The following is a 115,343-nucleotide window of genomic DNA, read 5'->3' on the forward strand; positions in this document are numbered from 1 at the left end:
CAAGGCCGCTGCCTTGAAGCTAATGTTTTTGAGCGGTGAGGTCTCATAACGGGAAAAAATTTTTGTGGAGATACCTACTGGATCTTGACACGGACCGGTCCAGTTCCGCCTCATGTCAATCTCCGGCTGGATGTGGTATAATACAGCCACAGGAGGAATGAACCCGTGCCGGACAAAAGACAGCCCCACCGTTCCCACGACAGAGGATACAGGGAACTTCTCTCCAGCAAGCGTGCATTTCTGGAATTGCTCAAGACCTTTGTTCATGAGGAATGGGCGAAAGACATAGACGAAGACAGCCTGGTGCGGGTGGAGAAGTCCTATATCCTGCAGGACTTCAGCGAGAAAGAAGCAGACATCGTCTACCGTCTGAAGGCGAAAGGTAACGACGTGATATTCTACATCCTGCTGGAACTGCAGTCCACGGTGGACTACCTGATGCCCTTCCGGCTGCTGCTGTACATGGTGGAGATATGGCGGGACATTTACAACAACACGCCGGAGGACGAGCGGGAGCGCAAGGGATTCCGGCTGCCCGTCATCATTCCGGCGGTACTGTACAACGGTGCAAACAACTGGACCGCCGCCCTGCGGTTCAAAGAGATACTGGCCGGGTACCGGCAGTTTGAGAAGCACGTGTTGGACTTCCGGTACGTCCTGTTTGACGTCAACCGGTACGACCCAGAAGAACTCTACCGGGCGGCCAACCTGGTTGCCAGCATATTTGCGCTGGACCAGAAGATGAGCGCGGAAGAACTGGTCAGGCGGCTGTGGAAGCTGGCTGGCGTGCTGAAGAACCTGGGGCGGGACGAATTCAGGCAGTTTGCCGCCTGGCTTTCCCACGTATTCAAAGCCAGGCTGCCCGGGCCGCTACGGGAAAAGGTTGACAGGATTGTAAGCGAAGTCAACCCGTGGGAGGTGGAAAAGATGATTACGAACCTGGAAATAGCCCTTGAAGAGATGCAGCAGCAGGCAGAGATGCGCGGTTTGATTAAAGGGAGGGCCGAAGGCAGGGCCGAAGCAAAACAGGACGCCATCTGCAAATACCTCAGGAGGAGGTTCGGCGATGCATCTGCCGGCCTGCAGGAGAAAGTCCGGGAGATGACCAGCCTGGAAGTGCTGGACGGCGTAATGGAGGAACTGTTTGCCGCCAACACCCTGGAAGAGGCGCAGGCCATTATCAGGGACGGCATTGAGAGGTTTATGCAGTAAAGGGAGTAAAAATAGTGCCAGGCACTTAACTTATTAACTTATCGAGCCCCGGTCCCGCGCCGGCGGGGCTTTTTCTTTTCACTGCCGGTGTACGGTTCAGTATCCGGTCCAGTTCCGCCTCATGTCAATCTCCAGCCGGATGTGGTATAATACAGCCACAGGAGGAATGAACCCGTGCCGGACAAAAGACAGCCCCACCATTCCCACGACAAAGGATACAGGGAACTTCTCTCCAGCAAGCGTGCATTTCTGGAATTGCTCAAGACCTTTGTTCATGAGGAATGGGCGAAAGACATAGACGAAGACAGCCTGGTGCGGGTGGAAAAGTCCTATATCCTGCAGGACTTCAGCGAGAAAGAAGCAGACATCCTCTACCGTCTGAAGGCGAAAGGTAACGACGTGATATTCTACGTCCTGCTGGAGCTGCAGTCCACGGTGGACTACCTGATGCCCTTCCGGCTGCTGCTGTACATGGTGGAGATATGGCGGGACATTTACAACAACACGCCGGAGAAGGAGCGGAGGCGCAGGGGATTCAGGCTGCCGGCCATTGTTCCCGCCGTCCTCTACAACGGCAGGAGGAGCTGGACGGCCTGCAGGAGCTTCAGGGAATACCAGTCGGGGCACGAGCGGTTCCCCGGTTACCTGCTGGACTTCTCCTACATCCTTTTAGCGAAGAGGACCTGTACCGGGCGGCCAACGTGGTGTCCAGCGTGTTTTACCTGGACCAGACCGTGGATCCCCTGGAGCTGGTGGTCCGGCTCAGGAAGCTCGCCGGCGTACTGAAAGGGATGACTCCGGAGCAGTTTCGTCAGGTGACGGTGTGGCTGAAGAACGTCATCAAGCGCAAATTGCCGGTACACCTGCGAGAAGAGGTGGAACGCGTGCTGGAGGAAAACGATCCCCGGGAGGTGGAAAAGATGATCACCAACATAGAACGGGCACTGGATGAGATGAAGAGGCAAGCTGTGATGGAAGGCGTATTGAGAGGGAAGGCCGAAGGCGAGGCCAGGGGTAAGGTTGAAGCAAAGCAGGATGCCATCTGCAAGTACCTCAGGAGGAGGTTTGGTGATGCATCCGCCGGCCTGCAGCGGAAGGTCCGGGAGATGACCAGCCTGGAAGTGCTGGACGGCGTAATGGAGGAATTATTTGCCGCCAACACCCTGGAAGAGGCGCGGGCCATCATCAGGGACGGCATTGAGAGGTTTATGCAGTGAGCGGTGCCAAGGTGCCAGGCACTTAACTTATTAACGTATTGGGCGTGGGCCTTCCCCGGCAGCTACGCCAGCGGGGGTTTACTTTTCAAACAGGCCACCCCGGGTTGAGCTCACTTCCAGACCATGGGACTCCTAAAAGTGCCTAAAAGTGCCACGCGAAAAACCAAGAAGTATCTTTCCGCGACCGCCTTCAAGCTGGAAAGCAAAAGTCCCTACCGCCCGCGGCTGGCAAGGGAGGCGGGAGGCAGGCGTAGAAAACCAGCTACTTCGAAATGAATGTCGAATGCCGCTGCTTCGGTGATTCCAAGGCGTCGCATAAGTGCAAAACTCGTACAGTCCGTAAAACTGAATTTCTGATCGCTATACCTGGAAAATATTTCCCACGCCGACTCTTCGTCTTCCGGCGTTATGCGTAAAATATTTACAAGTTTACTTTTTCGCAGGCTCTGCCCATATGTAACCGCCACGCGGTGACCAAAATTATAGCGCAGAATGGTCATCAATTCATCAAAAATAAAATTCGTCGTCACAAGAGGAACCGGGGAGTTCTCCAGGAACTGGACCGCTTCACGATGATGGGGGTCGTCTGCGTAGGCGTGGGCGTAAAAAAAGCTGGTATCCACAAAAATCTGCCGCAACATATCACGTCCTGTAAAGAGCTTCATCTAAACTTTCGCTGGTCAAGTTTTTGAGTAATGGCTCACGGGCGATCCCTGCTACTTCAAGAAGAGGTTCCTTTGCGTTTTGTCCGCTTTTATTTGCCTTGCTGGCAATGAGTTCCCGTAAAACGGCTGATATGGAGCGGCCCTGCCGGGAGGCCAGTTCACGCAGGAACTGGTACTGCCACTCTTCCACTACCACCTGCATGCGCCTCATACAAGCATCACCTTAAGCTTATAGTTATTACACACTTAATTATTACACATTACACATCTGTTGTCAAGTAATGCCACTGCCAATAAATGGACACTTACCCCCAAATGTGTAAAAAGTATGGTAAAATAATAAAGCATCAAAATCTCATCAACTGTAGCAGGGGTGTTTGTTTTGCGTATTGGTCGTTTTCATCACAGGGGAGAAATTTTCTACGGCATAGTTGAAGATGAGATGGTTCTACCGGTGGCCGATCCCTTTCAATCTTTGGAACCGGTATCCGGGCGGCAGTTCGCCCTGCCGGAGCTGGACCTGCTGGCTCCCTGCCTGCCCACCAAGGCGGTGTGTGTGGGGCTCAATTACCGGGACCACGCCCTGGAGCTGGGTATGGCCCTGCCGGAGGAACCGGTCCTGTTCCTGAAGCCATCCACCGCCGTGATCGGCCCCGGGGAACCCATTGTTTACCCGGCCATGAGCCGGCAGGTGGACTACGAGGCCGAACTGGCGGTGGTGATCAGGAAAAAGGCGCGGCACGTGCGGGAGGAAGAAGCGGTCGAGTACATACTGGGCTATACCTGTGCCAACGACGTTACCGCCCGGGACCTCCAGAAAAAGGACGGGCAGTGGACCCGGGCCAAGTCGTTTGACACCTTCCTGCCCCTGGGTCCCTACATCGTCACCGGCGTTGACCCGGGGGACAGGGAAGTTTCGCTCTACCTCAACGGGGAGCGAAAACAGCACTCCTCCACAGACCAGTTGATCTTTCCGGTATACCGGCTGGTTAGCTTTATCTCCCGCATCATGACCCTTTTGCCCGGGGATGTCATCCTTACCGGCACGCCTGCGGGGGTAGGGCCGGTGCAGCCCGGGGACACGGTGGAGGTGGTTATATCCGGCATCGGCCGGCTGGCAAACGTAATAGTGCCGGGCACTTAACTTATTAACTTAGAATTTCCCCCTCCCGGCCTCGTGCCGGCGGGGCTTTTTGTGTGCGCCCGGCTTCAATCAATCCAGAATTCCCAGGCGCAAAAGTATTCTTCCGGATGTTCATCGGGTGGACAGCAGATGCAGCGGGTTTTTATGCGCGGGTCTATGGCCCGGGCAAAGCCGGCATACTCCACCAGTCCGACAGTTTTGCAGGGGAAGTCGGGCAGGTTTTTTCTTTTGCGGGCGGACTGCACCCGGCAGTCATTCATGCGGAAAATGATCCGGTTTTCGTCCACATCAACGATTTCCTGGCGATTGAGCAGGGCGTACATGCGGTAGCCCAGTGCCTTTTTCAGAGCCGGGATGCCCCCGTTTTCCGGGATGCCGTGCAACTGCATGATCCGCCTGGCTTCATTCACCGTGAATTGTTCCCAGGCTGCCGCGTCGGCCCTGATGGCCGCATCCATACCACGCTCCCGCTCTACGGCCTGGAACCAAAGACCATCGTGGGCCAGCCAGCGTTTGGCAAAGTCCCCTAACACGACCAGCAATTCTTCCCTGGTAAGCTCGGAAAACTGGTTGGACATTCTCTATCTCCCTACCTTTCCCTTCCCGGATTATTAATAATTATTAATCTTTTAAAAATAATACCACATCTTTTTGGACATTTCTATAGAATCGATAGAATAAGATGATGTCAGGCCGCCGCCCCGGACGGTGCTTACCAACCTCTTTAAGATTATGTGCCTGACTGAAAAATTGTTCTTGATGCCCCGGGCCGGTTGTGGTAAAATAATAGCAATAACTGAATAGTCAAACAGGTGCCCCACAGGGGGAGAATAGGGAAGTCCGGACGGGTGGCATACCACCCGGAAACGGCGCGGTCCCGCCACTGTAGTCGGGGAGCTTATCCCGGTCACTGGGGTTTGGCCGGGAAGGCCGGGATAAAAAGCGATGATCCGTTAGCCAGGAGACCTGCCTGTTTGAGAGAATGGCTGCTCTCGCGCGGAAGGGCGGCCGTGCGCGGAGGATGATGGTAAAGTCCTCAGCCAGGTAAAGTTTTGGCTGGGGACTTTTTATTTTACTTCCATGGAGGTGGGTCGAAAATGCCAACGCAAATGGCCAGGGCCCTGGCCGGGGAGATTACCCCCGAGATGAAAAGGGTGGCCGAGCGGGAGGGGGTGGATCCGGAATTCGTCCGCCGGGGAGTGGCGGAAGGCACCATCGTCATACCCCGCAATCGCACGAGAAAGAACATCGATCCCGTGGGCATTGGAACGGGCCTGGCTGTGAAGGTGAGCGCCAGTGTGGGCCTGGCGGGGGAAGGGGACACCATCGAGGGCGAGGTGGCCAAGGTGCGTGCCGCCGTGGAGGCCGGGACGGACGCCATCATGGATTTGAGCGTGTGCGGGGATATTGACGGTGCCCGGCGGGCCGTGCTGGCCGCAACCACCACGCCTGTGGGCACCCTGCCCGTGTACCAGGCCCTGGCCGAAGCCCGGGAGAAGTACGGGGCGGCGGTCAAAATGAAGGTGGACGATATGTTCGAGGTAATCGAGCGGCAGGCGGCCGACGGGGTGGATTTTCTGGCCCTGCACTGTGCCACCACCTGGCAGACCCTGCGGGCGGCCAGAAAGCACCGCCGCGTCGATTACCTGGTCAGTCACGGGGGCAGCCACTTAATGGGCTGGATGATTTACAACCAGCAGGAGAACCCCCTTTATGAGCATTTCGACCGGCTGCTGGAGATCTGCCGCCGCTACGATGTTACCTTGAGCCTGGCCGACGGGTGGCGCCCCGGCTGCCTGGCCGATTCCCTGGACGCGGCCCAGGTGCAGGAGCTTGTGGTGCTGGGGGAACTGGTGGCCCGGGCCCGGCAGCAGCAGGTGCAGGTGATGGTGAAAGGGCCGGGGCATGTCCCCCTGGGGCACCTGAAGGCCACCGTGCAGCTGGAAAAGCAGCTCTGCCACGGGGCGCCCTATTTTGTCTTCGGTCCGGTGGTTACGGACATCGCTCCGGGATACGACCATATTACGGCGGCCATCGGCGGGGCCCTTTCGGCCTGGGCCGGGGCGGAATTTCTCTGTTATGTCACCGCCGCGGAGCACCTGGGACTGCCCGATGTGGAGCAGGTGCGGGAAGGGGTCGTTGCCGCTCGCATTGCCGCCCATGCAGCCGACGTGGCCAGGGAGCCCCGGGCGGCGCAGTGGGACCTGGAAATGTCCAGGGCACGCAAGGCCCTGGACTGGGAGAGGCAAATCGAACTGGCCCTCGACCCCGGCCGGGCCGGTGCCCTTCGCCGGGAGCGCAGCCGCGGTTCTCACCGGGCATGTGCCATGTGCGGCAAGTACTGCGCCATGCAGGTGGTAGGGGAATATCTGGGCAAAGAGCAGGGGGTGTGTTAGGTTATGACCCAGTTGTTGGCGGCCAGGGAGGGTCGCATCACGCCGGAGATGGAGGAGGCGGCCCGGCGGGAGGGAGTGGATCCGGAATTTATCCGCGCCGGGGTGGCCGCCGGTACAATTGTTATACCGAAGAACAGGTTGCGGAGAGGAGTCCGGACCTGCGCCATCGGGCGGGGCCTGCGGACCAAGGTGAATGCCCTCATCGGCACCTCCAGCGACCGGGACGACCCGGAAATGGAGGCCCGCAAGATCGAGGTGGCCGTTTCCGCCGGGGCCGATGCCATTATGGACCTCTCCACCGGGGGGGACATCGACGGCATGCGCTTCTTAAGCCTGGAAAGGGCCACGGTTCCCGTGGGAAGCGTGCCCATCTACCAGGCGGGCATTGAGGCTATCGAGAAGAGGGGCGGCATTGTGGCCATGACCCCGGAGGACATGTTTGAAGCCATAGAAAAGCAGGCCGCCGCGGGCATTGATTTTATGGCCATTCACTGCGCCCTGAATTTTGAGGTGGTGGAGCGCCTCCAGAAAACCGGCCGGGTGACGGATATTGTCAGCCGGGGCGGCGCCTTCCTCACCGGCTGGATGCTGCACAACAGGAAGGAAAATCCCCTCTACGAGGACTTCGATCGGGTGCTGGACATCCTGCGGGAGTACGATGTCACCTTGAGTCTGGGCGATGCCATCCGCCCCGGGTGCATTGCCGATTCCCTGGACGGCTCCCAGATCCAGGGCCTGCTGGTGGCCGGGGAACTGGTGGCCCGGGCCAGGGAAAAGGGAGTGCAGGTGATGGTGGAAGGGCCGGGGCACGTGCCCGTCCACCACGTGGAAACCACCATGCTCCTGCAAAAGCAGCTCTGCCACCAGGCCCCGTATTTTGTCCTGGGCACCCTGGCCATTGATGTGGCTCCGGGGTACGATCATATCACCGCGGCCATCGGCGGCGCCCTGGCCGGGGCTTCCGGGGCGGACTTCATCTGCTACGTCACCCCGGCGGAGCACCTGGGACTACCCACGGAAGAAGATGTGCGGGTTGGGGTGATGGCCGCCCGCATTGCCGCCCATGCCGCCGACATTGCCAAGGGCGTCAAGGGGGCCTGGGAGTGGGATTTAAAAATGGCCCGGGCCCGGGCTTCCCTGGACCGGGAGGCCGTGGCCGGCCTGGCCATCGACCCGGCCCTGGTGCGCTGTTACCTTGAGAAAGAAAAAGGGGAACCGTGCAGCGCCTGCGGCGATGAATGCGCCCTGCGGCTGGTCTCGGAGTATTTTCAGCAGTAATCCCACCATCCTTGAAGGTGGCAGGTAAATGTTTAAAAGAGATGCGCGATCTTCCTTAAATGGCTGGTATATAATGGACATCTGCCGCGGCCACTGGGCGGCCCAAGTGCTTTTTACTGCCGTGGACCTGGGCCTTTTCGACGTCCTGGCCCGGGGCGCCCAAACTCCCGCCCGGGTGGCCGCGGCCCTGGGCACCCACCCGGAAGCCACCGCTCGCCTGCTGGTTGCCCTGGAGGGACTGGGGCTGGTGGAAAGGGAGGGCGAGTTTTACCGCAACGCCCCCCTGGCCGACCGCCACCTGGTACGGGGAAGAGATGCCTACCTGGGCCATGCGGTGCACCACTTTGCCAACCTGGCCGAAGGGTGGTCCCGGCTGGGCGAGGCCGTGCGCACCGGCCGCCCGGTGGGTTTCGAGGCCGTGGAACGGGCGAACTATGAAGAGCGCCTGCGGGATTACATCCTGGCCATGCGGGACCAGGCCCGGCTCAAAGCGGAGCAACTGGCCGCCGCCCTGGATTTAAGCGGTTGTGAACGCATACTGGATTTGGGCGGCGGGCCCGGGGTGTATACCGTTGCCCTGTTGAAGAAAGAGCCCGGGGCACGGGCCACCATCCTGGACCTGGCCCCCACCCTGAAGATTACCCGGGAACTGGTTGAAGCGGCGGGGATAATGGGGCGGGTGGAGCTATGTGCCGGGGACTTTACCAGGGATGAACTGGGCGAAGGGGTTTACGACCTGGTCCTTGCCTCCAATGTGGTGCACATTTATGACGCCGTCACCAACCGGCGGCTCATGTGCCGGGTCTTCCGGGCCCTGCGCCCGGGCGGACAGGTGGTGATCCACGATTACGTCCTGGCTGAAGAGCCTTCCCTGGAAGCCGCCCTCTTTGACCTGAACATGCTGGTGGGCACCCTTACCGGCCGGGTGTACGGCGTTCAAGAAATGGGCAGCTGGCTGGAGGACGCCGGTTTTGAGGATGTGATTTACCACCCCCTGACCGCAGGCAGCGGGCTGTTAAAGGGGAGAAAATGGACTGGTAAATAGAAGGGAGGAGGAGCCGTTGACCGGCCCTTTAAAAAATAAAGGGGGGCCCGTTACCGGGCCGGCTGAAGCCGTGGCCCTGGATGACCTGGTGGAACATCTCTGCCGGGTGGCCCGGGAAGCCGGGGCAACGGAAGCCAGGTTGATAGATGTCAAAACGGTCACCGTGGCCCCCTGGGTGCGGTGGAAATGCCGGTACGGGTGTCCGGGGTACGGCAGGAGCCTCACCTGCCCTCCCTTCAGTCCCCGGCCCGAGGAGACGGAAAAAGTGCTGGGATGCTACCGTACGGGCATACTTTTTCTGGCTCCGGCATCCTGGCTGGTGCGTTACCTGGCTGCCCACCTGGAGCACCTGGCCTTCCGGGCCGGTTATTACAGGGCCTTCGGGCTGGGGGCGGGACCGTGCGGCCTGTGTGAAGAGTGCAATACCGGGGGGACGTGCCGCCGTCCGGGGGAGGCCCGCCCTTCCCTGGAGGCCTGCGGCATCGATGTCTTCCAGACGGCACGCAACAACGGCCTGAATCTAACCCCGGCCCGGGAACCGGGAGAACCCTGCCCCCGGGTGGGCCTGGTGCTGCTGGAGTGAAAAATCGCTTTGTTAACTGCAAAGGGCCTGAACATTACCCTTAACGTTATTTTTCGGCGAGGTGACCTGCCATGCGGATTTTGCTCCTCAACCCACCCCTGTTGACCGATCCCTTTACCGATGACCTGGTGGTTAACGCCCCCCTGTCGGCCTGCCTGCTTACCGGTTATGCCGGGGCCTGTTTAAAGCAGGCCGGATTGGACGTGACCGTTATGGATGCGGACCTGGCCGGCCTGGACGTGGCTCAAACCAGGAAGAAGCTGCTGGGGGAAGACTTTGATTTGCTGGGTGTGCACTTAAAATTCCTGTGGGAACGGACGGCGGAAATAATGGCCATGCTGCAGGTCGTGAAAGAAGAAAAACCCCGCATTCACCTCAACCTCTACGGCCATTACCCCACCTTTGCCTGGGAACCGCTGTTGCGGCAGTTTCCCTTTGTGGATTCGGTGGTTCTGGGGGAGCCGGAGTTAACCATTACAGATCTGGCCCGGCGCCTGGCCGGGTTGGACAGGGGAGCCTGGCAGGAAACCCCGGGGTTGGCTTTCAACAGCGAGAAGGGGGCGGTGCAAAATCCCCCGCGCTGTGCCATCACTGACCTGGACGCCCTGCCCTTCCCCCTGCGGCCTTCTCCGGAGCTGGCCGCCCGGCGCAACATGCACAATTACATCCTGGGCAGCCGGGGCTGTTTTGGCCGCTGCAATTTCTGCTACCTCAGTTCCTTTTACGGACCCGGCACAGTCTGGCGGGGGCGCAGCCCGGCCAATATTGTGGCCGAGATCGAAGAGGTATACGGCTCCACCGGCAACCCTTCCTTTTACTTTGCCGACGCCAACTTTTTCGGTCCCGGGGAAAGGGGGCGGCAGCGCGCCCTGGAACTGGCCGGCCGCTTGAGGCAGATGGACTTCCCTCTGGTTTTCGGCCTGGAATGCCGGGCCTCCGATGTGGATGAGCGGGTGTTTTATTCGCTGGTGGAGGCCGGCCTGCGGGATGTATTCCTGGGTGTGGAAAGCGGCTCCCAGAGCGCCCTGGACCGTTTTCAAAAGGGCACCACCGTGGTCCAGAATGAAAGGGCCATTACTATCTTACGCCGGCTGGGTCTGAACATCTCCCTGGGTTTCATTAATTTCGATCCCGGTACCACGCTGGAGGAAATCCGTGAGAACCTGGACTTTCTGCAGCGCATGGAGTTGCTGGACTGCCCCTCCACCACCGCCCACCTGTTTTTTCACCGCCAGGTCGTCCTGCGGGGAACTCCGGCCTACAACCAGCTGCTGGCCCGGGGTCAGTTGAGGCCTGTGGGGTTTACCGCCCATGAGGGGGAATATACCATTGCCGACGTCCGGGCGGAAGCGGTGGCCCGGGTGATGGGTGCTGTGGCCCGGCGGGTGCTGGAGATTACCGGAGGCGAAGATATGTACACCGCCAGGGGGCCAAAAGTAAGTTGCTGCGGGGGCAAGGGCAATGGAGGCTCCAGTGTTGACTGCGAAATTGTTACCGCCGGTGGCGGCAGGCCTTCCGCGCCACCCGGCAGTGGGCGGCAGCAATTGTACCGGCGGTTAAATCTTTTCCTGCAGGATTTCCTTTCCCGGCTTCTGGATGCCGCCGGCAGGGGAGAACTGAACCTGGGCACGGTGGCCGACTTTGTTGCCGCGGGGCAAACCGGGATAGAGGAGATAATGAGAATCTCTTAGCAGGGCTGCCGGAAGGCAGCTTTTTTCTCCGGTTACAGCCGGTGGCGGTACCGGCAGGGTAATATTTTCTATGGACTAACTGATGGGAGAGAGCTAAACTAATTATCGAATAATAAATTTGCCGGGAAGGTTTTTCATCTCAGAAAGAAGGCATGCTTTTTGGGTACATATCCGGAGCCTGAAACAAATGCCGCCATACAAAGGACGCCCCATATCCTGTTCATCAGCCTGGTTAATTTTTTGCTCAACTTTGCCGTGCAGGGCTCTCTTATCTTCATCCCCCTGCTGGGAGCCCAACTGGGGGCCAGGGACTGGCAAATCGGCCTGGTGGGGGCGTCTTACGGGGCGGCTTTTCTTTTTTCTTCCCTTTTTTGCGGCTGGAAGTCCGACTCTTTGGGAAGGCTTTTATTTGTGCGCCTGGGACTGGCCGCCAGCGGCCTGGCCTTTGCCGCCCAGGTACTGGCGCACTGCCTTCCGGTGTTGATCCTGGTGCGCTCCGCCGTGGGCCTGGCCCTGGGAATTACCACCGCGGCGTTGATTGCCTATGCCTTTGAGTCCGGTGCCGATATGGGCAAATTTAGCTCCTACGGCTCCCTGGGCTGGATCTTCGGCGCCCTGGGAGCGGCGTTGTTAAAGGAATTCAACCTGCTCTTTATTACCAGTTTTGTTTGCTGTGTGGCCGCATTTATCCTTTCCTTTACTTTCCACGAAGCAGCCGTCAAAAGGGGGAGGATTCAGCCCAAACTCTGGCTGGTGGTACGCCGGAATTTCCAGATCTACCTGGCCGTATTTCTGCGCCACCTGGGGGCAACGGCCGTCTGGATTATCCTGCCCCTGTACTTCTCCTCCCTGGGCATGAACAGGTTTTGGATAGGACTTCTCTGGGGAACCAATTTTACCGTACAGTTTTTAGTCATGCGTTTTTTAGAGCGGTTTAACGAGAATAAAGTATTTGCCTTTGGTCAATTGCTCTCCATCGGAGTCTTTACGGCCTATGCCTTTGTTACTGCGCGGCCGGCCCTGTTTGCGGTGCAGACCCTCCTGGGGGTGGCCTGGTCCTGCCTTTACGTGGGCGCTCTGCTTATTGTCCTGCGGAGCGGGGAAGAAAGAGGTACCGCCAGCGGCATCTTCCAGTCCACCTTAAACCTCTGCAATGCCGTGGGCCCCTTCCTGGGCGGGTTGATTGCCGAGCTGTGGGGATACCGGGGGGTGATGCTTTTCGCCGCCGGGCTGGGGGTGGCCGGCCTTCTGGTGGCCGTGCCCGCGGCCCGGGAAGTGCCCGGGCATTCAGCTTGAAGAAAAAAGCGAGGGAAACTCCAAAACTCCCACCTTCCATCCGGCGGCAGTTTTTCGGGGGGAGAGAAAAGCTGGAGCTGTTGCAACAGGACATGGAAAAGGCTGCCCGTGAAATAGGCATACGTCCCCTGGGCAGGGCGTTTCATGGAAATGCTGCCAAAGCATAACTGGTTCTTGCCGCCAGGAACCGGTTATGCTATTATATTTTTAACAATAAGTGCATCGTGCTAATAGCTGAGGTGCGCTATTATGTGCAAGAATGATTGTTCCTGGAACTTAACGGCTGACCGGTTATTGCAGCCGGTACTGCTGTTTCTGCTGCGTTTAAAGCCTTCCCATGGTTACGAACTCATCCAGAGACTGGCGCGGTTGGATTTGCTGGAGGGGGAAGCGGATCCGGCCACGGTGTACCGCAATTTGCGCCGCATGGAGCAGGAAGAGCTGGTTACCTCCAGTTGGGAGGCTACGGGAACCGGACCGGCCCGCCGCAGGTACGCGGTCACGCCTAAAGGGGACGAGTTACTGGATGCCTGGATGGTGGCCGTACGCAGGCAGAAGGAGAAGCTGGAGAAGTTTATCCAGCTTTATGAAAATCACCTGGACTGGGAAAAGGCACGGGGAGGTGAAAACCTATTACCGGAGGGATGATTGCCCACCCAGGAGTTTTGTGGCTGTCCGGTTGCTGTGGAGGTGAGTGTGAATAATGTCACGAGCTCCCTTTCGCATCCTCCATGCCGGGGCCTTGCGGAGGCCCATGGGGGAGTGCGTGCAGGTTTTCAAAGAATGCCACCCGGACCTTCCCGTAGAGCTGGAGTCGGCGGGGTCCCGGGAATGTGCCGCCCGCGTTTGCGACGGTGGAGTCTATGATGTGGTGGCCCTGGCCGATACGGCCGTATTTGCCCGCTGGCTGGTACCCGATTATGTGGACTGCTATTTTGTCTTTGCTACCGACCAGATTGTGGTGGCCTTTGATCGCTTTTCCCGGGGCAGTGAGGAAATCACCCGGGACAACTGGATAGATGTGCTCCTTTCCCCGGGGGTGATCTACGGCCGTTCGAACCATAACCTGGATCCCTGCGGGTACCGGACGCTGATGGTCTGGCAGTTGGCAGAAAAGTTTTACGGCCGGCCGGGGCTTTACGAAGCCCTGCAGGACGGCTGTTCCCGGATATATCCCAAATCCATCGATTTGGCCGGGGCGCTGGTGGAAGGAAGGGTGGACTACGCCTTTTTGTACTCCTCGGTGGTCCGCCAGCTTGGCTTGTGCCAGGTCAACCTGCCCTCCCGGATCAATCTTTCCAACCCCGCCCTGGCCGATTACTATGCCGCGGCCAGCGTCGCCCTGGAGGGCAGGGGGCCGGGGGAAAAGGTCCTGCTTGCCGGTGCGCCCATCGAGTTTGCCGTGGCAGTGCCCCGCAATGCCCGCTATCCTGCGGAGGCCCGGTGGTTCGTGGAATTCATTACCGGGGTGGAGGGCCAGCAGATCCTGGAGGCCTGCGGGCTTATTCCCTGTTAGCCCGGGTCTATCTTAGCCCAACCGGCCACCCCCCGGGTTAGAACGGGGCCGGACCCCATCAGCAGGTATGGGCTGGAACCGGAATTAGTTGACTGGCGCTCTCCAAAAAAAGTCCTGCCTGGCTAACCTGTTTGCAAAGGAGGTCTTCTTATGCATTTTCCCGTGTCCGGAGTTGATGTTTTCCCCCTTATACCCCCGCTGGCAGCTTTCCTTGTTTCTTCGGTTACGGCCTCGGCCGGGGTGTCCGGAGCCTTCTTGCTCCTGCCTTTTATGGTCAGCGTGCTGGGGTTTACCACTCCAGCCGTCAGCCCCACCAACCTGATCTACAACATTGTGGCCATCCCCGGGGGGCTGGCCCGTTACATCAGGGAAGGGCGCATGGCCTGGCCCCTTACCTGGGTGGTGGTAATTGCCACATTGCCGGGAGTTTTCGTGGGCGCCTGGATCCGCGTCCGGTACCTGCCCGACCCGAAGGCCTTTAAACTCTTTGTGGGCCTGGTTTTGCTCTACCTGGGCGTGCGGTTGTTGTACGAAACCACCGGCCGTTACCTGAAGAGCAAAGAAAAGACCCAGAACCTGGAAAAGAAGTTCCGCGAGCGGGTACAGCAGATCAAAAGCGAATCGGCAGGCCGCATTGCTGCGGGCCTGCCCCCGGAGGCGGTGGTCAAAACCCGCTCGGTATCCCTGTGCAAAATTGAATATGATTTCTGGGGGGAAACCTTCTCCTTCAGCACCCCGGTTGTTTTTACCCTGGCCCTGGTGGTTGGTTTAATCGGCGGTATTTACGGCATCGGCGGGGGGGCCATCATTGCCCCCTTTGTAGTCTCCGTTCTCGGCCTGCCCGTTTATACCGTAGCGGGGGCCGCCCTGGCCGGCACTTTTCTTACCTCCATTGCGGGGGTTGTCGTTTATCACCTCCTCTCCCTTACCGCAGCAGGGGCCCGGGCCGGTGTGTCACCCGACTGGTTTCTGGGGGCGCTCTTTGGCGTGGGCGGCTTCCTGGGCACCTATTTTGGGGCTTACCTGCAAAAATACCTGCCCGACCGGTTGATCCGGGGAATCCTGGGTTCTCTGGTCACCTTCCTGGCGGTGAGTTACATACTGCAGTATTTCATTTAGAAAATGTCGCCCATTTTTTATTGAAAAGTAGAAGCCGTTATGTTAACATGGGCTCAGAATGGATAGACCCGCTTGTAAAGTATGCTCCGGCTTTATCCTTAAAGGGGGACAATGGTGGTGGGCAGTGAAAATTTGATCCTGCGCATCGAGGGTATCCGTTCTGAGGATGATAGAATGGAAGTGAAAAGAGTACTGGAAGACATCAACGGTGTCAGCTGGGTTTGCGTGGACGGTACAGCCGGCACCGCGGTGGTGATATTCGACCCCGATGAAACTCCCCAGGATGAACTGATCAATGCGGTAATGGAGGCAGGCTACACGGTGAAGCGGTTTTTTAACAGTTAATGTTCGCTGAGAACAGGGTTGCCTCCGGACAGGTTTGTGCATGGCCAGCCAGGTTTCAGGCTGGCTTTTTTAGGACGATGCCCGGGTAGTTGACCCCCAAATTTGGCCCGCCTGCTTTTTTCCTACCCCTGCTGCAGGTTGCAGCCGCACTGGCAGTACGCCTGGGCTTCTCTTTTCTGGCCTGGCTTTTCTTTATACTTTTGGTGTTGTTATCGTGGGGCAGGGTTTGACTGGCTGCCTTGTAACAATTGCTTTGGTGAAACTTGCTTTAAAAGATACAGCAAGGAGATGGGGAATATCCTTGACTACAGGCATAAGGGAAATACCTGTCCCTACTGTACAAGAAAGCAGAACGGGAGCAATAGTTTTGCGTCCTTTTTCCCGGACTTCCGTCTTCAAGCATGAAGGCCTGAGAAGGCCCGGAGAACAAAAGGAGGGGACGGAAGATATGGAAACGAAGATCAGGGAGGCAGGTACGGGCTGTGGCTGCCCGGGAAATAACGCCAGGGCTTTATCTTCTTCAATGAAAGGATGCTGCCCTCCCCCGGATGATGTCTCGGGGGAATGCGCCGCCCCATGTTGCGGGCCGGAAAGCGTAACGGCACGGCTGGCCGGCAATCAAGCTGAAAAAAGGCGGTTGGACATCGAGTTTATGTATCTGGACTTGAGTGTATGCACCCGGTGCCAGGGAACCGAAAAAAGTCTGGAGGAAGCTGTTTCGGAAGTCGCCCGGATTCTAGAAGCGGCGGGCTTCGAGGTAACGTTGCACAAAATTCACGTTCAAAACGAGGAGCAGGCCCTTGCGCTGGGGTTCGTCAGTTCCCCCACCATCCGTATCAACGGGCGGGACATCCAGCTGGATGTGAGGGAAAGCCTCTGCGAATCCTGCGGTGATCTTTGCGGAGAAGATGTGGATTGCCGTGTCTGGGTATACCAGGGCAGGGAATACACCGTTCCACCTAAAGGCTTGATCGTTGATGCCATCCTCCGGGAAATATATGGCGGACCAGCCGGGGCGGTGCATGGTCCTTCTAAAATAAAAGCCCTGCCGGACAATTTGAAGCGGTTTTTCGCCGCCAGGCGAAATAAAGAAACATAATTATGGTTTTGCGACAGTACCTATAAAAAAGAGTGGCGTAAAAGCCGCTCTTTTTTATGACAAGCATTTGTTACCATCTGTTGTTCAGAATAAAAATGGCAAAAACTATGGCAATTTACAGCAGCCTATTGTATTAGATTAATAGCATATAGTATAATAATGATTGTTAAATTGTAGTGGGATGCATTTACTCGAAGGGGAGGTGTTTGAACTGCTACAAGATTGCCGTAAGTGCGGCCTGGCAGTGCTCGATGCTGCGGAACCACAACAAATCCGCTGCTTCTTGACCAGAAGGCCGGTGCCGCCTGCTGATCAGCTGCACCGGTGGCATTGCCTTTATTACATGGAGCCGATTATTGAGGACGGGAACGTTCTTACGGCCGAGCAGCATTACCTGATCAAGCAGGCCGAACTGGACGGTAAAAAATGAAGGTTGCCCCTGGGGTAGCACCCGGTGGGTGTTTTACGGCTCAATGGGCAAACTATTACAGGTTTTCCCGGGAGAAAGAGATAACAGGAGGTAGCAAATATGGCTCAATCCGTGACACGCAGGCTTTCATTCTTCGACCGTTATTTAACCGTCTGGATTTTCCTGGCCATGGCTGCTGGAGTGCTGGGTGGCTACATATACCCGCAAATTGCCAATTTTTGGGGTAGATTTCAAGTGGGTACGACCAACATACCCATTGCCATCGGACTCATCCTGATGATGTACCCGCCCCTGGCGAAAGTCCGCTACGAAGAACTTCCCGCGGTCTTCAGCAATAAAAAGATATTAACCCTGTCCCTGATCATGAACTGGATTGTCGGCCCGGTAGTTATGTTCTCCCTGGCCATCCTGCTGTTGCGCGATAAACCGGATCTGATGGCCGGGGTTATCCTGGTAGGGCTGGCCCGTTGCATAGCCATGGTTCTGGTCTGGAACGACCTGGCCGAAGGCAGTCCCGAATACGCCGCCGGGCTGGTGGCCTTCAACGCCATATTCCAGGTGCTGACCTATTCTATTTACGCTTATATATTCCTTACGGTAATTCCTGCCTGGCTGGGCCTTTCCAGCGTAGTGGTCAATGTTTCTATGGGTGAAATTGCCAGGAGCGTTTTCATTTACCTGGGTATTCCCTTCATAGCAGCCATCATTACCCGTACCGCAATGGTCGGCTCAAGGGGACGGGACTGGTATGAGCAGAATTTTATTCCCAGGATCAGGATGATTACCCCGATCGCCCTGTTGTTTACCATCCTGGTGATGTTTTCCTTGAAGGGTGAGGTGATCGTTACATTACCTGTTGATGTAATCCGGGTGGTCATCCCTCTCACTTTATATTTTGTGTTCATGTGGCTGGTCACCTTTTACCTGGGGAGATTGATTGGAGCGGATTATGCAACTACAACCACCCTTGCCTTTACCGCCGCCAGCAACGACTTCGAACTGGCCATCGCCGTGGCCGTGGCGGTCTTCGGCATCAACTCCGGCCAGGCCTTCGCTACCGTCATCGGTCCCCTGGTGGAGGTGCCCGTGCTGATCGGCCTGGTCAACGTGGCCCTTGCCTTCAGACGTAAATATTTCGCGCACGAATTGCGCTGAGCCAGCCAGTTTTTCAAATGTGACCGGCTTTTGGCAGGTTCCGTTCCACGGGATATCTATTCTGGCATAATCAATGCCGGTAATATGCCAATAAATCATGGAGGTGCAGATTGTTATGGAGATCAAGATTTTCGGCACCGGTTGTCCAAAATGCAAGGCTTTGCACCAGGCAGTGGTTGAGACGCTTAATGAGATGGGCTTGAGCGCCGACGTTAAGAAGGTGGAAAAGTTGGATGAGATCGTGCAGGCCGGGGTCATGCTTACCCCGGGCCTGATGGTCAACGGCAAGCTCAAGGTGTTCGGCAAGGTGCCCGGAAAAGAAGACATCAAGCGTTACATCGAAGAAGAGAAACAATAAGGGGGGATTTTGGAATGGCCGATACCTGTACCTGTGCGGCGGCACCGGTGCTCATCTTTCCGTGCTCCGGTGGTTCAAATGTCGGTCAAATAGCCAACCAGGCAGCCGTAGAGCTCACTAAGGAGGGGGTGGGGAAGCTCTTTTGCCTGGCCGGGATAGGCGGTCATGTGGAAAGCTTTATTGAATCTTCAAAGGGAAACCGGCTGGTGGTCATTGACGGTTGCCCGACGGCCTGCGCCAAAAAAATTTTTGATCATGTAAATCTGCCGGTTACCGATTATATAGTCGTTACCGGGCTGGACATCAAAAAGAATCACAATTTTGACCTCGAGAGGAAAGACATTGAGAAAGTTTGTGCGGAAGTGAAGAAACGCCTGCAATGTAATCTGTAAATCACAGAGACGAAAAAGCGCGGGAGAAGCACTCCCCGCTTTTTTTCTGCCTGGATATTGAGTTATCCCCACTTTCCAGCCTACCCTGTTTTGGTTCTCGAACGCTGCATAAAGCGATTGACAATATTATAATAATCTAATATACTTAACTTGGGCGGGTTCACAGGAGGTGAGGGCGTTTCAATTAGTCCGGGATGAAAAGCATGTAATGAGCTATGTAACTTTGTTGTAATTTGAAAAGATGAAAGGGGAGCTGGCAATGAAAGAACGCGACAAATTCCTTTTAATGGTTGCTATTTTCCTGGCGGCTTTTTACATTCCGCTGCACAACCCGCGGGTGCAGTCGGCCATCCTGGAAGCTTTTTTCATGCTCCAGGACTACGCCCAGAAGCACGTTTTAACCTGCCTGGTGCCGGCCTTTTTCATCGCCGGGGCCATTGCGGTGTTTGTCTCCCAGGCTTCAGTTTTGAAATATTTCGGGGCGGGGGCAAATAAAATTTTATCCTACGGGGTTGCCTCGGTGTCGGGTACCGTACTGGCGGTGTGTTCCTGCACGGTGCTGCCGCTTTTTGCGGGGATCTACACCCGCGGTGCCGGTATCGGCCCGGCTACGGCATTTCTTTATTCCGGCCCGGCCATCAACGTCCTGGCCATTATTCTCACTGCCCGGGTGCTGGGTTTCGAACTGGGCCTGGCCCGGGCGGTAGGCGCGGTTGCCTTTTCCATTATCATCGGCCTGCTCATGCACCTGATCTTCCTCAAAGAAGAAAAGGCAAAGGAAGAGGCCGCCCTTACTTTGCCGCCCCCTCCGGAAGACAGGAGGTCTTTGTGGCAGTACGGCGTTTACTTCCTGACCATGGTGTTGATCCTGATCTTTGCGGCCTGGGGTAAGCCGCCCCAGCCGGTAGGTTTTTTCAGCGCCGTCTACCGGGTGCACTGGTACCTCACCGTTTTCTTCCTGGTCGTGCTGGCGGTAATATTGAAGCTCTGGTTTACTAAAGACGAGCTGGTGGGCTGGGTGGAGTCCACCTGGAGCTTTGCCAAGCAGATCTTCCCGCTCCTGCTGGGCGGTGTGCTGGTGGCCGGCTTTCTTATGGGAAGGCCCGGGGTCGATACGGGGATCATCCCGGCCAAATATATTTCGGCACTGGTAGGGGGGAACTCCCTCGGCGCCAACCTCCTTGCTTCTATAGTAGGGGCCCTGATGTACTTTGCTACCTTGACGGAAGTTCCCATCCTGCAGGGGCTGATCGGCAGCGGGATGGGCAAGGGCCCGGCGCTGGCGCTGCTTCTGGCGGGGCCGGCCTTAAGTCTGCCGAACATGATTGTGATCAGGCAGATAATGGGAACCAAAAAGGCCGCCGTCTATATCTCGCTGGTAGTGATTTTGTCCACCATTGCGGGGATGATTTACGGGTCCATCTGGGGGTAAGAACCCGGCCGGGGCTGATTCTGGTATAGCCGGAGGGAAGTCGCGTGCGAGTGGCACAATTCATTAATAAACACATGATCCAGCTTTTGATGGCGGTAATTGCCCTGGGACTGCTGCTGGGCTACCTGTTGCCCGATACCGGCAAGCGGCTGCAGGTTTTCTACCCGGTAGCGCTGTTCATTATGCTGTACCCCATGATGGTGGGAATTAAAATCGGCGAAGTGGTTGGAGCGGCCAGGCGGGTGGGGTTCATGACGGTGGTGATGGTCTTTAATTACCTCATATCCCCCCTGCTGGCGGCGCTCCTGGCCAGGATGTTTTTATCCGGTTACCCGGACTTTGCAGTAGGGCTTATCCTCACCGGAGTGGTTCCCTGTGCGGGTATGATCGTGGCGTGGACGGCAATGGCCAAAGGAAATGCACCCATGACGCTGGTGATCACGGTAACCAGTTTGCTGGCCGGCATTGTGTTAATACCGCTGTGGATGAGTGCCCTGGCCGGCAAATACGTTCCCGTAGATGCCTGGAAAATGCTGCAAACGATTTTTTATACTATTGTTGTTCCCCTGGTCCTGGGTAACCTGACCAGGGTGTGGCTGGTGAAAAAATGGGGACAGAAGAAATTTGCCGATTATAAGCCCGTTTTCCCTGCCGTTTCGGCCCTGGGCATGTACCTGGTATTCTTTATCTCCATGATGTCCGAATCCGTAACTCTGGTACGCAATTAGCAATACCTGGGTGTAATCGCCCTGCCGCTGGTGATATTTTATACGCTTTTATTCGGCATTTCCATCCTGTACGCCCGGTTGACCCGTACCGGTTACCCGGATATGGTGGCCCTGACCTACGGGGGTCAGCGGTAAAAACATTTCCATCGCCCTGGCCCTGGCCGTGGTGTTCTTCTCGCCATTGACGGTCATGACAGAAAGTTACCACCACGATTAATCCAGAAGGGGATCGCCCCCCGGGGTGCCCGGTCAAATCATAGACCGGGCGTTTTTGTTTACACCCCGTTCCCATAGAGTGTGGATGAAGCAATAGGATGTCATATTAGCAAAATTATAAAGAAAATTTTTTGTATAACATTGATATATTTAAAAATTAAATGAGTACAATAAAGGAATTTTTTGAGACAATCGAAAATAAAAGAATGTAATATTTCCGGGAGGTGGTAATGTTTGAACAGCAAAAGGGTGCTGGTTGTTGCGGCCGGTGGCACCCTGGGGCTGCTGGCGGTAGTACTGGTGGCCATGGGCAACCCGGCCAACATGGGCTACTGTGTGGCCTGTTTCCTGCGCGATATCACCGGTGGATTGGGTTTACACCGGGCTGCCCCGGTACAGTACATAAGGCCTGAAATTATTGGCCTAGTGCTGGGGGCCTTCCTTGCATCCCACGCAACAAAGGAGTTCCGGCCCATTGGCGGTTCCAGTTCTTTTACTCGCTTTGTGCTGGGTTTTCTGGCCATGATCGGCATGCTGGTTTTCCTGGGCTGTCCGGTACGTGCCGTCCTGCGGCTGGCCGGCGGTGACCTCAACGCCGGGGTAGGGCTGCTGGGTCTGGTAGCGGGGGTAGCCGTCGGAGTCCAGTTTCTCAAGTCCGGTTTCAGCCTGGGGCGGGCTGTTCCCCAGCAGAAAGGCAACGGCTATTTGTTTACGGGACTTATGGTACTGCTCCTCATTCTACTGCTTGCACGTCCTTCCTTTATATTTTTCAGCGAGAAGGGCCCCGGTTCCATGCATGCTCCCGTATGGGCCGCCCTGGGAGCGGGCCTGGTGATTGGTGTGCTGGCCCAGCGTTCCCGGCTGTGCATGGTCGGCGGAATCAGGGACTTCATTATGTTCCGGGATGCCCACCTCTTGTACGGTTTTGTGGCCATATTTGTGGTTGCCCTGGTAGGAAACCTGGCGGTGGGTACTTTTAAAATTGGGTTTGCGGGACAGCCGGTGGCTCATACCGACGGGGTATGGAACTTTCTGGGGATGGCGCTGGCCGGATGGGCGGCAGTGCTTCTGGGCGGGTGCCCGCTGCGCCAGCTGGTTGCCGCCGCCGAAGGAAATACCGACAGCGCCTTGACCATAATGGGGATCATATTTGGAGCTGCAGTTTCGCATAACTTCGGCCTGGCCGGCAGCCCCACCGGAGTGCCGGTAGGCGGCCAGATAGCCGTTGTTCTGGGGTTGATAGCAGTGTTTATTATAGGTTGCGCAAACCGTCCAGCGGCAGTAAAGCGAGGTGTGAGCATTGGTAAGGGAAGTTGACGCCAGGGGTTTGTTGTGTCCCGAGCCGGTTTTACTGACCAAACAGGCTCTGGATGCTCTCGGGGCCGGAACCGTAAAGGTGCTGGTCAGCAGCGCCGCGGCCAGGGAAAATGTCTCCCGGCTGGCTGAAAGCAGGGGCTGGCAGGTTGAGGTCCAGGAACAGGGTGAGGATATTTTACTGGTCTTAACAAAAAAATAATTCAGCAGCTATAGGATGACTATGTTAAAAAGCCCCCGGAAGAAATTCCCGGGGGCTTTTATGTTAAGCTAAACTGGCCGCTGCTTTTTGCCAGATGTACTTCCTTTCGTCAACAGAAAAATGACCAAATATTTTTTTTGAAAAGGCGTTTACAAAAACAATTGATGATGCTATATTATTTATAGAACTATATAGGCAAATAACATATAAAGGGGGTGTATTCATATGTTCTTCTCGCCCGAAAAGGGACATTGTTGCGGTCACCAGGTGTATGGTCACGGGCATGCTCCCGGGCACCGGGGTTGTCACTGTCACGGCGGTCAATTTCACCGGCATTTTTACAGTAGGGAAGAACGGCTGGACCGCCTGGAAAACTACCTGAAGCAATTGCAGGCTGAAGTCAAGGCGGTAGAGGAAAAGATTAAGGAGTTAAAGGGTTAACCGGTAAGTTGCCCGGGTCAGAAGGGATTATTTCCCTTCTGACCTGTATTTTGAGATAAACGCTGGAAAAGGTAAATGTTCAGCGAAACCGTTATGAATAGGAGTGCGGTGCGCATCTTACGCGAAGCATTGGAGTAAGCGAGGACAGCACCGCATCCAACCAGGTTCACTGAACGTTTACTGGGGAAGAATGTACTTTCCTGCGCGCACAAGATTTAATCCCTGATCTGGATTACGTCAAACGGTCACAGGGGTGATGCAATGTTCTTCAACGTTATCCTTTATCTTCTGGCGGCAGCAGCTTTATGTATTTCTTTCCGGCGGGACCGGCAGAAGACAAAAAAGGCCCTGGCCATCGCCTGGAACTCCTTTCGCAACCTGATCCCCAGCATGCTGGGGATCATCGGGCTGATTGGCCTTATGCTGGCGCTGGTGCCCCGGGAGGTTATTGCGGGGTTCTTTGGCAATAACAGTCCCGCGGGCATTCTCCTCATTTCCCTGGCCGGCGCCGTAACCCTGATGCCTGCCTTTATCGCCTTTCCCCTGGCGGCTTCCCTTTTGCAATCCGGGGCCAGCGTGATGGCGGTGGCCTGTTTTATTACGACTCTGTTAATGGTGGGGATTATCACGGCCCCCATGGAAGTTAACTTTTTCGGTAAAAAATTTACTTTCTGGCGCAATGCAATCGGGTTTGTCCTGGCCCTGGTGATCGGGGGCGTGATGGGGGTGATTTTGCAGTGAAAGCCCAGCTCAGGAGATATGCCCTGTTTGCTTTAGTGGTGGTTGCCGATCTGCTTCTTTACTTGCAGCATCCGGCCAGGGGAGAGCAAGCAATTAGAAGTGCCCTGGATTATCTGGTGGAAATGCTTTTGTTCATACCGCCGATTTTCGTCCTGGTAGGCCTGCTGGACGTATGGGTTCCCCGTCAGATTGTGGAGAAGAACGTAGGGCCGGACTCCGGTGTGCGCGGTGTGGTTATCTCCATTCTGGTGGCCACTGCGGCGGCCGGTCCCCTTTATGCCGGTTTCCCGGTGGCCGACGCGCTGCTCAGAAAGGGCTGTCGTCTGGCGAATGCGGTAATTTTCCTGGGCACCTGGGCGACCATTAAAATTCCCATGTTGATGATGGAAGTCAAGTTTGTCGGGCTGCCCTTTGCGCTCTTGCGCCTGGCTTTAACCCTGCCGGCCATAATTGCTACGGGGTATCTCATGGAGATGATTTTAAAGGTCGGGGAGACGGGAAGGTTTGCGCAAGGTGCCGGCGAAAAAAACTATTAATAAGATGTTTGCCCAGCACCTCACCGTAACCAGGTTCTCTGGTAGTAATACTGCTAACCATATGCGGCTTTAGTCCCTGCGCAGGTACCCAGCACTCACAGTAACCGGGTTCTCTATAGTAACTGCTTACCATATGCGGCTTTAGTCTCTGCGCAGGTACCTGGATCCGGTGAGTGCTGGGTGAGTGCTGGGTGAGTGCTGGGTGAGTGCTGGGTGAGTGCTGGGTCACCGGAGCAAGCGAGAACCAGAACTGAGTAGCTGGAAGGTGGGGACAACCCAGACCCGGGGCGAGGGTTGTCTTATATGGGTTTCATCCGGTAAGTGAGGGATGCCTTATGTGCAGAAATCACGGTCCCGGCCACCGGCACGGCGACTGCCGGTGTGCCGGGGCTCCTATGGAGCGGTTTATGCAACCATGCCTTTTGCTTTTGCTTCACCGCCGTTCGGCCCACGGTTACGAACTGATGCAAAGCTTAAGGGAGTTTGGCTTCCAGGACAGTGAGGCCGACCCGGGTACGGTTTACCGCAATCTGCGCCGCCTGGAAGAGGAAGGCCTGGTTTCTTCCCGGTGGGATACCAGCGGTGGCGGTCCGGCCAGGCGCCTGTACCGTTTAACTCCGGAAGGGGAGGAACTGCTTCATGCCTGGGCGGAAGCAATAACACACAACAAAAGGCGGCTGGAATATTTTCTGACCAGGTACCGGGAGGAGTTTGGGCAAAGCTGAAGAAGGATCGCATTTATTGAAGCCGCCCCTAAAAACTGCCCCCTTGCCTTCCCGCAGCCAGAGCCAGACCAGGTAGCCGCCGCCTATTTCCGCCAGCCCGGTACCGGAACGTTTAAAAACTCCCCCCTTGTGCAGGGATTTTGCCCAGAAAGAGTGAAATATTGTTTTGCTGACACATACTATGTACGGGCTGTAATGTTGCCGGGGAGGTTTTCGAAATGCTTTGCAGGTACAAAGTTATCCTCGAGTGGGACGAAGAAGGGCAGGGGTACGTCGTTTCCGTCCCTGCTTTACCTGGATGCTTCACCCAAGGAGACACCGTTGAAGAAGCCCTGGAAAGGGCGAAGGAGGCTATAGCGGGCCACCTTGCGGCTTTGGCCCGGGAAGGTTTGCCCCTGCCCACAAAAGGAAAGCACAGCGAAGAGGCGAAGCACTGCAGGACTTTGTGGGGGAAAGTTTTCTGAGTCCGGTGGTGCTGGTGGGCGGCCGGAAGAGGAAAATCCAGTATTGGTTCGGGTTTAGGGTTTTGTGGACACGCACGGGACTTGATAGCCTGTGTTTGTCTACAGGTTACTCTGTTAAGATATAAAGGCCCCGGCCGGTGTATGACAGCCGGCCGGAGCGTTTTAATGGCCTTTACCTGCAGCGCCATTCCTTGTGCTGGATACTGCGGCAAATTTAACCCAGGATTTCCTTCAAGTCCTGATCGGGAGTGGTGATCAGCTTCAGGTTGTAGTTGTCCTGCAGCACCTTGAGCACGTTGGGTGTGATGAATGCCGGTGCGGACGGGCCGATGCGGATGTTCTTGATCCCCAGGTGGAACAGGGTGAGCAGGATGGCCACGGCTTTTTGCTCGAACCAGGACAGCACCAGGCTCAGGGGCAGGTCGTTCACGCTGCAGTTAAAGGCCCTGGCCAGAGCTGCGGCCACCTGGATAGCCGAGTAGGCGTTGTTGCACTGACCCATATCGATCAACCGCGGGATTCCTTCAATTTCGCCCAGATCCAGGTAGTTGAACTTGTACTTGCCGCAACCCAGGGTTAGCACCACGCAGTCCCCGGGCACTTTCTGGACAAACTCGGTGTAGTAGTTCCGGGACTTCTTCACCCCGTCGCAGCCGCCCACCAGGAAGAAGTGGCGGATCTTGCCGGCCTTGACGGCGTCGATGATTTTATCGGCCAGGGCTAAAACGGCGTTGTGGTGGAAGCCCGTCAGCAGTGTCCCGCCCTCTTTTTCCGGCAGGGGTGGTAGCGATTTGGCTTTTTCGATAACCGGCGTGAAGTCCCGGTTTTTAATATGGGTTACATCCGGCAGCCCGGCTATGCCGCAGGTAAACATGCGGTCTTTGTAGGATTCCTTGGGAATGAGCACGCAGTTGGTGGTGCCCAGAATGGCGCCGGGAAACTGGTCGAATTCAGTTTTCTGGTTCTGCCAGGCACTGCCGTAGTGACCGGCCAGGTGGGGGAATTTTTTCAGCTCCGGGTAAGCGTGGGCCGGGAGCATTTCCCCGTGGGTGTAAACGTTGATTCCAGTGCCTTCCGTTTGTTTCAGCAATTCATACAGGTCTAAAAGGTCGTGTCCGGTGATCAGGATAGCCGGGCCGGCCTTGGTACCCGTGGAAACTCTGGTGGGTTCAGGAGAACCAAACCGTTCCACATGGGCCTTGTCCAGCAGTTCCATTACCCGCAGGTTCATTTCGCCGCACTTGAGCACCAGTTCAATGTGCCGGTTTAAATCGAAGTCCACGTTGGTCAGGGTGGTAAACAGCGCTTCATGCATGAAGGCGTCCACCTGTTCATCCCTGGCACCCAGTTCCCGGGCGTGGTAAGCGTAAGCGGCAATCCCTTTCAAAGCGATGATTATGGTATCCTGCAAACTGGCGATGTCCTCGTTTTTGCCGCATACACCTGCTTTAGTACAACCGGTGCCGTTGGCCGTCTGTTCACACTGGTAACAAAACATGTACTTTTCACCCTCCTTGAGAATTTTTTTGTTTAACCATTTGCTTACATTATAGGCCTGGCAAGGAAACGGGGCAGTGATTTGGCTCACAGCAAAGATGTGCTTTTAGTAATCCTCACCGGTCCGTCGATGATCCGGCCTTTCATTGAGCGGCTGCCTGTTTCATACCCGGGCAGGGAACGGCTAATAAATGTCGAAACATTCCTTTAGGGTGAATATTGATGCTGGTTTTGCACGGAACCTGGCTTCCCGCCGGTGTGGTGGGTAAGGACAGCGGCTATTTTTTTGTGTGGGGAGAAGTGGCCCCCGGGGCGGAGTTCGGCGATACGGTGCTGCCCCGCCGGCGGGGACGCCGGCCCATGGGCTGGCATCCCGGACAGGCTGAAGTGGCCGATTTGTACCACGGGATGGATTTAAAGCGGGTGCCGGATATGATAAAGCTATGGATTCTGCTACCCTCCTGCGGGGGGCGGCCGCTGCCCTCACCCCTTTTACCGGTAGCCGGCGCTGCCGATGAATCTGTTTTTCCAGATGAAGAGATCGTCTTAAGGCCCTGGCTGGTCGAGGGGTTTTTGTTTCCTGCCGGGCAGGCCGCAGAGATGCTTTTAAAAGGCCGCTTTTCTAAGGATGTGGTCATGCCGTCTGCCGGCTGGCACTACTGGCGCCGGGTAACGCTCTGGGCCATGGAGCTATTGGTCAGGCAGCGATTTATTCCCCTGCTGGATGAAAAAAGCTATCAGGCCGTCTGGAGACCCGCGTTCAACGCCCGGGAAGACCTCTCCCGGCTGGAGTTGCTGGCCCGGTCCATGCCCCCCGTATGCCGTGCCGTGGCCGCTTTGAAAAATGGTCCCCGCCCGCCGGAAGGGACCGCAACCATCCTGCCGGCACCCGATGCCCTGGTGATGGATTTTGTCCGCCGGGTGGTGCAGGAAAAAATATCGGGATGGCTGGCCCCATCGCCCGGAGTACGTATCAAAGGCCGTCAAAACGATCCGGCTGCTCGCTGGGTGCAGGCGCTGGGCCGTGGGGGAGGGCCGGTGGAACTGCCGGAGGACATGCTCAAGGAAATGACCGGGCAATTAATAGCCTGGCGCTTGCCCTTGTCCCGGCGCCGGCAGGTGCCTTTTCGCACCTGTTTCCGCCTGGAACCGCCGCCCGATGGCGAAAAAACCTGGACTTTAAGTTTCTTTTTACAGGCCGTGGATGATTCCAGCCTGCTGGTGCCGGTGGAAATGGTGTGGAAGGAAAGCGGCGCCGCCCTGACCTTCCTGCACCGGCGCTTTGAAAACCCCCAGGAGCGCCTCCTGGCCGACCTGGGGCAGGCCTGCCGGCTGTTTCCGCCGCTGGAAAGGTCCCTGCAGGACCCCTGCCCCACCCGTTGTGAACTCAGCACCGCCGAGGCGTATACTTTCCTGAAGCAGGCCGTGCCGTTGTTTCAGGAAAGGGGTTTGGGCGTGCTGGTACCTTCCTGGTGGGGTGAGGGAGCTGCCGGCCCCGTCCCGGGTATGCGTTTAAGGTTGAGAAGGTACAAGGAGGGGCAGAGCGAGGGAGTTGGCCGGGGGATCCTCGGACTGGATACCCTGGTGGAGTTTCACTGGGAACTGGCCCTGGGCGGGGAAACCATCAGCAGGGAAGAATTTGAAAAGCTGGTGGCCATGAAGCTTCCTCTGGTGAAGGTAAGGGGGCAATGGGTGGAACTGGAGCCCCGGCAGGTGGAAAAGATCCTGGAATTGCTGGCCGGCAACAGGAAAAATAACGTCATGACCCTGGGAGAAGCCATGCGCCTGGCGGCGGGGATGCCGGCCCGGGCTGGCCTGGAGCTGGATGACCTGCCGGTGCTGGACGTGACGGGAGAGGGAGAACTTTCCCCGTTGCTGGAGAAATTGAAGAATGAGGATAGACTGGACCTGCAGCCGGTGCCGACGGGATTCCGGGGGCAGTTGCGCCCGTACCAGGAAAGGGGTTTTTCCTGGCTGGCCTTTTTAGCCCGCATGGGTATGGGCGGTTGCCTGGCCGACGATATGGGACTGGGCAAGACCGTGCAGTTTATTGCTTTTTTGCTGCACCGCCTGGAAGAGGGGCAACCCCGGGGGCCGGCGCTGCTGGTCTGCCCCACTTCAGTGGTGGGCAACTGGCAGCGGGAAGTGGCCCGTTTCGCCCCGGGCTTGAAGGTTCTGGTTCATCACGGGCCGCAGCGGTTGCGGGGGAAGAAGTTTGTCCGGGAAGCCGGGGCCTGCCACCTGGTTCTGACCACCTATTCCCTGGCCCAGCGGGACGAACGCCTGCTGGCGGAAGTGGAATGGGACGGGGTGGTGCTTGACGAGGCCCAGAACATCAAAAACCCGGCTGCCAAGCAGACCCGCAGCGTGAAGAAATTGAAGGCCGGCTACCGTTTTGCCCTTACCGGCACACCGGTGGAAAACCGCCTTTCGGAATTATGGTCCATCATGGACTTTTTAAACCCCGGTTTTTTAGGCCCGGCGGCCGATTTCAACCGCCGTTTTGCCCTGCCCATAGAGCGGTACGGGAACCAGGAAAAGACCCGGCGGCTGCAGCAGCTGGTGAAGCCATTCATCCTGCGCCGGGTGAAAACCGACCCCCGCATTATCCAGGACCTGCCGGAAAAACAGGAAAGCCGGGTCTACTGTAATCTCACCAGGGAGCAGGCCACCCTGTATGAAGCGGTGGTCCAGGAGATGATGGAACGCATAGAAGAGGCGGAAGGCATGGAGCGCCGGGGCCTGATTCTGTCCGCCCTCACCAGGTTAAAACAGATCTGCAACCACCCGGCGCAGTTTCTTGGTGACGGCATACTGGCGGCCCGGCGGTCCGGTAAAATGAAGCGTCTTCTGGAAATGCTGGAAGAAGTGCTGGCCGGCGGCGAGAAGGCGTTGATCTTTACCCAGTTTGCCCGTATGGGGGAAATATTGAAGAACCACCTGCAGGCCCATTTTGGCCGGGAGGTACTTTTCCTGCACGGTGGTGTGGGCCAGCGCCAGCGGGACCGCATGGTGGAGCGCTTCCAGCAGCAGTCCGGGCCGCCGTTTTTCGTGATTTCCCTGAAGGCCGGCGGGGTGGGCCTTAACCTGACGCGGGCCAACCACGTTTTCCACTTCGACCGCTGGTGGAACCCGGCAGTGGAAGACCAGGCCACCGACCGGGCCTTCCGCATAGGACAGAAGCTCAATGTTTTCGTCTACAAGTTTGTTACCAGTGGCACCCTGGAAGAGCGCATAGACCAGTTGATTGAGGAAAAAAAGACCCTGGCCGCCAGTATTGTGACCGGCGCCGAGGAGTGGCTGACGGAAATGACCACTGCAGAATTGCGGGAGTTGTTGACCCTGCGCGCCCAGGTCCTGGGTGAAGAATAGCAAGGGGGATGGTGAAGGCTTTTGGCTCCCAAAAGAGGTTTTGGTGCCACCTGGTGGGGCAGGCGCTGGCTCGAGGTACTGGAATCCTTCGGCTGGGATACGCGACTGCGGCGGGGACGGGCTTACGCCCGGGCAGGCAATGTTCTGGAAATCGATATAAAACCCGGGGTAGTTTCGGCCCGGGTGCAGGGCAGCCGCCCGCGTCCCTACCGGGTAAGCATAGAGGTTAAGACCCTTTCGGACCGGGAATGGGAAAGGGTAACAGGTATAATGGCCGGCCGGGCCGTTTTTGCCGCCCTGCTGCTGGCGGGGGAAATGCCCCGGGACATTGAAGAGGCCTTCCGCCAGGCGCGCCTGTCCCTGTTCCCCCGCTCGGCAGGGGATATCAGGACCGACTGCTCGTGTCCCGACTGGGCCAATCCCTGCAAGCATATTGCCGCCGTCTATTACCTGCTGGGGGAGAAATTTGATGAAGACCCCTTTTTCCTCTTCCTGCTCCGGGGGCGCACCCGGGAGCAGTTGATTTCCGCCCTGAGGGAAAAAAGGGCGGCCCGGGTAGAACAGGAGCAGGGGGAAGAGATTGCCCCGGCTTCCCCGGAACCAGCCGGCCCGTCCCTGGAAGGGCAACTGGACCGCTTCTGGGATGAGGGTGAAGAGCTGGCCGGCCTGCGCTTTTTGCCGGTACCGCCGGAAGTGGAGGCCGGGCTGTTGAAAACCCTTGGACCGCCTCCCTTCTGGAAGGGGAAGGAGCCGCCGGAGGTGGTCCTGGCCGGCATCTACCGGCTCATAAGCCGCCGGGCGCAGGAAGAATGGCCCGGCGATAGTGACCGGGGTGCCGGTTGATCCCCTCCGGCGGGAAAATCTGCTCTTGATTCCAGAAGGAAGCCGGTGGCAAAGAGTTAAAAAGAGCTAGTGATAATGCTGGGGAGGATAAGTATGGAAAAGCTGATCGAAGAAATTATTGCCCGGGTGGTAAATAACCACCGGGGCAAAACCGGCTACCGCACTCCCCTGGTGGGTTTTGCCCGGGCCGATGATCCCGGATTTGCTAAATTAAAGGAAGTGGTCGGTCCCGGCCATTTGCTGCCGCAGGACTTGCTGCCGGGTGCCCGCTCCGTGGTGGCCTTTTTCCTTCCCTTTACTCCGGAACTGGTGAAAATCCACCGCCGGGATCCTTACGTGAGCCGCCGGTGGGCGGAGGCCTATATTGAAACAAACCAGTTGATCGGCGAAACATGCCGTGTGCTGGCCCGGGAACTGGAAGACCGCGGGGTTAAGACTGCCTGGTGTGAGCCCACCCATAATTTTGACCCGGTGGCCCTGGTGTCTTTCTGGTCCCACAAACATGTAGCCTGCCTTTGCGGGCTGGGTACCTTCGGGCTGCACCACATGCTCATCACCCCGTCCGGGTGTGCCGGCCGCCTGGGGAGCCTGGTGGTGGACGTGGACCTTTCCCCGAACCCGCCGGTTGCCGGGGAGAACTGCCTGTACCGGCGGGAGGGATCCTGTGCGGCCTGTGTAAAGCTCTGCCCCACCGGGGCGTTGAGTGTGGAGGGACTGGACAAAAAGAAATGTTACCGGCGCCTTCTGGAGGTGGACGCTTACTACACCGACCTCGGCCTTTGCGACGTTTGCGGCAAATGCGCCACCGGCCCCTGCGCCCTGGGGGTGCCGTGACATGGGCGGTGGTTCGTTCGCAACGAGAGAAGAGCGCTGCGAAAAGGTGCGGCAGGATTTGGCAACAGATCTCTGGAGGTGGGCGTGCGACCATGTTAATCCGGGACTTCATGGCCAGGGAGCCCGTATGTCTGCGACCTGATGATAACGTTCAACACGCGGCAAAGATTTTTAGTAAATATGAAATTGACGGGGCACCGGTGGTTGACGAAACCGGGAAGCTGGCCGGGATTTTTACCAAAACTCATGTCATGCGGGCCATTGCCAAAGGCATGCCCGTGGACACTCCTGTACGGCACCTGATGCGCCGCCAGGTGTACACCATATTTGAAGATGACGTACCTGAGAGTGCATGGGAGATGGCCCTGAAGTACGGAATTGGGCGTGTGCCGGTAGTGGACCGGCAGAACCGGCTGGTCGGCATGATGACCCGAACCCGTTTGGTGCAGGCTTTTGAGCAAAAATATAAAAATATTATCAGTTTTTTGAATGCAGTTCTGAACTGTGCCCTGAGCGGCATTTGTGCCGTCAACGAAAAAGGAACGGTGGTTATTTTCAACCAGTCCGCCGCACAAATTACCGGGCTATCCGTTGACCAGGTGGTGGGCCGTCATATTGAGGAGGTTATCCCGCAATCGGGTTTGCTGAAAGTGCTGCAGACGGGCAAGGCCAGTTATGGCCAGAAGATTGTCCTGCACCAGACCACCGTCATTGCCAACCAGACACCTGTAATTTATGGCAACAAGATCATCGGTGCGGTGAGTCTTTTTCATGATGTTTCCGAGGTGGAAGCACTTTCCCAGCAGTTGGAAACGGTAAAAAGAATGGCTCAGGAACTGGATACCATTATTAATGCATCCAGTGAGGGAATTGCCCTGGTCGATCAAGAGGGAAAATTGATTAAGCTTAACCGCACCTATGAGCAGGTGGAGGGGGTTTGTGGGGAAAAGATCCGGGGGTTACGGGCGAAGGACCTCGTCCAAAAGGGTTACCTGTCCTTCCTGGCCGTACTGGCGGCGCTGGAAAAGGGGGGTTCCGCCTGTGTCATCGAGCGCCTGCGGACGGGGCGGGAGGTGCTGACCACCGCCACTCCCATAGTGGACGAGCATAGCCGGGGCATTCGCCGGATCGTGGTAAACTGCCGGGATCTGACCGAGCTGGCCGAATTGCGCCGCCAGCTTGAAGAAGAGCGGGCGCGCTACCATGCCGAACTGGAAAGCCTGCGCTGGGAAGCCCGGGAATCGGACAGGATGGTGGCCAAAAGCTCATCCATGAGGGACGTGCTGGCCGTGGCCCAAAGGGTGGCGCCCTATGACAGCAATATTCTCATTCTCGGTGAATCGGGAACCGGTAAAGATCTCCTGGCCCGCTTCATCCACCACCGGTCTGCCAGGGCGACGGGGCCGTTTATTTCCGTTGACTGTGCGGCCATACCGGAAAATCTTTTGGAGTCTGAACTGTTTGGATATACGGCGGGTGCTTTTACCGGTGCCGACCGCCAGGGGAAACCGGGGCTGATCGAAATGGCGGACGGAGGCACGCTGTTTTTAAATGAAATTGGAGAACTTCCCCCGGGCCTCCAGGCAAAACTTTTAACGGTTATTCAGGAAAAACAGGTGCGTCGTTTGGGGGGAATAAAACCGTGCCCGGTAAACTTCCGCTTGATTGCGGCCACCAACAGGAATCTGGAGCAAATGGTGGAGAAGGGGGCTTTTCGCAGGGATCTTTACTACAGGATAAATGTGATCCCTATTCGCATCCCTCCCCTGCGGGAGCGCCCCGAGGATATTGCTCCACTGGTGCATCACTTCCTGCATCGTTTTAACAAAAAGTTCAATGTTTTCAGGCAGATAGCCCCTGAGACTATGGAGTGGTTGCAAAACTACCCCTGGCCCGGGAATGTCCGGGAACTGGAAAACGTCATGGAGCGGCTGGTGGTCATTTCCGTGGAAGAGGTAATCAAGCCGGGGTCTTTGCCGGAACAAATCAGGAAAATGGCCGCTTCTGCACTGGTGAAAAAGGGGAACCCGGAACCGGCGTTGCTTTTAAATCTGTACCAGCAACTGGGGAGTACAAGGAAAGTGGCTGCAGCTTTGGGTGTAAACCAGTCCACTGTAGTGAGGTGGTTGAAGAAATACGGATACAATCTTTCCGCCACCCGTTCTTAAACGGGGCGAGCATTGCTGCATGATAGTTAAAGGCCGCCTCTAGTTAAGGGCCGCCTCTGTTAAAACGCCGGGGGCGGTTTTTGTTTTGATGCAGTCCCGATGCTTTTCAGTTAGTGCATCAGGCGGGCGGCACATTCAAAAGGGGATCTGAGGGAAAGGGGCTTTTAAAACTTTAAGGGCCGGGCGAATGAAGACAACCCTGCCCGCCTTTTTTCTTCCTGGCACTGTTATTGCATGAATTTTTAGAATTAAAATGCTGGTGCAAAAACCGCCCGGGTGGGCGAATAAACCCTATTTTGGGAGTAATAACGAGGGGAGTTGAAGTTATGCAGGACGTGGTAATAGTTGCGGCCGCGCGAACGGCCATTGGTGACTTTGGCGGTGAGTTCAGGAACATGCTTTCCCACCAACTGGCCGTTCCGGTAATTCAAGAGGTGTTGAAGCGGGCCGGTATTACGGGTGACATGGTGGACGAAGTGATCCTGGGGAATTGCGTCCAGCGTTCCGACGAACCCAACGTGGCCAGAACGGCGGCCCTGGTGGCCGGTTTGCCGGTGCAGGTCACGGGCATGACCATCCAGCGCCAGTGTTCCTCTGCGATGCAGGCCATTGTTTCCGGCTATCAGCAAATCGCCACCGGTGATTCGGAAATTGTGGTGGCCGGGGGTACCGAGTCCATGAGTTCCGCCCCCTATGTGCTGAAGGGCGCCCGCTGGGGTCAGCGCCTGCAGCATGGTGAAATGACCGATGCTCTCTGGGAGATTTTGACTGACCCCATCCACCGCATTCTTATGGGTGAAACGGCCGAAAGGCTGGCGGACAAATACGGGATCACCCGGGAGGAACAGGACGAGATTGCCCTGCGCAGCCACCAGAATGCCTGCCGGGCCATTGAAGAAGGGCGCTTTAAGGAGGAAATTGTTCCGGTGGCCGTACCGCAGCGCAAAGGGCCCCCCAGGGTGGTGGACAGGGACGAACACCCCCGCCCGGACGTGACCATGGAAAAGCTGGCCCAGCTTCCTCCGGTTTTCCGCAAGAACGGTACGGTTACGGCCGGCAACGCCTCGGGGCTCAACGACGGCGCAGCGGCGGTGTTGCTCATGTCCGCGTCTAAAGCCGGGGAGCTGGGTTTAAAGCCCATGGCCCGCATTGTCAGTTTCGCCCGGGCCGGGGTGGAGCCGGACCTGATGGGTTACGGGCCGGTGCCGGCCATCCGCAAGGCGCTCAAGAGGGCCGGTCTTACCCTGGGAGATATCCAGTTGATTGAATTAAACGAAGCCTTTGCCGCCCAGTATCTGGCCTGCGAAAAGCTGTTGGAATTAAACCGGGAGATTACCAATGTCAACGGCAGCGGCATCGCCCTGGGCCACCCCGTGGGATGTACCGGCGCGCGCATAGTGGTAACCCTCCTTTACGAAATGGCCCGCCGCAACCTCCGCCTGGGCCTGGCTTCCCTGTGTGTCGGCGGCGGTATGGGGATGGCCATGATTCTGGAAAGGGAAAGCAATTAAAAGCGAACAGGAGGATGGGCCGTGTTATATCAACTGACCGAAGAACTGGAGATGCTCCGCCAGGTGGTAAGGCGGATGGCCGAAGAAAAGGTGGCTTCCCGGGCCGCCGCCATAGATGAGGAAGATGCCTATCCCTGGGATTTGAAAGAGTTGTTTGCCGGGCAGGGACTTCTGGGGGCCGGGGTGCCGGAGGAATACGGCGGCACCGGGCAGGGCCTGCCGGCGGTGTGCCTGATTGTGGAGGAGATCGCCAGAGTTTCTGCATCCGCCTCTTTGATTGTGGCGGCCCAGGAACTGGGGTTGATGCCCATTTTGCTGGCTGGGACTGAGGTGCAAAAGGAAAAGTACCTTCCCTCCCTGGCATCGGGGGAGCGCATCTGTGCCTTTGCCCTTACCGAACCCAATGCCGGTTCTGACGCCGGTTCGATTAGAACCAGGGCTCGCCGTGAGGGGGACATGTACCTGCTTTCCGGGCAGAAATGCTTCATCACCAACGGCGGTATAGCCGATGTCTACACTGTTTTTGCCAGCACAGACCCGGGCCGGGGTTTGAAGGGCCTTTCAGCTTTCATTGTGGAAAAGGATTACCCCGGTTTTTCGATTGGTAAGAAGGAAAAGAAAATGGGGGTCAGGGGCTCTCCTACCACGGAGCTCATTTTTGAGGATTGCCCGGTGCCGGCAGCAAATCTACTGGGGAGGGAGGGGGATGGATTTAAGATTGCCATGATGACCCTGGACCGTACCCGCCCGGTAATCGGTGCCCAGGCAGTGGGCATTGCCCAGGGGGCCCTGGATTATGCCGTCAATTACACCCGGGAGCGGGTGCAGTTTGGCAGGCCAATTGCCTCTTTCCAGGGACTGCAATTCATGATGGCCGACATGGCCACCAAAGTGGAAGCAGCCCGCCAGTTGGTTTATAGAGCGGCCTTTTTCATCGAAAATGCCGCTGCGCTGGCAGCTTCTACCGGCGAAATCAGCCGGCTGTCGTCCATGAGCAAGCTTTTCGCTTCTGACGTGGCCATGCAGGTGACCGTGGATGCGGTGCAGCTTCTGGGGGGTTACGGCTACATGCGGGAGTACCCCCTGGAGCGCATGATGCGCGACGCCAAGATCACCCAGATATACGAAGGGACCAATCAGGTTCAGCGGCTGGTCATTGCCCGCAGTTTGCTGGAAGAAGAGAAATAGGGGGTAGCGGAGTGACGAAGATGAAAATTCAAACCATTGCCGTAATTGGTGCCGGTACCATGGGTGCCGGTATAGCCCAGGTAGCCGCCGTGGCCGGCTACCGGGTGATTTTATCCGATATCAGAGAAGAATTTGTGCAGGGCGGGTTGGCCCGTATCCGCTCCGGCCTGGAACGCCTGGCGGCCAGGGGGAAGCTGGAGGGACAGGATGTAGCGTCCATTATGGGAAGGCTTACTCCTGCCGTCGGGCTGGCCGGGGTAGAGAAGGCAGACCTGGTTTTTGAAGCCATTATCGAAAACATGGAGCAAAAGAAGGCTCTCTACCGGGAACTGGACGGCACCTGCCGCCCGGAAACCATCTTTTGTTCCAATACTTCGGGTCTTTCCATCACAGAGATGGCTTCCGTCACCCGCCGGGCAGACAAATTTATAGGAACCCATTTCTTTAATCCCGTGCCGGTCATGCAACTGGTGGAGATCATCCGCGGGGAAGAAACCAGCGATGAAACCTATAACATTGCCCGGGAAGTGTGTGAGCGGATGGGCAAAACCGTCATCACGGTTAAGGAAGCCCCCCTGTTTGTGGTCAACCGCATTCTGGTTCCCATGATCAACGAGGCTATCTTTGTGTTGCAGGAAGGCATCGCTTCGGCGGAGGACATCGACAGGGGGATGAAATTGGGTGCCAACCACCCAATTGGCCCGCTGGCTTTAGCGGACTTGATTGGGCTTGATGTGCTGCTGATGGTTATGGATACCCTTTACCAGGAAACCTGCGACTCCAAGTACCGCCCGGCGCCCCTTCTGAGAAAGCTGGTGCGGGCAGGACATCTGGGACGAAAAACCGGTAGAGGTTTCTATCAATATCAGTGAGGTGATGGCTTATGATGAAATATCCGCTTCTGGTTCGCACCATTTTAGAGCGCTCCCGCCAGTTATTCCCGAAAAAAGAAATAGTGTCCCGGGACTTTTCCGGTATTTTCCGCTACACCTACGGCGAATTTTACGAGCGCGTGTGCCGCCTGGCCAATGTACTGGAAAAACTGGGAGTAAAGCGGGGGGACCGGGTGGCCACCCTGGCCTGGAACAACCACCGCCACCTGGAATTGTACTTTGCCGTACCCTGTACCGGTGCGGTTTTGCACACGGTCAATTTACGCTTGTTTTCTGAGCAAATAGTCTATATCTTAAACCATGCCGGGGATAAATTGATCTTTATTGACGAAGACCTGGTGCCGATTATCGAGGGGATCAAAGAGCAAATTAAAACCATAGAGCTTTTTGTAATCATGACCGATAAGGAAAGTATTCCCGGTACTTCCTTGAGTCCGGTGTACTCTTATGAGGACCTGTTACGGGAAGCTCCCCCCGTTTATGATTTCCCCACCGATCTCGATGAGTGGTCCCCGGCGGCCATGTGCTACACCACTGCTACCACCGGTGATCCGAAAGGGGTTATGTACTCCCACCGGGCTCTGTACCTGCACAGCTTGATGTCGGGTATGGTGGATACCTTTGCGGTATCTGAAAAAGATGTGCTGATGCCGGTTGTACCCATGTTTCACGTCAATGCCTGGGGATTGCCCTTTACGGCCACACTGGTGGGGGCCAAGCAGGTACTGCCCGGGGTGCGTCCCGATCCCCGGACGCTGTGCAGCCTTATCGAGTCGGAACGCGTGACCGTTACTGCAGGTGTACCCACCATCTGGATGGAATGTTTCAAGCTGCTGGAGGACGGTTCCTACGATGTAAGCAGCTTGAACCGGATCCTGGCCGGTGGTTCGGCCATACCGCGGGTGTTTATTGAAGCGTATGAAAAGAAGCTGGGTATTAATGTAATGAATGTTTACGGCATGACGGAAACCACCCCCATTACCCTTGTGTCCCGTCCCAAGAGCTATATGCTTGACTGGCCCGAAGAACAACTTTACCAGGTGAGGGCGAAACAGGGCCTTTTTGTGCCGGGGATAGAAATGAGGGTGGTAGACGAAAACGGCAACAGCGTGCCCAGGGATGGGCGTGCTATGGGAGAGCTGCAATTCAGGGGGCCCTGGATAACCGGGGAATATTACAGGGACCCGGAGCGTACCGGGGACGCCCTGCGGGATGGGTGGTTCAGAACCCAGGACATTGTTACTGTTGATGAGGAAGGCTACGTGTATATCTGTGACCGGTCCAAGGATTTGATTAAGAGCGGTGGAGAATGGATTTCTTCGGTGGACCTGGAGAACACCATCATGGCTCATCCGGCTGTGGCGGAGGCAGTGGTCATTGCCATGCCCCATGAAAAATGGCAGGAAAGACCCCTGGCCTGTGTGGTGCTCAAGGAGGAGTTCCGGGGGAAGGTTACAGCGGAAGATATACTGAAATTCTTACGGGGGCGGGTGGCCAAATGGTGGCTGCCGGACCGGGTTGAGTTTGTCGATGAAATACCTAAAACCAGTGTCGGCAAGTTCAACAAAAAAGCTTTGAGGCATAAGTTTTTCCCTGAATATTATGGTGCCTGACGGGTCTGGCGGAAGAGCCTGCCGGTGGACGGCAGGCTTTTTCGTTATTTTTCATTCTTATCAAGACTCACCGGACTATAGAATAATTAAATAACCCGTATAGAAGGATTTTATGGGCCTGCGGTGAAAAATAAATAGCGGGGAGAGCGGGGCTGGTGCCTCCCGCGGGCTGCAAACCCGTCGGCCTGCCTGCAACCCAGGTGGGAGTCCGGTTCGATTCCGACCTCTCCCCTCCAGAACAATTTTTACCGGGTCAACGCATGGTGGGTGGCTTTCGGTCAGTCCTCTGCGGTGGCCAGCAGTTCGGCCACCCGTTTTTTTATTTCATCCCGGACGGCCCGGAATTTGGCCATGATTTCCTCTTCCGTGCCGGCGGCCCGGGCCGGGTCCTCCAGGGGCCAGTGGATGCGCTTGACCGTGGGCGGGGTGAGGGGGCAGCTTTCATAGGCGTCGCCGCACAGGGTAACCACCACATCGGCGGAATTAAGGATTTCCGGGTCGATGGCTTTGGATTTCTGTCCGGAAATGTCAACACCGGCTTCAGCCATTACTTGAACGGCCCGGGGGTTTACCCCGGCGGGAGCCGTTCCGGCGCTGTAAACATCCCATTTGTCCCCGGCCATGGTCCGGGCGAACCCTTCGGCCATCTGGCTGCGGCAGGAGTTGCCGGTGCACAAAAAAAGTACTCTCTTCTTCCTGGACAAAAGTTTTTCCCCCTTCTTTGCAACATTTTGTTTATATTATAACTTACTCATATACCCGCTATAAATTAACTTTTCGTTAAACGTCACTGAAGCATTGCCGTTTTGTTAAAGCAACTGCGCAACTAACGCCGTAATTCAGTAAACTTGGTTGGATGCGACCCAGCACTCACCCAAATATGACTCTCCTCCCGGTTTTCTACGTTTATTGACACATCAGGTTTTGGGAAAAGCTGCTATCCCAGTGAGTGCTGGGTCCTCGCTCACTCCAATGCTTCGCGTAAGATGCGTACCGCAGCTCGCTTGCTGAACATTCACCTGGCGCCATAACGTACCACCAGAAACTATCCAAACCTGAAACAATTCCGGCTCATGCCCTCCTTTGCAGGAATACGCCCGCCAGGACGGCCGCCCCTCCGATCATCTGCCAGGCCGTCAGGCTTTCGCCCAGCACCAGAAAACCCAGCACAGCCGTAGCCACCGGTTCAAAGGTACTGATAATGGCCGCCCGGGAGGCGCCGATTTCCTTTATCCCTCGCAAAAGGGCCGCCATGGCCAGGACGGTGGAAACAATGCCCAGTACCCCGATGGCCACCAGCGCTTCAGAGCTAAAGGACAGGTTCAACTGCCCCCGCATGAGAGCAAGCCCCCCTACGGCCAGGGCCAGAATGGTGGAAACATAGGCATTGTATACCGGAATTTGTATGGTGGCCAGCAGGCGGGTGGAACCCACCAGGAAAACCGCGTAGGTTAAGGCGGCGGTCAGGGATAGCACTACTCCCCGCATATCCAGGGAATTTACCGGTTGCCCCAGAATAACGGCACAGCCGGCAAGCGTAAGCAGAAGGGCCAGACCCTTTCGCCAGGTAAAAGGTTCTTTTAAAAAGAAAAAGGCCAGGATGGTGACCACCGTGGGGTAGAAATACAGAAATAAAATGGCCATTCCGGCCGGTATGTAGCGGAAAGCCTCGAAAAGGGCCATTACGGTGAGCGTTTGAGTTCCCAGGGAAAGAGCCGTTACCGCCAGCAACTGCCGGCGGGGCAGCCTGAAAGCATAACCTCCCGCCAGGATGAGCAGCCAGAAGATTGCGGCGGCCAGAATGTAACGCAGGGTGAGGGTGGTCATTACGGTGGCGCCGCCCCGGTAGGCGATTTTGGCCGCTACGGGCTCCACGCTAAGGCAAATGGTGGAAAATAGAACCAGTGCCACGCCCAGCCCCTGTCGCCCGGGCGTTTGTTTCTGCTTATACATTTTTTGTTTTATCCTCCATGGCCACTATTCTACTCTACCGTGAAGAAACCGCTAATCGGTCCGGTGGCCGCCCGGTTGAAAATAACCTTCCGGCTCACCATTATATCATAGCATGACAAGATCCCTTTCCATTTACAACAAAACGGGAATCTCCTTTTCCATGGTAACCGCTTCCCGGCTTACCCGGCAGCGGTAGGCCAGCACCCGCACCCCGCTTGCCGCGGCCCGCTGCAGTGCCCCGGCAAAAGCCGGGTCCTGCCGGTGGTGGGGGGAAAAGCAGCGGGCGTCTTCCCGCTGGGCCACAAAGAGAACCGCTCCCTGCACTCCCTCCCTGCAGGCGGCCGCCAGCTCCTCCAGGTGCTTTGTTCCCCTCAGGGAGGGGGCGTCAGGAAAAAGGGCCACTCCCTTTTCCACCAGGGTGACGGATTTCACTTCCAGCAAGCACCCGCCCGGCGGGCCGCTCAGATAAAAATCGAAACGGCTGTGGCCCCGGGCATATTCAGCCCGTACCGTTTCGTAAGTCGAAAAGGCCTCAAGCGCCCGTGCCTGCAGTGCCCGGCCCACCAGCCGGTTGGGCAGGGTGGCGTCCACCGATACCAGTATGCCCTCGTACTCCACCAGCAGCAGGCGGCAGGTGGTTTTATGGCCTTCGTTCCGGTGGCGGTTCACCCACACCCGGCGGCCGGTGACGAGCAATTCCGCCATGCGCCCGGAACTGGGCACGTGGGCCAGCTCTTGATTCCCCCTCACCAGCACCTCGGCTACAAAGCGGTTCAAGCGGCGGATGAAGGTGGCTTCTTCCAGTTGTGGAGGTAAATGCAGACTGCAAAGCATTGAAACCATGTTCCCCGATTTCTTGTATACATTATGTGAAATTGTTCAGTAAAACCGCTACCATCGGCACGGTGCCGCGTTGTCCAAAGCGAACGACTTGCGGAGCGCTGGTAACAGCACCCGGCAAAGCGAGGGTAACCGGACTGCGGCGCGAAACCAGCGGCACCGAAATGTTGCTTTAGAATAAGGTAACTTACTGAAACGCCAAAAAGATGACAGTAAGGTGCAACTGCCATGCCGCATTTGCAGCGCCGCTAGTCCAGTCCGAAGCGAGCCGCGGTGCTGTCAGCGCGGAGCACTGGAGTGAGCGTGGACAACGCGGCACCATAACGGGTCACTGAACATTTTATTTCTGCGGATAAACCCGGTTCCCTTCATTCCAATGTCCGGAAAGGTTGTCCACCGCTGAGGGCCGCAACGGTTCATGGGGAAAATTGATGGATATGGTTGTATTTCCCCCTGAAAAATTAGTACAATTAAGAGGAAATCTGCTGGCGATGCCGAACCACATCCAGTTAAAAAATTTCCCCGGGAGGGGTTTAGAAGTGAACCTTTTTGCCGTCATCCCGGAGCGGTTTTTTTCGGTCCTGGCCAGCCCCTTAAAGCAGGACTACGCGGCAATCCTGTTCCGCATTTACGACCAGTACCAGATGACCACCTTCGGGATGGAACGGGATGTGGTCATCGACCTAATTGTTGACTATATAGAGCAGAAGGACGGCTTTTTTGAACAGGCCCTGGCCGACGAGATCTGGGAGGAATCCCTGGATACGCCGGCCGGGCCCCGGGAAAGGGCCGCCTTTATCCTGCGCAAGCTGGAGGCCACAGGCTGGGTGGTCAGCGAGGTGTACAGCAATTACGTCCAGTACATCAGCCTGCCCGATTATGCCATAAAAATTCTGGATGTACTGGACAAGATCCGCCGCCACCGGCAGGTGGAATACCAGGGATATGTTTATGCCACCTACACCTTGCTCCATTCCGAGGAGGCCGACCGTCAGGGCAACCTGGCCCTGGAAAAGGCCTATGAGCAGACCGAGCAGCTGATCAACGGTTTGAAGTCCCTAAATCACAACATTAAGCGTTACATTGAGCGGGTCCTGGCGGAAAAGGAGCCCCGGGAGATTTTAAAGATTCATTTTCAAGACTACATGGAGGAAATTATCGACCGCAGCTACCACCGCCTGAAAACTTCGGACAACGTTTCCCGTTACCGTCCGAAGATTATTGCCCGTTTGAACCAGTGGTACAACGATGCGGCCTGGGTGGACCGGACGGCCGGTCTGGAAGTGCAGCGGGAACGTTTTCCGGATCTGCCCACGGCGCGGCAGGAGATTTACCGCCGTATTGACTACATCCGCCAAGCCTACATCGGCCTGGACGACCTGCTGGATGAAATCGACCGGCGCAATGCCCGCTATGCCAACGCTTCCTTCCAGCAGTTGAAGTACATCCTCAACAGCAGTAAGGACGTGGAAGGCCAGCTGATGGAAATTTTAAAGTTCCTGGCCGGGCTGCGTGCGCAGGAGGGCATGCGCCCGGACGACCTCCTTCCGGAAGAGCTGGGTCGCTTGTTCAGCCTCTTCACCCAGGGATTTCTGGACCGGGAATCCCTTTATACCGGTAGGGAGGCGGCCAGGCAGCACCAGCCCCGGGAAGTGCAGGAGCTGGAGGAAATTGACCCGGAGCGCCGCAGGGAGCGGCTGCGCTCCTTCCGGCAGCAACTGGAAAGGCGCATGACCCGGGAGAAGATCAACGCCTGGGTGATGGAAAAACTGGCCGGGCGGAAGGAGATCTGCGCCCGGGAGCTGGGCATCGAGGATGTGGAGGAATTTATCAAACTGATCTATGCTACGGCGTACGGGCGTTCGCGCCAGGTAGGTTACCGGGTGCACCGGGATGGGAGGCCCCGGGTATCTGCGGCCGGCGGCCGCTTTGAATTTAGAGATTTGCGTTTTGAAAGAAAATAAGGAAGGGCGAGCCGGATGGAACTGCTGGAACAGTGGAACCGCCTGCTTCCGGCGGAGCGGGAAGAATTTACCCGGGTGGTGAACAGGCTTCTCTCCTGCACATTCATCACCCGCAAGAACGAAGAAAACCGCCGGGATTACTACTTTATTGAACGGCACGAAGACCTCCTGCGGGCCTATTTGAAGCTGGGAGGCTGGAGCCTGGAAGGAGACCGGGCCTTTGGAGTCTACCGTGTTTTCAGCGATTTCGCCTATAACCGGCTGCGCCTGAAACTGGAAGAAAGCATTATCATCCTCATCCTGCGCCTCTGCTACGAAGAAAAACGCCGTCAAATCAACGTTACGGAAAACATAATGATTACCGTGCGGGAGATCCAGGACAAGTATGCGGCCCTGAAAATACGCAACCGGCCCATTGACAAAAAGACCCTGCGGGAAACCATGGGCCTGCTCAAGCGTTTCAACGTCCTGCGGGTGCTGGACGGGGAGGTTACCGATCCCGACTGCCGCCTGGAGGTGTTTCCCACCATTCTCTTCGCCCTGCGGGTGGAGGACATCCGGCAGGTGTACGAGAAGCTGGATACCTACCGCCGGGCCGGGGCGGAGGAAGAGCGGGAAGAGGAAAACGGAAATATGCAGTAGAACCGTTGCAGGAAGGATGCGGCGCTGTCCGGAGCGAACGACTTGCGAAGCGCCGGTAACAGCACCCGGCGAAGCCAGGTTGCCGGCTCGGCTCTCGAGGACGCATGATAAGCTGTCTGGAAGAAAACTTTTTAAGACATATTGTTTCAAGAGTCACAACGAAGAATGATTAGTGGCGGGCAATCCGCAGAGAGCCAGAGCCGGCCTGAAGCGAGCCGCGGTGCTGTCGGCGCGAAGCACTGGAGTGAGCGGGGACCCAGCACTCACCGGGATACTGGCTCTTCCCAAAACAGGATGTGTCAATTAAACCTGAAGCACGGGAGCAAAGTCATATTTGGGTGAGTGCTGGGCCGTATCCAGCCAGGTTCACTGAGTATTTAACAGGAAACCGGTGCTGAGGAGCTGGTGTAATTGAAAGAATTAACCGGCATCAGGTTGATCAACTGGCACTATTTTACCAACGAAACCATACGCATCCGGGGCAGCACCCTGATCACCGGGGACAACGGCAGCGGCAAATCCACCATTCTGGACGCCATCCAGTACGTGCTGGTGGCCGACCTGCGGCGGGTTAAATTTAACATTTCCGCCTTTGACGAGACCAGGCGGGATTTGCTGGGTTACGTGCGCTGCAAGACCGGGCGGGACAGCGAGAGCGGCCGCAAGTACGAGCGCCAGGGCGACGTTACTTCCTATGTGGTCCTGGAATTCTACGATACCTCCAGGAAAAACTACTTCCTTTTGGGGGCGGTCATTGACTCCTACGCCGATGACGTGACCTATGAAAGCCGTTTTTTCAAAATCGAGGACTGCCGCCTGGACGACAGCCTTTTTTTAGCGGGCAAGCACCCCCGCAATATCCGGGAGTTCCGGGCCGCGGTGAGGGACCGCAGGGCCACCATTTATCCCACAGTGGAAAAATACCAGGCCGATTTGCTCCACAAGCTGGGTTCCCTGGGGGACCGGTTCTTTACCCTTTTCGTAAAGGCCATCTCCTTTAAGCCGATAACGGACATCCGCCAGTTTGTTTACTCCTACGTGCTGGAAGAGAAGCAAATAAATATTGACATCATGCGGGAGAACCTCCAGCGCTACAAGGAGTACAGCGACCTGGCGGCCCAGACCAGGGAGAAAATAGCCGTTCTGGAAAATATCCAGGAAAAATACCGGGAGATCCAGCGGGACCGGGAAAGGGCCCTGATCCAGGATTACGTGATCCTGCGGGCCAACCGGGACGGGGTGGCGGCCAGCCTGCAGGCCAATCTGGAACAGGCCCGGGCCCTGGAAGAAGAGCTGGCCCGGTTGAGCCAGGCTCTGGACGGGGCCAGGGAACGGTTGAAACGCTGCCGGGAGGAGGAGCGGTCCTACCGGGACGCCCTGGCGGCCAATACCACCTGGCAACTGGTGGAGCGTTTGAAAGGTGAGATCCGCACCCTCAAGGAACGGGTGAAGGAACTGTCCCGCGCTTGCAGCCTGGTAGCTGAAACCGCCCGGGAAGAATGCCGGGTGCTGGCGCAACTCCTGGACGAGGCGGGGGAAGATTTGCTTTTACCGGCTGAGCGCAGTATACTCGCGGAGCTGGTGGACGGGCTCCAGGGGCTGGCCGCGGCCGGTGGCGGGCAGGTTGGGGAGGGGCAGCCCCTGCCGCCCGGTGACGGGGAATCCCTCGATGCCCTGGGCCGGTTGATTGACCGGGGCCGGGAAACCCTGGGGAAGGTACGGGAAAGGGTGCAGGAACAGGCCTGGGAAATCCGGCGCAAGCTGAAGGAGCTGGATCAGGAGGAGCAGACCCTGCAGCAGGAACTGGCCAGCCTGCGCAACAAGAAGCATATTTACGACCGCAAGGTGACCGACCTGCGGGATCTGATCCGGGAGAAATTCCGCGCCGTGAAAGGCATTGACGTGGAGCCCAGGGTGCTCTGCGAGCTTCTGGAAGTTCCCGACGAGAAGTGGCAGGACGCGGTGGAGGGCTGGCTCAACACCCGGCGCTTCGACCTGATTGTGGAGCCGGAACATTTTGATTATGCCCTTTCCGTATATGAAAAACACAAAAAGGAACGGCGCATCTCAGGGGTGGGCCTGGTCAATACCGGCCGGGTGTTGAAGTACTTGAACCGCATTGAACCCAACTCCCTGGCCTGCGAGGTGCGCTCCCAGAACCGCTACGCCCTGGCCTACGTCCACCAGCTTATGGGCGACCTGATCAAGTGTGAAAATGAACAGGAACTGAAAAATTACCGCCGGGCCATTACCCCGACCTGCATGACCTACAGCAATCATACCGCTCGGCAGATTAAATTTGAAGTTTACGAAACTCCCTTTATCGGTGAACGGGCCTATGCCCGCCAGATTGCCCGCAAAGAAGCCCGCCTGCAGGAGATTGCCGCGGCGCGGAAGGAATTGCTCCCCCGGTTGGAGAGGCTGGAAAGGCTGGGCCAAAAGACAAGCGGCCGGGACGAGCACTACATTTTCCTGAAAGAGCGCCGGGGGACGTGGCTGGAACTGGCCGCGTTATGGCAGGATCTGTCCGCCAGGGAACGGGAACTGGCCGGGGTGGATACTTCAGGCATTGACGCCCTGCAGCAAAAGCTGGATCAACTGGAACTGGAAATGGACGCCCTGAACGGCCGGATTGAGAAATATAACCGGCGGCAGGGAGAATTACTGACCACCCTGGAACAGAAGAGAACGGAACGGGTGACCCTGGAAGACGAGCATGCCCGGCTGGAAGAGGAGTTCCGGCAGTTTTGCTCCTTGAACCCCCGTGTTGTGCCCGAGGGGGAAAGGCGTTACGCCAGGGAGATCCGGCGCCATTCGCCCCAGGAGGTGGCGGCCAACTTCGCCCACAACCGCAAGAGCGTGGAAACGCTTATTCTTAACAAGGAAAAGGCCCTGGAACTCCTCAAGGCCGAATATAACAATAAGTACCAGTTCGGCGGGCGAATAGAAGCGGATGAGAATGACGAGTGGGTACAGGAGTATAAGAAACTGGTGGAAAGCGAGCTGCCCGCATATGAGGAAAAAATCAACCAGGCCAAAAGGGAAGCCGAGGAGGAGTTCAAGGAGCACTTCATCTACAAGCTGCGGGAGAACATTCAAAATGCCCGCAATGAATTTGACTTCTTGAACGAAGCTTTAAAGGATATTTCCTTTGGCGGAGATAAATACCGTTTTCTGGTATATCCTTCCGAAAGGCACCGCAAGTTCTACCAGATGCTGGAGGATACGGAAATGGTGGAGGGAGGCGTCTCCCTTTTTGACAGTGTTTTTCAGCAGCGGCACCGGGAGGCCCTGGACGAGCTGTTTGATAAAATCATCAACCTGCCGCCCAGGTACCTGCCCGAAAGCATTGCGGAATACACCGATTACCGCAGTTTTCTGGATTATGATATCAAAATTACCCATGCCAACGGTGAAACCTCTACCTTCAGCAGGGTCTGCCGGGAAAAGTCTGGTGGCGAGACCCAGACTCCCTATTACGTGGCCATTGTGGCTTCCTTTGCCCAGCTCTACCGGGCCAAGACCAACCGGGACAGCATCCGGTTGATGCTCTTTGACGAGGCCTTCAACCGGATGGATATCGACCGCATGGAAAATTCCCTGCGCTTTATCAATGAGATGGGCATGCAGGCCATCATCGCCGCCCCTACCGACAAGTGCGAGTTTATCAGCCCCCACGTGCCCACCACCCTCCTGGTGATGCGCGACGGGAAAAACAGCTGGATAGAGGATTACAAGCAGTTTAAGGAAGCGGTTGGCGAAAGCCGGATTGAGGCGGCGGAAAGGGCGGCGGGTTGATGGCCATGGACTACGAACGCTATATTCTGGAGTCCCTGCTGGACAAGTATGAGCGAAGCGCCCTGGCCAGGGGCAAAGGGGGCAACCGGCGCATCTGGCTTCATTTCAACCAGCGTACCATGCCCCGCTATTTTGACGATACCACAGCCCGGTATAAGGAAGAGATCAATGGGGCCGCCCTGGCTTTAGAGCGCCGGGGGTTAATTGAGATTCGCTGGGTCAAGTTTGAGGAAAACAATCTCATCGAGAAAGTGGCCTTAAATACTGGCCGCCTGGACGAGGCCTACGCCCGGCTGAAACGGCGTCCCAGGGCGGAGCAATTCCAGGAACTGGCCCGCCTGGCCAGGCACTATGCCCGGGGGGCGGCCCCCTGGGCGCAGGAATTCTTCCATACTGTTGCCCGGCGGCTGGAAGAAGGGGAAAGCCAGCCCTACCTGAATCCCGCGGACCGGGATCATGCGGAGCAGCTTTTCATGGTCATTCGTGAGATCAGCCTTTTGCAGGAAGAGATACCCAGGCGGGTTTTCAGCCTGCGGGTGCTGGGCAACAGCAAGGCTTTTAACAATCTGGCTCCAGCTGTGGCCCGAATTGTCCGGGATTTCCACCCGGGCTGGGGGAAAGACGGCGGGGGAAAAGAGACCACCCTTACTGCCGCAGAGGTCAATCAGGTTCTGGCCGAACTGGGGGTTGTGGACAACCCCCAGCACATTTTCATCAGCGGCGGCCTGGAATTTGCAGTTGAAGGCCGTACCCTGCGGGTGGGAGATTTTTCCCCGGACCTGGGGTTGCCGGCGGAAATGGTGGACCGGTTGACGGTCAAAAATGTTGCCGCCGATTACATTGTCACCATAGAAAACCTGACCCCCTTTTACCAGTTCGTTAAGACCTGCCGGGACCAATTTCTGGCCATATACCTGGGGGGTTATCATAACGCGGTTCGCCGGCGGTTTCTAAGTAAACTGCGGGAATATCTGGCCGGTACCGGCCGGGCGGTGCCGTTTTACCACTGGGGCGACATTGACTACGGGGGGTTTTCCATCTTTGTCCACCTGCAGAAGCGCTGCCTGCCCGGGCTGAAGCCCCTGTACATGGATGTGCCCACCCTGGAACGATACCGCCGGTTTGCTTCGCCCTTTACCCCCGCATACGGCCGGCGCCTCCGTTCTCTGCTGGAAGACCCGGATTACCGCATCTTCCACCCCGTGATTCTAAACATGCTCCAGGAGGGCCTGCGCCTGGAACAGGAGTGTGTGGAGCCGCCGCTGTCCCTCTATGAACCGGGAGAGCGAAAGGTATAAAATTACCGGGTTGGAAGGAAACTTTAGCTAAGGAGTCGAATAGGTATAAAAAATTTTAAGGTATAAATATTAAAGAGGTGAAAATTATGGACGTACAAAAAACGCTGGAAAACTTTAACCAGGGTGTGGGCAAGCTGGCCAAAGAGTTGCCCAGGGTCATGAAGGGATTCCGGGATTTGCACGAAGCCGTCATCAGCGACGGAGCCCTCAGCGCCAAACAGAAGGAGTTGATCGCCGTAGGCATTGGCGTGGCCATAAGGTGCCACTACTGCATCGCCGTCCATGTGGCAAAGGCCCTGGAGCTGGGCGCCACCCGGGAAGAAATTATGGAAGCCGTTGGCGTGGCCGTATTGATGGGCGGCGGGCCGGCGGCTGCATACGCCACGGAAGCCCTGCAGGTGCTGGACTCCCTGGCGGGAAAAAGTTAGGGATGTTCCCTGCCCTGCTTGCAGGCAGCATACCTGTTCTTGACAGGATTTATTTGTTGAAATATACATAAATTTTTTTCTTTCCCGGCATAGTTGCTGCCCGTCTTTTTAAGGACGGCAGTTTTTTTGTGCCCCCAAAAGCTCCCGAAAAACGGTAAAAAGAATTGATGATTAACATGTTAACTTTTTATTTGCTGCCTTTTTGACATTGCCACAAAAGGAGGGGGAGGAGTAAGATTAGATTTAATGATGTTGTCGTCAAATTAAAGCCCTGCGAAGGGCGGTTGTGTTAAATGGGGGTGGAATATTTGTCCGTATCAAAAATGGAAGCAACAAGTAGCGCAGTACCGGCGGGAAAGGCGGCAAAACAGCGAAGGCCGATTGCGGGTGTGCTCTTGCTTTTATCCTGGGGCCACCTGGTCACCGACATGGCCCAGGGTGCCTTACCCGCTTTGCTGCCGGTATTAAAACAGGCCTTTGCCCTTACCTATGCCCAGACCAGTCTTTTAGTGCTTGTGTCCAACGTGGCTTCATCGGTTATCCAGCCTGTTTTCGGTTATTTTGCCGACCGGCGGCCGGCCCGCTGGCTTTTGCCGCTGGGTTGCCTGGTGGCCGGGTTGGGCCTGGCTGCTACCGGCCGTCTGCCCTGGTTTTCCCTTCTCCTGCTGGCGGTGGCCATCTCCAGCCTGGGTGTGGCGGCCTACCACCCGGAGGGCTCCCGGGCGGCCAACCTGGCCAGCGGCGTACGCAAGGGAAGCGGTATGGCCGTGTTTTCCGTGGGCGGGAACCTGGGTTTTGGCCTGGGCTCCCTGTTCATGGCCTGGCTTTTGACCCTGGGCGGGCCGAAGGCCACGGTTTATTTCGTTTTGCCCGGCCTGGTTACCGCCGGCCTGCTGGTATTTTGCTGGCCGCGCCTCAATTCCCTGCGGGAAGAAGGGGTAAGGCAGGCTTTTAGAGGCCCTGCAGATGGAAAAGAAAGAAGCGGGGCGGCCATTTCAGGGAAGAACCGGCCTTCCACGCAAACTGCCGGTGTGGAATGGAAAAAGGGAACCCTGCCGGCCTTTACCCTGCTCCTCGTTTATATCATTTTCCGTTCCTGGCTGCATGCCGGTCTTTATACCTATCTGCCCCTGTATTACACCGATTACTTACACGGCAATGCCCACCTGGCCGGGTACTTTGTTTCCGTCTTTCTGCTGGCCGGGGCCTTCGGTACCCTGTTGGGCGGTCCTTTAACCGACGTCCTGGGAGCCCCCCGGGTGATGGCCGGTTCCATGGCCCTGCTCATCCCGCTGATCTATTTATTCCTCCATGCCGGCGGCGGCCTGGCCGCCCTGGTGCTGCTGGCCTTTATAGGCGCGGCCCTGATCAGCACCTTTTCGACCACCATCGTCCTCGGGCAGCAGCTCATGCCCCACCGCAAGGGGCTGGCCAGCGGTTTCACCATTGGCTTTGGCGTGGGTACGGGCGGCGTGGGAGTAACCCTGCTGGGGGTACTGGCCGACCACCTGGGCGTACCGGCCGTATTTCACGCCCTGAACCTCCTGGCGGTGGCGGGGCTCGCGCTGGCTTTGTTCCTCATCCGGCGTTTCCCGAGGGGCGCTGAAAGTTGACTTCTTTGTTTCCATTGAGCTGGCCACCTTCCGGGAAGGTGGTTTTTTCATGCCCGGAGCAAGGCTTGACTGACAAAGCTGCAAGCCCGTACCCCATCTAACACTGATCCCGGTAAAAAATTGGCTATAATTACTACAGGGAATTTTGCGCGCCTTTGCAGAAATGAAATTGATCCAGCCGGGTAATTTTTATCTTGTCTTTGAGATTGTATTTTTATACAATCAATTGTATAATTATAAAGCATTCCCTTATAGAAAGGAGTCTTAAAGGGTGACCTGGAGCCCCGGCCCTTCGGGCTGCCCGGGTTGCACCGGACGGTTATGGTTATTAAAGCAAGCATTATCGGGGCCACCGGTTATGCCGGTGCCGAACTGGTCAGGTTGTTAAGCGCCCACCCCCAGGTGGAACTGGTGGGGCTGACCACCCAGAGTTATGCTGGCAAAGCCTTCTGGGAGGTTTACCCCCACCTTTACGGGTATGTGGACCTGGTCTGTGAAGAACAGGATTTGCCGGCCCTGGTGGCCAGAAGCGACGTTATATTTACGGCCCTGCCCCACGGCCATGCCATGGCCGTGGCCCGGGAAGTTATTGGTGAGGGAAAAGCCCTGGTGGATCTGGGAGCGGATTTCCGCCTCCGCGACCCTGTAGTTTACCAGGACTGGTATAAGGTCGAACACACAGCCGCGGAGCTGTTGCCCCGGGCGGTGTACGGCTTGCCGGAGATCCACCGGGACGAAATCCGTTCCGCCCGGCTGGTGGCCAATCCAGGTTGTTATCCCACCAGCGTGATTCTTGCCCTGGCTCCCCTGTTAAAAGAAGGCCTGGTCGAAACCGGCTCCATTATCATTGACGCCAAATCGGGTGTTTCGGGAGCCGGGCGGGGATTATCCTTAAACACCCATTACTGCGAGGTTAACGAGAGCATCAAGGCTTACGGGGTGGCCGTGCACCGCCACACCCCTGAGATCGAGCAGGAATTAAGCGCCCTGGCCGGCAAAAAGGTGCTGGTTTCCTTCACTCCCCACCTGACGCCCATGACCCGGGGTATTTTAAGCACCATCTACGCCCGGCTGACCCGGCTGAAGAGCACGGAGGAAGTTTTGGCCCTCTACCGGGAATTTTACCGGCAGGAGAAGTTTGTCCGGGTCTTGCCCGCCGGCATGCTGCCGGCGACCAAAATGGTGGCCGGGTCCAACCACTGTGACATAGGCCTGGTGGTAGACCGGCGTACCGGCAGGGTGGTAATCATTTCCGCCATCGATAACCTGATCAAAGGAGCCGCCGGCCAGGCGGTCCAGAATATGAATATAATGTTCGGGCTGGCGGAGGATACGGGGCTTTACGGTCCGGGGGTATATCCGTAGAAATATGTAAAATATCTTTCCGGTTAATATTCAGTAGAACCGTTATGACAAGGATGCGGCACTGTTCGGAGCGAATGACTTGCGAAGCGCCGGTAACAGCACCCGGCGAAGCGAGGCTGCCGGCTCGGCTCTCGAGGACGCATGATGAACTAGCCGGAAGGAGACTTTTTAAGACATATTATTTCAACAGGTAACAACGAAGAATGATTAGTGGCGGGCAATCCGCAGAGAGCCAGAGCCGGCCCGAAGCAAGCCGCGGTGCTGTCGGCGCGAAGCACTGGAGTGAGCGGGGACAGTGCCGCATCCAACCAGGTTCACTGAATATTTACGCTTTCTGCTTGCATATGAAGCGAGTAATCTAATGTTGAGTCCGGTCCGAACCCGGACAGTTTAACGACGTAGTGGATAAGGAGGAATGCTGGCTTGGCCAGAACATGGGAAGAAAAAAGCGGCGGTGTCACTGCCCCGCAGGGTTTTCTGGCCGCGGGAGTGGCTGCCGGGGTGAAGTACAAAGGGAGACGGGATATTGCCTTAATTTTTTCCGAGGTTCCGGCCCGGGCTGCCGGGGTGTTCACCACCAACCTGGTGAAGGGTGCCCCGGTGCTGGTTACCATGGAGCGCATTTCCAGGGGGCGCGCCCGGGCGGTGGTGGTGAACAGCGGCAATGCCAATACCTGCAACGGCGAGCAGGGTATCCGGGATGCCCGGGCCATGGCGCAGGAAACGGCCCGGGTATTGAATATTCCCGAGGAGGATGTCCTGGTGGCCTCAACCGGGGTCATCGGCCAGCCCATGCCCATGGACCGCATTTTGCCGGGTATTGCCGCCGCGGCCCGGGAGTTGAGCTCCGGTGGGGGCGCGGCCGCCGCCGAGGCCATTATGACCACCGATACCGAGCCTAAGGAAACCGCACTTTCCATTACCTTAAGCGGGCACACGGTAACCATCGGGGGTATGGCCAAGGGTTCCGGGATGATCCATCCCAGCATGGCCACCATGCTCTGCTTTATTACCACCGATGCGGCTGTATCCGCACCCTGCCTGCAGGAAATGCTGCGTCATGCGGTGGACCGCAGCTTTAATATGATCAGTGTGGATGGGGATACCAGCACCAATGACATGGTCCTGGTCCTGGCCAACGGCCGGGCCGGCAACCCGGAAATTACCGCCGAAAACGAAGATTATCACCTGCTGCGGGACGCCCTCACCGAGGTATGCACCCGGCTGGCCCGGGCGGTGGCCAGGGATGGCGAAGGGGCCACAAAGCTGCTGGAAGTGAAGGTGATCAATGCGGCAAGCGAGAAAGATGCCCGCCTGGCCGCCCGGGCGGTGGTGGCTTCCAACCTGGTCAAGGCGGCCATATACGGCCAGGATGCCAACTGGGGGCGTATTATCTGCGCTGCGGGCTACTCGGGTGCGCACTTTGATCCCGACCGGGTGGATATATACCTGGGTGATATAATGGTGGCCAGGGATGGAGTGGCTTTGCCCTTTGACGAGGAAGCAGCCTCGTCCATGCTGGCGGGCCGTGAGGTGCGGGTGCTGGTGGATTTAAAGTCGGGAGAATATGAGGCCACGGCCTGGGGCTGCGATCTGACCGGCGAATATGTGAACATTAACGCCAGCTACCGGACATAGCGGCTGTTATCCCGTGTTTTTATTGAGTATTTACCGGTTTTTAAGGGAGGTATCCGATTGCTCAGCGCACAGGAGAAGGCGGCCATCCTGGTGGAGGCCCTGCCTTACATAAAGAAGTTCTACGGCAAGACCGTGGTTATCAAGTATGGCGGCCACGCCATGGTGGACTGCGGGCTGAAAAAGGCCGTGCTCACCGATGTGGTGCTGATGAAGTATGTGGGCATGCACCCGGTAATTGTCCACGGCGGAGGACCGGAAATTACGGCCATGCTCCAGAAGCTGGGCATTGAATCCCGCTTTGTGGGCGGCCTGCGGGTCACCGACGAGGAAACCATGGAAATAGTGGAAATGGTTCTGGCGGGCAAGTTGAACAAGGAAATCGTATCCCTGATCAACCGCATTGGCGGCAAGGCAGTGGGCCTTTCGGGTAAGGATGCCTGCCTGCTTCAGGCGGTGAAGAAACCCGGCAAGGTATACCAGCCCGACGGGACGGTGGAAATGGTGGACATCGGCTGCGTGGGACAGGTGAAAAAGGTCAACCCGGCCATCGTCAATACCTTGATCAATGAGGGCTATATTCCTGTGGTGGCTCCCGTGGCGGTGGGCCCCGAAGGGGAAAGCTACAACGTCAACGCCGATACCGCCGCCGGGGAGCTGGCGGTGGCCCTGGGTGCCGATAAATTAATTATCCTCACCGACGTGGAGGGCATTCTGGAGAACCGGGAAGACAAAGACTCCCTGCTTTCGGTGATCCGGGCGGACGATGTGCCTGATTTAATTGGCCGGGGTATTATTGACGGCGGCATGATTCCCAAGGTGGAATGCTGTACCCGGGCCCTTTACGGCGGCGTCAACACCACCCATATTCTGGACGGGCGGGTGCCCCACTCCATTTTGCTGGAAGTGTTCACGGACAAAGGCATCGGCACCATGGTGGTCCGGTAAAGCCAAAGCTTTCAGGAGGAATTGCAATATGACCACCGCGGAAATTATCGAGCTTACCGGTAAATACGTTATGCGTACCTACGGGCGCCTGCCCCTGGCCCTGGTGAGGGGGCAAGGGGCACGGGTGTGGGACGCGGAAGGGAAGGAGTACCTTGACTTTGTGGCCGGATTGGCCGTTTGCTCCCTGGGCCACTGTCACCCGGCGGTGGTAGAGGCCATAGCCTCCCAGGCCCGGAAATTGATGCATGTATCCAATCTGTACCATATTGAACCCCAGGCGAAACTGGCCCAATTGCTGGTGGAAAATTCCTGCGGGGATCGGGTGTTTTTCTGCAACAGCGGTGCCGAGGCCAACGAGGCGGCCATCAAGCTGGCCCGCAAGTACGGGAAAATCCACGGCGGGCAGGATAAGTATGAAATCATCACTGCCCTGAAATCCTTCCACGGGCGCACCCTGGCGGCCATCACCGCCACGGCCCAGCCCAAGTACCAGAAGGGGTTTGAGCCCCTTCCTGCCGGTTTTAAATACGTGCCCTTTAACGACGTGGAGGCCCTTCAGCAGGTCGTAAACCCCAACACCTGTGCGGTCCTCCTGGAGCCGGTACAGGGCGAGGGCGGGGTGAACGTGGCCACTTCCGAATACTTGAAGGCCGCCCGGGAGCTCTGTGACCGTTACAATGCCCTGTTGATCTTTGACGAAGTGCAGTGCGGCCTGGGGCGCACGGGCAAGTTCCTGGCCTACCAGCATTACGGTGTGGAGCCGGACATTTTTACCCTGGCCAAGGCCCTGGGCGGCGGGTTCCCCATCGGGGCCATGGTGGCGAAGGAAAAAGTGGCCGTCGCTTTTAGCCCCGGCGACCACGCCTCCACCTTCGGGGGCAACCCCCTGGCCTGTGCCGCGGCGCTGGCGGCCATGAGATGCCTGCTCCGTGAAGGTGTGATTGAGAATGCGGCCCGGGTGGGGGCGTATTTTAAGGAGCGCCTTTTAGAGCTGGCAGGACGTTTTCCCTTTATCCAGGAAGTGCGCGGCCTGGGGCTGATACTGGGTATGGAATTGACTATTGAAGGCAGGGACATCGTGGGCAAATGCCAGGATCGCGGTTTGTTAATCAACTGTGTGGATAACCACATTCTGCGCTTCATTCCGCCTCTGGTTATTACCAGGGCCGAGGTGGACGAGGCCGTGGAAATCCTGGCCGGCGTCCTGGCTGAGATGAAACAGTAAATTGAGTGAACCAGGTTACATGAAGCAGTTACTTTTGCAGCAGGAGGATAACCATGCCCAGGCGAAAGGACATCAAAAAGGTACTGGTCATCGGCTCCGGCCCCATCATTATCGGCCAGGCCGCGGAATTTGACTATGCCGGCACCCAGGCCTGCCGGGCCCTCAAAGAGGAAGGGGTTCAGGTGGTGCTGGTGAATTCCAACCCGGCCACCATCATGACCGACAGCCACATGGCCGACCAGATCTATATCGAGCCCCTCACCTGGCGGACCGTGACCCGCATAATCGAACGGGAGCGGCCCCAGGGCTTGCTGCCCACCCTGGGCGGTCAAACGGGGTTGAACCTGGCCGTGGAACTGGCCCGGCAAGGAGTGCTGGAAAAATACGGGGTGGAACTGCTGGGCACTTCCCTGGACAGCATTCGCCGGTCAGAGGACCGGGAGCTGTTCAAGGAAACCATGCTGGCCATAGGCGAACCGGTGCCCCCCAGCACCACGGTCACCAGCGTGGAGCAGGCCCTGGAGTTTGCCCGGGAAATCGGTTACCCCCTGATCGTCCGGCCCGCCTACACCCTGGGCGGTACCGGGGGCGGCATGGCCACAGGCCCGCAGGAACTGGAGGCCATCGTCCACCGGGGGCTGGTGATGAGCCCCATCGGCCAGGTGCTGCTGGAAAAGAGCGTAGCCGGCTGGAAGGAAATAGAGTACGAAGTGATGCGGGACGGGGCCGACAACTGCATCACCATCTGCAATATGGAAAACATCGACCCCATTGGCATCCATACCGGGGACAGCATCGTGGTGGCCCCATCCCAGACCCTGGCCGACAAGGAATACCAGTTGTTGCGCTCCGCCGCCCTGAAGATCATCCGGGCCTTGAAGGTGGAAGGGGGTTGCAACGTCCAGTTTGCCCTGGACCCGGAAAGCTTCCGCTATTACGTGATTGAGGTCAACCCCCGGGTGAGCCGTTCCAGTGCCCTGGCCTCCAAGGCCACCGGTTATCCCATAGCCCGCACGGCGGCCAAGATAGCCATCGGCCTGAGGCTGGACGAGATCATCAACCCGGTGACGGGGAAAACCTGTGCCTGCTTTGAACCGGCCCTGGACTATGTGGTGGTCAAGATACCCCGCTGGCCCTTTGACAAGTTCAGCAGTGCGGACCGCACCCTGGGTACCCAGATGAAGGCCACCGGCGAGGTAATGGCCATTGACCGCACCTTTGAAGGGGCCCTGCTCAAGGCGGTGCGCTCCCTGGAAATTGGCGTGGACAGCCTGCAGTGGAAGGGCTCGGGCAGCTGGAGCGAAATGGAGCTGCAGCAATTGCTTTCCCGTCCTAACGACCTGCGCTTGTTTGCCATTGCCGAAGCTTTCCGCCGGGCCTGGGCCATGCGGGAAATCTTTCAACTTACGGCCATAGACTACTTCTTCCTGGAGAAAATAAAAAACATCGTGGTTCTGGAAGGAGAGCTGCGGGCGGCCGGCGGCAACCCATCCCCCGGGTTGCTGCGGCGGGCCAAGGCATGCGGTTTTGCCGACAGCCATATCGGTCGCCTGACCGGTTTGGATTTTGACCGGGTGCGGGCGTTACGAAAAGAGTATGGCATTGTTCCGGCCTACAAGATGGTGGATACCTGTGCCGCGGAATTTGAGGCCGCCACCCCCTATTACTATTCCACCTACGATACCGTGGATGAGGTTGCGGTGTCTTCCCGGCCTAAAGTAATTGTCCTCGGTTCGGGGCCGATCCGGATCGGTCAGGGCATTGAGTTTGATTACTGTTCGGTACATTCGGTTTGGGGTTTGCAGGCCGAAGGGGTGGAGGCCATCATCATCAACAACAACCCGGAGACGGTGAGTACCGATTTTGATACCGCCGACCGGCTTTATTTTGAGCCCCTGACCCTGGAGGACGTCCTCAATGTGGTGGAGAAGGAGAAGCCCCTGGGGGTGATCGTCCAGTTCGGTGGCCAGACGGCCATCAACCTGGCCGGGGAACTGGCCGCCCGGGGGGTAAAGGTGCTGGGCACGCCCGTGGAATCCATTGACGCCGCCGAAGACCGGGAAAAATTCAGCACCCTTTTGTCCAGCCTGGGCATTCCCCAGACCGAGGGGGGCACTGCGTTTACCGTGGAACAGGCCCGGCAAATCGCCGAGGGTCTGGGTTACCCGGTGCTGGTGCGGCCTTCTTACGTGCTGGGCGGGCGAGCCATGGAGATTGTTCACAACACTCCGGAACTGCTAAAATATATGGAAACTGCGGTGCAGGTTTCACCGCGCCACCCGGTGCTGATCGACAAATACATCCGGGGCCGGGAAGTGGAGATCGACGGCATAGGGGACGGCAGGGATATTTTCATCCCCGGCATTATGGAGCACATCGAGCGGGCCGGGGTGCATTCGGGGGACAGCATGGCCGTTTACCCACCCCAGAACCTCACCCCGGCGCAGATAGAGCAGGTGGTGGACTACACCCTGCAGATTGGCCGGGCGCTGGAGGTGTGCGGGCTTTTAAACATCCAGTACGTGGTGGCCAGAGACGGTATCTATGTCCTGGAAGTGAACCCCCGGGCCTCCCGGACCGTGCCCATTTTGAGCAAGGTGACGGCCGTGCCCATGGTGCAGGTGGCCACCCGGGCCATGCTGGGCAAAAGGCTGGCCGAGCAGGGATACGGGTCGGGCCTGGGCAGGGCTTCGGATTATGTAACCGTGAAGGCGCCGGTCTTTTCCTTTGAAAAGCTGGGCGAGGTGGAAATTTCCCTGGGTCCGGAAATGAAATCCACCGGGGAGGTCATGGGGGTGGACCGCACATTCCCCGGGGCACTTTACAAGGCTATGGTGGCCGCCGGTTTAAGTCCCTTTTCGGGTATAAACGGCGCAAAATCGCCCGGTGGATCTGTTCCTGCCGCGCCAAAAGCGGTGCTGGTTTCCCTGGCCGACCGGGATAAAGTCGAGGCGCTGCCCGTGATCCGCCAGTATGCCGCCCTGGGTTACACTCTTTATGCCACCGGTGGGACGGCCGGGGCCATTGCCGCCGCCGGCATGCCCGTGCAGGAAGTGGAGGATGTGGCGGGCCTATTGCGTTCGGGTGCGGTGAACCTGGTCATCAACACTCCCACCCGGGGCAAGCACCCCGCCCGGCCCGGTTTCCGCCTGCGCCGCACCGCCGCCGAGTACCGGGTTCCCTGCCTGACGTCCCTGGATACCGCGCGGGCGCTGGCAATGGTGCTGCAGTGCCTGAAGCAGGGGGAGGAGCCGGACCCGGTAAGCGTGCGGGAATTTACCGCCGGGATGCTGGCCCGGGAGCGCGGGGCCTTGCCGTAAGAGTGAATGTTCAGCAAAACCGTTATGACGAGGATGCGGTGCTGTCCGGAGCGAACGACTTGCGAAGCGCCGGTAACAGCACCCGGCAACCCAGCACTCACCGGCAAAAATGCTCATTCCAAGGCAAATGCAAAAGGTAGTAGAAAATATGGCCTCCGCCGAATAGCTTATTCAGTGAGTGCTGGGCGGCCCGAAGCGAGCCGCGGTGCTGTCGGCGCGAAGTATATGAGTGAGCGGGACAACGCCGTGCCTGAAGCGGGTTGACCTATTTTGAACCTGTAAAGGAAGGGATAATCCAGTGAAGGAAAATTTTAAAGGCCGGGATCTTCTCTCCCTGCATGATTTCACTCCGGAAGAGATTATCACCATCCTGGACCTGGCCGATGACTTGAAGTCCAAACAAAAAAGGGGTATTCCCCACCCTTACCTGGCCGGGAAGACCCTGGGCATGATCTTTCAAAAATCGTCCACCCGCACCCGGGTTTCCTTTGAAGTGGCCATGTACCAGCTTGGGGGCTACGCCCTGTACCTCAATGCCAGCGAGCTGCAGCTAGGCCGGGGGGAGTCAATTGCCGATACCGCCCGGGTGCTTTCCCGCTACCTGGACGGGATTATGATCCGCACCTACGCCCAGGCGGATGTGGAGGAACTGGCCCGTTACGCCGACATCCCGGTGATCAACGGCCTGACCGACCTGTTGCACCCGTGCCAGGTCCTGGCCGATTTGCAGACCATCCGGGAGCATAAAGGCAGGCTGGCCGGCTTAAAGCTGGCCTATGTCGGGGACGGCAACAACGTCTGTCACTCCCTGCTTTTCGGCTGTGCCAAGACGGGCATGCACATCAGCGTGGCCTCACCCCCCGGTTATCAGCCCAGGGCGGAAATTGTGGAGGCGGCCAGGGCCGACGCTTCGTCAACCGGCAGCCGCATCGAAATTCTTACCGATCCGGTGGCGGCAGTTGCGGAGGCGGATGTGGTGGTCACCGATGTCTGGGCCAGCATGGGACAGGAACAGGAAAGTGAACAGCGAAAGAAGGTTTTTGCTCCCTACCAGGTAAATGAAGAACTGGTGCGCCACGCCAAACCGGACTTTATCTTCTTGCACTGCCTGCCGGCCCACCGGGATGAAGAAGTAACGGCTGAGATCATTGACGGGACCCACTCGGTAGTCTGGGACGAGGCGGAAAACCGCCTGCATGCCCAGAAGGCCGTACTGGCCCTGGTAATGGCGTGATATGTTCCGGATTACACGCACGCCCCTGATCCTGGCCATTGAAAAAAATTATTTCCAAAGGAGCGTTTAATAACGTTATGAAAAAAGTAGTGCTTGCCTATTCGGGGGGGCTGGACACCTCCATCATCATCCCCTGGCTCAAAGAAAATTACGGTTACGAAGTCATTGCCATGGTAGCCGACCTGGGGCAGGGGGAGGAACTGGCCCCGCTGGAGGAAAAGGCCATTAAAAGCGGCGCCAGCAAGATCTACATTGAGGACGTAAAGCGGGAATTTATCGAAGAATACATTTTCCCCACCTTGCGGGCGGGGGCCATTTACGAGGGTAAATACCTCCTGGGCACCTCCATGGCCCGGCCTTTGATTGCCAAAAAGCTGGTAGAGGTGGCCGAAAGGGAAGGAGCGGAGGCCGTGGCCCACGGCGCAACCGGCAAGGGAAACGACCAGGTGCGCTTTGAGCTTTCGGTGAAAGCGCTGAATCCCGACCTCAAGATTATCGCCCCCTGGCGCGAATGGAACATCCGTTCCCGGGAGGATGCCATTGACTACGCCCAGGCCCGGGGTATTCCCGTTCCCGTGACCAGGGAACGCCCTTACAGCATGGACCGTAACATCTGGCACTTGAGCCATGAGGGGGGGGATCTGGAGGACCCGGCCAAGGAACCGCCCGATGATGTGCTCCTGCTGACTACACCGCCGGAAAAGGCGCCGGACCGGCCTGCTTACGTGGAAATTTATTTTGAAAAGGGTATACCGAGGAAAGTAAACGGGGAATCCCTGGACCCGGTGGCGCTGCTGGAAAAATTAAATGGCCTGGGGGGCGCCAACGGCATAGGCGTGGTAGATATGGTGGAAAACCGCCTGGTGGGTATGAAGTCCCGCGGTGTATACGAAACCCCCGGTGGCACCATCCTCTACCTGGCCCACCGGGAGCTGGAAAGTATATGCCTTGACCGGATGACCATGCATTTCAAAGAACTGGTGGCCGCCCGTTATGCCGAGCTGGTGTATGACGGCGTGTGGTTCTCTCCTTTACGGGAAGCCCTGGACGCATTTGTGGAGGTAACCCAGCGTACGGTAACCGGCACGGTGCGCATGAAGCTCTACAAAGGCAACTGCACCCCCGCGGGGATTAGTTCGCCCTATTCACTCTACAATCCGGAACTGGCCACCTTCAGCCGGGATGAGATTTACAATCAGGCCGATGCTGCCGGGTTTATAAACCTTTTCGGTTTGCCGTTAAAGGTGCGGGCGTTGATGGAGAAGAAGGCGGGGTTGAGGTAAATTGTGGCGTGCTGGCCTGTAAATTTGAAGTGGCGGCCGGGCTTAAAAAAGCGGCCGCTTTTTTGCTTAAATTATCCGGGGTACCTGAACCGGGGGAATCGGGTAGATATGTCTTGTTAAATTTCGAGCGTACTGTATACTATACAGAGAAGGGTTATTTCACCTGAAAGGGAGAGGAAGGTGTAACCAGGTGTCCTCCAGGCCCCCCTTTGCTTCCCATTCATCTGAGCCGGTTCGCAGAGCCGAGGTGACCATTCGTTTATCCGAATTTGAAATCCCGCCCATGCAGGACGTGCTGCTGGTAGGGAAAAGGGCGCCCATTGGTCCAGAAGCGGTGAGACGGATGGTGGATGCCCTGACGCCGGAGCAGTACGACATTATTTACCTTGACCACGAAATTTTCGAGGCAGCGGTGCTGAAGAGGTCATTATTGAAATTTCTTCCCCAGGAGAAATTTCTGCCGGTCATCCTGGAAGAGGGGATGAGGGTTGCTACCGAAAATACAGTAGTAAAAGCCCAGGTAAACATTGTGGTGCAGGTGAACAGGGCGGTGGATTTATAGTGTTTTGTGCAGGCGACATTATGCATAAAAATCCAGTCACCATTGGTCCTTTTGAAAGTGTCGGCCGGGCGGCGGCCCTGATGAACCAGCTTAAAATAGGTGGCCTCCCGGTGGTGGAAAAGGGAAAGCTTGTGGGTATTATAACCTCCAGGGATGTCAGGTACTGCCACCCCAACCGGCTGGTGGCCGATGCCATGAGCAGGAATGTAGTTACCGTTTCGCCGGAGTGTTCTTTTTGGGAAGCAAAGGAGATAATGGAAAGCCATGGAATTGAACGGCTGGTGGTGGTGAGGGATGGGCGTACGGTGGGCATAATCACAAAATCCCGGCTTTATGCCGAGATAGGCAAACATGTGGACGCCCTTACAGGTCTGAACCGGGCTGAATTCCTGCAGCATAAAGCGGCGGAGTTATTGCAGAGCGGGCAGGAGATTACTATTATTTTTTTAGACCTGGACAACTTCGGGACGATAGACAAAGAGTTCGGCCACGTTATCGGGGATGAGATTTTGCAGCAGGTAGGGAAAATTTTAAAAAGCGTCATCGCCGAAGGGCTTGATTACCTGTGCCGCTATGCGGGCGATGAGTTTGCAGTGGTGACCGTCAGGCCGCTGGAAGAAGCGAAACAGTTGTCCTGGCAGATGATAAAGGCGCTTGCCGGTGCCAGTTGGCCGCAGGGAATACATGTTACCGCATCGGCAGGTGTGGCCGGCGGGCGGCGGTCACGGGTGCGTGGGGAACCCAATGGCACTCACAATGTACGGGATCTGATTAATCTCGCCAGTTTGGCCTCTACCAAGGCAAAAAGAGAAAAACGCCCGGTGGTTGTAGCCGGGTGGGTGGAACTGGAAGAGGTGGGATGATAGTCTACCTTTAATCATTGAAAAGTAAACCTGCGTAAACCTGAAGGTTAAACCTCTAATTTTGGGGAGCCGGAAATGTCGTGGAAAAGTTGCCGGCAGCTTTTCAATGCTGGTTTGTACGGAAGAGTTTTTTATACCGTTCCGGGTAGTTGCGGGGAGGGTCCAGCTCCCGCAGGGTCTTGACAATATTTTCTATACTCTCCCCGGAATTCAACAGATGAAACAAGGTTCTTTCATTCACATAAACGCTGCTGCCGTCCTGGAATTGAACAAAGTACTTGCTCGTTCCCGGCACAGGAGTAGCCTTAATACCGGCTTCAGCAAAAAACCTGAAATTTTGTACAAGTGCCATGGTGCCACCTCCAACGGGGGGTTTATGAGTTTTATCATACGCATTCTTTGTGAAAAAGGAATTCTCTTGCGCCCAATGAACTAAATTGGCCTTTTTCCGGTGATTGTGAAACGTTAGCCTTCTTACAAGATGTATGCACTGAATGTCCCCGTTGTTCACCACGCTTTCACTGGCTCATCCCGGCCGGGGGAAGGATGCCGGAACCAATTTCCCTGATTATAATTTTAACATATAGCTGTTAAAAGGCAAGCTTATTTGTGAAAAAAATCTCATGTTCTCCCGCTTGCTGTAGCAATTGTTAACGTAAAATTAATTTTACGTAGGCGAGCAGTACAAATGATAAAAGGGGTTTGCCCGTTTCATGGAGAATATCAACATGGTCACTTTCTGGTAAAACAACAATGAGGTGGGGAAATGAAACTTCACGTTGCCAGGTGGACCCATCCGGTGGCCGCTGCCTCCCGTTATTTGTTTTCCATACACCTTCCTTTACAGGTGCTGGGAGCCAGTGATACCCATGTTTTTTGCAATGAACAGGGGCGGGCCATTCTTTACCACGATGGCCACAGGGAGTGTGCCCGGTTAATCAACCGGTTTGCCGACCAACTGGATGCCGGGGTCACCTGGGCAGACCGGGGCCTGCGCAGCACCACCCATCATTTTGATCCCCGGCGGGGGGTGGGGGTATGGGCGTGGGCAAATGCTGCCCAGAAATGCAGGCAGTATTTCGACAGGGCGCTATTGTTCTGGCGCCGGGGAAAATATCGCAAGTCTTTATTCATGCTCGGTGCAGCCGTACACCTGGTGCAGGATGCCTGTGTGCCCCATCACGCCTGCTGCCAGCTCTTTGACGGGCACCTGGATTATGAAAAGTGGGTTAAGGGGCGAAAGCATTATTACCGCGTGGGCTCGGGAGGCCTGTACCACCTTGGCCACACCCCTGAAGAATGGGTGGCGGCCAATGCCTGGGAGGCCAGGGAATATTATCCCCTGGTCCGGGCCCCCTCCGATGAAGAAAGTTACCACCAGGCCACGAGCATCCTCCTTCCCCGGGCCCAGCGTTCTACAGCCGGGTTTTTGCTCTTTTTTTACCGGCACATACAGCGGGGATAGCAGCAACCGTACATGCTGCTTTTGCATGATCTTCAGGGCTGGCGGTCATAATAACGGGAAAGAAGGCGGGAGTGATGGTGATGCAACTTTCTCAAGGAGAGCGCTCCATCCTGGCCTACTTTCCTTCCAGCACCGGCGCCCGGCGGGCCATGGAAGAATTGAGATCTGCCGGTTATGATACCGTCAGCCTGGACCGGGTGTCCCGCTTCGGAGTGGATGACGATGCTGAAATCAATAATCCCATCGCCGGCCGGGCGGAAACCATTACCGGGTTGACCCTTTTTTCTGCCGGTACCGACAGCCTGTCCAACAGCGAATCCCGGGTCCTCAAGGCGGCGGATCCTTCGGTTGGCGGGATGGCCGCATATGACTACGGCACGGCGGGAGGGCGGGCGTTTCTCGTAACGGTTGTTACCAGTGAAGATAAGGTCCAGGGAGCCGTGGACATACTGGAAAAACACGGGGCGCAGGTTTAATGGGGGGGGGGTAAGGGCATGGATCGCCGGAGGAAGGATGGCTTTGAACCGCCGCAAAGCTTTGATGAAGCGGTGGAACGTATCCGCGAAAAGGTGGAAGCCCCTGTACTGTCACCGGCGCAGGCGGCCCTGTGGCGTTCGGGTTATCTAAAGGGCTCCGATGAGGCCCTGGCCCTGCTGGAACGGGCCAGGCAGGACAAAAAAGAGGTCGTTCCGGGGGTTAGCGATGAAATGTAAGCGGGAGGCTTTGATCCTCCCGTTTCTGTTTTTGGGGGTTAAATTTTTTTCTGGTTGTTCGAAAGGCAGGAATAGAAGCCAGTCACGTCGAAGTTAAAATTAAATATATTAGAAGTAGCAGCTTTAATCGTGTCAATGATGCCAGCAACTGCTGGCCATTTTTGTTCTCCGTACATAACATTAAGTTCAGGGGGGTAGCGAAATGCTAAAAGGAATTGCCGGGGCACCGGGGATTGCGATTGGCAGGGCCTTCATCTTCCGTCCGGAACAACTGGAGTTTGAACGGAAAAACATTTCGCCGCAGGAAATTGATCAGGAGCTCGTCCGCCTGCAGCATGCCCTCCGGCAGGCCCACCAGGAACTGGCCGGCATTTACGCCCGGGCCATGTCTGATCTGGGCCGGGACCGGGCGGGCACCTTCCATGCCCAGTTGATGATCTTAGAAGATGCCGCCTTTGAATCCGAGGTCATCAGTCTCATCCGGTCCGGTGTAAACGTGGAAGGTGCCGTAGGCGAGGTGGTGACCAACTACGTGCAGATGTTTGAGGATTCGGGAGATGAGTACCTCCGTGAGCGGGCAGCCGATTACAGGGATGTGGGGTGCCGTTTGTTGCGCATTTTGCTCGGCCAGTCCTGGACGCCGGTGCCGCGCCTGAAAGAAGATTCCGTTGTGGTGGCCCGGGATTTAAGCGCCCCCGACAGCATGCAGCTGGACCGTTCCCGCATTCTCGGCCTGGCCATTGAAAGGGGCGGGCGGACCTGTACGGCCTGCATCCTGGCCCGGTCCCTGGAAATACCGGCCGTGGTGGGTTTGGGCCGCTTCGTACACCGGGTGCAAAACGGAGATCTCATCATCGTCGATGGCAGCAAAGGTACGGTTATCCTCAATCCCGATCCGGCCACGGTAGCCGAGTACCAGCACCGGCGGGAGACCTACCTGGCCTGTAAAAAAGAAATGCAGATGCTTTCCGACCTCCCGGCGGAAACCCGGGACGGTTACCGGGTTCAACTCCTGGCCAATATCGATCATCCCGGGGAAGTGGCCAGCGCCCTGGCCCAGGGGGCGGAAGGAATCGGGCTGTTCCGTACCGAGCATCTCTTCCTGGGCCGGGATACCATGCCCAGCGAGGACGAGCAATTTGAGTTTTACGTGCAGGTAGTACAAAAGATGCGGGGAAAACCGGTGGTCATCCGCACCCTTGACTATGCCGGTCCCTCAAGCCCGTTTTTCCAGCCCATGCACTATGAACCCAATCCCTTTTTGGGCTGCCGGGGTATAAGATTAAATTTAAACTTCGAGGAAATCTTTAATACCCAGATCAGGGCAATCCTGCGGGCCAGTGCCTTCGGCAGGGTAAAGGTGATGTTCCCCCTCATTTCCCGGGTTGAAGATTTGCGCCGGGTCAAGGCCATGCTGCGCCAGGCACAGGAAGAACTGCAGCTGGCCGGGAAAAAATTCGACCCCCGGATCGAGGTGGGCCTGCTGGTGGAAGTGCCATCCGCCGCCCTGACCGCAGAGCTTTTTGCCCCCGAGGTTGACTTCTACAGCATTGGTACCAACGACCTGGTGCAGTATACCCTGGCGGTGGACCGGGCCAGTGCGGGGATTAATCCCCTGCACCAGGTTTTACACCCCGCCATCCTGCGCCTGGTTAAGAACGTCATTGACGTGGCCCGTAACAGCCGCAAGAAGGTGGCCATGTGCGGGGAAATGGCGGGGGAACCCCTGGCCACCATGCTCCTTCTGGGTTTGGGATTGGACCAGTTCAGTGCCGCTGCAGGCTCACTGCCGGAAATTAAAAAAGTAATCCGGGCGGTTACTTTAAAGGAAGCCCGGGAGGTGGCCCTGCAGGCCCTGCAGTTATCGGCACCGGAAGAGGTTCGCCGCTTTTTAGAACAGGAGATGAAAAGCCGCCGCTTGTATTTTTAGCTCTATTTGGTTACAATGGTTAAGGATCAGCGTGTTTGGGAAATGGAGGTCTTTTTTTGAAACGAGTGGTCAGTGTCAGCCTGGGTTCTTCCCGGCGGGATCACCGGGTGGAAGTAGAGCTTTTGGGCGAGCGCTTTGAGATCAGCCGCCGGGGTACCGACGGGGATTTCGACCGGGCCATCCAGTTGCTTAAAGAACTGGACGGTAAGGTGGATGCCATCGGGCTGGGTGGGATTGACGTCTACCTGTACGCCGGCAAGACCCGCTATGTGGTCCGGGATGGCAGAAAGCTTATGGATGCCGTCCAGAAGACCCCGGTTGTGGACGGCAGCGGTTTGAAAAATACCCTGGAAAGGGAAACGGTCTATTACCTGCGGGAGCATACGGATTTACTTCCCCCCGGTACCAGGGTGCTGATGGTCAGTGCGGTGGATCGCTTCGGCATGGCCGAGGCTTTTGCCGAACTGGGCTGCCATCTTACCTTTGGCGACCTCATTTTTGCAGCCGGTATACCCTATCCAATTCACACCGTACAGGAACTGGAAGAACTGGCGGCCAGGTTGCTGCCGGAAATGTCCAAACTGCCCTTTCATATGCTCTACCCCACCGGGAAGAAACAGGAAACCCAGGATGAAGAAAAAGTTAAGAAATTCGGCCACTATTACCGGGAAGCACAGGTAATTGCCGGGGATTATCACCTGGTGCGCCGCTACATGCCCCAGCTTGACGGGCAGACTATTATTACCAATACTACCACCGCTGATGACGTGGCCTTTTTAAAAGAAAAGGGAGCGGGCTGCCTGGTGACCACCACGCCCGAATTTCAGGGGCGCTCCTTTGGCACCAATGTCATGGAAGCGGTTCTGGTGGCCCTGCTGCAAAAACCCTGGGAAGAAATTACTCCCCGGGATTACCTGGATCTTTTAAGTCGTCTGGACTTTAAACCCCGGGTGGTGTACTTGCGCTAGAACCCACAGTATCTATCTGGAGGTAGGCATCTTTGGCCAGTCACGAAGAAATTACTGCCAGCCTCCTGGCCTTTCAGGAGGGTTACAACAAGAACGAGCGGTTGAAAATAATGAACCGGGACTGGGACCGGGTGGTCCTGGTGCAGGCCAACGACATCCCTTCCCAGCACACCCTGGAATTGCGGAACGGGGAATTATCAGTGCGGGAAGGGGCGCCGCCCCGGGCCGATCTGACGGTAATTGCCGACAGCGAGACCCTGGCGGACCTTTTTTACGGTGATATCACCCCTACCGAACCATACATGAACGGTACGCTGAAGATCATCGGTTCCGAGGATGATATTGTGCGGCTCGATTTTATCTCCCTGATGATCTGGGGTGAGTGAAATGGGTTTAAAACGGGTGCTCACCCTGCGTACCGTGATTGCAACCAGTGCTGGCCTCACCCTGGCCAGTTCCTCTTTTGTGGCCGCCGTGCAGGTGGCCGGTTTTCTGGCCGGGGATACCGCCTGGCTGGCCATTCTTACCGGCGGTTTATTGTGCCTGGGAGCCGCGTCCTGTTTTTCCGAACTAAATGCCCGCCTCCCCTCCGCCGCCGGCATCCGGCTCTATTTTTCCCGGGCCTTCAACGACCGGCTGGCCCTTACCGTTTCCCTTTTGTATATGGCGGTGGTGATGGGGGTGGTGGGGGCCGAAAGCTACGTTTTAGCTTCCGTCCTCAGTTCCGCCCTGCCGGCGGTACCGCCCCTGGTCTGGATTGTGACCATGTACCTGGTGGTTACAGGCATGAATATCCGGGGAATTAAGATTGCCGGTGCCTTCCAGGACCTGATCACCTACGGGCTCATGGGGTCCCTGCTGGTGCTGGCCTTTATCGCCCTGGGCAGGGTGGGGTTTCAGCTCACAGCACCCCTGGCCCCGGGCGGCGCCCTGGCCTTCATTAACGCCGTGGCGGTGGGGGTTTTTCTCTTTGTTGGTTTCGAGTGGGTAACCCCGCTGGCCGAGGAAGTCACCCACAGCCGCCTGGTGTCCCGGGGCATGCTTCTGGCGGTTGGATTGTTGAGCGTGGTTTATGCCCTTTTTACCGTGGCCATGACCGCGTCATGCTCCCGGGAGGCACTGGTGGCCTCACCCGCCCCCCAGGTGGTTTTTGCCCGCACCGTTTTGGGGCCGGCGGGAGTGTTCTGGATGGTGGTTTTGAGCCTTGCCGCTTCCATCACCACCTTTAATGCGGGTTTAATCAGCGTCTCCCGCTTTATTTACGCCTCCGCCCGAGAGTATGTCCTGCCGCCCGTCTTTTCCCGCCTGAGCATGCGCTTTTTTACACCCTGGGTGGCCATCCTCACCGTCTTTGCAGCCGGTGTGACCATATCTCTAGTGGTACTGGCAACCCACCGTTACCTGGTGCTGGTGAACCTGGCGGCCGCCATGGAGTCGGTGGTTTACGCCCTGGCGGGTCTGGCGGTGATCCGGTTGAGGCAAAAGGAACCGCAAGCTGAGTGTCCCTACCGGGTAAAAGGAGGGGTGTTTGTTCCCGCTATCACCGCGCTGGTTTTTGCCGGGCTGGCCGTGGCGGTGATGTTCACGAACTTTTATGTGAGCCTTTACCTGCTGGCTGGTTTTATCATCCTGTGGTGGTACGTCCACCAGGTGGTACCGGTTTTGAAAAGCAAATACCAGCCTCGCCGGCCGTCCCGTCGCCGCCGCCCGGTGGCCGAACCGGCCGACGCCGGGTGCAAGAAAACCTAGCCCCCTCAAACGGGGGGTACTATTTTTACCCAAACCACAATCCGTAGCTAAAACCCAAGCGCCCGGTAGGCCGGTTTGTCGATCACGTTGTCCCGGGAAAGGCCGTGCATGGCCCGGAAACGGTAAACGCTTTCTTCCATGTCCCAGCGCCAGGTGCCGTCGGTCTTGCCTTTGAACAACCCCAGCCGGGTTAGCGTCCGCTGGACCTCCATGACGTCGGAGCCGCAGAAGTCCCGGCGCAGGTCGCGGAAAGGCGGCTCCCGGTAGGTAAAGGGGTTGCCAATAATGATTACCTGTGCCCCTACGGGAACCAGGGGATACAGTTCCTCCACGTCCCGGTTGTGCATGCGGATGCACCCGTGGCTGGCATAGCTGCCGATAGACCAGGGCTTGTTGGTGCCGTGGATGCCGTAGAGACCCCAGGGGACGTCCAGTCCCAGCCAGCGGGAGCCAAAGCCCGTCCCCCAGTGCATGGCCTTGCGCACTACCCGGAAGCTGCCCAGGGGGGTGGGCGTCTCGAACCTGCCCACGGCCACGGGATACTGGCGGTGGGGCCGGCCGTCAAATAAGACCGTTAAGGTGCGCCGGGTGGTATCGATGAGGATGCTTACATCCTTGGCCGGAGGCCTGTCCTGCCGGCTGGCGGTTGGCCCGGTGGCAATCCGGCCAAGGGCGTTCCAGGTGGCCGGGATCTGGAGGATTTGTTCCTGTTCGCAGCAGCAGCGTTCAAAAGACCGTGTTTTCCCACTGGCCGGCACGGTCCCGTGAAGCAGGAATAAAAGTAATGTCAGAAAAAAACAGAACTTCTTTCCCGTCTTGCCCACCCCCGTTTTAGCCGGCGGCTTTCCCTTAGTTATTTGCCCCCTGCCATTTTATATGCGTCATGTATTTTGTGCCCCGTCCATTTCCATCCCAACGCCCCGCCCCTGTTTCCCGGTGTGTAGCGGAAAAATATAACCAGAAAAGGACCAGCAGAGGCAGGCGGTCCTTTTTTTGATTTTTCTCTGGCAGGATTTCCAGAATTAATGGAGAATCCCTTATCCAGCGTGTCAAATCATGTTGAACAATGGCTGGAGTTGGGAGGATGAAGAAAGGGAAACTGTGTCGAGCGTTGTTCCGTGGGGCGGTTACCTGCCTGACCGCAGGTTTTTTGTTGCTTTCCGGGCCGGCCAGTTCCCCGGCCGGTGGAGTGCAGGAAGTCGTTTTTAAAGTGGGGGAAAAGAACTATTTCGTAAATGAAAAAAGTTTTACCATGGATGCCTCGCCCTTTATTGAACAGGGACGGACCTATGTGCCTTTGCGTTACCTGGCTCTGGCCCTGAATGTGGCTGAAAAGGATATCCAGTGGGATGAAAATACCAGGACCGTTTTGTTAACCAGAGACAGTGTTACGGTAAAGCTTACGGTGGGTAGCAAGACTATTACGGTAAACGGGCAGGCGAAGACTATAGATATGGCCCCGGTGATCAGGGACGGGCGCAGCTACCTGCCCGCCCGCCATGTGGCCGAGGCTTTAGGCTACCGGGTGGAATGGAACCAGCAAAACCGTACCGTCCGGGTGGAACCGGCCGCTCCGCCGGGAAGCGGGCAGTCCAGCTCCGGTGGTATGGGGCAGGTAGTCGTACAGGGCAACGGGGTTAATGTACGCAGCGGTCCCGGCCTGGAACACCCGGTGGTGACCCGGGTAAACCGTGGTGAACGCCTGGCGGTGTTGGGGAAGGTTCCCGACTGGTACCAGGTGCAGTTGCCCGGTGGAGGAACGGGCTGGATTGTAGCCTGGTATGTCCTGGAGGAAGGTCAAAGTACCGGTGGGAGGGACAGCCCCATTGCCGGAGAACCGGTACCGGGGGATGATATCTCCCGGGGGTCGCCCGGCGGGCGTCCCCAGCCGGGGGATGGTAGCAATCAGGGCCAGGACCGGAGCGGTTCACCTGGACAGCAGCAGCCAGGAGCTCCTTCGCCGCCGGGGAACGGGGATACCGGTGGTAATGGGGGAGAACAGAGCCAGGGGACGGCCTTAACCCGGCTTGAAGTTACCCCTGCGGGTAAGGTTACCCGGGTGACGGTGACGGCCGAAGGGGCCATGACTTACCATGTATTCAAGTTGACTTCCCCCGACCGCCTGGTAGTGGACTTGACGGGTGTACACCCGGGCAATGTGCCGCCGGAAATGTCCGTAAATACGGAGGCGGTGAACAAGTTGCGCGTGGGCTGGTTCAGCAAGTCCCCCGATGTTACCCGCCTGGTCTTTGACCTGACAAGGCCTGTGCGCTACCGGGCCGGCCTGTCCGCGGACGGGAGAACGCTGGAAATGCAAATCTATATCCCGGATCCCGGTGATGTTTTGCGGGATGTGGTTATTGCCGTTGATCCCGGCCACGGGGGGCCGGATCCCGGTGCTCTGGGCAACGGCTTAAAGGAAAAAGATATAACCTTGAGAATGGCCCAGCGGGTGGCCGACTTGCTCTCGGCAAAGGGAGCCAGCCCCTTACTGACCCGCAATGCCGATTATGAAGTGGGCCTGTACGAGCGGACGGACATGGCCAACCGGGCGGGAGCAGAAATTTTTGTCAGCATTCATATCAACGCCAACGTCAGCCCCGCCGTTTCCGGCACGGCTACCTATATCCTCAGCCCTGCCGGGGGAGGAGATCCCAACCGCCGGGAGGAAAGCCGCAAACTGGCCAGTCATATCCAGGCCCAACTGGTACAAAGGCTCGGTTTGGAAAATGACGGGGTTTTGGAGGCCAATTTTGCCGTCCTGCGCACCTCGGTAATGCCGGCGGTGCTGGTGGAAGTAGCCTACATCAGCAATCCCCAGGAGGCCGCCCTGTTGACCCAGGACTGGTTTGTGGAGGAGACCGCACAGGGCATAGTCCAGGGTATTGCGGATTATTTAAGTGAGCGCTGGGGCTGAGGAAGCGGCAATTAGTTACTTTCCAGAAGAAAAAATCTGTGTTATGATGATACAGGTCCTTTCACGGGCCTGTCTTTTTTGAACCGGGAAGGTATCCTTGAACGGGTAAGATCACGCATGGTTGAATAAATATAAGATAGTACTATATAAGATGGTACTATCTGAACATAATTAAGAGAGATAAGGAGAGGGCCTAAAATTGAGCGATTCCAGGCCAATTGGTCTTTTTGATTCGGGAGTAGGGGGACTCACCGTTTCACGGCAGGTTTTTCGCCTGATGCCCGGGGAATCCACCGTTTATTTTGGAGACAACGCCCATGTACCCTACGGACCTCGCAAGCCGGAAGAATTGATTGGGTTTGCCGAGGGCATCCTCACCTTCCTGGTGTCCTGCGGGGTGAAATACGTGATTTTTGCTTGCAACACCAACTCTTCCATTTCTCTGCCCGTGGTCAGGGAACGCTATGCGGTGCCCATGATCGGCCTGATCGAGCCGGGGGTAAGGGAAGCGGTACGGGTGAGTACCGGGGGGCGCATTGGGATCATTGCCACGGAAGCCACCATCAAAAGCGGCGCTTACCAGCGGGCTTTGAAGGCTTTAAATGCGGATCTGGCGGTGTTCGGCCAGGCTGCTCCCCGCCTGGTACCTCTGGTGGAGGCGGGCCGGGCCGGCACCAGGGAGGCCCTGGAGGCGGTGTCCGAGTATGTACAGCCATTGAAACAGGCCGGCATAGATACCTTGATTCTAGGCTGCACCCATTATCCGTTTCTGGAATCTGAATTTCGGGAGGTGCTCGGCCCGGAGGTAAAACTGGTGGATCCTGCGGAAGCCACCACCATGGCCGCCCGGGAGGAGATGTCCCGTCTGGGGTTGTTAAACAATCCCGGCGGCTGCCCGGTGCAGCACCGTTACTTTGTCAGCGGTGACCCCCGGGCATTTAAAGAAACGGCCCGCCTTTTTTTAGGGGAGGATATTCCATCCGTCAAGCAGGTAAAACTTGACTGAAGGTCGAATTCAGCGGGCGGCAATGAAAAATTTAGTTATTTGGTGACATGGTGTGGTTGACAAGAGCAATGGGAGGGGAACCAGTGTGAAGTCCCGCCGGGTAGGCATTACCACCACCGTGCCCGTGGAGGTGATTTACGCCGCGGGTTGCATCCCGGTGGATTTAAACAACGTATTCATTACCGATCCCAACCCCCGGGGGTTGGTGGAGGAAGCGGAGCTGGCCGGCTACCCCCGCAATGTTTGCGCCTGGATCAAGGGGCTTTACAGCACTGTCCTGCGCCACCGGGATATCCGTACCCTGGTGGCGGTCACCCAGGGGGACTGCAGCAATACCCATGCCCTGATGGAAACCCTGGAGTTGGTTGGGGTGGAAGTGATTCCCTTTGCCTACCCCTTTGGCCGCGACCGGGATCTCTTGGCCCTGCAAATGGAAAAACTCATGGACCGCTTTGGAGTGGACTGGGCCGCGGTTAACCGCGCCCGGGAGCGCCTGGATCAAATCCGGCGCAAGGTGTGGGAGATCGACCGGCTCACCTGGCAGGAAAACCTGGTGGGAGGGTGGGACAACCACCTCTACCAAGTCAATTGCAGCGATTTTAAAGGAGACCCGGACGCATTTGAGCAGGAAGTGGATGACTTTTTAGCCCGCCTGAAGGGAGCACGGCCCCGCCGGGAAAAAATTCGCCTGGCTTACATCGGCGTACCCCCGATCATGGACGATCTTTACGATTACCTGGAGGAGCGGGGCGCCCGGGTGGTTTATAACGAAACCCAGCGCCAGTTCACCCTGCCCTTTGAGACAGAGGATCTGGTGGAGCGCTACCGGTTGTACAGCTACCCGTACGGCATCTTTTACCGCCTGGAAGATATCATCCGGGAAGTGGAAAGGCGCCGGGTGCACGGTGTCATCCACTACGCCCAGAGTTTTTGCTTCCGCCAGATTGAGGATTTAATTGTACGGCAGAGGCTCAAGCTCCCCATCCTTACCCTGGAGGGGGACAAGCCCAACCGTCTGGATGCCCGCACCCGCATGCGCCTGGATGCCTTCATTGAAATGTTGCAGTAACGAGGTGTATCCCTTTGTATTGTGGCATTGATTTGGGCAGCCGGAATGTGAAAATTGCCCTGATGGATGAAGAAGGCCGCCTGGAATTTTTTAAATTCGATACCATCGCTTTTTACCGGGAGCACGGCCGGCTGGAAGAAGGTCGGCTGGCGGTGGATTTATCTGTCCTGCTGCCCGCCGGGACGAAACCCCGGACGGTGGTCAGTACCGGTTACGGACGCCAGACTGTGGCCCTGAAAGGAGCCAGGGTGATCCCCGAGATCAAGGCCCATGTCCTGGGGGCGGTCCACCTTACCGGGTTGTCCGATTTCACCCTGCTGGACCTGGGCGGGCAGGACAGCAAGGTGGCCCTGGTGCGGGGCGGCCGGTTGATAGACTTCCAGACCAACGACAAATGCGCCGCCAGTACCGGGCGTTACCTGGAAAATATGGCGGTCGTACTCAACATTACTCTGGACGAGCTCAGCCGCCATTATGAAAACCCCGTGGATCTCAGTTCTACCTGTGCCATTTTCGGGGAAACGGAGTTAATCGGCAAAGTGCTGGAGGGCCACCTCATCCCTTCCCTGGCTGCCGGGGTGAATTACACCATTTTTAAACGCATCCGGCCCATGCTGCTGCGCCTTTTCAGCGACACCCTGGTTTTTACGGGCGGCGTTGCCCAGAACGCCGCTTTAAGGAAGATTCTGGCTAAAGAGCTGGGGGTGCGGGTGGTGGTGCCGGAGAATCCCCAGTATACCGGGGCGGTAGGCTGTTGTGTGGAAGCTAAATTGACTGCCATGCCGCATTTGCAGCGCCACTAGTCCGGTCCGAAGCTAGTATGGCTGCGGCATCGGCTTATTTCGGTTAATGCAGGCTTTTTCTGAGGCCGCAGCGGCAAGAAATTATTAGTTTTTGCGATACAAACCATTTTGTCAGCGCGGAGCACTGGAGTGAGCGGTGGACCCAGCACTCACTGGCATACTAGGTCTTCCTATAACCGGAGGTGTCAATTAAACCTGAAATACCAGGAGCAGAGTCATATTTTGGTGAGTGCTGGGCGGCACCGTAGCGGGATCACTGAACGTTTACAAGTGAGAAGTGGGAGGTGTTGAAATGCGGATCACTGTACTCGGCTGCTGGGCTCCTTACCCGGCCGCGGGCGGGGCCTGTTCCGGCTATCTTCTGCAGGACGGCGGGGGTAATATCCTGCTGGATGCCGGTCACGGCACCTTCAGCCGTCTCGTACAGTTTATCCACCATTGCGACCTGCGGGCCGCGGTGATTACCCACCTGCACCCCGACCACTATGTGGACCTGCACTGCTTGCGCCACGCCACCGCCGCGGGGTTGCGGGAAAAGCACCGCTGGCGTAAAGTGCAGCTTTTTTTGCCCTCAGAACCGGTACATATTTTTGAAGAGCTGTCCGCCTGTACCGATGCCTTTGATGTGGTGCCCATCGAATCCCTGCCGGAGGAGGAGGTGCCCCCGGGAATAAAGGTGCGCTACGGGTCCGTTGGCCCGGTGCGGCTCTTCTTTTTGCCGGCCCGCCACAATCTGCCCGCCTATTCGGTGGGGGTGGAGGGATCGGGCTATTTTGTATATTCCGGGGACAGCGCACCCACCGAAGAACTGGCCGCCCTAGCCGAGGAAGCAGGCATTTTCCTTTGCGAAGCCTCGGGCCTGGATAAGGACGCCGGGTTTTTGCGGGGCCGGCACATGACCGCCCGCCAAGCGGGAACCCTGGCCCGGCAGGCCCGGGTGAAGGAACTAATCATCACCCACTTTTATCCCGAATACGATCTGTCAATTTTGAAGGCCGAAGCCGAGGCAGGTTTTGGCGGAACGGTGGAACTGGCTACCGAAGGGGATACATATTTCCTGTATTAATACGGAACCGGGACATACTATATGGAGCACAGGGCACGGTGGCTTTTCAAAAATAGAAAGATGTGCAGGAGGACGATTTATGGAAAGAGTAGACGGGAGAAAACCCGGTCAGATGAGGCCGGTAAAGATTACCAGGAATTTTAACAAGTATGCCGAGGGGTCGGTGCTGGTGGAAGTGGGGGATACCCGCGTCATTTGCACGGCCACGGTGGAGGAAAGGGTGCCTCCCTTCCGCCAGGATACGGGTATGGGCTGGGTGACTGCCGAGTACGGCATGCTGCCCCGGGCCACAGGCGTGCGCACCTCCCGGGACCTTACCCGGGGTAAGGGCCGCACCCAGGAAATCCAGCGGCTCATCGGCCGCTCCCTGCGCTCGGTGGTGGATTTTTCCGCCCTGGGAGAGCGGACCGTGATCCTGGACTGTGATGTGATCCAGGCCGACGGGGGTACCCGTACCGCTTCCATTACCGGTGCCTTTGTGGCCCTGGTGGATGCCCTGGCCCACCTGGTGGGCGAGGGGTTGATCCCTTATTTGCCCGTGAAAGATTTTGTGGCCGCTACCAGTGTGGGCCGGGTAAACGGAGAACTTGTTCTGGACCTGTGCTTTGCCGAGGACTCGGCCGCCGAAGTGGACATGAATGTGGTGATGACCGGCGAAGGCCGCCTGGTGGAGGTCCAGGGTACCGGGGAGGAAGCCTCCTTTACCCGGGAGGAATTGAACCGGATGCTGGACCTGGCGGCGGAAGGTATCCGGCTGCTGGTGGACTACCAGAAGGAAGTCCTGGGGCCCGCCCTGGTCAGCCAAATTGGACCCAAAGGGGAAGTGAGTGATGAAACTGGTACTGGCCACACGCAATCGGGGTAAGGTAAGGGAACTGAGCCATCTGCTCTCTCCGCTGGGTTACGAGGTGGTTTCCCTGGATCAATATCCCGGTGTGCCGGAAATAATTGAGGACGGTGCTACATTTAAAGATAATGCGGTAAAAAAGGCCACCGCGGTGGCCCGCTATACCGGCCAGTTGGCCCTGGCCGACGATTCGGGCCTGGAAGTGGATTATCTCGGCGGCGCCCCGGGGGTGCACTCGGCCCGCTTTGCCGGTGAGGGGCATGACGACCGGGCCAACAATGAAAAGCTCTTAAGGCTTTTAGCCGGTGTTCCCCCCGAAAAGCGTACCGCCCGCTTTCGTTGTGTGGTGGCCGTGGCCACCCCCGCCGGGCGGGTCTTTACCGCGGAAGGAACCTGTGAGGGAGTGATTGCAGATAGACCCCGGGGTGAAGGGGGTTTTGGTTATGATCCTCTCTTTTATGTACCCGCCTGCGGGAAAACCTTTGCCGAGCTGGACCCGGCGGTAAAAAACCGGATCAGCCATCGTGGCCGCGCCCTGGCCCTCATGCGGGAAATTCTGGCTGGCCTGCGCCGGGAACTGGACGCACGTTAAGCGGAAAGCAGGTGTTATTCAATGCGCATAGGTGTAGTCAGTGATACCCACGGGAAGGTGGACCGGGCCATAAAACTATTAAATCAGTTAGAACCGCTGGATTTAGTGCTCCATGCCGGGGATTATTACCATGATGGCCGGCTGCTGGCGGAGACGCTGGAAGTGACCGTACATGCCGTGGCCGGCAATTGCGATTTTCAAACGGGCGGTCCGGGGGAAGAGGTGCTGGAACTGGCGGGGAAAAAGGTATTTCTCACCCACGGCCATCTGTACCACGTGCATTTTTCCCTGCAGAAGCTCCTCTACCGGGCCCTGGAACTGCAGGTGGACGTGGTGGTTTTTGGGCACACCCACGTCCGTTACTGCCAGATGCACGAGGGCATTTTGTTTTTCAACCCGGGCAGCGTTTACGCCCCCCGGGAGGGACACGACCCTGGGTGCGGCCTCCTGGTAATTGATGGGCGGGAAATTAAGCCGAGTTTTTGCCCGTAAAGAAGAGGGTCATAAACATGCCCCCGGCGGTTCGACCGCCAGGGGGTTTTCTGCCGGTTCTAGCTGCGCATGATGATGCCTTCCAGAGCGTTAGCCACGTCTTCACAACAGTCCAGAATAGATTCCATCTTTTCGTAAATTTCCTTGAACTGGATGATCTTTTTCAGATCGCTATTTTCGTCAAAGAGGACCTGCAAACTTTCCCGGTAGAGCTGGTCCGCCTCTTTTTCCAGGTCGTTGATCCGGAAGGTGTGGCGGTGGATATCGGGCAATTTTTTGGCAGCCAGCAGTTGCACGGCCTCAACAATCTCATCCGTGCAGTTCTCCACTATCCGGGCGAAAAGGCGCATGTACGGGTCCGGTTCTTTAATGCGGTATATGTCCAGCAGGTCCGAGCAGGCTTCCATGCCGTCCAGCACGTCGTCCAGCTTTACCGTCAGCAACATGATGTCTTCCCGTTCCAGCGGGGTAATGAAAGTCTGGTTTAACGCTTTAAAAATGGTATGGGTATACTCGTCACCCCGGTCTTCCAGGAGCTTAATGTTTTCCGCGTAGGTTTCGGTGTCCTCCAGAAGCTCGACGTTTTCCCGGAAAAGCCTGGCGGCCTCCCTGAGGTTTTTCGCAATCAGGATAAAGTGTTCAAAAAAGACATCGGGCTTGCGTTTTAGAATCATAGGAAAATTGCCCCCAATTACTGTCCGTTGTTTGATCTCCTGAACCATTTTAAACGTTATGACGGTCAAAAGTCCAGAGGGATCGGTATGTAGGGACAAAAATTTTATTATTGCATTATTAACAATCTGCTAGATCGGTGTTAATATACAGAGGGAAAAGCCTGTCCAAACTTGTTAAAGAAAGGAGAAAGCCGGGTGCCTGACCCTCACCTCTTGCTGATCTTCGTGGTAATCGTCCTGGCACTGACCTTTGACTTTATCAACGGTTTTCATGATACGGCCAACGCCATCGCTACTTCCATTTCCACCAAGGCTCTGAGGCCCCGCACGGCCATCATCCTGGCTTCGGCGATGAACTTTGTGGGGGCCATGACCTTCACGGGCGTGGCCAAGACCATCGGCGGCAAAATTGCCGATCCCTTAAGTCTGAGCAACGGTCTGGTTATTGTGCTGGCGGCTCTTCTGGCGGCCAGTGCCTGGAACCTGATCACCTGGTACTACGGTCTGCCCAGCAGTTCCTCCCACGCCCTGATTGGTTCCTTAACCGGCGCAGTGATCGCCGCCGCCGGTTTCACAGCGGTTAATTTTCACGGTTTCATTAATATCCTGGAAGCCCTGATTTTTTCCCCGCTTGTAGCTGTAGGCATGGGTTTTGCCATTATGACCTTAATCAAAGTAGTTTTCCGTTACGCCGTTCCCCACCGGATTAACCGGCGATTCCGCATGCTCCAGGTCTTTACCGCTGCATTCCAGGCCTTTTCCCACGGCACCAACGATGCCCAGAAAACCATGGGCATCATTACCTTTGCCCTGGTAGCCGGCGGTTTTCAAAGCTCACTTCACGTTCCTTTTTGGGTCAAGCTATCCGCCGCCCTGGCCATGGCGCTGGGTACCTCGGTGGGCGGCTGGAGGATCATCAAAACCGTCGGCACGCGCATCATCAAGCTGGAGCCCGGCAGCGGGTTTTCCGCCGACTTGAGTTCGGCCCTGGTGATCCTGGGAGCCACGTTATTAAAACTCCCCGTGAGCACGACCCACGTGATTTCTTCTTCGGTCATCGGTGTCGGTACGGCCAGGCGTTTTTCCACGGTCAAGTGGGGAACGGCACAAAAGATCGTCCTGGCCTGGGTGGTGACGCTGCCGGTGACTGCCGCTCTGGCGGGGTTGTCCTATGGGTTGTGCACTGGTATCAGCCGGCTGGCATCCGTTATTTTCTAAGGGGCTTCGTTAATGCACAATGATAAATTTACTTTGACTTTCGGCGGTGTTTTAGTTATAATATACTTGCTGCCGACAACTTAAAAATTTTTTTCGAGCGGGTGTAGCTCAATGGTAGAGCACCGGCCTTCCAAGCCGGGTACGTGGGTTCGATTCCCATCACCCGCTCCAGTTTTTGATCATATGTTTTTTTGTTATGCCCGGCAGAATACCTTTCCGACTATGCCCATTCCCTCCCCTTTCACTTTTGCCAGAGGAAAGAGGGTGGTTGACAATGCGGCGCTGTGTGAAATGCAAAGGGGAGCCGGTAATCAATCTTAAGTCGACCAATGCAGCTTTCTGTAAAGAACATTTTATCGAGTATTTTTTAAGGCAGGTAACCAGGGCCATCAAAAAATATAAAATGCTTGCCGAGGGGCAACAGGTGCTGGTTGCCGTTTCAGGCGGGAAGGACAGCATGGCCCTGTGGGATGCCCTTTTGTCCCTGGGGTACAGGGCGGACGGGTTGCACGTAGACCTGGGCATAGGAGAATATTCCAAAGGTTCCCGGTTAATTTGTGAAAGGTTTGCCGCCGGCCGGAGGGCCAGGTTGTACGTGCTTTCCCTTGTGGACACATACGGCAGCAATATGCAGGAAATTGTCCGGCGTACCCGCCGGGTGAGCTGTTCCGTCTGCGGCACAGTTAAAAGGTACCTGATGAACTTGGTGGTACAGCAAAAGGGTTACCAGGTGGTGGCCACGGGGCACAATCTGGACGACGAAACGGCGGCTTTGCTTGGCAATTTATTTGGCTGGCAGGAAGGTTATCTGGCGCGCCAGTATCCCCACCTGCCATCTACCCATCCCCGTCTTCCCGCCCGCATCAAACCGCTGGTCCGGCTGGGAGAGCTGGAGACGGAAATGTACTGCCAGTTAAGAGGTATTGAATATCTGGCAGATGACTGTCCCCTGGCCAGGGGAGCAACCTCTCTAGCTTATAAGGAATTAATTAATTCTCTGGAAGAAAAAATGCCCGGTACCAGGCAAAGGTTTCTCTTCGGTTTCTGGGACAGGGGGCGCAGGAATTTTACCGATGATGTACCAGTGGAATTAAAAGACTGTTCCCTGTGCGGCCAGCCGACCACGGCCGGCACCTGCCTATTTTGCCGCCTGATGCAAAAGGCAGGTATCGATCCCATGATCCAGCCACAGGTACAGGAGATGTAAAAAGCTTGTCACAGGCTGTTGCTGTATAACACTTCGTATTGTATAATATAAGCACTGAGAATCAATAGGGGCTGCAGGTAACCTGCCCCCTATTATGTCCCAGTAGCTCAGCTGGATAGAGCAACGGACTTCTAATCCGTGGGTCGGGGGTTCGAATCCCTCCTGGGACGCCAGCAAAAAGACCGCCTTCAGGTTAAACTGTGAGGCGGTCTTTTTATTTATCATCTAAGTCCCGCAATAAACAAAGGATCACTGACCGGATATTTCCAGGCGCAGGAGCCTGATTTCCCGGTCGTGCTCTTCCAACTTGACAGAAGTTTCTATTTGCCTGCGTGCAATGTACTCAACCCTGTCCTCGATTTTGGCCAAGGAGTTCCTGATGCTGACGAAGTAGTCCATGTGAACCGCGCGGGCATCGAAGAGGGCGCGGATCTTGTCGATGATTTCGTTTTCGATGCGGGTTTCCATCCGTTCCATGCGCCCGGCGAGTTCCTGCTGGCCCTGCTCCAGGCCGCCGACACGCTTGGCGAGTTCCTGCTGGCCCTGCTCCAGGCCGCCGACACGCTTGACGAGTTCCTGCTGGCCCTGCTCCAGGCCGCCGATGCGTTGCTCCACGTTGCCGATACGTTGCTCCATATTACCGGCGCGTTGATTCAAGGCCTTTAATTCACCGAGTATTTCTTTCAGCAGTTGCTCGGACATGGATTATTCCCCTTTCGGTTATTTCCTTCGCGGGTGATCGGAGTGGCCCGCGAGGCAGTCCAGGGATAAATCTAAAAAGTCGGCAGGGCAATGAGCGAGGGGTATACCCACCTGCTGATTTTTTGTTTTAAAGGCCGACCCTGGCACGGGCGTAGGGTTCCATGTGGCCGCGCACATTGAGGCTCTTGGACATGACGATCATTTCCCCGTCTTCCAGGGGGATACCCGTTTTGGGGTGGGGGCCTATCTGCTCAACCAACCATTCTTTGAACAACTGCAGGCCGCCCATGTTAACCGGGAACCCGCCCCACAAATCCCAGGCCCGGAAGTAGACGTAAAAGTGCATCCGGTAAACGCCGGCCTTTCTATCCATGCGGATTTTGGTGTCAATCAGCCTGAGGCAGGGCAGGGATTTACCTCTGGCCAGATCGGACGGAGAAGCGATTTCTATGCACCCCTTCACGTGGTCAAATCCATAGGTGCGGTAGTAGCGAATCAGGTCGTCCACCTGCTCGCAGATGCGTTCGCCGTAAGTGTACGACTCGTTTTCCGCTTTGTACGGGTTCAGGATATAGGTGGCAAAGTACTCCTCGATCTTGTCCATCGTGGTAGGGGGAGCCGGAATACCCAGTCCGGGCGGCAGGATATCGCAGAGCGGTCGCTCCCAGGGGTGGGTGATCTGGCAGACTGCGAAATCAAACTCCCGCCGGCTGTTGTCGCACCGGCCGTGCTCGTCCGCGCCGCCGCCCCACTCGGGGAAATATGTATAGGCGTCAATTTCAAACAGCTTTTTTAAAAGCAGGTACCAGGCTTCAGGCAGGTTCCTGGCTCTAATAAAAACTGGCTCAAGATATTCCCTAATATCTTCAGACATTTCCGTCCTCTCCTTTTGCTGGTATGGCTACCGGTATGAATTTAACATTTGGGAGATTTTTGGTCAAGATATATATCTTAGCCTGGCGGACTCTCTTGACAGGGTTCGTCCCGGAATTCTTCACCGGGATCAGCCGGAGAGCTTGAAATGCAGGAGATTTCCAGCGGCCCGAAAAACTTGCGGGCTTTTTGTTTTCCCTTAAGCTTGTGGGATCATAACCCGGGAGAAAATTTCTCTGTTAAGTGATCTTCTTAAAATGGTTTTTGCCCTTTTTGTCGAATAGTGCTTATTTGTGTGCAAATGATCTGCGTAGGAGGGAAAAAAGTGAGTTCTGTAATTTTAGTGAGGCATCCTCTGGTAAGCGACCGGCTCAGGACTTTACGGGACCGGGAAACCGACACCGAGTTGTTCCGCAGGGCTTTGAGGGAACTGGGCCTGATTCTGGCCATTGAAGCGACCCGCCACCTGCCCACCAGGGAAACCGCCGTGGTTACACCCCTGGGTGTGGAGGCCCGGGTTGAAGAGGTGGATTCCTCCAGGTGCCTGTTGGTTCCGGTGCTGCGGGCGGGCCTGGGTTTTGTGGACAGCTTTTTTGAATTCCTGCCCAAGGCCAGGGTGGCCCACGTAGGCGTGGCCAGGGACCACGATACCCTGGAAGCGAGGGTTTATCTGAGTTCAGTGCCCGGCAATGCGTTTGAGTACGATCATGTATTTATCCTGGACCCCATGCTGGCCACCGGCAACAGCAGCGTAAAAGTTTTGGAACTGCTGCGGGAGACCGGTTACTCAACTGAAAAGGTAGTACTGGTTTGCGGGTTTGCCGTGGAGACCGGGATAAAACAGGTTACCCGGAAATTTCCCGGTGTCCGGATCGTAACGGCCGCCATAGACCCGGTGTTAAACGATCTCGGCTATATTGTGCCCGGCCTGGGGGACGCGGGAGACAGGCTCTTTTTGCTATAACCCGCCGGAAAGGTTTTGTTGAACAAGGGGGGAACATTAAGTGAACGGGAGAGAAATACAGGTTGAAGAAAGATTGCCCCTGCTTCAGACCCTGCCGCTCAGCCTGCAGCACCTTTTCGCCATGTTCGGTGCTACCGTGCTGGTGCCGGTACTCTTTAAAATAAACCCGGCCACCGTCTTATTGTTTAACGGCATCGGTACTCTCCTTTATTTGGCCGTCTGCAAGGGCCGCATCCCGGCCTACCTCGGCTCCAGTTTTGCTTTTATTTCACCGGTCTTTGTAGTTTTGTCCAAATACAGTTACAGCGATGCCCTGGGTGGCTTTGTAGCCGTGGGCCTGTTCTTTACCGCCGTGGCCCTGTTAATCGGCGCGGTGGGTACCAGGTGGATTGACGTGGTGTTTCCCGCTGCGGCCATGGGGGCCATAGTGGCCGTCATCGGTCTTGAGCTGGCGCCGGTGGCCGCGCAGATGGCCGGGCTGGTCGGAGAGCCCGGCAAGCCCTATGTTCCAGACCCGAAGGCAATCACCGTATCCATGTTTACCCTGGGGGTGACCATCCTGGGATCGGTGGTCTTCAGGGGGTTCATGGCGATTATTCCGGTCCTGTTTGGGGTAGTGGCTGGTTATATCCTTTCCTTTTTCATGGGCCTGGTCAATACCGACATGATCCGCAGCGCCCCCTGGTTCGCCTTTCCCGACCTTTATTTCCCAACCTTCAACCCGGCCGCCGTAGCCATCATCCTGCCGGCAGCGCTGGTGGTGATAGCCGAACACATCGGTCACCTCTTTGTGACCAGCAATATCGTGGGCAGGGACCTGGCCAGAGACCCAGGTTTAAACCGCTCCCTGCTCGGCAATGGTCTTTCAACGTTGCTTTCGGGCTTTTTCGGATCCACCCCAAACACCACTTACGGCGAGAATATAGGGGTAATGGCCGTCACCAGGGTTTACAGCGTCTGGGTGATCGGGGGGGCCGCAGTTATGGCCATTGTTCTTTCTTTCGTCGGCAAGCTTGCCGCGGCCATCCAGAGCATCCCGGTGCCGGTTATGGGCGGCATTTCCCTGCTGCTCTTCGGTGTGATTGCCGCTTCCGGGATCCGGATGCTGGTGGAATCGAAGGTTGATTACAGCAAGGTCCGCAACTTGATCCTGACCTCGGTGGTGCTGATTGTCGGGATCAGCGGTGCCCGGATTGAACTGGGGGCCGTGAGCCTGAAGGGAATGGGTCTTGCCACCGTTGTTTCGATTTTGCTCAGTCTCGTTTTTAAACTGCTGGACCTGCTCGGCCTGACAAGGGAATAAAAGTGCCATTTAAATAAATGGGATAAAGAAGTTAATTGTCAATTTCTGTAGTACAGGGATGATAAATACAAAGGGTTAGTGGAATTGATCGGGAAGATTCCTTTTGAAGTTTGTCATCACGTTAGGTGATGATATGCAAGATTATAACGCCGGGACGGCTTTTTTTTTGGGGGGGTAAGTGTGTAGGATTGTGGCCTCAAGAGGTAATCGAAGGCAGGAAAGAGCAATTATATGACGAAAATAATGCGAACTAAAACTTGGCCTTAAAGGGGGGTATGTTCATGTCCCGGGGTTTTCAAAGCATGCAGGGCAAGGTGGTCCTGCTGGTGGTTGGCCTTATCACTGTGGCAGCCTTTATCGTTGGTTCTTTGAGCGTGTGGCAGATCAAGCGGTTTGGGGAAAACGATGTGGAAAAAACCCGCGAACATATGTTGGCGGAGCGGGAGGGAAAGTTAAAGAGCCTGGTTGAAAGCGCACATAACCTTCTCAATGAATACCTGCAGCGCGCCCAGAAAGGCGAATTTTCCGTGGAAGAGGCACAGGAGCGGGCGCTTAAGCGCATCGGTCACATGATCTACGACGGGGGGGAGGGGTATTTCTGGATCCATTCGGCAGGAAATCGGGCGATAATGTTAATGCACCCGTTCAAGCCGGAAATGCAGGGTAAGGACGTGACCGCTTACGAGGATCTGACCGGCGTGCGCTCGGTATTTTACAATGGAGAGGTTTACGCCCGGGATGCCGATGCGGTTCGGGCCCATGTGCGGCCAACCAGGCTTTTTGCCGAGATGAACCGCCTCTGTGCTGAAAAGGGCGAGGGTACTGTAGAATATTACTGGCCCAAGCCCGGGGAAGATCCTTCAGTGGTTTACCCGAAGGTTTCCTACGTCAAACTGTTCGGGCCGTGGAACTGGGTGATCGGAACCGGCATGTATGTTGATGATGTCGAAAGGGAAGTGGCAAAGATCAGGCAGGAAACCAGTGCCAGGATCGGCCAGGTGGTGCTGGCAGTCATCCTTTCGCTCCTCGGCTGCCTGGCGATTGCTGTTTTGCTTGCGGTCTTCTTTGCCCGGCGCTTTGTGCGGCCGGTGAACGACATGGTTGTGGCGGCTGAGCGGCTGGCCCAGGGTGATCTTACCGCTGCAGTAACCATAACCACCCGCGATGAAATCGGCCGCCTGGCCCAGGCCTTTGAGCACATGCGCCAGGGGTTGCGGCAGCTGATTGAGGGCATCAGCCAGGGGAGCAACCAGGTTTCCCATACTGCGGCAGCGCTTTCCTCCCAGATGGATCAGACGTCAAGTGCGGCTACAGAAAATGCCGCTACCGTTGGTGAAATTGCCGCTACGGTGGATAACGTGGCTGAAAACATAAAAGCCGTTTCCGGCCAACTGGCGGAAGCCGGCCGGCAGGCCGACCAGAGCCAGCGGAATATCGACAGGGTGATAGACACCATGCGGGAAATTGAACAGTCGTCTCAAGAAGCGGCCCGCTCTGTAGAAACGTTGATCCAGGCCATTGAAAAAATAGTGCTATTTGTAGGTGCAATTAACGATATTGCCGAACAGACCAACCTTTTAGCATTAAACGCAGCGATTGAAGCAGCCCGGGCCGGTGATGCTGGCCGGGGGTTTGCCGTGGTTGCGGAAGAAGTGCGCAAGCTGGCGGAAAACTCCGCCCGCTCGGCAAAGGAAATAAGCTCCATCATCGGCGAGGTGCAGCAGCAGTCGGCCCAGGCCGTCAGAATTATGGAAAGCGGCAAGGAAAAAACCGTTCACGGCGGCCGGGTGGTGGAGGAAGTGGGCCGGTCCCTGATGGCCATCATCGAGCTGGTTAAAGGGCTCAGCCAGAAGGCCCGGGAAGTGGCCGAGGCAGCCGGGCAGATGTCGGAAGCGGTTCAAAACGTGGCCGCTACCACGGAAGAACAAACCGCGGCCATGGAAGAAGTTGCGGCTTCAGCCGCCGAGCTAAACAAAATAGCTGGTTCTATGAAGGAAATGGTCGGCCGGTTCAGGCTGGAGTAAGGGAGAATCAAAGAGAAGGCGGGCCTGCCTTTGGGGCGGCCCGCTTTTTTACCGGTTACGTCATTTGTTAATCCAGGGCCGGTTGATTTCCTTCAAGTTATTGAAGTCGTTCATTTTTATCAGGTAATCCGAATAATCTTCAATCATGCGGGAGGTAACATAACACCCCGGCAGATGGTGTTCTTTTGCAGTACGGGTTTTCCCGGTTCCCGGTGCAACCCGCCTTTTCATTCCCTTCGCTCCTTTCCGCAAGGTTCCGGTTTTTATTTACCGGGCGTTTATAGGTGGCGTTTATAGGTTATGGCGAAGAAACCTGGCAATAGGTTCCCCGATATTTTCGGGGGCAGGGAAAAGGGCGGCTAACAGAGAATTGGACCTGTAGCCGGATTTAAAGCAAAAATTTTAAGGATGGTCACCAAGAGAAATGAGAACACCCTCTAACCCGCAACAAAAGCAACGTCACGGAATTAAGGCCATTATTTCCTCCCTGCGTCACCGGAATTTTCGCCTGTTCTGGACCGGACAATGCATTTCCCTGGTGGGTACCTGGATGCAGAACATGGCTCAATCCTGGCTGGTGCTGGAACTAACCGGTTCGCCATTTTTGCTGGGACTGGTGGGAGGTTTGCAGTTTGTCCCATTGCTCTTCTTTGCCCTCATTGCCGGGGCGGTGGCCGACCGCCTGCCCAAACGCCCCTTGCTTCTGTTCACCCAGGGTATGTCCATGTTATTTGCTCTTGTCCTGGGCCTGCTAACTCTCTATAACGTGGTGCAGTACTGGCATGTGGCCGTGCTGGCTTTCCTTCTGGGTACGATCAATGCCCTGGACATGCCGGCGCGCCAGGCTTTCATCATCGAACTGGTAGGTCGGGAAGATTTGATGAACGCCATTGCCCTGAATTCCTCCATCTTCAATGGGGCGCGGATAATCGGTCCGGCGGTAGCCGGTCTGGTGATCAGCACCGTGGGGATTGCCGCCTGTTTTCTGGCCAACGCTGCCAGCTTTTTGTTTGTGCTGGGTGGGCTTTTATTGGTCCGGGTAAGGGGGGAGGTAGATGGCAGGGAAGATCATCGAAATCTGTGGGAAGATGTGCACGAGGGTCTTGCCTATATTCGTTCCAACTCAACGGTGTTCACCGTGCTGGCCATGGTTGGTGGTATGAGTGCTTTAGCCATGAATTTTAACGTGCTGGTGCCTGTTTTTGCCCGGGAGGTGCTGCACCGGCAGGCCCAGGGCTTTGGCTTTCTCATGTCCGCCACGGGTCTGGGTGCCTTTGCCGGCGCGCTTACCGTGGCCTACCTCAGCAACCGCGGCCCGCGGCTGAAATTGCTCCTGGCCGGCGCTTCAGGCTTGTGTTTTTGCGAGCTGATGCTGGCCCCGGTACGCCTTTACTCCCTGGCCCTGGTGCTGCTGTGCCTGGCCGGCTTTGCCGTGAGCACCTTCAGTGCTTCCGCCAACGCCACCGTCCAGATGAACGTTCCCGACCACCTGCGGGGGCGGGTGATGAGCGTTTATTCCCTGGTGTTTATCGGCCTGGTGCCTGCCGGCAATTTTTTCAGCGGTACGGTGGCCCACCTCTGGGGTGCTCCGGCTGGGTTCGCCCTGGGTGGCGGCCTGGCCTTGCTGTTCCTGCTTTTCCTGGGCCGCCGGCTGCTGCGGCAACAGCATTCTCCAGTTCCCTAATAAGAAAACCGGGGAACTCCACGGAGTTCCCCGGCGCGCCAAAGGGGTTTTCCCTTAGTGAATGGCCGTGATAAAGGCCCCGGCGGCCACGGCGGTACCGATTACGCCGGCCACGTTTGGTCCCATGGCGTGCATGAGGGCGCCGATTTAGGCACCAGCAGGATAATCACCAGGCTGGCCAGCAAGGGGAAGAGGATTTTTTCTCTCTTGCTCACCGGGCGCATTTGTTTCATGACCATGGCCCGCTCCCTGGGTGCCCGTTGCAGAACTCCGGTGACCAACCAGGTGCGACCATCCAATTTTTGCTTCTTGTATTCAACAAACAGTATATTGTATACAGATTGAAAATACAACACCCCTTTCCCAGCCTTTCTAAAACAATATTCAAAATTCCAAATATCAGAAATCGCTTCTTTTATAGTTCAGGGATTTATTTCTCTTGCCGGTTTTCCAGTGCCACCCGGAGCCCGCAATACATGCAGTCTTGCTGTGACTTCCGGGTGATTTAATTTTTTAACTGAATTTCGTATTGCAGTTTTTACTCTCTTCAGGTAAAATAGCTTACTAGTGTATAATGCATATATCGGGCCAGCAAGAGCTTTTTCGGTGAGAATTATACCATAAATTTTTTGGGGGCTGGGAGATAAAAGGTCTTCCTTCTGGAGGAAATATCCTTCAACCGTAGAATTAAGTATTTACTTGAAAAATGGTTACACTATAGTACTGTTCGGCCTATAATGGCAAAAGGGGTTAAATTTGGTTACTAAAAAGCTTTATAAGGGGGAGCATAGATGAAAGCTAACGCGGAAAGGATAGAGAAAAATACTGTTTTACTGGAAGTAGAGGTAGATGCCGATCAATTTTCCCAGGCAATGGATAGGGCCTACCGGAAGCTGGCCAAAAAGGTTAACGTGCCCGGTTTCCGGCCTGGTAAAGCTCCCCGGATTATCCTGGAGCGGCATATCGGCAAACAGGCATTGCTGGATGAAGCAGTGGAAATGCTTATTCCGGAAGCCTATTTTAAAGCGGTAAAAGATACGGGTATCGAACCGGTGGCCCAGCCCCAGCTGGAGCTGGTCCAGGTGGAAGAGGGTAAGCCGGTGGTATTTAAGGCCAGGGTAGTAGTAAAGCCTGAAGTGGAACTGGGCCAGTATAAGGGTCTGGAAGTAACCCGACCCAGTACAGAAGTAACGCCGGAGGATGTACAAAAGGAACTGGAACGGTTGCAAAACCGCCATGCCAGGCTGGTGAGTCTTGACGAGGGTACGGTGCAGCCGGGAGACCTGGTTGCCATTGACTTTGAAGGCCGGGTGGACGGCGAGCCCTTTGAAGGGGGGCAGGCTACCGATTATACCCTGGAGGTTGGGAACGCCGGGTTAATCCCCGGTTTTGAGGACCAGATGGTGGGGATGGCCATCAACGAGACAAAGGAGATCACGGTTCGCTTTCCCGAGGACTATCCCAAGCCGGAGCTCTCGGCCAAGGAAGCCGTGTTCACCGTCACCGTGAAGGCCATCAAGCGCAAAGAGTTGGCCCCGCTGGATGACGAGTTTGCCAAGGACGTGAGTGAGTTTGATACCCTGGAGGAATTAAGGGCGGACCTGGAGAATAAATTAAAACAAGCTGCCGAAGCCAGGGCAAAGGCCGAAACCCGTCAGGCCGTCCTGAAGAAGGCGGTGGAAAATGCGCAGGTCGATATTCCCGAGGAAATGATTAAAACCCGTCTGGCGGAAATGCTTCAAAGCCTGGAGCGGCGCTTAATGGTTCAGGGTCTCACTTTGGAAAACTACTTAAAGTACTCAAACAGCACCGTGGAGGAGATGGAAGAACGCCTCCGCCCGGATGCCCGGGAGAGCCTGAAGACCATGCTGGTGCTGGATGCCATCGCCAAAGCTGAAAACATCACCGTCACTGAAGAAGAAATACAGGCGGAAATTGAGCGGATGGCTAAAGAAATGCAGCAGGATCCCGCGGTAGTGCGTAAAGTGGTGGAGGGTCAGGGTCAACTGGAGGCGGTCATAACGGGGTTGGTGCGGGATAAGGTAATCCAGTTCTTAGTGGACCAGGCCAATATAGTCGCGCAGGACGGGCAACCGGCGACGGAATAAGTTCCCGCTTGTGATCGCTGGAGTAATAATAATCCATCCTTTACGCAGGAGGTAGCGTTATCATGTCCACTTTAGTGCCAATTGTCGTTGAGCAAACCAACCGCGGTGAGCGGGCATACGATATTTACTCCCGTCTTTTAAAGGACCGGATTATTTTCATCGGCGGACCCATAGACGATCATGTAGCCAATCTGGTTATTGCCCAGATGCTTTTCCTGGAAGCTGAGGACCCGGAAAAGGATATCCATTTTTATATCAACTCCCCCGGCGGCGTTGTTACTGCCGGGTTGGCCATTTATGATACCATGCAGTATATTAAACCCGACGTTTCCACCATCTGCCTTGGGCAGGCCGCCAGCATGGGCTCCTTTTTGCTGGCTGCCGGCGCCAGGGGTAAGCGCTATGCCTTGCCCTACGCCCGGATCATGTTGCATCAGCCCCTGGGCGGGGTTCAGGGTCAGGCGACGGAGATTGAGATCCATGCCCGGGAGATCCTTCGCATAAAGGATATCTTGAATGAACTGCTGGCCAAACATACGGGTCAGCCCAGGGAAAAAATTGCCCGGGATACTGATCGGGACTTCTTTATGTCCGCTGAAGAAGCAAAGGAATATGGTATCATCGATGAGGTGTTGACCTATCGCAAGTCAAAATAAAAGAGGTGTTTAGCTATGTTTAACGACAAAGGTCAGCTCAAGTGCTCCTTCTGCGGCAAACTCCAGGACCAGGTCAAAAAACTGGTGGCCGGTCCCGGGGTATACATTTGCGATGAGTGCATTGAGCTTTGCAACGAAATTATTGAAGAGGAACTTAGCGAGGACCTTGGGCTCGACCTGGGTGACATCCCGAAGCCCAAGGAAATTAAGGAAATACTGGACCAGTACGTCATCGGCCAGGAGCAGGCCAAGAAAACCCTGGCCGTGGCGGTTTACAACCACTACAAGCGCATCAATCTGGGTGGCAAGATAGACGATGTGGAACTGCAGAAGAGCAACATCATCATGCTGGGGCCCACGGGCTGCGGTAAAACCCTGCTGGCCCAGACCCTGGCGCGGTTGCTCAATGTTCCCTTTGCCATTGCCGATGCCACATCCCTGACCGAGGCCGGATACGTGGGGGAGGATGTGGAAAACATCCTTTTAAAACTCATCCAGGCGGCCGATTACGATGTGGAGAAGGCGGAAAAGGGCATCGTCTACATTGACGAAATCGACAAGATCGCCCGCAAGTCGGAAAACCCGTCTATTACCCGGGACGTGTCCGGCGAGGGCGTGCAACAGGCCCTCTTAAAGATCCTGGAGGGTACCGTGGCCAGCGTGCCGCCCCAGGGCGGTCGCAAGCACCCCCACCAGGAGTTCATCCAGTTGGACACCACCAATATCCTGTTTATCTGCGGCGGTGCCTTTGACGGCATTGAGAAGATCATTCAGAATCGCATCGGGAAAAAGGGCCTGGGCTTTGGCGCCGAAGTCCAGAGCAAGCGGGATCAGAAAATTGGGGAAATCTTAAGCCAGATCCTGCCGGAAGACCTGCTTAAATACGGTCTTATCCCTGAGTTTGTCGGCCGCTTGCCCATTATCGTCACCCTGGACGCCCTGGATGAGGAAGCCCTCATCCGTATCCTCACCGAGCCCAAGAATGCCCTGGTCAAGCAGTATGAAAAACTGTTCGAGCTGGATGGGGTGAGCCTGGAGTTCCATCCCGACGCCCTGCGGACGGTGGCCCAGGAGGCCCTCAAGCGCAACACCGGCGCCCGGGGACTGCGGGCCATCCTGGAGGACATCATGCTTGACGTAATGTATGAAATTCCCTCCCGGGAAGACATCGCCAGGGTGATCATTACTAAGGAAACCATTCTGAAAAAAGAGAAACCCCTGGTGGTGGCCGTAGACCGCAAGAAGAAGAAGGAAGAAACGGCGTAATTGCCGGGAGGTGAAATACAGATTGCAGGCACACGTAGTTATGCGTGTGCTTTTTTGTTTCATGGGGGGTACTCAGTTAACTGTGAAAAATAGAGTAGCGGTGTTTTTTAGATGCATAAAAGGGCAATAATAGATCTTGCCAGAAAACAAGGCAAGGAGGCATAACCGTGGCAGAGTTTCCCGGGGGACTGGGCAGCTTTATTACCTTTGTCCAGGTATTCTTTGGAGTGATCATCGGCCTTTACTTCTGGAACCTGTTAAAGGCCCAGCAGGGTAATAGAACGGCCGTGGAGCGGGAATCCCGCAAGGAAATAGAAAAGCTGCAGCGGTTGCGGTCAATTTCCCTCACCGAACCGCTGGCCGAAAAAACCCGGCCCGGCAAATTCGAGGAGATCATTGGCCAGGAAGAAGGGCTGCGGTCCCTGCGGGCGGCCCTTTGCGGCCCCAATCCCCAGCACGTCATCATCTACGGTCCGCCCGGGGTGGGTAAGACGGCGGCCGCCAGACTGGTACTGGAGGAGGCCAGGAAAAATCCCCATTCTCCCTTCAAGGAAAATGCGAAGTTTGTGGAGGTGGATGCCACCACCGCCCGTTTTGACGAGCGGGGGATTGCCGATCCCCTGATTGGTTCGGTGCACGATCCCATCTACCAGGGTGCCGGACCGATGGGCATGGCGGGCATACCCCAGCCCAAACCCGGTGCGGTGACCAGGGCCCATGGGGGGGTACTCTTTATTGACGAAATTGGCGAACTTCACCCGATCCAGATGAACAAGCTGCTCAAGGTCATGGAGGACCGCAAGGTCCTTTTAGAAAGCGCCTATTACAGTTCCGAAGATCCCAATATTCCCGGCCATATCCATGATATCTTTCAAAACGGCCTGCCCGCGGATTTCCGCCTGGTGGGGGCCACCACCCGCACCCCGGAGGAAATTCCGCCGGCGTTGCGCTCCCGCTGCGTGGAGATCTTTTTCCGCCCTTTGCTGCCCCACGAAATTGAAATTATTGCCGCCAACGCCGCCCGCAAGGTTGGTTTTCCCCTGGATGAGCGGGGGCTGGCAGTCATAAAAAAATTTGCCACCAACGGACGGGAGGCGGTAAACATTGTACAGATTGCCGCCGGTATTGCCCTTACCGAGGGACGCCAGCAAATCAGGGCGGCCGATGTGGAATGGGTGGTGCACAGCGGCCAGTACAGCCCCCGGCCCGAAAAGAAGGTGGCCTCCCAACCCCAGGTGGGTCTGGTCAACGGCCTGGCCGTTTACGGTCCCAACATGGGGGCGCTGTTAGAAATTGAAGCCAACGCCCTGCCCGCTCCCAGGGGTCAGGGCAAGGTGGTGGTTACCGGCGTGGTGGACGAAGAAGAGGTGAACGGGCGGGGACGGACCATGCGGCGCAAGAGCATGGCCCGGGGGGCGGTGGAAAACGTTCTCACCGTCCTGCGCCGCACCACTGACGTGGATCCCCGGGACTACGACATCCATGTGAATTTCCCCGGCGGCATTCCCGTGGACGGTCCTTCCGCCGGGGTGGCGGTGGCTACGGCGGTATACTCGGCCATTACCGGTATACCGGTGGATAACCGGGTGGCTATGACCGGCGAGGTTTCCATCCGTGGTCTCGTGCTGCCCGTGGGGGGGATCGTGCCCAAAGTGGAAGCCGCCCGCCAGGCCGGGGCCAGGAAGGTTTTCATCCCCCGGGAAAATTACCAGGAGCTTTTCCGGGACCTGCCGGACGTAGAGGTGGTGCCGGTGGACAGGCTGGAAGAGGTGCTCAAAACGGCCCTGGTGGAACAACCCGGCGCCGCCCGCAAAGGCGTCCTACCGGCGCCGCGGGATGTGCTGGCGGCAGCGGGACTGCTTTCTTCCCCCGGCCTTTCGTCAAACCACTGTCCCGGGAGTTAAACCCCAAAATATGGACTAGTGGTAGATATTAATAAACCTGGCGGGATGCGGCGCTGTCCCCGCTCACTCCAGTGCTTCGCGCCGACAGCACCGCGGCTTGCTTCGGGCCGGCTCTGGCTCTCTGCGGATTGCCCGTTACTAAATTATTCTTCGTTGTTGTTTCTTGAAATAATGTGTCTTAAAGGTTTTCTTTCGGACAGTTTATCATGCGTCCTCGAGAGCCGAGCCGGCAACCTCGCTTCGCCGGGTGCTGTTACCGGCGCTCCGCAAGTCGTTCGCTTCGGACAGCGCCGCATTCTCATCATAACGGTTTTACTGAACATTTACGACCGGTGAATATTAGCTGTTCCTGACCCGGTGTCTTGCACCGGGTTCTTGTTTTTCCGTACCCACTTATTGCTATGGCAGGAATGTTAGGTGTATGTTAAAATATTGGTGTGTGTGGCCGGAACGCAGAAGCATACCGAAAAGGAGGTGCAGCTATGGAGCCGGTAGTACGAATCTTACCATTGCTGCCGTTAAGGGGCATTCTGGTATTTCCCTACATGGTCATCCACCTCGACGTGGGTAGGGAAAAGTCGGTGCAGGCCATTGAGCAGGCCATGATGAACGACCGCATTATTTTTCTGGCTACCCAGAAGGAAGCCCAGACCGACGATCCCGGCCTTGATGACATATACCGGATTGGTAGCGTAGCCGAGGTGAAACAGCTTCTCAAGTTGCCCGGTGGTACCATCCGGGTTCTGGTAGAAGGTCTTGCCCGGGGCCATATCAGGCGTTACCTGGCCCATGAACCTTTCTTTAAGGTAGAAGTGGAACAATATAACGAAGATTTTATCAAAACCCCCGAAATTGAGGCGTTGATGCGCAACCTGGTTTACCAGTTCGAGCAATACGTGAAACTCTCCAAGCGCATCCCGCCGGAAACGGTGGTTTCCGTGGTCAACCTGGAGGAACCGGGACGGCTGGCCGATATCGTTGCCTCCCACCTGCCCCTGCGCATAGAGGAAAAACAGCAGGTGCTGGAAGCTGTGGACATTGTCAAACGGCTGGAGAAGCTGTGCTCCCTGGTGGCCAGGGAACTGGAGATCGTGGAACTGGAGCGCAAGATCAATATCCGTGTACGCAAGCAAATGGAGAAAACCCAGAAGGAATACTACCTGCGGGAGCAGATGAAGGCCATTCAGCGGGAACTGGGTGAAAAGGACGAGCGCGTGGCGGAGGGTGAGGAATACCGGGAGAAAATTGCCGAAGCCAAGCTGCCCAAGGAAGTGGAAGAAAAGGCCCTCAAGGAGGTGGAGCGCCTGGAAAAAATGCCGCCCATGGCGGCGGAATCGGCGGTTATTCGCAATTACCTGGACTGGTTGCTGGCGCTGCCCTGGAGCAAGAGCACCCGGGACCGGCTGGATATCAAGGCTGCCGAAGCCATCCTGGAAGAAGACCATTATGGCCTCACCGAGGTCAAGGAGCGGATCCTGGAGTACCTGGCCATCCGCAAGCTGGCCAAGAAAATGAAGGGACCTATTTTGTGTTTCGTCGGCCCGCCGGGGGTTGGCAAGACCTCCCTGGGCCGTTCCATTGCCCGGGCCCTTGAGCGCAAATTTGTGCGCATTTCCCTGGGCGGTGTGCGGGATGAAGCGGAAATCCGCGGTCACCGCCGCACATACGTGGGTGCGTTGCCGGGCAGGATAATCCAGGGAATGCGTAACGCCGGTTCCAAAAACCCCGTATTCCTGCTGGATGAAATTGATAAGATGAGCATGGACTTCCGGGGCGATCCATCGGCGGCCCTGCTGGAAGTGCTGGACCCGGAGCAAAACAACAGCTTCAGCGACCATTACATTGAAGTGCCTTTTGACCTTTCCAATGTAATGTTCATCACCACGGCCAACGTCCAGCACAGTATCCCGCGGCCCCTTTTGGACCGCATGGAAGTAATCCAGATTTCCGGTTACACGGAGGAGGAAAAGGTACAAATAGCCATAAGGCATTTGATACCCAAACAGATGAAGGAACACGGTCTCACTCGTGAGATGTTCAGCATTTCGGAAAAAGCCATTCGCCGGGTTATCCGGGAGTACACCCGGGAAAGCGGCGTGCGTAACCTGGAGCGGCAGATTGCCACCCTTTGCCGCAAGGCTGCCCGGCAGATCGTGGCGGAGGAAACGAAGAAAGTTCGCGTTACCGTGCAAAACCTGGAGCACTTCCTGGGAACGCCCAAGTTCCGCTACGGGGTGGCCGAACAGGAAGATCAGGTGGGCGTGGCCACCGGCCTGGCCTGGACCGAGGTTGGGGGCGACACCCTGGCCATCGAGGTTACCATTTACCGGGGTACCGGCCGACTTACTTTAACGGGTAAACTGGGTGAAGTAATGAAGGAATCCGCCCAGGCCAGTTACAGCTATGTGCGCAGCCGGGCGGCCCAGTTGGGCGTGGATGAAGAAGTGTTTGACAAACACGATATCCACATCCACGTTCCGGAGGGGGCCATCCCCAAAGACGGGCCTTCGGCCGGCATTACCATGGCCTGCGCCCTGGCTTCGGCCTTCACGGGGCGCAAGGTGCGCCATGATGTGGCCATGACCGGGGAGATTACCTTAAGGGGGCGCGTGCTGCCCGTGGGCGGCATCAAGGAAAAGGTGCTGGCCGCCCACCGGGCGGGTATCACCACGGTGATCTTGCCCAAGGATAACCGCAAGGAGCTGGACGATATCCCTCCCAACGTAAGGAACAAGATGCAGTTCATCCAGGTGGAGCACATGGATGAAGTCCTGGAGGTAGCCCTTTTAGAAAAGGAGCAGGAGCACGAAGCTACTGAACTGGGTTCCCCTTCCGGGGAGGTTCCCGAGGTTTCCTACCAGCCCGTGATACCGGTTAAGGAGGATCCCGCCGCGATCCATGAACATCGTTTCTGCTGAGTTTGTTAAAAGCATAACTGAGCTGGACCGGTGCCCGGCCGGGGGCAGGCCCGAGGTGGCCCTGGCCGGGCGCTCCAATGTAGGGAAGTCGTCCCTGTTGAACTGCCTGGTCAACCGCCGGAATTTAGCCCGCACCAGCAATACCCCGGGCAGGACCCGTACCCTGAATTTTTACCTGATCAACAACCGGTTTTACCTGGTGGACCTGCCCGGGTACGGCTACGCCCGGGTGCCGGAAAAAATGCGGGCCAACTGGGGACCCCTGATTGAGGGCTACCTGTCCCGCCGCCCGGAGCTGCGGGGTGTTATCCAGATCGTAGATCTCCGTCACCCTCCCACCGCCCAGGACGTACAGCTGTACCAGTGGCTTAAATATCACCACCTGCCCGCAGTGGTGGTGGCCACCAAGGCGGACAAGCTTTCAAAAAGCCAGGGCCTGCGGCAGTTGCAGGTAGTCCGGCAGACCCTGGGCTTAACCGGGGAGGACCTCCTGATTAAATTTTCCGCCCGCACCCGTGAAGGGCGGGACGAGCTCTGGCGCGTCATCGGAGAGTGGGTAAATTAAATCTTTAAACGTTCAAACCAGCGCGGTTTTTCCTTTTCCGGAACGTACTCCACCGTTTCCACGGCTTTTTGGGCAAACCGGTTGTTTATCATTTGTTCCGGGGGAATCCTTCTGGCTATTTCCCGGGATTGGTCCAGCAGATCCATGAGATAGTTGTACCTTTCGGGGTCGATGACCGGGTTGGTGGCCCAGGTTTCCTGGGTTCGATAGCGCTCAATGGCCCTTATGAGCAGGTTCTCGTTCATATCCCTAAAAAAGGGGCTGACCACCCGGGCGGCCTCGCGGGTGCTGTGATGGGCCAGCCAGAGCTGGGCTTTATATACGGCATTGGTAAAACGCTGCATGGCAATGGGGTTCCGGCGGATGAAATCCGTCCTGGCCACGTAAACCGCCGCCGGCAGGGGTCCTGCTTCTCTGCCCAGGGAAACCACCACCCGGCCCACCCCCGCGTTTTCCACTATTGAGGCCTGTGGTTCGGCCAGGATGATAAAATCCCCCGACCCTGCTGAAAAGGCACCTATGCGTAAAGACGCCGGAATGTTGGTATAAAGGGTTACCTCCCGGTAGGGGGCGATGTTGTTTTGCCTTAAAAGCCCCTCTAAAAGTACCGTTTCAATGCTTTCCGGCCAGCCGGCAATGACGGTCTTTTCTTTTAAGCCGGCCCATGCAAAGGAGTTGTTTGCTTTGCGGGCCAGCAGGAAATGGCTGTCCCGCCGGGTCAGCGCGGCAAAGGCTACCACGTCGTCCAGCAATCCATCTGCCCTGCTGTAGATGGCCTGTTCCAGGCCGACCAGAGCTACGTCAGCCCGTTCCCCGGCCAGGGCGGGCAGCAGCAGTGTTTGTTCATTGGCGGTATTTTCCAGAACCACTTCCAGCCCCTGCTCCTTGAAAAAACCCAGGGCCAGGGCTATGTAATGGGGCAGGTGGTAAACCGAGCGCGGCCCTTCCATTAGCCGTATGATGTTGGTTTCCGGTTGGGGTTGGCTAAACCTTTTGATAATTATGGCACCCGCCGCCAGGGTCAGGCTCAAGAGCAGCAATAGCACCAGCAACCACCTGGGCCTACCCATTTTTAACACCCCCAAATCTCCACGGCTTCTTTTTCCCTTTAACTATCTCTATTTGGTTATTAGCATTTCATGCCGGGAATTTATCCCGGAGGTTGCTAAAAAGCGGGGATCACATTATAATGGTTCACAGATTACAGGGAGGAGAGGCATTATGACGCAATTTGACATGCCCACCACTTATGATCCCCGGACCGTGGAGGAAAAGTGGTACCGCTACTGGGAAGAAAATAAATTCTTTCATGCCCGGGTTGATGCCCGGGAGCCTTTTTCCATTGTCATGCCCCCGCCAAATGTTACCGGGCAACTGCACATGGGGCATGCCCTGGATAATACTTTGCAAGACATTCTCACCCGCTGGCGCCGCATGCAGGGCTACAACACCCTGTGGCTTCCCGGCACCGATCATGCGGGTATTGCCACTCAGGCCAGGGTGGAAGAACAACTGGCCAAAGAGGGCAAAAGCAAATATGACCTGGGCCGGGAGAAGTTCTTAGAGCGGGTCTGGGCCTGGAAAGAGCGGTACGGCGGGCGCATAACGCACCAGTTGCGCCGCCTGGGGGCCTCCTGCGACTGGGACCGGGAGCGTTTTACCATGGATGAAGGATGCTCCGGGGCGGTCAAAGAGGTTTTCCTGCGGCTTTACGAACAGGGTCTCATTTACCGGGATTATTACATCGTCAACTGGTGCCCCCGCTGCCAAACCACCATTTCCGACATTGAAGTGGAGCACCTGGACAAGCCCGGGCAGCTCTATTACATCAAATACCCCACCAGGGACGGTCGTGATGCCATTACCGTAGCCACCACCCGGCCGGAAACCATGCTGGGGGACGTGGCCGTGGCCGTTCACCCCGGGGACGAACGCTACCGGCACCTGGTGGGCAAAACCCTGGTCCTGCCCCTTTTGGGCCGGGAAATGCCTGTCATTGCCGATGAATATGTGGACCCCTCCTTTGGCACCGGGGCGGTGAAGATTACCCCCGCCCACGATCCCAACGACTTTGAGGTGGGGCGGCGACACAACCTGCCCCAGGTGCGGGTGATCAACAAGGATGCGGTGATGAATGATGAGGCCGGCCCTTACCGGGGCCTGGACCGCTGGGAGTGCCGCAAAAGGATCATCAAGGATTTAAAAGAGCAAGGTTACCTGGTAAAAATAGAAGACCATAATCACGCCGTGGGGCACTGTTACCGCTGCAACACGGTGATTGAGCCCATGCTTTCCCGCCAGTGGTTTGTGCGCATGAAACCCCTGGCCGAACCGGCCATCCGGGCGGTAAAGGAAGGCCGCATCCGCTTCGTGCCGGAACGCTTCACGAAAATTTACCTGAACTGGATGGAAAACATCCGGGACTGGTGCATTTCCCGGCAGCTCTGGTGGGGCCATCGCATCCCGGTGTGGTACTGCCGGGACTGTGAGGAGGTCATCGCGGCCAAGGAACCGCCCCGGAAATGCACCCGCTGCGGCTCAAGCCGGTTGGAGCAGGATCCCGACGTGCTGGACACCTGGTTTTCTTCGGCCCTGTGGCCCTTTTCCACCCTGGGCTGGCCGGAAAAGACGCCGGAGCTGGATTATTATTATCCCACTTCCGTGCTGGTGACGGGCCGGGACATCATCTTCTTCTGGGTGGCCCGGATGATTGTGAGCGGCCTTCATTTCATGCAGGAAGTGCCCTTCCGGGAAGTGTTTATCCACGGCCTGGTGCTGGACGCCCTGGGGCGCAAGATGAGCAAGTCCCTGGGCAACGGGGTGGACCCCATTGACGTTATTGAAAGCCACGGCGCGGACAGCCTGCGCTTCATGCTGGTTACCGGGAATACGCCCGGCAACGACCTGCGCTTTCACTTTGAGCGCCTGGATGGGGCAAGGAACTTTGCCAACAAGATCTGGAATGCTTCCCGCTTTGCCCTGATGAACCTCCAGGATTACGACCCGGCCTCCGCCCCGGGAAGGGAAGCGCATACCCTGGCCGACCGCTGGATCTTGAGCCGCTACCAGGTCTGCGTTCAGGAAGTGACCAGGTTCCTGGAATCCTATGAGCTGGGAGAAGCCGCCCGGGTCATCTACGAGTTCATCTGGGATGAGTTCTGTGACTGGTATATCGAGCTGGTTAAACCCCGGCTTTATCGTGCCAAAGACGGTAGAGACCGGGCCTGCGCCCAGGATGTGCTGGCCCGGGTGCTGCGGGGAGCCATGGAGTTGCTCCATCCCTTTATGCCCTTCATCACCGAGGAAATCTGGCAGCGCCTGCCCCACGAAGGGCCCACGGTGATGCAGGCCCCCTGGCCGGCCTACCAACCCGGGTTGCGGGATGAAAAGGCCGAGGCCGAGATGGCGGTGCTTATGGAGGTAATCCGGTCCATCCGCCACATCAGGAGCGAAATGAATGTTCCCCCGGGCAAGACGGCCGACGTCATCCTGGTTGTAACTGACGGCGATACCCGGGATTTGATCCAGAAGTGGCCCGGTTACATCCAGGGGCTGGCCCGCTGCCGGGTGCAGGTGAAACCTGAACTGGACCAGGTTCCCCCGCAGGCCGCCCACGGGGTGGCCCGGGGGGTGGAGATTTATGTGCCCCTGGCCGGGCTCATCGACATTGACCGGGAGCTGGCCCGCCTGAAAAAGGAACTGGCCGCAGTGGAAAAGGAGCTCAAGAGAGTGGAAGGTAAGCTGGGGAACGAAAGTTTCCTGGCCAAAGCGCCGGCGGAAGTGGTGGAAAAGGAACGGGCCAGGGAGAAAGAGCTGGCCGAGAAGGTGTCAGCCATCCGGGAACGTCTGGCGGTGCTTGGAAACAAAAATTAATCTAACCCGTGTTTTTCCGGGTATATTTAGTAAGTTATGGAAAATAAACCGGGAAAAAGCTCCCGGTTCTTTTTTTACACCTGCCCCGGGCGCGTAGGAATTTTAAAGAAGAGCGCCGTATTTTTTAAAAGCACATTCTTTGTTTGGGGTGACAGCGGTGCAGTATGATGAAGCCATGACCTACCTGCAGAACCTGACCAAATTCGGTATAAATTTCGGCCTGGGGCGCATCAAGGAACTGTTGCGCCGGCTGGGGGATCCCCAGGAAAAGCTAAAGGTGGTGCATATCGGGGGCACCAACGGCAAGGGTTCCACCACCGCCATGGTGGCTTCGGTCCTCACAGCCGCCGGTTATCGCACGGGCACTTTTACCTCGCCCCACCTGCATTCCTATACGGAACGGTATCAAATTGACGGGGAGCAAATCTCCCGCCGGCGGGTGGCCTTGTTGATCGACCAATTGAAGCCCCACCTGGAAGCCATGGTGGCGCAAGGTTTCGAGCATCCCACCGAGTTTGAGGTCAGCACCGCCATGGCCTTCAAATATTTTTACGAAGAAGGGGTGGATTTCTTAATCCTGGAGGTGGGGCTGGGGGGGGCCATTGATTCCACCAATGTGGTGGAAAGGCCTTTGGTTACGGTAATCACCAACGTATCCATGGACCACATGGATTACCTGGGCCGGACCATCAGGGAGATTGCCACTGTCAAAGCCGGAATTATCAAGCCCGGGGTGCCCCTGGTAACGGCCTGCCGGGGGGAAGCCCTGGAAGTGGTGGCCCAGTTTTGCCGGGAGAAGGGTTCGCCCATGGTGCTGGTGGAATCCGGCGGCGGGGCTGGGCTTAACGAGGGAATTTCCTGCCGCACCGTTTTGTGGGAAGCAGCCGCGGGCGGGCTTGATCAGGGCGGGCAGTACCTTGCAGTGCACGGCCTGCGCCGCACCTACCGGGATCTCTTTATTCCCCTCCTGGGGCGGCATCAGCTGGTGAATGCCGCCGGGGCGGTGGCGGTGGTGGAATTGTTGATGGCGCAGGGGTTTGCCGTTCCGGAGGAAGCCCTGTACCGGGGCCTGGCCGTGGTCCGCTGGCCGGCCCGGCTGGAGGTTGTCTTGAGCCGGCCCCTGGTGCTCCTGGACGGTGCCCATAACTACGACGGCGCCCGCAGCCTGGCTAAAGCACTGGACGATTACTTCCCCGGCAAGCAGGTGGTGCTGGTCATCGGAATGCTGGGGGATAAAGAGCGGGGCCGGGTGGTGGCTGAGCTGGCCCCCCGGGCCCGGGCGGTGGTGGTTACCCGGCCCAACAGCCCCCGGGCCGGCGACTGGCAGCGCCTGGCCGAGGAGGCCCGAAAATATGTACCCGAGGTCTACATCATCGAGTCCGTTCCCGAAGCCGTGGAGTGTGCCTTATCTCTGGCCCGGGCAAATGAGCTGGTTTGTATTACCGGTTCACTGTACATGGTGGCCGAGGCCCGGGAGGTACTCATGGCGAAGGTGAACATGATGGCGAGCACCGGGTGAGCCGGTGCTTTTTCATTTGGCCGGCTGGATAAAACCCCCCCCGGCCAACTCATAATACCATCTCGAAGGGGTAATTCACCATTCGCCCTATTTCCGGGAGGTGTTCCTTTGGTCCGCATTTTAAAAAAGTTTGCCCGGATTTTGCCCAGGGGCAACAAAAAACCCCAATCCCTCAAGGAAAGCCACACTCAATGGGAGCAAAGCTACGAAGCCGGGGAATTGAAAAAAATACCCCTCAGTTCCCGGTTAAAGGACAACCTGGCCCTTATCAAGCAAATACTGGGGAACAGCAGCGATTTAGTTATCCGGGAGCTTCGGCTGGGTGTTGACGGGGATGTTTCCGGGGCCGTTGTTTTTATCGACGGCATGACGGACAAAGGTACGGTCAATGACACCGTGATCAAGGGCCTGACCCTGGAGTCCCGCATGGCCGGCCTGGGGGGGAAGACGGCCGGAAATTTGTTCGCCCTGGTCCGTAATTTCATGGTTAATACGGGCTCGGTAAGGGAAGCTGCAACTGTTTTTGAACTTGTGGACGGGATTCTTTATGGTGACACTGCCGTGCTCGTTGAAGGGGAGGCCGTGGCCCTCCTGGCCACCGCTCCCGGCTGGCCGGTGCGGGGTATCGAGGAGCCCACCAGCGAAAGCGTGGTACGGGGGCCCCGGGAGGGGTTTACCGAGTTGCTGCGCACCAACACCTCCCTCATCCGCCGCCGCCTGCGCGATCCCAACCTGGTGACCGAGAGGATCACCCTGGGAGAGCGCACCCGTACCTCCGTTGAGATAGCTTATATCAGGGGACTGGCCGATCCCCGGCTGGTGCAGGAAGTGAAGGACCGCCTTTCCCGCATCAAGGTGGACGGCATCATCGAAAGCGGCAATATCGAAGAATTAATCGAGGACCACCCGCATTCTCCCTTTCCCCAGGTGTTCCGTACGGAACGTCCCGACCGGGTGGTAAGCATGCTTCTGGACGGGCGCGTGGCTATTATTACCGACGGCACCCCTTTTGTGCTCGTTGTGCCGGCGGAGTTTGTCGTTTTCATGCAGTCTTCCGAGGACTACTACGAACGCTTCTTCCTGGCCACGGCCGTGCGCTGGCTTCGATACATTGCCTTTATTGCATCGTTGATATTACCTTCCCTTTACATATCCATTACCACCTTTCACCAGGAGATGATCCCCACCCGGCTGTTGATCAGCATAGCCGCATCCCGGGAAGGGGTGCCCTTCCCGGCCTTTGTGGAGGCCTTTTTGATGGAATTTACCTTTGAGGCCTTAAGGGAGGCCGGCATCCGTCTGCCCCGGAACGTGGGCCAGGCGGTGAGCATTGTGGGTGCCCTGGTGATCGGCCAGGCAGCCGTGTCGGCCGGGGTTGTGTCCAGCCTTATGGTTATAATCGTGGCTCTGACCGGTATCAGTTCCTTTGTGGCGCCGGTATTCAGCATGGCCATCACCATGCGCCTGTTGCGCTTCCCCATGATGGTCCTTGCGGCCACCCTGGGGATCTTCGGGGTGATGATGGGGCTTTTGGTCATCCTGGTGCACATGGCTTCCATGCGTTCCTTCGGCATCCCTTACCTGGCCCCCCTGGCCCCCCTGCACGCCAGGGATTTAAAGGATGTGATGGTGCGGGCGCCCATGTGGGCCATGGAAGCTCGCCCTTCGGAGCTGGCCAAAGAAAATTCCATCCGCCAGGCGCAGGGCATAAAACCCGCCCCACCAACCCGGAAAGGGCAAAAGGGGGACGGTGGTGGGCAGAAAAGATAACAGAAGCCGCACCTGTATCTTTGCCGGTTTAAAAGGTAGTGGCCAGATGAACAGGTTCCGTTTTGATTGCAACACAAAACAACCGGAACCAGTCCCGGGTCATTGTTTCCGCCTTTTTCCCCGGGGCGGGCGGATTAAGGCGCTTGTGTTTCTGTTGCTGTTTTTGCCTCTCGTCCTCAGCGGCTGCTGGGACCACCGGGAGGTGGAAGACCTGGGCATTGTTTTGCTCACGGCCGTAGATGCCGCCCCGGAGGGCAGGGTGCGCCTGGAGGTGCAGGTCCTGGTTCCCACGGCTGTTGCCGGCGGAGGTGGAATAACAGGTATGGGCGGTGGTGGTGGAGGTGGCGGACGTAAGCGCTACCGCAACCTGGCTACAGAGGGTAGGACGGTTTTTGAGGCCATCCGCCGGTTGTCCATGGAAAGCCCACGGGAGCTTTTTTTCGCCCACAACCAGGTAATTCTTATTTCCGAAAAACTGGCCCGGGAAAAGGGGGTTGCGGAAGTGATGGATTTCTTTGAGCGCAACCGCCAGTTCCGGCGGGATACCTGGATCCTGGTGGCCAGGGGGGATCCCAGGGATATCATGGAGGTTCCCGTCCACCTGGAGGTCACCCCGGCACAGAATATCGTGGGGGTAATCAAGAACCAGGAACTTTCCGCCCGTTTCGCCCCCACCCGTCTGGGGGAATTTGCCAAGATGCTGGAGAGTTCCGGCGTGGAGCCTTATACGGCCATTTTGGAAGCAGTGCCCAACGAGGCTTTCAGCCGCATGTCCATGCATCCCGCGGGGACAGGGCCTGCACCCTTTCATAACATGAAACTTACCGGGACGGCCGTCTTTCGCCGGGACAGGCTGGTAGGCTGGCTTAACGAGCAGGAAGCCCGGGGATTATTGTGGGTGCGGGGAGAAGTGCGGGGCGGCCCAATCACCTTTTCTCTTCCCGGTTCCCGGGGCGAACAGAAACTGGCCGTGGAAATTTTGCGTGCCGGCCGCGGGGGAGTGAAGCTGGAACCGTTTCTGACCGGCGGCCAGCCTGGTATGAGAGTAAAAATAATCACCCGGGTTAACCTTACCGAATCGGAAAACCTGGAAGTCGATTTAAGCAATCCCCAGGTCATTTCCCGGCTGGAAAAACAACTGGCCGGGGTAATCAAGCAGGAGGTTATGGCCTGCGTGACCAGGCTGCAGGAGGAATACCGGACTGATGTCCTCGGCTTTGGTGAAGCGGTGCATCGCAAGTATCCCCGGGTGTGGAGGCAGGTGGAACGGGAATGGGAGGATGTTTTCGCGACCATGCCCGTGACGGTTGAAGTGAAAACCGTGATCCGGCGCACGGGCCTGATCAATAAGCCCTTGCGGCCTGCAGGGACGCAGGAGGTTGGCTATATGAACATATCTAAGGAGGGTAATGTGCGATGGAGGTTGTTTTGCTCAGCCTGGTCTTTATCATCATCATCGCCCTGCAGGTTCCGCCCCTGATTAAAAAGAGAATGTGGCGGGAATTGATTGCTTTCAGTGTGCTTTTGTTCCTGGGCATGATCTACAGCTTTGGCCTGGTTTTGAAAATACCGCTGCCCAATCCGGCCAGGGCCGTGGAGGCCGTTTTTGCCCCGCTGACCAGCTTGATCCAGAAGGCGCTCACTTGAAGGATGTACCGGTGCCGGGCAGTTTGGCCGGGTACCCCCGACGGAATAAGGCTGGACTTTGCCGGCCAGTGGGGCTATAATTAATTCCAGACGTAAGGCCCGTCGTTTTTTGGCGGTGGGCCTTTTTATGTGGAGGGAGCTTCAATGGGTTTGGACGTTGCCCTGTTATTGATCAGTTTGGGGGTTATCCTGGTCAGCGCCGGTTTTTTTACCAATGGTGTGGAATGGCTGGGAAGGAAGCTTCGCCTGACCGAGGGGGCGGTAGGGAGCATCCTGGCCGCGGTGGGTACGGCCATGCCGGAAACGGTCATTCCCCTGATCGCCATCCTTTTGGGCGGCGGTGAAGTGGGGGAGGAAATAGGCATCGGAGCCATTCTGGGCGCGCCCTTTATGCTGGGGACCCTGGCTTTGTTGATCAGCGGGGGGGCCGTGCTGGCCTTCCGCCGTACGCGCCTTGAGCCCGATCCCTGCGTGATCCGGCGGGACCTGTTTTTCTTCCTGGTGGTTTATACGCTGGCCATTGCGGCCGCTTTTCTTCCCCGCCCGTTAAAGCTGGTGGTGGCCCTGGGGCTGGTTGTGGCCTACATTTATTTCGTGTATGAAACCATCACCAGGGGACGCACCCTGGACCAGGAGGAAGGGGAATGCGAACCCCTTTACCTGTGTAAAAAACTCGACAATCCTCCCCTGGTTCTGGTAATCGTCCAGGTGATCCTGGCCTTTTCCGGGATCGTGGCCGGGGCAAAGGTTTTTGTGGATGGCGTGGCGGATCTCTCGGACATACTGGGGGTGCCTGCTTTTGTTTTCTCCCTTCTCGTTGCCCCTCTGGCTACGGAGATGCCCGAAAAATTTAACAGTGTCATCTGGCTTGCCCAGCGCAAGGATACCATGGCCCTGGGTAATATCACCGGGGCGATGGTTTTTCAGAGTTCCGTTATTCCGGCCATCGGCATGATCCTGACCCCGTGGGTGCTTACGGAAACGGCCTTTTTAAGTGCGCTTCTGGCACTGGCTTCCGGGCTGGTGACTTACCTGTTGCTCTTGCGGCGCGGTTTTCTTGATGCACGGCTTCTGGTGGCCTACGGTGGGGTTTTTTACGCTGCCTTTGTGGCGGCGGTGCTTACCGGAACAATAGGGTAAGATCCCCCCACCCTACCGCCGGGCGAAAAGCACCGGTGCGAGAGTGGAAATACTTGGCAGGGCGGAATTGCAGCTTGTCACAAAAGAGGCAAAATGATAAACTAGTACAGATAAGTGGTCAATTTTCGATGGCCGGGTGATAGCCGTGGCTGCTATGTACAAGCCCCAGAGAAATATCTGGTTGCTGGTAATTCTTATGCTGGTCGGGGCCCTGGTGGGTGATGCGCTGGGAGCAGTGCTCATTCCTTTTTTGCCCGTCCTTAAGCCTTTTACCTCCGTGGGCTTTGCCCCGGCTACTATAGATCTTCATTTTGCCCGGCTCACCTTTGGTTTTACCCTCACCTTAGGGCCCCTCACGGCGCTGGGTTTACTCCTGGGATATCTTTTATACCGTAAACTGTAAATGTGGAGGTTCAAAAGTGTTGCCTATTTACCTGGCCTCTTCTTCGCCGCGCCGGAGCATGTTGCTGGAACAGCTTGGCTTACCTTTCACCGTAGTGGTGCCCGAGGTTGAGGAAAAGGTGCCGGAAGGGTTGCCTCCCCATCAACTGGTAGAGACCCTGGCTTTAAGAAAGGCCGGGGCCGTGGCGCCCTCCATTTCCCGGGGGTTGGTGGTGGCGGCAGATACTATAGTGGTCTGGCAGGACAAGGTCCTGGGCAAACCTGCTGACGCCCGGGAAGCGGCTTTGATGCTCAGCCTCCTTGCGGGAGATGAGCATGAGGTTTTCACTGGCGTGGCGGTGATGGAAAAACCCTCCGGGCGCCGGGTGGTTACCCACGAACGCACCCGGGTCAGGTTCAGACCACTGACGACAGAAGAAATTGCCAGGTATGTGGCCACCGGTGAACCCCTGGACAAGGCAGGGGCTTATGCTGCCCAGGGACTGGGGGCAATTTTTATTGCCGGGATCAGGGGATGCTATTTTAATGTGGTCGGCCTTCCCCTGGCCCGTTTGGCCCAGGTGTTGAAGGAATTCGGTGTGGATCCTCTGGAGTATGTTCGAAACAACTGAGATTTTCCCCGGAAGTTTCCCCGGGAACCCTTTCGGGTATCTTTTAAGCGTGTCTGGAGGCCGCAAAGAGCCTTGGATTCCCCAACGTACCGCATTACCATTAAAGACATGCCCGTGGATCTGCGCCCCCGGGAGCGCATTTTGAGAGAAGGCGCCGGGGTGCTGACGGATCTGGAGCTTTTGGCCGTTCTTTTGCGCACGGGTACACCCACGGCCAGCGCCATGGAACTGGCGGCGGCCCTTTTGCGACATTTCGGCAGCCTGCGGGGCCTGGTTGACGCCTCCGTGGAGGAGTTGAGCAGTGTCCGGGGTGTCGGCCCGGCCAAGGCGGCCATGTTGAAAGCGGCCCTGGAGCTGGGCCGCCGCATTGCCCAGGCCGGCGGGGAAACCCGGCCGGTAATCAGGAGTCCCGAAGATGCCGCCTGTTTGGTCATGGAGGAAATGCGCCACCTGGACAGGGAGCATTTTCGGGCGTTGTTGCTGAATACCAAGAACCAGGTGATTGCCCGGGAGATCATTTCCATCGGCACCCTTAATTCCTCCACGGTGCATCCCCGGGAATTGTTTAAGAATGCCATCCGCCGCAATGCGGCGGCGGTAATCCTGTTGCACAACCACCCCAGCGGGGATCCAACCCCCAGCCAGGAGGATCTGGAGGTGACCAGGCGCCTGCAGGAAGCTGGGCGCATTATCGGCATTGAGGTTCTGGATCACCTGATTATTGGAGATAATAAGTACGTCAGTTTCAAGGCCAAAGGTTTGATTTAGATGATGATTAAGAAAGGAGAGAGAACATGCGCATCGGGCTGTTCTCTAAAGATATGGGTATAGACCTGGGCACCGCCAACTCCCTGGTTTATGTAAAGGGCAAGGGCATTGTTTTGAGGGAGCCCTCGGTGGTGGCCATTCAGCGGGATACCGGCCAGGTGCTGGCCGTGGGGGAAGAAGCCAAGCAGATGATTGGCCGTACGCCCGGCAACATCGTGGCCATCCGGCCCATGAAGGACGGGGTAATTGCCGACTTCGACGTAACCCAGAGCATGATCAAGTACTTCATCAACAAGGCCCTGCGCAACCGCACCTTTCTCATCCGCCCCCGGGTGGTGGTTTCGGTTCCCTCCGGGGTGACGGCGGTGGAGGAGCGGGCGGTGCGGGAAGCCGCCCTGCAGGCCGGCGCCCGGGAAGCCTATCTCATTGAGGAACCCATGGCTGCAGCCATTGGTGCTGGTCTGCCCGTACATGAACCAACGGGCAATATGATTGTGGATATCGGCGGGGGTACCACCGAGGTGGCGGTAATTTCCCTGGGGGGTATTGTTACCAGCCGCTCCATTCGCATTGCCGGGGATGAGATGGATGAAGCCATTATCCAGCATGTAAAGAAGGCCTATAATCTCATGATTGGTGAGCGTACGGCGGAGGAGATCAAGATTGAAATAGGAACCGCCTATCCCACCGGGGAAGTCCAGACCTATGACGTCCGGGGAAGGGACCTGGTGACCGGCCTGCCCAAAACGGTGCGCATTACCTCCGAGGAAATTTACAAGGCTCTCTCCGAGCCGGTATCGGCCATCCTGGATGCCATTAAGGGCACCCTGGAGCAGACTCCGCCGGAGCTTGCTGCCGACATTATGGACCGGGGCATTGTCATGGCCGGGGGCGGTTCACTGCTGCAGGGGCTGGACCGGCTGGTGAGCGAGGAGACGGCCATGCCCGTGCACCTGGCCGACGAGCCGCTTTTGTGTGTGGCTTACGGTACCGGGCGGGTGCTGGAAAATATCGATGTTTTACGCCGGGTACTCATTCACCCGCGCAAGCTGTCGTAAACTGGAACAAAAAGATAGGTGTTGATCCCGTTGACTTCGGGTAAGAAGCTTTTTTTTCTGGTTATTTTGCTGGTCCTGGTCCTGTACGTGATGCGAGTGACCGCTTTTAGCCGGGTGGAAGCAACGCCCCTGGAAAAAATACTGGTGGATACCTTTGCCACTTTAGAACAGGTAACCACCAGGCTGGGCCGGGGAGTCAGGGATATGGTCACCTTTCCCCTTTCCCTGGTGAACGCGTCGCGGCGGGCAAGCGAGTTGTCGGAGCAGGTGGTCCGGCTGGAAGGCGAGCTTCACCAGGCCAGAGAATACCGTTTGGAAAATGAGAGACTGAAAAAGCTTTTGGATTTTAAAAGCGGCTCCGCTGCCGACTCCGGACTTGAAGTTACCGCGGCGGCAGTAATAGGCCGGGATCCGGGGAACTGGTTCAGCACCATTACCATAAACAAGGGCCGGGCTGAAGGCATCAAAGAAAACATGACGGTATTGACTCCCCGGGGTTTGGTGGGGCGGGTGATCGCCACCACCGACCGTACCGCCACCGTTCTATTAATCACCGACCCGCGCAGTGCGGTCAGCGCTTTGGTACAGGACAGCCGTACGCCGGGTATGGTTGAGGGCACCGCCGGAAGTGCCGGCAGCCTGCGCATGATCCATATACCCAACGACATGCCCACAAGACCCGGGCAGGTGGTGGTTACTTCCGGTACGAAGAGCATTTTTACCAAGGGCATCCCCATTGGCGAGATAACCAGGGTGAAGAGGGATCCGACCGGTCTTTTCTTTGAAGCCTCCGTGCGACCCTTTGTGGATTTTAACCGCCTGGAGGAAGTGCTGGTAATTACGGGGGTGCACCCCCCGGCCCTGTAAGCCCGGGCCGTGCGCCGGGTGTTTTACCTTGATAGTTGCCATTGAAAAGATAACCGTGCGGGAGGTTTTTTTCTTTGTTGGGCTTGCTGGTCCTGCCCGGATTTTTATTGCTGGCCCTGCTGCTGCAGGTAACGGTGGTGGATTTGATTCACGTTAAGGGTGTGGTACCCGATCTGACTTTTTTACTGGTAGTTTTTTATGCATTCTGGAGAGGGCAGCGGGAGGGAGCCTTCTGGGGGTTTGTTGCCGGTTTGATGAAAGATTTTATCGCCGGCAACTATTTTGGCCTCAACGCCCTCTCCACTGCCGTGGCCGGTTACCTGGTGGGCTGGTCGGAATCCCGTTTATACAAGGACAGCAGCCTGGTAGTGATGGCGATAACTTTTTTTGCCACTATAGTAAATCAGTCAATTTATTACCTTTTGTTGGTATACCTGCAGATCAAAATTCCTCCGGGTGTGGCCCTGGTCGGGGTAGTCCTTCCATCAGCCGTGTACAATGCGCTGCTGGTGCCGTTATTTTACCGCAAGTTTTACCGCCTTTACCTCAAGGGATGGTTCAGAATGGGCCAGTTTTAATTTAGTAGACACCCATGACGCATTCAGCGCCACCAACAAAGGATGAAAATGGCCGCCGTTTTGCACGAAGCGACCCAGCACTCACCGGGTCCAGGTACCTGCACAGGTATTCAGGCTGCATATGGTCAGCAATCATACCATCAGAGACCCCAATTGCAGTGAGTGCTGGGGAACGGAGCGAGCGCGTGCAAACGGCAGGCAAGTAATGCTTGCAGGACAGGGAAGGATGCGCCGTGGCAACAAACGGGGTAACAGCTAAAAGTCTGGAGAGAAAGCTACAGGTTCTGCTGGGCATGGTGATCGCCGCCTTTACCGTGCTTGTTATCCGCCTGGCTTACCTGCAGCTGGTGGAGGCGGATAAATATCAGATGATGGCCCAGCAGAACCACCTGCGGTTGATTCCCATCATGGCTCCCCGGGGGGAAATTCTCGACCGCAACGGCGTGCGCATCGTGGGCAACCAGCCGGTCTACACCATTTCCTTTGCCTATTTAGGCATCAAGGACACCGACCGGGTGATTGCCAGGCTGGCCCGTATTTTGGAGGGAGAAAAAACCTTCCAGGGCATGAGCGTGACGGAGATAGAACAGGAAATCCATAAAAAACTCAACGAACAAAAGTTGCGCCTTTATGAACCGGTGCCCATAGCCGATAAGGTGTCCAGTGAAACGGTAAGCCGGATTGAGGAGCAGCGGCTGGAGCTGCCGGGAGTGCTCATCGACGTGCGGCCGGTACGGCACTACCCCTATGGGGACCTGCTGGTGCCCACCCTGGGTTACGTGGGCATCATGGATCAG

The 115,343-nt window shown here is 56.8% G+C and carries 107 protein-coding genes, 3 tRNA genes, 1 pseudogene and 1 riboswitch (1 of these 112 running past the window's edge); of the genes and pseudogenes, 95 read left to right on the forward strand and 16 right to left on the reverse strand.

Going from position 1 to position 115,343, the window contains the following annotated elements; genetic code table 11:
- Window positions 1-165: 165 nt before the first annotated feature.
- Together J2Z49_RS02420 and J2Z49_RS14875 are read left to right on the forward strand one after the other, a co-directional pair.
- Entirely contained in the window at window positions 166-1,212 is a 1,047-nt protein-coding gene (locus J2Z49_RS02420) for an Rpn family recombination-promoting nuclease/putative transposase (RefSeq protein ID WP_307399524.1), read from the forward strand.
- 174 nt (window positions 1,213-1,386) lie between these two features.
- Window positions 1,387-2,429: pseudogene (locus tag J2Z49_RS14875) on the forward strand (Rpn family recombination-promoting nuclease/putative transposase).
- Between the two features lie 212 nt (window positions 2,430-2,641).
- On the opposite strand, the gene J2Z49_RS02430 reads toward J2Z49_RS14875, so the two are convergent.
- Window positions 2,642-3,094 carry a type II toxin-antitoxin system VapC family toxin gene (locus J2Z49_RS02430; RefSeq protein ID WP_307399526.1) on the reverse strand — a complete coding sequence of 151 codons (453 nt, stop codon included), beginning with the start codon at window positions 3,092-3,094 and terminating at the stop codon, window positions 2,642-2,644.
- Window positions 3,072-3,305, reverse strand: a complete 234-nt coding sequence (locus tag J2Z49_RS02435) for a hypothetical protein (protein WP_307399528.1) — start codon at window positions 3,303-3,305, stop codon at window positions 3,072-3,074. Before J2Z49_RS02435 ends, J2Z49_RS02430 begins: the two co-directional genes overlap by 23 nt.
- 171 nt (window positions 3,306-3,476) lie before the next feature.
- Between J2Z49_RS02435 and J2Z49_RS02440 the strand changes: the two genes are divergently transcribed.
- Window positions 3,477-4,238: a fumarylacetoacetate hydrolase family protein gene (locus tag J2Z49_RS02440; protein ID WP_307399530.1), complete on the forward strand. Its 762-nt coding sequence runs from the start codon at window positions 3,477-3,479 to the stop codon at window positions 4,236-4,238.
- A gap of 65 nt (window positions 4,239-4,303) precedes the next feature.
- Here the strand turns inward: J2Z49_RS02440 and J2Z49_RS02445 are convergent, their stop codons facing one another.
- Window positions 4,304-4,816 carry a DUF6125 family protein gene (locus J2Z49_RS02445; protein WP_307399531.1) on the reverse strand — a complete coding sequence of 171 codons (513 nt, stop codon included), beginning with the start codon at window positions 4,814-4,816 and terminating at the stop codon, window positions 4,304-4,306.
- A 215-nt stretch (window positions 4,817-5,031) separates the two neighbouring features.
- A riboswitch (cobalamin riboswitch) is annotated at window positions 5,032-5,226 on the forward strand.
- Between the two features lie 109 nt (window positions 5,227-5,335).
- Here J2Z49_RS02445 and thiC point away from each other — a divergent pair.
- The 18 genes from thiC to J2Z49_RS02535 all read left to right on the forward strand — a co-directional run bounded on the left by thiC (window position 5,336) and on the right by J2Z49_RS02535 (window position 21,101).
- Window positions 5,336-6,634 carry a phosphomethylpyrimidine synthase ThiC gene (gene thiC, locus J2Z49_RS02450; protein WP_307399533.1) on the forward strand — a complete coding sequence of 433 codons (1,299 nt, stop codon included), beginning with the start codon at window positions 5,336-5,338 and terminating at the stop codon, window positions 6,632-6,634.
- A gap of 3 nt (window positions 6,635-6,637) precedes the next feature.
- Window positions 6,638-7,912, forward strand: coding sequence for a B12 lower ligand biosynthesis ThiC-like protein BzaB (gene bzaB / locus J2Z49_RS02455; protein ID WP_307399535.1), 1,275 nt, complete (start codon window positions 6,638-6,640; stop codon window positions 7,910-7,912).
- A gap of 28 nt (window positions 7,913-7,940) precedes the next feature.
- The gene (locus J2Z49_RS02460) at window positions 7,941-8,957 is read left to right on the forward strand and encodes a methyltransferase (protein WP_307399538.1); all 1,017 of its coding nucleotides are present in this window, start codon (window positions 7,941-7,943) and stop codon (window positions 8,955-8,957) included.
- 16 nt (window positions 8,958-8,973) lie between these two features.
- Window positions 8,974-9,540, forward strand: a complete 567-nt coding sequence (locus tag J2Z49_RS02465; protein WP_307399540.1) for a DUF2284 domain-containing protein — start codon at window positions 8,974-8,976, stop codon at window positions 9,538-9,540.
- A gap of 71 nt (window positions 9,541-9,611) precedes the next feature.
- Window positions 9,612-11,231, forward strand: a complete 1,620-nt coding sequence (locus J2Z49_RS02470) for a B12-binding domain-containing radical SAM protein (protein WP_307399542.1) — start codon at window positions 9,612-9,614, stop codon at window positions 11,229-11,231.
- Between the two features lie 159 nt (window positions 11,232-11,390).
- Window positions 11,391-12,527 (forward strand): MFS transporter, encoded by a 1,137-nt coding sequence (locus J2Z49_RS02475; RefSeq protein WP_307399544.1) that lies wholly within the window; start codon window positions 11,391-11,393, stop codon window positions 12,525-12,527.
- The gene (locus J2Z49_RS02480; protein WP_307399546.1) at window positions 12,524-12,694 is read left to right on the forward strand and encodes a hypothetical protein; all 171 of its coding nucleotides are present in this window, start codon (window positions 12,524-12,526) and stop codon (window positions 12,692-12,694) included. The genes J2Z49_RS02475 and J2Z49_RS02480 overlap by 4 nt, the downstream gene beginning before the upstream one ends.
- A gap of 127 nt (window positions 12,695-12,821) precedes the next feature.
- On the forward strand, window positions 12,822-13,175 hold the full coding sequence (locus tag J2Z49_RS02485) for a helix-turn-helix transcriptional regulator (protein ID WP_307399548.1): 354 nt from the start codon (window positions 12,822-12,824) through the stop codon (window positions 13,173-13,175).
- Window positions 13,176-13,230: 55 nt separating this feature from the next.
- Window positions 13,231-14,043: an extracellular solute-binding protein gene (locus tag J2Z49_RS02490; protein WP_307399550.1), complete on the forward strand. Its 813-nt coding sequence runs from the start codon at window positions 13,231-13,233 to the stop codon at window positions 14,041-14,043.
- A gap of 150 nt (window positions 14,044-14,193) precedes the next feature.
- Window positions 14,194-15,162 carry a sulfite exporter TauE/SafE family protein gene (locus J2Z49_RS02495; protein ID WP_307399552.1) on the forward strand — a complete coding sequence of 323 codons (969 nt, stop codon included), beginning with the start codon at window positions 14,194-14,196 and terminating at the stop codon, window positions 15,160-15,162.
- A 117-nt stretch (window positions 15,163-15,279) separates the two neighbouring features.
- Entirely contained in the window at window positions 15,280-15,507 is a 228-nt protein-coding gene (locus J2Z49_RS02500) for a heavy-metal-associated domain-containing protein (protein WP_307399554.1), read from the forward strand.
- A 448-nt stretch (window positions 15,508-15,955) separates the two neighbouring features.
- A complete protein-coding gene (locus J2Z49_RS02505) occupies window positions 15,956-16,606 on the forward strand; it encodes a DUF2703 domain-containing protein (protein WP_307399556.1) in 651 nt (216 codons plus the stop codon).
- 202 nt (window positions 16,607-16,808) lie between these two features.
- Window positions 16,809-17,036 carry a hypothetical protein gene (locus tag J2Z49_RS02510; RefSeq protein ID WP_307399559.1) on the forward strand — a complete coding sequence of 76 codons (228 nt, stop codon included), beginning with the start codon at window positions 16,809-16,811 and terminating at the stop codon, window positions 17,034-17,036.
- Between the two features lie 99 nt (window positions 17,037-17,135).
- Window positions 17,136-18,191 carry an ACR3 family arsenite efflux transporter gene (gene arsB / locus J2Z49_RS02515; protein WP_307399561.1) on the forward strand — a complete coding sequence of 352 codons (1,056 nt, stop codon included), beginning with the start codon at window positions 17,136-17,138 and terminating at the stop codon, window positions 18,189-18,191.
- 115 nt (window positions 18,192-18,306) lie between these two features.
- A complete protein-coding gene (locus J2Z49_RS02520; RefSeq protein WP_072871520.1) occupies window positions 18,307-18,549 on the forward strand; it encodes a thioredoxin family protein in 243 nt (80 codons plus the stop codon).
- Between the two features lie 14 nt (window positions 18,550-18,563).
- Complete coding sequence (locus J2Z49_RS02525; RefSeq protein ID WP_307399563.1) at window positions 18,564-18,941, forward strand: putative zinc-binding protein; 378 nt, start codon at window positions 18,564-18,566, stop codon at window positions 18,939-18,941.
- Between the two features lie 259 nt (window positions 18,942-19,200).
- Window positions 19,201-20,373, forward strand: a complete 1,173-nt coding sequence (locus tag J2Z49_RS02530; protein ID WP_307399564.1) for a permease — start codon at window positions 19,201-19,203, stop codon at window positions 20,371-20,373.
- 50 nt (window positions 20,374-20,423) lie between these two features.
- Window positions 20,424-21,101 carry an arsenic resistance protein gene (locus J2Z49_RS02535; protein WP_307399566.1) on the forward strand — a complete coding sequence of 226 codons (678 nt, stop codon included), beginning with the start codon at window positions 20,424-20,426 and terminating at the stop codon, window positions 21,099-21,101.
- 48 nt (window positions 21,102-21,149) lie between these two features.
- On the opposite strand, the gene J2Z49_RS02540 is transcribed toward J2Z49_RS02535, so the two are convergent.
- A complete protein-coding gene (locus J2Z49_RS02540) occupies window positions 21,150-21,293 on the reverse strand; it encodes a hypothetical protein (RefSeq protein ID WP_307399568.1) in 144 nt (47 codons plus the stop codon).
- A gap of 258 nt (window positions 21,294-21,551) precedes the next feature.
- On the opposite strand from J2Z49_RS02540, the gene yedE reads away from it, so the two are divergent.
- The 6 genes from yedE (at window position 21,552) to J2Z49_RS02570 (ending at window position 25,276) form a co-directional block, all read left to right on the forward strand.
- Window positions 21,552-22,634: a YedE family putative selenium transporter gene (yedE, locus tag J2Z49_RS02545; protein WP_307399570.1), complete on the forward strand. Its 1,083-nt coding sequence runs from the start codon at window positions 21,552-21,554 to the stop codon at window positions 22,632-22,634.
- A complete protein-coding gene (locus J2Z49_RS02550) occupies window positions 22,618-22,833 on the forward strand; it encodes a sulfurtransferase TusA family protein (protein WP_307399572.1) in 216 nt (71 codons plus the stop codon). The genes yedE and J2Z49_RS02550 overlap by 17 nt, the downstream gene beginning before the upstream one ends.
- A 225-nt stretch (window positions 22,834-23,058) precedes the next feature.
- Window positions 23,059-23,274, forward strand: coding sequence for a hypothetical protein (locus tag J2Z49_RS02555; RefSeq protein WP_307399573.1), 216 nt, complete (start codon window positions 23,059-23,061; stop codon window positions 23,272-23,274).
- Window positions 23,275-23,535: 261 nt separating this feature from the next.
- Window positions 23,536-24,015 (forward strand): permease, encoded by a 480-nt coding sequence (locus J2Z49_RS02560; protein ID WP_307399576.1) that lies wholly within the window; start codon window positions 23,536-23,538, stop codon window positions 24,013-24,015.
- The gene (locus J2Z49_RS02565) at window positions 24,012-24,551 is read left to right on the forward strand and encodes a permease (protein ID WP_307399578.1); all 540 of its coding nucleotides are present in this window, start codon (window positions 24,012-24,014) and stop codon (window positions 24,549-24,551) included. The genes J2Z49_RS02560 and J2Z49_RS02565 overlap by 4 nt, the downstream gene beginning before the upstream one ends.
- Before the next feature lie 395 nt (window positions 24,552-24,946).
- A complete protein-coding gene (locus J2Z49_RS02570) occupies window positions 24,947-25,276 on the forward strand; it encodes a helix-turn-helix transcriptional regulator (protein ID WP_307399580.1) in 330 nt (109 codons plus the stop codon).
- Here the strand turns inward: J2Z49_RS02570 and J2Z49_RS14815 are convergent.
- Window positions 25,163-25,459 (reverse strand): YnfA family protein, encoded by a 297-nt coding sequence (locus J2Z49_RS14815; protein ID WP_407650036.1) that lies wholly within the window; start codon window positions 25,457-25,459, stop codon window positions 25,163-25,165. The two genes, J2Z49_RS02570 and J2Z49_RS14815, sit on opposite strands and share 114 nt — an antisense overlap.
- Before the next feature lie 35 nt (window positions 25,460-25,494).
- Here J2Z49_RS14815 and J2Z49_RS02575 point away from each other — a divergent pair, with 35 nt between their 5' ends.
- The gene (locus J2Z49_RS02575) at window positions 25,495-25,740 is read left to right on the forward strand and encodes a type II toxin-antitoxin system HicB family antitoxin (protein WP_307399583.1); all 246 of its coding nucleotides are present in this window, start codon (window positions 25,495-25,497) and stop codon (window positions 25,738-25,740) included.
- Window positions 25,741-25,954: 214 nt separating this feature from the next.
- Here the strand turns inward: J2Z49_RS02575 and hcp are convergent, their stop codons facing one another.
- Window positions 25,955-27,238 carry a hydroxylamine reductase gene (hcp, locus tag J2Z49_RS02580; RefSeq protein WP_307399584.1) on the reverse strand — a complete coding sequence of 428 codons (1,284 nt, stop codon included), beginning with the start codon at window positions 27,236-27,238 and terminating at the stop codon, window positions 25,955-25,957.
- 221 nt (window positions 27,239-27,459) lie between these two features.
- Here hcp and J2Z49_RS02585 point away from each other — a divergent pair, with 221 nt between their 5' ends.
- From J2Z49_RS02585 to J2Z49_RS02625, 9 genes are all read left to right on the forward strand, one after another.
- A complete protein-coding gene (locus J2Z49_RS02585; RefSeq protein WP_307399587.1) occupies window positions 27,460-30,609 on the forward strand; it encodes a DEAD/DEAH box helicase in 3,150 nt (1,049 codons plus the stop codon).
- Between the two features lie 21 nt (window positions 30,610-30,630).
- Window positions 30,631-31,452: an SWIM zinc finger family protein gene (locus tag J2Z49_RS02590; protein WP_307399589.1), complete on the forward strand. Its 822-nt coding sequence runs from the start codon at window positions 30,631-30,633 to the stop codon at window positions 31,450-31,452.
- 93 nt (window positions 31,453-31,545) lie between these two features.
- Window positions 31,546-32,286 carry an epoxyqueuosine reductase gene (locus J2Z49_RS02595; RefSeq protein ID WP_307399591.1) on the forward strand — a complete coding sequence of 247 codons (741 nt, stop codon included), beginning with the start codon at window positions 31,546-31,548 and terminating at the stop codon, window positions 32,284-32,286.
- Window positions 32,287-32,378: 92 nt separating this feature from the next.
- The gene (locus J2Z49_RS02600; protein WP_307399592.1) at window positions 32,379-34,454 is read left to right on the forward strand and encodes a sigma-54-dependent Fis family transcriptional regulator; all 2,076 of its coding nucleotides are present in this window, start codon (window positions 32,379-32,381) and stop codon (window positions 34,452-34,454) included.
- A gap of 326 nt (window positions 34,455-34,780) precedes the next feature.
- Window positions 34,781-35,965 (forward strand): acetyl-CoA C-acetyltransferase, encoded by a 1,185-nt coding sequence (locus tag J2Z49_RS02605; RefSeq protein WP_307399594.1) that lies wholly within the window; start codon window positions 34,781-34,783, stop codon window positions 35,963-35,965.
- Window positions 35,966-35,986: 21 nt separating this feature from the next.
- Entirely contained in the window at window positions 35,987-37,153 is a 1,167-nt protein-coding gene (locus tag J2Z49_RS02610) for an acyl-CoA dehydrogenase family protein (RefSeq protein ID WP_307399596.1), read from the forward strand.
- A 20-nt stretch (window positions 37,154-37,173) separates the two neighbouring features.
- On the forward strand, window positions 37,174-38,025 hold the full coding sequence (locus J2Z49_RS02615) for a 3-hydroxybutyryl-CoA dehydrogenase (RefSeq protein ID WP_307399795.1): 852 nt from the start codon (window positions 37,174-37,176) through the stop codon (window positions 38,023-38,025).
- An 11-nt stretch (window positions 38,026-38,036) separates the two neighbouring features.
- Entirely contained in the window at window positions 38,037-39,659 is a 1,623-nt protein-coding gene (locus J2Z49_RS02620; RefSeq protein WP_307399597.1) for a long-chain fatty acid--CoA ligase, read from the forward strand.
- A 139-nt stretch (window positions 39,660-39,798) separates the two neighbouring features.
- A tRNA-OTHER gene (locus J2Z49_RS02625) sits at window positions 39,799-39,895 on the forward strand.
- 42 nt (window positions 39,896-39,937) lie between these two features.
- On the opposite strand, the gene arsC is transcribed toward J2Z49_RS02625, so the two are convergent.
- The 3 genes from arsC to sfsA all read right to left on the reverse strand — a co-directional run bounded on the left by arsC (window position 39,938) and on the right by sfsA (window position 42,446).
- The gene (gene arsC, locus J2Z49_RS02630; RefSeq protein WP_307399598.1) at window positions 39,938-40,363 is read right to left on the reverse strand and encodes an arsenate reductase (thioredoxin); all 426 of its coding nucleotides are present in this window, start codon (window positions 40,361-40,363) and stop codon (window positions 39,938-39,940) included.
- A 367-nt stretch (window positions 40,364-40,730) separates the two neighbouring features.
- Window positions 40,731-41,612, reverse strand: a complete 882-nt coding sequence (locus J2Z49_RS02635; protein ID WP_307399600.1) for a DMT family transporter — start codon at window positions 41,610-41,612, stop codon at window positions 40,731-40,733.
- A gap of 132 nt (window positions 41,613-41,744) precedes the next feature.
- Entirely contained in the window at window positions 41,745-42,446 is a 702-nt protein-coding gene (gene sfsA, locus J2Z49_RS02640; RefSeq protein WP_307399601.1) for a DNA/RNA nuclease SfsA, read from the reverse strand.
- Window positions 42,447-42,991: 545 nt separating this feature from the next.
- On the opposite strand from sfsA, the gene J2Z49_RS02645 reads away from it, so the two are divergent.
- The 15 genes from J2Z49_RS02645 to J2Z49_RS02715 all read left to right on the forward strand — a co-directional run bounded on the left by J2Z49_RS02645 (window position 42,992) and on the right by J2Z49_RS02715 (window position 64,630).
- Entirely contained in the window at window positions 42,992-44,416 is a 1,425-nt protein-coding gene (locus J2Z49_RS02645) for a Wadjet anti-phage system protein JetA family protein (protein WP_307399604.1), read from the forward strand.
- A gap of 15 nt (window positions 44,417-44,431) precedes the next feature.
- Window positions 44,432-45,058, forward strand: coding sequence for a DUF4194 domain-containing protein (locus J2Z49_RS02650; RefSeq protein ID WP_307399606.1), 627 nt, complete (start codon window positions 44,432-44,434; stop codon window positions 45,056-45,058).
- A gap of 411 nt (window positions 45,059-45,469) precedes the next feature.
- Complete coding sequence (locus J2Z49_RS02655; RefSeq protein WP_307399608.1) at window positions 45,470-48,856, forward strand: ATP-binding protein; 3,387 nt, start codon at window positions 45,470-45,472, stop codon at window positions 48,854-48,856.
- Between the two features lie 5 nt (window positions 48,857-48,861).
- The gene (locus J2Z49_RS02660) at window positions 48,862-50,154 is read left to right on the forward strand and encodes a Wadjet anti-phage system protein JetD domain-containing protein (protein ID WP_307399609.1); all 1,293 of its coding nucleotides are present in this window, start codon (window positions 48,862-48,864) and stop codon (window positions 50,152-50,154) included.
- Between the two features lie 86 nt (window positions 50,155-50,240).
- Complete coding sequence (locus J2Z49_RS02665) at window positions 50,241-50,582, forward strand: carboxymuconolactone decarboxylase family protein (RefSeq protein WP_307399611.1); 342 nt, start codon at window positions 50,241-50,243, stop codon at window positions 50,580-50,582.
- Between the two features lie 389 nt (window positions 50,583-50,971).
- Entirely contained in the window at window positions 50,972-52,195 is a 1,224-nt protein-coding gene (locus J2Z49_RS02670; RefSeq protein ID WP_307399613.1) for an MFS transporter, read from the forward strand.
- A 321-nt stretch (window positions 52,196-52,516) separates the two neighbouring features.
- The gene (gene argC / locus J2Z49_RS02675; RefSeq protein WP_307399617.1) at window positions 52,517-53,560 is read left to right on the forward strand and encodes an N-acetyl-gamma-glutamyl-phosphate reductase; all 1,044 of its coding nucleotides are present in this window, start codon (window positions 52,517-52,519) and stop codon (window positions 53,558-53,560) included.
- A 423-nt stretch (window positions 53,561-53,983) separates the two neighbouring features.
- On the forward strand, window positions 53,984-55,198 hold the full coding sequence (gene argJ / locus J2Z49_RS02680; protein WP_307399619.1) for a bifunctional glutamate N-acetyltransferase/amino-acid acetyltransferase ArgJ: 1,215 nt from the start codon (window positions 53,984-53,986) through the stop codon (window positions 55,196-55,198).
- Between the two features lie 57 nt (window positions 55,199-55,255).
- Window positions 55,256-56,143 carry an acetylglutamate kinase gene (gene argB / locus J2Z49_RS02685; protein WP_307399621.1) on the forward strand — a complete coding sequence of 296 codons (888 nt, stop codon included), beginning with the start codon at window positions 55,256-55,258 and terminating at the stop codon, window positions 56,141-56,143.
- A 28-nt stretch (window positions 56,144-56,171) separates the two neighbouring features.
- Window positions 56,172-57,368: an acetylornithine transaminase gene (locus tag J2Z49_RS02690; protein WP_307399623.1), complete on the forward strand. Its 1,197-nt coding sequence runs from the start codon at window positions 56,172-56,174 to the stop codon at window positions 57,366-57,368.
- A 53-nt stretch (window positions 57,369-57,421) separates the two neighbouring features.
- Complete coding sequence (gene carB / locus J2Z49_RS02695) at window positions 57,422-60,688, forward strand: carbamoyl-phosphate synthase large subunit (RefSeq protein ID WP_307399625.1); 3,267 nt, start codon at window positions 57,422-57,424, stop codon at window positions 60,686-60,688.
- 298 nt (window positions 60,689-60,986) lie between these two features.
- On the forward strand, window positions 60,987-61,922 hold the full coding sequence (argF, locus tag J2Z49_RS02700) for an ornithine carbamoyltransferase (RefSeq protein ID WP_307399627.1): 936 nt from the start codon (window positions 60,987-60,989) through the stop codon (window positions 61,920-61,922).
- 77 nt (window positions 61,923-61,999) lie between these two features.
- Window positions 62,000-63,205, forward strand: coding sequence for an argininosuccinate synthase (locus J2Z49_RS02705; RefSeq protein ID WP_307399629.1), 1,206 nt, complete (start codon window positions 62,000-62,002; stop codon window positions 63,203-63,205).
- A gap of 190 nt (window positions 63,206-63,395) precedes the next feature.
- The gene (locus J2Z49_RS02710) at window positions 63,396-63,767 is read left to right on the forward strand and encodes a hypothetical protein (protein WP_166343954.1); all 372 of its coding nucleotides are present in this window, start codon (window positions 63,396-63,398) and stop codon (window positions 63,765-63,767) included.
- A gap of 20 nt (window positions 63,768-63,787) precedes the next feature.
- Window positions 63,788-64,630 carry a CBS domain-containing protein gene (locus J2Z49_RS02715; RefSeq protein ID WP_307399631.1) on the forward strand — a complete coding sequence of 281 codons (843 nt, stop codon included), beginning with the start codon at window positions 63,788-63,790 and terminating at the stop codon, window positions 64,628-64,630.
- Between the two features lie 103 nt (window positions 64,631-64,733).
- On the opposite strand, the gene J2Z49_RS02720 is transcribed toward J2Z49_RS02715, so the two are convergent.
- A complete protein-coding gene (locus J2Z49_RS02720) occupies window positions 64,734-64,982 on the reverse strand; it encodes a hypothetical protein (protein ID WP_307399633.1) in 249 nt (82 codons plus the stop codon).
- A 414-nt stretch (window positions 64,983-65,396) separates the two neighbouring features.
- Here J2Z49_RS02720 and J2Z49_RS02725 point away from each other — a divergent pair, with 414 nt between their 5' ends.
- The 7 genes from J2Z49_RS02725 (at window position 65,397) to J2Z49_RS02755 (ending at window position 71,455) form a co-directional block, all read left to right on the forward strand.
- On the forward strand, window positions 65,397-66,095 hold the full coding sequence (locus tag J2Z49_RS02725) for a zinc dependent phospholipase C family protein (RefSeq protein ID WP_307399635.1): 699 nt from the start codon (window positions 65,397-65,399) through the stop codon (window positions 66,093-66,095).
- Between the two features lie 80 nt (window positions 66,096-66,175).
- A complete protein-coding gene (locus J2Z49_RS02730; protein WP_307399636.1) occupies window positions 66,176-66,571 on the forward strand; it encodes a hypothetical protein in 396 nt (131 codons plus the stop codon).
- A gap of 18 nt (window positions 66,572-66,589) precedes the next feature.
- Window positions 66,590-66,808 carry a hypothetical protein gene (locus J2Z49_RS02735; RefSeq protein ID WP_307399638.1) on the forward strand — a complete coding sequence of 73 codons (219 nt, stop codon included), beginning with the start codon at window positions 66,590-66,592 and terminating at the stop codon, window positions 66,806-66,808.
- Window positions 66,809-67,010: 202 nt separating this feature from the next.
- Window positions 67,011-68,738, forward strand: a complete 1,728-nt coding sequence (gene ptsP / locus J2Z49_RS02740; RefSeq protein ID WP_307399640.1) for a phosphoenolpyruvate--protein phosphotransferase — start codon at window positions 67,011-67,013, stop codon at window positions 68,736-68,738.
- Window positions 68,739-68,794: 56 nt separating this feature from the next.
- Window positions 68,795-69,706 carry a quinate 5-dehydrogenase gene (locus J2Z49_RS02745; RefSeq protein ID WP_307399642.1) on the forward strand — a complete coding sequence of 304 codons (912 nt, stop codon included), beginning with the start codon at window positions 68,795-68,797 and terminating at the stop codon, window positions 69,704-69,706.
- A 32-nt stretch (window positions 69,707-69,738) separates the two neighbouring features.
- Entirely contained in the window at window positions 69,739-70,092 is a 354-nt protein-coding gene (locus J2Z49_RS02750) for an SCP2 sterol-binding domain-containing protein (protein ID WP_121452119.1), read from the forward strand.
- 1 nt (window position 70,093) lies between these two features.
- Window positions 70,094-71,455: an APC family permease gene (locus J2Z49_RS02755; protein ID WP_307399647.1), complete on the forward strand. Its 1,362-nt coding sequence runs from the start codon at window positions 70,094-70,096 to the stop codon at window positions 71,453-71,455.
- Window positions 71,456-71,502: 47 nt separating this feature from the next.
- On the opposite strand, the gene J2Z49_RS02760 is transcribed toward J2Z49_RS02755, so the two are convergent.
- Entirely contained in the window at window positions 71,503-72,279 is a 777-nt protein-coding gene (locus J2Z49_RS02760; protein ID WP_307399649.1) for a L,D-transpeptidase family protein, read from the reverse strand.
- Between the two features lie 260 nt (window positions 72,280-72,539).
- Here J2Z49_RS02760 and J2Z49_RS02765 point away from each other — a divergent pair, with 260 nt between their 5' ends.
- The 8 genes from J2Z49_RS02765 (at window position 72,540) to J2Z49_RS02800 (ending at window position 80,247) form a co-directional block, all read left to right on the forward strand.
- Window positions 72,540-74,372 carry an N-acetylmuramoyl-L-alanine amidase gene (locus J2Z49_RS02765; protein WP_307399651.1) on the forward strand — a complete coding sequence of 611 codons (1,833 nt, stop codon included), beginning with the start codon at window positions 72,540-72,542 and terminating at the stop codon, window positions 74,370-74,372.
- A 199-nt stretch (window positions 74,373-74,571) separates the two neighbouring features.
- Window positions 74,572-75,378 carry a glutamate racemase gene (gene murI, locus J2Z49_RS02770; protein ID WP_307399653.1) on the forward strand — a complete coding sequence of 269 codons (807 nt, stop codon included), beginning with the start codon at window positions 74,572-74,574 and terminating at the stop codon, window positions 75,376-75,378.
- An 85-nt stretch (window positions 75,379-75,463) separates the two neighbouring features.
- Window positions 75,464-76,447 carry a 2-hydroxyacyl-CoA dehydratase family protein gene (locus J2Z49_RS02775; protein WP_307399655.1) on the forward strand — a complete coding sequence of 328 codons (984 nt, stop codon included), beginning with the start codon at window positions 75,464-75,466 and terminating at the stop codon, window positions 76,445-76,447.
- Between the two features lie 14 nt (window positions 76,448-76,461).
- Window positions 76,462-77,250: an acyl-CoA dehydratase activase gene (locus J2Z49_RS02780; RefSeq protein WP_307399657.1), complete on the forward strand. Its 789-nt coding sequence runs from the start codon at window positions 76,462-76,464 to the stop codon at window positions 77,248-77,250.
- A 292-nt stretch (window positions 77,251-77,542) separates the two neighbouring features.
- A complete protein-coding gene (locus J2Z49_RS02785; protein WP_307399659.1) occupies window positions 77,543-78,316 on the forward strand; it encodes an MBL fold metallo-hydrolase in 774 nt (257 codons plus the stop codon).
- 79 nt (window positions 78,317-78,395) lie between these two features.
- A complete protein-coding gene (rph, locus tag J2Z49_RS02790; protein WP_307399661.1) occupies window positions 78,396-79,181 on the forward strand; it encodes a ribonuclease PH in 786 nt (261 codons plus the stop codon).
- A complete protein-coding gene (locus J2Z49_RS02795; RefSeq protein WP_307399662.1) occupies window positions 79,147-79,755 on the forward strand; it encodes an XTP/dITP diphosphatase in 609 nt (202 codons plus the stop codon). The genes rph and J2Z49_RS02795 overlap by 35 nt, the downstream gene beginning before the upstream one ends.
- Before the next feature lie 21 nt (window positions 79,756-79,776).
- Entirely contained in the window at window positions 79,777-80,247 is a 471-nt protein-coding gene (locus J2Z49_RS02800) for a metallophosphoesterase (protein WP_307399663.1), read from the forward strand.
- A gap of 59 nt (window positions 80,248-80,306) precedes the next feature.
- On the opposite strand, the gene J2Z49_RS02805 is transcribed toward J2Z49_RS02800, so the two are convergent.
- Window positions 80,307-80,921 (reverse strand): DUF47 domain-containing protein, encoded by a 615-nt coding sequence (locus tag J2Z49_RS02805; RefSeq protein ID WP_307399665.1) that lies wholly within the window; start codon window positions 80,919-80,921, stop codon window positions 80,307-80,309.
- A 195-nt stretch (window positions 80,922-81,116) separates the two neighbouring features.
- Between J2Z49_RS02805 and J2Z49_RS02810 the strand changes: the two genes are divergently transcribed.
- The 4 genes from J2Z49_RS02810 (at window position 81,117) to J2Z49_RS02825 (ending at window position 83,519) form a co-directional block, all read left to right on the forward strand.
- The gene (locus J2Z49_RS02810) at window positions 81,117-82,139 is read left to right on the forward strand and encodes an inorganic phosphate transporter (protein WP_307399667.1); all 1,023 of its coding nucleotides are present in this window, start codon (window positions 81,117-81,119) and stop codon (window positions 82,137-82,139) included.
- 97 nt (window positions 82,140-82,236) lie between these two features.
- Window positions 82,237-82,310: transfer RNA gene (locus J2Z49_RS02815), tRNA-Gly, on the forward strand.
- A 103-nt stretch (window positions 82,311-82,413) separates the two neighbouring features.
- On the forward strand, window positions 82,414-83,346 hold the full coding sequence (locus tag J2Z49_RS02820) for an ATP-binding protein (RefSeq protein WP_307399669.1): 933 nt from the start codon (window positions 82,414-82,416) through the stop codon (window positions 83,344-83,346).
- A gap of 96 nt (window positions 83,347-83,442) precedes the next feature.
- Window positions 83,443-83,519 (forward strand) — tRNA-Arg (locus J2Z49_RS02825).
- A 76-nt stretch (window positions 83,520-83,595) separates the two neighbouring features.
- On the opposite strand, the gene J2Z49_RS02830 is transcribed toward J2Z49_RS02825, so the two are convergent.
- Together J2Z49_RS02830 and J2Z49_RS02835 are read right to left on the reverse strand one after the other, a co-directional pair.
- Window positions 83,596-84,048: a hypothetical protein gene (locus J2Z49_RS02830; protein WP_307399671.1), complete on the reverse strand. Its 453-nt coding sequence runs from the start codon at window positions 84,046-84,048 to the stop codon at window positions 83,596-83,598.
- 127 nt (window positions 84,049-84,175) lie between these two features.
- Window positions 84,176-84,922: a thymidylate synthase family protein gene (locus J2Z49_RS02835; RefSeq protein WP_307399672.1), complete on the reverse strand. Its 747-nt coding sequence runs from the start codon at window positions 84,920-84,922 to the stop codon at window positions 84,176-84,178.
- 324 nt (window positions 84,923-85,246) lie between these two features.
- On the opposite strand from J2Z49_RS02835, the gene upp reads away from it, so the two are divergent.
- From upp to J2Z49_RS02850, 3 genes are all read left to right on the forward strand, one after another.
- The gene (gene upp / locus J2Z49_RS02840; protein ID WP_121452105.1) at window positions 85,247-85,885 is read left to right on the forward strand and encodes a uracil phosphoribosyltransferase; all 639 of its coding nucleotides are present in this window, start codon (window positions 85,247-85,249) and stop codon (window positions 85,883-85,885) included.
- 40 nt (window positions 85,886-85,925) lie between these two features.
- The gene (gene uraA / locus J2Z49_RS02845; protein ID WP_307399675.1) at window positions 85,926-87,188 is read left to right on the forward strand and encodes a uracil permease; all 1,263 of its coding nucleotides are present in this window, start codon (window positions 85,926-85,928) and stop codon (window positions 87,186-87,188) included.
- Window positions 87,189-87,469: 281 nt separating this feature from the next.
- Complete coding sequence (locus J2Z49_RS02850; RefSeq protein ID WP_307399676.1) at window positions 87,470-89,212, forward strand: methyl-accepting chemotaxis protein; 1,743 nt, start codon at window positions 87,470-87,472, stop codon at window positions 89,210-89,212.
- A 60-nt stretch (window positions 89,213-89,272) separates the two neighbouring features.
- Here the strand turns inward: J2Z49_RS02850 and J2Z49_RS02855 are convergent, their stop codons facing one another.
- On the reverse strand, window positions 89,273-89,443 hold the full coding sequence (locus J2Z49_RS02855) for a hypothetical protein (RefSeq protein WP_307399677.1): 171 nt from the start codon (window positions 89,441-89,443) through the stop codon (window positions 89,273-89,275).
- A 193-nt stretch (window positions 89,444-89,636) separates the two neighbouring features.
- Here J2Z49_RS02855 and J2Z49_RS02860 point away from each other — a divergent pair, with 193 nt between their 5' ends.
- The 8 genes from J2Z49_RS02860 to yihA all read left to right on the forward strand — a co-directional run bounded on the left by J2Z49_RS02860 (window position 89,637) and on the right by yihA (window position 100,313).
- A complete protein-coding gene (locus tag J2Z49_RS02860; protein ID WP_307399678.1) occupies window positions 89,637-90,896 on the forward strand; it encodes an MFS transporter in 1,260 nt (419 codons plus the stop codon).
- A 57-nt stretch (window positions 90,897-90,953) separates the two neighbouring features.
- Window positions 90,954-91,241, forward strand: coding sequence for a hypothetical protein (locus tag J2Z49_RS14820; RefSeq protein ID WP_407650033.1), 288 nt, complete (start codon window positions 90,954-90,956; stop codon window positions 91,239-91,241).
- 446 nt (window positions 91,242-91,687) lie between these two features.
- Window positions 91,688-93,004 (forward strand): trigger factor, encoded by a 1,317-nt coding sequence (tig, locus tag J2Z49_RS02870; protein ID WP_307399680.1) that lies wholly within the window; start codon window positions 91,688-91,690, stop codon window positions 93,002-93,004.
- Between the two features lie 62 nt (window positions 93,005-93,066).
- Window positions 93,067-93,660: an ATP-dependent Clp endopeptidase proteolytic subunit ClpP gene (clpP, locus tag J2Z49_RS02875; protein WP_307399682.1), complete on the forward strand. Its 594-nt coding sequence runs from the start codon at window positions 93,067-93,069 to the stop codon at window positions 93,658-93,660.
- A gap of 15 nt (window positions 93,661-93,675) precedes the next feature.
- Window positions 93,676-94,926, forward strand: a complete 1,251-nt coding sequence (gene clpX / locus J2Z49_RS02880) for an ATP-dependent Clp protease ATP-binding subunit ClpX (protein WP_307399683.1) — start codon at window positions 93,676-93,678, stop codon at window positions 94,924-94,926.
- A 167-nt stretch (window positions 94,927-95,093) separates the two neighbouring features.
- Window positions 95,094-96,830: an ATP-dependent protease LonB gene (gene lonB / locus J2Z49_RS02885; protein WP_307399685.1), complete on the forward strand. Its 1,737-nt coding sequence runs from the start codon at window positions 95,094-95,096 to the stop codon at window positions 96,828-96,830.
- Window positions 96,831-97,312: 482 nt separating this feature from the next.
- Complete coding sequence (gene lon / locus J2Z49_RS02890; RefSeq protein WP_307399687.1) at window positions 97,313-99,748, forward strand: endopeptidase La; 2,436 nt, start codon at window positions 97,313-97,315, stop codon at window positions 99,746-99,748.
- The gene (gene yihA / locus J2Z49_RS02895; RefSeq protein WP_307399689.1) at window positions 99,729-100,313 is read left to right on the forward strand and encodes a ribosome biogenesis GTP-binding protein YihA/YsxC; all 585 of its coding nucleotides are present in this window, start codon (window positions 99,729-99,731) and stop codon (window positions 100,311-100,313) included. The genes lon and yihA overlap by 20 nt, the downstream gene beginning before the upstream one ends.
- Here yihA and J2Z49_RS02900 read toward each other — a convergent pair.
- The gene (locus J2Z49_RS02900) at window positions 100,310-101,383 is read right to left on the reverse strand and encodes an ABC transporter substrate-binding protein (RefSeq protein ID WP_307399691.1); all 1,074 of its coding nucleotides are present in this window, start codon (window positions 101,381-101,383) and stop codon (window positions 100,310-100,312) included. The genes yihA and J2Z49_RS02900 overlap by 4 nt on opposite strands.
- Window positions 101,384-101,534: 151 nt before the next feature.
- Between J2Z49_RS02900 and J2Z49_RS02905 the strand changes: the two genes are divergently transcribed.
- From J2Z49_RS02905 to mrdA, 13 genes are all read left to right on the forward strand, one after another.
- Window positions 101,535-104,186: a valine--tRNA ligase gene (locus J2Z49_RS02905; protein WP_307399693.1), complete on the forward strand. Its 2,652-nt coding sequence runs from the start codon at window positions 101,535-101,537 to the stop codon at window positions 104,184-104,186.
- A 157-nt stretch (window positions 104,187-104,343) separates the two neighbouring features.
- Window positions 104,344-105,705 carry a bifunctional folylpolyglutamate synthase/dihydrofolate synthase gene (locus J2Z49_RS02910; protein ID WP_307399695.1) on the forward strand — a complete coding sequence of 454 codons (1,362 nt, stop codon included), beginning with the start codon at window positions 104,344-104,346 and terminating at the stop codon, window positions 105,703-105,705.
- A 108-nt stretch (window positions 105,706-105,813) separates the two neighbouring features.
- Window positions 105,814-107,475, forward strand: a complete 1,662-nt coding sequence (locus tag J2Z49_RS02915; RefSeq protein WP_307399697.1) for a spore germination protein — start codon at window positions 105,814-105,816, stop codon at window positions 107,473-107,475.
- Window positions 107,476-107,521: 46 nt separating this feature from the next.
- The gene (locus J2Z49_RS02920) at window positions 107,522-108,955 is read left to right on the forward strand and encodes a Ger(x)C family spore germination protein (RefSeq protein ID WP_307399796.1); all 1,434 of its coding nucleotides are present in this window, start codon (window positions 107,522-107,524) and stop codon (window positions 108,953-108,955) included.
- Window positions 108,892-109,122, forward strand: coding sequence for a hypothetical protein (locus tag J2Z49_RS02925; RefSeq protein ID WP_307399699.1), 231 nt, complete (start codon window positions 108,892-108,894; stop codon window positions 109,120-109,122). Before J2Z49_RS02920 ends, J2Z49_RS02925 begins: the two co-directional genes overlap by 64 nt.
- Before the next feature lie 144 nt (window positions 109,123-109,266).
- Window positions 109,267-110,262 (forward strand): sodium:calcium antiporter, encoded by a 996-nt coding sequence (locus tag J2Z49_RS02930; RefSeq protein ID WP_307399701.1) that lies wholly within the window; start codon window positions 109,267-109,269, stop codon window positions 110,260-110,262.
- 154 nt (window positions 110,263-110,416) lie between these two features.
- The gene (locus tag J2Z49_RS02935) at window positions 110,417-110,665 is read left to right on the forward strand and encodes a DUF4321 domain-containing protein (protein ID WP_307399703.1); all 249 of its coding nucleotides are present in this window, start codon (window positions 110,417-110,419) and stop codon (window positions 110,663-110,665) included.
- A 16-nt stretch (window positions 110,666-110,681) separates the two neighbouring features.
- Entirely contained in the window at window positions 110,682-111,275 is a 594-nt protein-coding gene (locus J2Z49_RS02940; RefSeq protein ID WP_307399705.1) for a Maf family protein, read from the forward strand.
- A 72-nt stretch (window positions 111,276-111,347) separates the two neighbouring features.
- Window positions 111,348-112,043, forward strand: coding sequence for a RadC family protein (gene radC, locus J2Z49_RS02945; RefSeq protein ID WP_307399707.1), 696 nt, complete (start codon window positions 111,348-111,350; stop codon window positions 112,041-112,043).
- A gap of 26 nt (window positions 112,044-112,069) precedes the next feature.
- Complete coding sequence (locus J2Z49_RS02950) at window positions 112,070-113,101, forward strand: rod shape-determining protein (protein ID WP_307399709.1); 1,032 nt, start codon at window positions 112,070-112,072, stop codon at window positions 113,099-113,101.
- Between the two features lie 18 nt (window positions 113,102-113,119).
- Window positions 113,120-113,968 (forward strand): rod shape-determining protein MreC, encoded by an 849-nt coding sequence (gene mreC, locus J2Z49_RS02955; RefSeq protein ID WP_307399711.1) that lies wholly within the window; start codon window positions 113,120-113,122, stop codon window positions 113,966-113,968.
- Between the two features lie 74 nt (window positions 113,969-114,042).
- Complete coding sequence (gene mreD / locus J2Z49_RS02960; RefSeq protein WP_307399713.1) at window positions 114,043-114,546, forward strand: rod shape-determining protein MreD; 504 nt, start codon at window positions 114,043-114,045, stop codon at window positions 114,544-114,546.
- 209 nt (window positions 114,547-114,755) lie between these two features.
- Window positions 114,756-115,343: the 5' portion of a penicillin-binding protein 2 gene (mrdA, locus tag J2Z49_RS02965; RefSeq protein WP_307399714.1), read on the forward strand. Its footprint extends 1,794 nt past the window's final position; the window shows 588 of its 2,382 coding nt (coding positions 1-588); it begins with the start codon at window positions 114,756-114,758; its stop codon lies off the right edge, out of view.

It is taken from the genome of Desulfofundulus luciae (assembly GCF_030813795.1).
In the GTDB taxonomy this organism is placed as follows: Bacteria; Bacillota; Desulfotomaculia; order Desulfotomaculales; family Desulfovirgulaceae; genus Desulfofundulus; species Desulfofundulus luciae.

Bases quoted from the DNA above. Each gene is read 5' to 3' on its own strand.
- J2Z49_RS02430 (WP_307399526.1), bottom strand. From the start codon at position 3,094: ATGAAGCTCTTTACAGGACGTGATATGTTGCGGCAGATTTTTGTGGAT.
- J2Z49_RS02435 (WP_307399528.1), bottom strand. From the start codon at position 3,305: ATGAGGCGCATGCAGGTGGTAGTGGAAGAGTGGCAGTACCAGTTCCTG.
- J2Z49_RS02445 (WP_307399531.1), bottom strand. From the start codon at position 4,816: ATGTCCAACCAGTTTTCCGAGCTTACCAGGGAAGAATTGCTGGTCGTG.
- thiC (WP_307399533.1), top strand. From the start codon at position 5,336: ATGCCAACGCAAATGGCCAGGGCCCTGGCCGGGGAGATTACCCCCGAG.
- bzaB (WP_307399535.1), top strand. From the start codon at position 6,638: ATGACCCAGTTGTTGGCGGCCAGGGAGGGTCGCATCACGCCGGAGATG.
- J2Z49_RS02460 (WP_307399538.1), top strand. From the start codon at position 7,941: ATGTTTAAAAGAGATGCGCGATCTTCCTTAAATGGCTGGTATATAATG.
- J2Z49_RS02470 (WP_307399542.1), top strand. From the start codon at position 9,612: ATGCGGATTTTGCTCCTCAACCCACCCCTGTTGACCGATCCCTTTACC.
- J2Z49_RS02490 (WP_307399550.1), top strand. From the start codon at position 13,231: ATGTCACGAGCTCCCTTTCGCATCCTCCATGCCGGGGCCTTGCGGAGG.
- J2Z49_RS02495 (WP_307399552.1), top strand. From the start codon at position 14,194: ATGCATTTTCCCGTGTCCGGAGTTGATGTTTTCCCCCTTATACCCCCG.
- J2Z49_RS02505 (WP_307399556.1), top strand. From the start codon at position 15,956: ATGGAAACGAAGATCAGGGAGGCAGGTACGGGCTGTGGCTGCCCGGGA.
- arsB (WP_307399561.1), top strand. From the start codon at position 17,136: ATGGCTCAATCCGTGACACGCAGGCTTTCATTCTTCGACCGTTATTTA.
- J2Z49_RS02520 (WP_072871520.1), top strand. From the start codon at position 18,307: ATGGAGATCAAGATTTTCGGCACCGGTTGTCCAAAATGCAAGGCTTTG.
- J2Z49_RS02525 (WP_307399563.1), top strand. From the start codon at position 18,564: ATGGCCGATACCTGTACCTGTGCGGCGGCACCGGTGCTCATCTTTCCG.
- J2Z49_RS02530 (WP_307399564.1), top strand. From the start codon at position 19,201: ATGAAAGAACGCGACAAATTCCTTTTAATGGTTGCTATTTTCCTGGCG.
- J2Z49_RS02540 (WP_307399568.1), bottom strand. From the start codon at position 21,293: ATGACCGTCAATGGCGAGAAGAACACCACGGCCAGGGCCAGGGCGATG.
- J2Z49_RS02555 (WP_307399573.1), top strand. From the start codon at position 23,059: ATGTTCTTCTCGCCCGAAAAGGGACATTGTTGCGGTCACCAGGTGTAT.
- J2Z49_RS02560 (WP_307399576.1), top strand. From the start codon at position 23,536: ATGTTCTTCAACGTTATCCTTTATCTTCTGGCGGCAGCAGCTTTATGT.
- J2Z49_RS02570 (WP_307399580.1), top strand. From the start codon at position 24,947: ATGGAGCGGTTTATGCAACCATGCCTTTTGCTTTTGCTTCACCGCCGT.
- J2Z49_RS02575 (WP_307399583.1), top strand. From the start codon at position 25,495: ATGCTTTGCAGGTACAAAGTTATCCTCGAGTGGGACGAAGAAGGGCAG.
- hcp (WP_307399584.1), bottom strand. From the start codon at position 27,238: ATGTTTTGTTACCAGTGTGAACAGACGGCCAACGGCACCGGTTGTACT.
- J2Z49_RS02585 (WP_307399587.1), top strand. From the start codon at position 27,460: ATGCTGGTTTTGCACGGAACCTGGCTTCCCGCCGGTGTGGTGGGTAAG.
- J2Z49_RS02595 (WP_307399591.1), top strand. From the start codon at position 31,546: ATGGAAAAGCTGATCGAAGAAATTATTGCCCGGGTGGTAAATAACCAC.
- J2Z49_RS02600 (WP_307399592.1), top strand. From the start codon at position 32,379: ATGTTAATCCGGGACTTCATGGCCAGGGAGCCCGTATGTCTGCGACCT.
- J2Z49_RS02605 (WP_307399594.1), top strand. From the start codon at position 34,781: ATGCAGGACGTGGTAATAGTTGCGGCCGCGCGAACGGCCATTGGTGAC.
- J2Z49_RS02615 (WP_307399795.1), top strand. From the start codon at position 37,174: ATGAAAATTCAAACCATTGCCGTAATTGGTGCCGGTACCATGGGTGCC.
- J2Z49_RS02620 (WP_307399597.1), top strand. From the start codon at position 38,037: ATGATGAAATATCCGCTTCTGGTTCGCACCATTTTAGAGCGCTCCCGC.
- J2Z49_RS02635 (WP_307399600.1), bottom strand. From the start codon at position 41,612: ATGTATAAGCAGAAACAAACGCCCGGGCGACAGGGGCTGGGCGTGGCA.
- sfsA (WP_307399601.1), bottom strand. From the start codon at position 42,446: ATGCTTTGCAGTCTGCATTTACCTCCACAACTGGAAGAAGCCACCTTC.
- J2Z49_RS02650 (WP_307399606.1), top strand. From the start codon at position 44,432: ATGGAACTGCTGGAACAGTGGAACCGCCTGCTTCCGGCGGAGCGGGAA.
- J2Z49_RS02660 (WP_307399609.1), top strand. From the start codon at position 48,862: ATGGACTACGAACGCTATATTCTGGAGTCCCTGCTGGACAAGTATGAG.
- J2Z49_RS02665 (WP_307399611.1), top strand. From the start codon at position 50,241: ATGGACGTACAAAAAACGCTGGAAAACTTTAACCAGGGTGTGGGCAAG.
- argC (WP_307399617.1), top strand. From the start codon at position 52,517: ATGGTTATTAAAGCAAGCATTATCGGGGCCACCGGTTATGCCGGTGCC.
- J2Z49_RS02690 (WP_307399623.1), top strand. From the start codon at position 56,172: ATGACCACCGCGGAAATTATCGAGCTTACCGGTAAATACGTTATGCGT.
- carB (WP_307399625.1), top strand. From the start codon at position 57,422: ATGCCCAGGCGAAAGGACATCAAAAAGGTACTGGTCATCGGCTCCGGC.
- J2Z49_RS02705 (WP_307399629.1), top strand. From the start codon at position 62,000: ATGAAAAAAGTAGTGCTTGCCTATTCGGGGGGGCTGGACACCTCCATC.
- J2Z49_RS02715 (WP_307399631.1), top strand. From the start codon at position 63,788: ATGCATAAAAATCCAGTCACCATTGGTCCTTTTGAAAGTGTCGGCCGG.
- J2Z49_RS02720 (WP_307399633.1), bottom strand. From the start codon at position 64,982: ATGGCACTTGTACAAAATTTCAGGTTTTTTGCTGAAGCCGGTATTAAG.
- J2Z49_RS02725 (WP_307399635.1), top strand. From the start codon at position 65,397: ATGAAACTTCACGTTGCCAGGTGGACCCATCCGGTGGCCGCTGCCTCC.
- J2Z49_RS02730 (WP_307399636.1), top strand. From the start codon at position 66,176: ATGCAACTTTCTCAAGGAGAGCGCTCCATCCTGGCCTACTTTCCTTCC.
- J2Z49_RS02735 (WP_307399638.1), top strand. From the start codon at position 66,590: ATGGATCGCCGGAGGAAGGATGGCTTTGAACCGCCGCAAAGCTTTGAT.
- ptsP (WP_307399640.1), top strand. From the start codon at position 67,011: ATGCTAAAAGGAATTGCCGGGGCACCGGGGATTGCGATTGGCAGGGCC.
- J2Z49_RS02755 (WP_307399647.1), top strand. From the start codon at position 70,094: ATGGGTTTAAAACGGGTGCTCACCCTGCGTACCGTGATTGCAACCAGT.
- J2Z49_RS02765 (WP_307399651.1), top strand. From the start codon at position 72,540: ATGAAGAAAGGGAAACTGTGTCGAGCGTTGTTCCGTGGGGCGGTTACC.
- J2Z49_RS02785 (WP_307399659.1), top strand. From the start codon at position 77,543: ATGCGGATCACTGTACTCGGCTGCTGGGCTCCTTACCCGGCCGCGGGC.
- rph (WP_307399661.1), top strand. From the start codon at position 78,396: ATGGAAAGAGTAGACGGGAGAAAACCCGGTCAGATGAGGCCGGTAAAG.
- J2Z49_RS02795 (WP_307399662.1), top strand. From the start codon at position 79,147: ATGAAACTGGTACTGGCCACACGCAATCGGGGTAAGGTAAGGGAACTG.
- J2Z49_RS02800 (WP_307399663.1), top strand. From the start codon at position 79,777: ATGCGCATAGGTGTAGTCAGTGATACCCACGGGAAGGTGGACCGGGCC.
- J2Z49_RS02805 (WP_307399665.1), bottom strand. From the start codon at position 80,921: ATGATTCTAAAACGCAAGCCCGATGTCTTTTTTGAACACTTTATCCTG.
- J2Z49_RS02820 (WP_307399669.1), top strand. From the start codon at position 82,414: ATGCGGCGCTGTGTGAAATGCAAAGGGGAGCCGGTAATCAATCTTAAG.
- J2Z49_RS02830 (WP_307399671.1), bottom strand. From the start codon at position 84,048: ATGTCCGAGCAACTGCTGAAAGAAATACTCGGTGAATTAAAGGCCTTG.
- J2Z49_RS02835 (WP_307399672.1), bottom strand. From the start codon at position 84,922: ATGTCTGAAGATATTAGGGAATATCTTGAGCCAGTTTTTATTAGAGCC.
- J2Z49_RS02850 (WP_307399676.1), top strand. From the start codon at position 87,470: ATGTCCCGGGGTTTTCAAAGCATGCAGGGCAAGGTGGTCCTGCTGGTG.
- J2Z49_RS02855 (WP_307399677.1), bottom strand. From the start codon at position 89,443: ATGAAAAGGCGGGTTGCACCGGGAACCGGGAAAACCCGTACTGCAAAA.
- J2Z49_RS02860 (WP_307399678.1), top strand. From the start codon at position 89,637: ATGAGAACACCCTCTAACCCGCAACAAAAGCAACGTCACGGAATTAAG.
- tig (WP_307399680.1), top strand. From the start codon at position 91,688: ATGAAAGCTAACGCGGAAAGGATAGAGAAAAATACTGTTTTACTGGAA.
- clpP (WP_307399682.1), top strand. From the start codon at position 93,067: ATGTCCACTTTAGTGCCAATTGTCGTTGAGCAAACCAACCGCGGTGAG.
- clpX (WP_307399683.1), top strand. From the start codon at position 93,676: ATGTTTAACGACAAAGGTCAGCTCAAGTGCTCCTTCTGCGGCAAACTC.
- lon (WP_307399687.1), top strand. From the start codon at position 97,313: ATGGAGCCGGTAGTACGAATCTTACCATTGCTGCCGTTAAGGGGCATT.
- yihA (WP_307399689.1), top strand. From the start codon at position 99,729: ATGAACATCGTTTCTGCTGAGTTTGTTAAAAGCATAACTGAGCTGGAC.
- J2Z49_RS02900 (WP_307399691.1), bottom strand. From the start codon at position 101,383: ATGGGTAGGCCCAGGTGGTTGCTGGTGCTATTGCTGCTCTTGAGCCTG.
- J2Z49_RS02905 (WP_307399693.1), top strand. From the start codon at position 101,535: ATGACGCAATTTGACATGCCCACCACTTATGATCCCCGGACCGTGGAG.
- J2Z49_RS02920 (WP_307399796.1), top strand. From the start codon at position 107,522: ATGAACAGGTTCCGTTTTGATTGCAACACAAAACAACCGGAACCAGTC.
- J2Z49_RS02925 (WP_307399699.1), top strand. From the start codon at position 108,892: ATGGAGGTTGTTTTGCTCAGCCTGGTCTTTATCATCATCATCGCCCTG.
- J2Z49_RS02930 (WP_307399701.1), top strand. From the start codon at position 109,267: ATGGGTTTGGACGTTGCCCTGTTATTGATCAGTTTGGGGGTTATCCTG.
- J2Z49_RS02935 (WP_307399703.1), top strand. From the start codon at position 110,417: ATGTACAAGCCCCAGAGAAATATCTGGTTGCTGGTAATTCTTATGCTG.
- J2Z49_RS02950 (WP_307399709.1), top strand. From the start codon at position 112,070: ATGCGCATCGGGCTGTTCTCTAAAGATATGGGTATAGACCTGGGCACC.